Raw genomic sequence first — 112979 nt, 5'->3', positions numbered from 1 at the left:
GCCTGGGACCGCGGCTGGGGCAGGGGCTGGGGCGAGGACGCCTATGCGTCCCCGGCAACGTGGGGCCCCTCGCTGCTGGGCTTGCTCGTGCTGATCACCGCTGTGATCCTGCTCTTCAGCAGCCGTTACCGGCAGGAGCTGTTCGACCTGATCATCGGCATCAACCGCTGGGCCTACCGGGTGGCGGCCTACGTCTTGCTGATGCGCGACGAGTACCCGCCCTTCCGCCTGGACCAGGGGCCCGTCGACCCGTCTGCCACGGCCGCAGCGCAGGGGCCCGTCGATCCCTCGGCTCCGGCCGCAGCGCAAGGGCCCGTCTACCCGGGGACCGCACCTCAGGGGCCAGGGCCCGCCAACCCGCAGGCGCCGACAGCCCGGCCGCAAGAACCCGGGACACCCGGAACACCGCCCCCGGGCAACGGGGGACCGGAGCCGTGGACCCGCCCGCCAGGAACGACCTAAGCCAAGAGACTGCTCCTGGCAGCCTTCACCCGCGTTCCTTCTGGCCACGCAGCGGACCCAGCTAGGGTGTGTCTCCGCATTAGGCGAAGCCAGGTAAGGACGAGATTGCTCGCCGATGATTCCGTGCGGCGCCGCTCAGCCGTGTCGACCGTCGCACGCTCCGTCGGGCGCTCCCCGTAGAATCCGATCGGAGAGGGAGGGACAGTTGTGCTGGAACTGACGACGCCCGCATCGTCGAAAAGCATGGGGAGTGTCAACCAGATCCAAATGGGCTCGCGCACTGCCGGTCATCGACGGTTGCGGCTTGGGGGTGCTCCGACGTGTTCAAGCCGCCACCACGGGTCACATAACAACTTGAGCAAACGCAGCGGATAACCCTGCAGGCCCCAAACCGGTACCCGCTAGTCTTCAGCTGAGACGTTCATTCCAGCAGGAGCGGGTGTATGGAGCGGGGGCGGTTTAAACGGGGAGTCGGCGCGGTCATTGGGGTGACTGCCGCGGGCGCGGCGACGGGGCTTTGGTCCGCCGTTGCCGCAAACGATCGGGAAGCGCCCGCTTCCCCCTCCGAAGGCGTTATTTTCGGGCTTTGGAGCTTCCTCTACGACACGCAGGCTCCTCCCGCGCGGGTGATTCTGGCGGCCGCTGCCCTGGCGCTTCTGCTTGTGACCGGCATAGCGCTGCTCGAGCGGCTCGTGTCGACCAGATCGCGCCGCTCCATCGACCACCGGGCAACTCCCCTGGCTCCGAGGCTGGTGATGGCCGCAACCCGCGGTGTCTACGCAGGCCCAGTCACGGTGACCGTGTTGATTCCGGCCCACAATGAGGAGGCTTCCCTCCCCGAAACCATCGCTTCCCTGCTGGCCCAGTCGCACAAGCCGGAACGAGTCATCGTTGTCGCCGATAACTGCAACGACTCCACCGTCCGACTTGCCGCCGAAGCCGGGGTCGAAGTCTTCGAAACAGTGGACAACACGCAAAAGAAGGCCGGAGCGCTGAACCAGGCGCTCAAGATGCTGCTGCCGGGACAAGGCGACAACGACGTCGTCATGGTGATGGACGCCGACACGAGACTCGATGACGGCTTTCTGGCGGCCGCGGTCCAACGCTTCACAGACGACCGCGCGCTGATGGCTGTAGGCGGGTTGTTTAACGGGGAGGAAGGGCACGGGCTGCTTGGCCAGTTCCAACGCAACGAGTACATCCGTTATGCCCGTGAGATGCGCCGCCGCCGCGGCCGGGTGTTCGTGCTCACCGGCACCGCCTCCCTCTTTCGTCCCGCTGCGCTGCGCGCGGCGGCACTGCAGCGCGGACGGTCGATTCCAGGGAAGCCAGGTGACGTCTATGACACGGCGTCACTGACGGAAGACAACGAACTAACCATCGCGCTGAAGTCTCTCGGCGCCCTAACGATCTCCCCGGCGCAGTGCACGGTCGTCACCGAACTGATGCCCACCTGGCGCACCTTGTGGGCGCAGCGCCTGCGCTGGCAGCGCGGTGCCCTGGAGAACATCGGCGCCTACGGCGTTACCCCACAGACGCTTCGTTACTGGGCCCAGCAACTGGGCATCGGCTACGGCGTCATTGCCCTGGGCTCCTACCTGCTGCTCATCGCGCTGATGGTGCTCTCACTTGATGATTGGATCTTGTTCCCATTCTGGCTCGGGATGGGTGCCCTGTTCGCCGTGGAACGGACGGCCACGGTGTGGAAGGGCGGCTGGCGGGCACGCCTGCTAGCACTCACGCTGTTGCCCGAACTGTTCTTCGACATGTTTATAAACATCGTCTACGTCAAAGGAATCATCGACATATCCCTGGGCCGGAAGGCCACATGGAAGCACGTCACGCGCCGCGGCCCGGCAGCAGCAAGGGCGGCCCGGTCATGACCGGCGCCTACTTCATACTGCCCGCCGGAATCCTGCTTCCCGAACCGATCCTGCACTCCGAACTGTTTGCGGTCCTAGCGGCCTTCGTTGCCATAAACACCGTCATGTATGCCGCGCTGGCCGTGACCAAGATTCTACCCAAGGTCTACCCCGCCGACTGGATGCGCAGAACCAACCAGCGCTCCGAGACGCGCAGCATCCACCCTGACACGCGCCGGGGGCACGCTCGTTCCGGCGGACGCCGAGCTGACGGAATGGCTGTCCCTGCCCCGCCCGTCGTGGACATGCCACGCCGCGGAACCAGCTAGGGCAGAGGTGTCCGGGCCAGCGCTATCGCCAGGCCGTAGGCCGCCGCCATCACCATGAGCTCGGCGGCGGCCAGCCGGAGGAACGGCCGCAGCGGCGCGGGTCCGGCCGACAGCCCGGGATCCGCCATGGCCGGGAGGCCGACGGGAGCACGTTCCCGGGCAGCAAAGGCGCGCAGCGTCGTGCGGCGATGCAGCCAGCCGCACACAATCAACAGCGCGAACGCCGCCGCCTTGCCCAACACCAGGAACCCGTAGCCGGAGACCAACGCGGCCGGGGCCTGAACCTGGAGCACGGCATTGACCAGGCCGCTGGCAGCCACCGCCGTGGCGCAGGCCAGCGCCAGCGTGCTGTAGCGCCGCACGGTCCGCAGGAAGTCGTCAGGTGCCCGCAGCGCCAGGTACGCCACGCCCGCCAACCCGCCCGCCCAGAGGCCAGCGGCGGATACATGAAGGCCCAGGCTGGCAACCGCCAGGAAGTGTTCGTCGTGGCTGGAGGCGTGGCCTGCCAGCGGAGGCATGGCGAGGGCTGCCACCAGAAGGATCAGGGCCAGTCCCGCGCCGGTCGCCGTGCGCGAGAACCGCGCGGTCGCCGCCGCCACGACCGTCAGTACCATCTGGAAGAGCAGGACCCGGCCGGGCCTGACCTCCAAGACCACCCGCATCTGCTCCGCGGGGTCCAGTTGGGTGACGGGCACGCCGAGCAGTTCGCTCCCGGTAAACCACAAGCGGACCAACACGGCGGGCACAGCGGCGGCTCCTAGCGCGGCCGCCACGACGGTCAGCCTTCGGCCGGCAGCCGACAGCTCTTGGCTTCCCGCGGGGAGGGCAAGCAGCGCCGCGCAGGCGAAGCCGACAGCCAGGACCATACCGACGGTGGCCAGCAGCGCGGCCGCCGGAAGCCCCCAAGCGGTCGCTGCTCCCGCCGAGGGCAGACCCGGCAGGGGCGGCGCCACCGCGCCTCCCGCGGCGAGTCCCAGGACCATCAGGCCGGCCCCCAGCAGCAGGCAGCAACCCGCAACAGCCCAGACCGGCAGCCGGCGCAGTGGTGGCGGTCCTGGAGGCCCGGATGCTGGCTGCGTGCCCGGTTCCGGAGCTCCGGACGGCGGCTGCGTGCCCGGTTCCGCGTCGGGATGGGTCATTTGTGCAGGATAGGGCGCGTACCTCCCGGCGTCGAGAGGCCGAACATCCACAGCCGCCTATCAACTGATGCCGCCTCCGGCCGGTCGCCGCCCCCAGCCGGTCGCCGCCCCCCAGCCGGTCGCCGCCCCCCAGCCGGTTCCCGCCTCAGCCGGTTGCCGCCGCCAGAGGCACCGACGCCCGCTGACGCGGCGGCCGCCGCCGGGTAGGCTGTCCAGTGATGAATACCAACGAGATACTGCTGCAGCGCAACGGCCGCCTGGGCCACATCGTCCTGAACCGCCCGAAGGCCATCAACGCCCTCAACGACTCGATGATCACGTCGATCACGGCGGCCCTCCGCGAGTGGGCCGAGGACGACGCCGTCGAGACCGTCCTGATTTCCGGCGCCGGGGAACGGGGACTGTGCGCCGGAGGTGACATCGTGGCCATCTACCGGCACATGAAGGACGGCGGCGACCAGCTCTTCTGGGAAGACGAGTACCGGATGAACTCGCTGATCTCCCGCTACCCGAAGCCGATCGTCGCGTTCATGGACGGCGTGGTGCTCGGCGGCGGCGTCGGAGTGTCGGCACACGCCTCCTACCGGGTAGTGACCGAGCGGACCAAGATCGGCATGCCGGAGACCCGGATCGGGTTCATTCCCGACGTCGGGGGCTGTTTCCTTTACTCGCGGGCACCGGGGGAGCTCGGCACCCACCTCGCGCTGACCGCGGGCACCGGGACCGGAGCCGACGCCATCGTGATGGGCCTGGCCGACTACTTCGTGGACAGCGCGGAGCTCCCGGCCCTGGCGGCCGCGCTCGCCGAAGCCCCGGCCATCGAAGCCATGGCGGCCTTTTCCCACACGGACATCCCGGCGTCGGACCTGGAAAAGGAACGCCACTGGATCGACGAGTGCTACGCCTACGACGACGCGGAGCAGATCCTCGCCGCCCTGCGGACCTCGCCGGTCCCGGCCGCGCGCGCCGCCGCCGAGGAGATTGCCCTGAAATCGCCCACGGCCGTGAAGCTCACGCTCGAGGCCCTCCGCCGGGCGGCCAAGATGGACACGTTGGAGGAGGTGCTCGACCAGGATTACCGCCTGGGCATCCGGCTGGTCGCCGCCCCGGACTTCGCCGAGGGCGTCCGCGCCCAGGTGATCGACAAGGACCGCAATCCGCGCTGGAACCCGGCCACGCTCGCGGAGGTGGACCGCGCCGCCGTCGAGTCCTACTTCGCGGACCTCGGCGAGGACGAACTGGGCCTGGCCGCATCCGTGGCGGCACAACCCGCCGCGGGCAGCTAGACGAACGGCGCGGGCCCCGGAAACCGGGAACCCGCGCCGTCGAGCCTTTACTACTTCTTGTCGTCTCCGGTCATCCGCTGGCTCAGGTAGACCGGGATCATCGACACGATGATCAGCACGGCAGCGATCACGTTAACCACCGGCGCCTGGTTGGGCCGGGCCATGTTGTTGAAGATCCAGATGGGCAGGGTCTCGGTTCCGGGCGGGGCCGTGAAGGTGGTCACCACGATCTCGTCGAAGCTCAACGCGAAGGCCAGGAGGCCGCCGGCTACGAACGCCGAGCGGAAACCCGGGAACGTGACCTGGAAGAAGGTCTTGACCACGTTGGCGCCCATGTCCATGGCGGCCTCTTCCAGGCCCTTGTTCATCCGGCCCAGCCTGGCCTGCACGTTGTTGAACACCATCACGATGCAGAACGTCGCGTGGCCCACGATCACCGAGAACAGCCCGAGGCCGATGCCCAGCGGCTCCAGCACCGTCTTGAACGTGTTGTTCAGCGCCACGCCGGTGACAATGCCCGGCAGCGCGATGGGCAGCACCACCAGCAGGTTGACCGTATTCTTCCCGAAGAAGTCGTACCGGGAGAGCGCGAACGCGATCATGCTGCCCAGCAGCAGCGCAATTATGGTGGCTACCGTGGCCACACGCAGCGAGGTCCAGAGCGCCTCCCGCACGCCCTCGTTGCGGAAGGCGGCCTCCCACCAGCGGGTGGTGAATTCGGTGATGGGAAACGCGCCGGAGGTGGTGGCGTTGAAGGAGTTGACGATCACCAGTAGCAGCGGCAGGTAGATGGCGGCCATCACCAGCCCGGCGAACAGGCGCAGGGTGACCTTGGCGGAAGAGGAGAGTCTCATCGGTGAAGTTCCTAAAGCTGCTTGAGGGCGCCGGACTTGCGGGCCAGGAAGAGGTACAGGACAACCACCAGGATGGGCACAGTGCCGAACGCGGCGGCCAACGGCGGATTGAGGTTGATGTTGGAGGCGATCACCGTGCCGATCACCTGCGTTTTCCCGCCGACGAACTGCGCCGCGATGTAGTCGCCCAGGCTCAGCGAGAAGGTGAAGATGGACCCGGCAATGAACGCCGGCTTCAACAGCGGGACTGCCACCGTGCGCACTGTGGACCAAGCCTTCGCGCCCAAATCGGAGGAAGCGTCGAACAGGTTGTCCGGGATCTGGCGGAAGGCCGAGTACACCGGCACCGCCATGTACGGGAACCACAGGTAAGCCAGCGTGACCACCAGCGCCGCGGTGCCGTAGCCCGGCCCGGTCATGCCCAGCGGGGCCAGCAGCCAGTCCAGCGGGCCGCCGCTGGAGAACGTGATGCGCCAGGAGAACACCTTCACCAGGTAGCCGGCCCACAGCGGCAGCGTGATGCCGATGGCCAGAACCGCGCGCATCCGCGGCGAGGCGACCTTGGCCATGTACAGTCCCAGCGGCAGCGCCAACGCGGTGCACAGCACGGTCACGGCCAGCGCGATGCCGATGGTCCGCAGCGCGGTGAACTGATAGGCCGGCACTGTCAGGATCTCCACGAAGTTCTCCACGGTGAACGCGGGGATCACCTTGGAGGTGAAGGAGTCGGTGGTCCAGAAAGCGGTGATGAACAACAGGATCAGCGATCCGATGTACAGCACGCCCAGCCAGGCCAGCGGCAGGGTCAGGAGCGCGGTCAGCCGCAGTTTGGGCCGGGCGTAGAGCAGTCGGGAGATCCGGTCGCCCAGTCCGCTGCGCTCGCTGCCCGGCGCCGAGGCGCTGCGGGCTGCGGCCTCCGGTTCAATCGTTGGTGCTGTCATGGTGGTTTCGGCGGGCCTGCCCGCCGTTCCTCCTTCAGATGCGGTGCTGATCAGGATGCGTGTGCACGGCCGGCGGGGACACCGCCGTCGTGTTGGGGAATGCCTCCACAGCAGGGGCACGACGGCGGTGCTCACCGCGCGCGCCCCTGCCATGGGGAGGGTGCTGGAGGGAGGGACTAGCCCTTGACCTCGGTCCAAGCCTTGGTCCACTCCTGGTAGTTGGTGCACGTGGCGTCGGTGCGGCCGTCAATGCACTGCTCCACCGGGGTGGTCCACATCCACACCTGCTTGTAGTACTCCTCGTCCGTGGCGTGGTAGGTGGCGCAGTGCTCCTCGTTCTCCTTGGAGCCTTCGCACGCCAGTGCGTTGGCCGGAGCCATGCCAAAGTTCTGGGCCATCTTGGCGTTCACCTCGGCGGAGGAGGCCCAGTCCATCCACTGGTAGGCGCAATTGGGGTTCTTGGACTGCGCGGAGAGCATCCACGTGTCGGACCAGCCGGTGGCGCCTTCCTTCGGCAGCACGGACTCAACCTTTCCGCCGTCGGCCTGGGCGATGTTCACGATGACCTGCCAGCCGGTGCCCAGGGACGCGGTCCCGGAGGAGATGGAGGAGACCGCCTTGAGCGCGTCGTTCCAGTACTCGCCGGCGATGCCGTTCTGGGTCTTGAGCAGTTCCACCGCTGCGGCCAGCTGCTCCTTATCCAGCGCGTAGGGATTGGTGATCCCCAGGTCCGGCTGGGTGGCCATCAGGTAGAGGGCCGCGTCGGCGATGAAGATGGGCGAATCGTAGGCCATGATCTCGCCGGCGTACTCGCTGTTCGGGTCCCAGGTGGCTTCCCACGAGTCAGGGGCTTCGGGCACCGCCTCGGTGTTGTACATCAGGACGTTGGCGCCGCGGCCGATGGGAACGCCGTAGGTCTTGCCGTTGAGCGTGTCGTAGATCTGGCCCTTCAGGCCGTCCACGATGTGGCCGAAGTTCGGGATCAGGTCGGTGTTGATCGGGGCCACGTCGCCGCCGGCAATGAGGCGCAGCGAGGCATCGCCGGAGGCCGAGACCAGGTCGTACTCGCCGGTGCGCATCAGCTGGACCATCTCGTCGCTGGTGGCGCCGACCTTGCGGTTGACCTTGCACTGGGTCTCTTTTTCGAACTCGGTGACCCAGTCGGCGTCGGGGTTGGTGGAGCCGTCCTCGACGAAGCCGGCCCAGGCGATGATGTTGACTTCGCCCTCGGACTCGCCCACCTCGGTGGCGGCCGGGATGTCAGGGACCTGGATGCCGCCGCCGGCGGACGAGGCGGGAGCGGAGCCCCCGCAGCCGGCCAGGACCAGCGAAAGCGAGGCGAGTGCCGCCAGCGGCAGTGCCTTGGTGATCTTCATGGAGTACCTTTCCTTCAGGGTGCGTAGTGAGGTAGTTGGTGCGGGACTAGACGGTGTAGTTGAAGCGGGAAGACCACTGCAGCCGGACCCGGTCGCCGCGCTGGGCGCCGGAGGCGCGGGCATCGTTCGGCTCCTGGACAATCAGGGTCTGCCCGACGGCGGTGCGCGCCACGTAGCGGGTGGAGGGGCCGGTGTAAATGACCTCCTCGATCACCGCTTCCACGGTGGACAGCCCGGCTGCTTCCGCCGGCTCGTCCAGGCGGCGGATGTGGATGCGCTCCGGCCGGATGCTCAGCAGGGCGTCGGAGCCGGTGAGCTGTTTGGCCAAGGCGCCCTCCACCAGGTTGGTGTTGCCCAGGAAGGAGGCGACGAACCGGCTGCCGGGGCGCTCGTACAGGTCCTCGGGCGTGCCCACCTGCTCCACCACGCCTTCGTTGAAGACGGCGACCCGGTCCGAGAGCGTGAGCGCTTCTTCCTGGTCGTGGGTCACGAAGACGAACGTGATGCCCACCTCGCGCTGGATTTGCTTCAGCTCCACCTGCATCTGTTCGCGCAGCTGCTTGTCCAGCGCGCCGAGGGGCTCGTCCAGCAGCAGCACCTGCGGGCGCAGGACCAGTGCCCGGGCCAGGGCAACACGCTGGCGCTGACCTCCGGAGAGCTGCGAGGGCAGCCGGTCGGCCACCCGGGGCAGGCGGATCATCTCCAGCGCCTCGGTCACCAGCCTGCGGCGCTCGCTCCGGGGCGTCTTGCGCAGCTTGAGCCCGTACTCCACGTTCTGCGCCACGCTCAGGTGCGGAAAGAGCGCGTAGTCCTGGAACACGGTGTTGACGTCGCGCTCGAACGGCGCCTTGCGGGTGACGTCGCGACCGGCCAGATCGATGCGGCCGGAGGTGGGGAGTTCGAAGCCGGCGATCATTCGCAGCACGGTGGTCTTTCCGGAGCCGGAGGGGCCCAGCAAGGAGAAGAACTCGCCCTGGCGGATGTCCAGGTCCAAACCTTTGACGGCGGTGAAGTCGCCGAAGGTCTTCGCGACCTGCTGCAGGGAGATGGCAGGCGTGGCGGAGTCCCCCGTGCTGTCCGGCGCGGTGGTTGCGGAGGTGGCTGTGGCTTGCACGGCTGGGTCCTTTCAAGAGGGCTGATGTGGCGTGGACTACATCGTCTTGCGTTAACATATGAAACCAGAGGTTAAATGTAAAGCGGGTCACATCGTGTAGATTTCTTGTTACGGGCCCGTTCCGGCCGCAGGACGCTCCGCCGCGTCCTGCCGTCGTGCGGGCGGTCCGTCTGGAAGGATCGACGCATGCCCAAGGATTCACCGCCACGCCAGCGCTTGCTCGCCGCGGTCTTCGCCCCGCTGGGCGAGGGCGGCAAGGCGCAGCGCGTGGAGGACCGGATCCTGGAAGGGATTGCCGCGGGTGTGCTGGCCGACGGCGACCGGCTGCCCAGCGAGGCCGAGCTGGCTTCCTCCATGGGCGTGGCTACGGTGACGGCCCGGGAAGCCTTGGTGGGCCTCCGGTCCCGCGGGCTGGTGGCCACCCGGCGGGGCCGCGACGGAGGCACCTTCGTCACCGTCCCCGCCGGACGGCGTGCGGAACTGGTCCGCGACCGCCTGGGCCGGATGAGCCGGGTGGAGCTGCGCGACCTGGCTATCCATTACCGTGCCATTGCGGCGACCGCCGCCGAGCTGGCGGCGGATTTTGCCGATCCCGACGATGCCGAAATGCTGCGCCAGATCCTGCATGCTCCCCGGTCAACAGGCACCGGCGGAGCCGTCGTCGGCGATTTCCTGCTGGAGTTGGCAGCCTTGAGCCAGTCGGCGCGGCTGACGCGTGAATTCGTCCGGCTCTATAAGGACTTTGGTCCGTTGGTGTCGGTGTTGCACGAGGACGCAGAGTTCGACGCCACGATGGTGCAGATGTGCGACCGCATTGCCGATGCGGTTGCCGCAGCCGATGCCGCCACGGCGCGCACAACAGTGACCGAACAAATCCAGACCGGATTGGCGGCGCTGATCGACGAACACGCCCGGCTGACCGACCGGCCCGCCGGCCCGACCCGCGCTACCGCCCAAAGGAGGACGGGATGAACTCCATGGCCCAACCGGTATCAGCACGTGCGGCGGATCCGCTCGCCGAGGTCACCGGATTCTTCGAAGACATCCTGGCCGAAGTGAACGCGTGGGTGCCCGCCTTGGCCGGGTTGTTTGAGGATCCGGCCCGGCCGCCGGGCGGCAAGCAGGTGACCGCGACCATGCAGCCGCTGGTCGCTGAGCTGGTGGGGAGGGAGGAAAGGCCCGTGGTCGGCGCCGGCTTTGTGGCCGCCGCCCACGCGATGGCCGACGCTTCCTGGCACATGGCGTGGTGGCAGGGCGAGAGCATGGAGCGGCTGGTCTTGCCCGCCCTGGCATCGGCCTCCGACGCCTACATGCGGCGTGAGTGGTTCACTCGGCCGATGGAGACCGGCCTGCCGCATGTCACCGGACCCTACGTGGACTTCCTCTGCACCGACGAATACACCATGACCATGACGGTCCCGGTAGCAGCGGGAGAGCGGCGCGTCGGCGTGGCGGGCGCCGACGTCTTTGTCGCGTCGTTGGAACCGCTGCTGTTGCCGGCGCTGAAGAGTCTGCACCCGGCGGCGGCCCTGGTCAATCGTGCCGGCCGGGTGGTGGTTTCCGCCGACGCCCAGCTGGCCGCGGGGACGCTGCTGGCGCCGGGCGCCGTCCCGGCGACCGGTCCGGCGACAGGGAGGGTCGGCGATCCGGGAAGCCAAGCCGCTCCGGCCCGTCCCCGGACGGTGCCGCCCCGCGGCGACCGGTACAACGATGTGGAATTGGTCGTGCTGGACTGCGGCCGGCTGCCGCTGGCGGTTGTGTACCCGCAGGCCTAACGGCCAGACCGGCGGCGCACGTCGTGGCTTGAAGGCTGTCCCCTGGAAACCGGTCCGAGATCGTGCCGGCCGCGATCAGGTGCCGGCGTCCCGCTGGCCCGGGGCGTTTGCCTCGTGGTTTCGGAGCCCGTGGGTGCGCCGGTCCTCTTTCATGGCGGCTTCGAACAGGTGCTTGCGGCCGCCGGCAAGCGTTTCACGTGCCTGCCGCTCCAGCTCCTTGAAGGGGCCGTAGTAGATCTCGTCGTACTCGTCGATGATCTGGAACGTCCAATGTCCCTCGATGACGTTGCGGCCCACGATCTCCCGGTCGACGCGCTCGGCCAGTTGCCGGTGTCCGGCCTTGCGCAGCAGCTCCACCGCCTCGCCCAGCGCCAAGTCGGCCGTACCGGTGAGCCGGTGAAAGCCGTACAGCAGGCCGCGGGCGTGTTCCACCGCTTCCAGCGCCTCCGAGATCTTGCCCAGGGCCTCAAGGGTGGCGTCGTCGAGGCCCTCGGGGCGCCGGTACTTTTCGGCGGGCACGTCGTCAGGTCGCTTTGTCATGGTGCACTCTTTCCGGTTGTCGCGTCACCGGCAGCCCCGAGTCCGGCGGCCCCCAGCCCGGCAGCGTTGCGTCCGGCGGCCGAGTCCGCGGCGGTCGCCTCGCCCCCCGCCCCGAGCGCGGATGCCCGGCGGATGATGTTGCGGGCCATGGAGGGGAAGATCAGCCCGTGGAACGGGAGCACCAGCCACCAGTAGAGCTTGCCGGAGAGCCCGGTGGGGAAGTAGATGGCGCGCTGCCGGTAGACGCTGCCGCCGTCCGCGGGGACCACCGACAGTTCCAGCCAGGCCTGGCCCGGCACCTTCATCTCGGCGTGCAGCCGCAGCAGCCGGCGCTCGGGCGCGTCCTCGATGGCCTCCACCCGCCACCAGTCAACGGCGTCGCCCACGCTAAGCCGGTCGGCATGCCGTCGGCCGCGGTTGAGCCCGGCGCCGCCCACCAGTTTGTCCAGCACGCCCCGGATGGCCCAGGCCGCGGGCCACGAGTACCAGCCGCTGTCCCCGCCGATTGCTTGGATCACCCGCCAGACGTCCTCGGCGGCGACGGCGGAGCCGCGTTCCCGCGCGTCCACGAAGACGGTGCGGCCCGCCCATTCAGGGTCGCTGGGCAGCGGGTCCGACGGCGGGCTGTTGGAGGCGTTGGTCCAGCTGGTTTCCACCTCGCCGCTGGCCATCTTGCCCAGCGCCAGCTGCACAGCGCGGCGGTACCCGGTCAGTCCGCCCTCGGGCGGCGGGATGTAGCGGTCGATGTCGTGTTCCGCGGAGACGGCGTCGTGCTGGAGGGACTGCACCAACGGCACGGCCATGGCGTGCGGGATCGGGGTCGTCAGCGCCACCCACCAGCCGGCCAGCGCGGGAGCCGGAATCGGCAGGGCATAAATCAGCCGCCGCGCCAGCCCGGCCTCGCGCGCGTACCCGTACATCAGTCCCGCGTAGGTGATCCGTTCCCGCGAGCCGATGTCGAAGGTGCGGTTCAGCCCGGCCGGCAGCTCCGGCGCCCGTTCCAGGTAGTGCAGCACATCGCTGATGGCTATCGGCTCCACGGTGCGCCGCACCCAGCTGGGTGCCGGCATGACCGGCAGGTTTTCGGCCAGATGCCTGATCATCTCGAAGGAGGCGGAACCGGAGCCGATCACGACGCCGGCCTGGAAGACCGCCGCCGGCACCTCGCCGTCCAGCAGCGCCCGGCCCACGGCGGCCCGCGAACGCATGTGGCGGGACAGCTCGACGTTCTCCGGATGCAGCCCGCCCAGATAGACGATCCGTTGCGCCCCGGCCGCGGCCGCAGCGGCCGCGACCGTGTGCGCTATCGCCAGTTCGCGCCCTTCGAAGTCGGTCCCGGAGGCCATGGAGTGCACCAGGTAGAACACCGTCTGCACGCCGGCGCAGGCCAGCTTGGCGTCGTCGGCGTCGGCGAGGTCGCCGGCAACAACGTCCACGTCGTCGTGCCACGGAACGGCCTCGAGCTTGCCCGGTGAGCGGACCAGGACGCGCACGGCGTAGCCGCGGGCCAGCAGCCGCGGAACCAGCCGCCCGCCAATGTAGCCGGTGGCGCCGGTGACCAGCACCAGCTGCGGCGTCGGTTCCGGTGGAGTGGCCATGACGCCATGCTTCCACCCGCGCCGGGCCCTGTCACGGGGTCAAGGGCCCGGAAAGCGCCGGACGGTCAGTCCCTGGAGCGGGGCTCTGCGCCGCTCAGCCCGCGCCGCAGCAGGTACGGCAGGATCCACAGCAGGAAGAACATCGCCACCAGCACGCCGCCGCCCACCGCCAGGGCAGGGACGTCGCCGGCGATCACGTCCACGATGAACGCCACACAACCGGTGGCCAGCAGCCCGATCCCCAGCACTGCGACCCTCACGATCCGGTGCCCGTGCGCCACGGTCGCGTCTTTGAGGTGCAGCCCGAACAGCTGGCGGTGGATCGCCACCGGCGTGAGGATCACGCCGGTCATGAGCGCCGCAAGCACCAGCAGCGCGATGTACAGGCTCACCTGGTACGGGGCCAGATCGCTGAAGCGGCTCTGGAACGGAAGCGTCATCAGGAACGCGGTGATGATCTGCGCGCCGGTCTGCATCACCCGCAGCTCCTGCAGCAGCTCGTTCCAATTCCGGTCCAGCTTCTCCTCGAAGGTCTCGGTCCGGCCCTTTGAATGTTCGTTAACGCGGTCTTCCGTAGCCATAGGAAAAACTTAGCGTCTCCGGCGGCTCTCCACTCAACCGGGATGTACGACGGCGGGGCGCATCCCGAGGGGAGAGACGCCGCCAAAAAAAATTTTCATGAAAGTGCATCCAAATACCCCGCCCGGACAGTAGTAGGGGTGTAAGCACCGATCAGCCCGGAGCACCCGGGCCGTTGAAGGAGAACAAAATGCGCAAGAGCATCGTTACGGTTTCAGCCCTGGGGCTTCTGGCACTCGGCGCGGCAAGTCCCGCCCAGGCGGCCGAACAGGAAGCCCAGCTCTCGGTCCTGCACGGCGTCCCCGATTTGACCGTGGACGTGTGGGTGAACGGCGAACGGACGCTGGATGACTTCGCTCCCGGCGACCTGGCCGGTCCGCTGGCACTGCCTGCGGGCGAGTACTCGCTGGCCATCACCGCCTCGGACGCCGAGAACGCCGACAGCCCCGCCATCGGCCCGGTGGATGTCCAACTGGAAGGCGGCGGTAACTACACCGCCGTGGCCAACCTGGACGCCGAGGGCAATCCCACCGCCAACCTTTTCACCAACGACGTCTCGGCCATTGAGGCCGGCAAGGGCAAGCTGACCGTGCGCCACACGGCCGCCGCCCCCGCCGTCGACGTGCTGGCCGGAGGATCCCCGGTGATCCAGGGCCTGTCCAACCCGGACGAGCAAACCCTCACCCTCGACCCGGGCACCATCTCCGCTGCGGTGGCCGCGGCGGGCACCACCGAACCGGTGATCGGGCCGGCCGACGTGCCGGTGGCGGAGGGCACCCACACGATTGTCTACGCCTGGGGCAGCCTGAATGACGGCAACCTGGCCCTTGCGGTGCAGAACATCGAAGGACTGCATTCCGCGCCGGGCGCCGTGCCGGGCGGCATGTCGGGCGCGGCCGCAGAGGCCGGCCCGGACTACACCATCGCCGCGGTTGCCGGCGGAGCAGTGCTGCTGCTCCTCGGCACCGGCGCAGTCGCCCGTCGCAAGCAAGCGGTTCGCACCACCGACTAACTGCGACGGGTCCGAAAAGAAGCCGGCGGCGCCAGCCCGGGGCGCCGCCGGCTTCCATCGCTTTAGCACCGGCAACCATCGCTTCGGCACCTGCAACCACCCCTCGAGGAAAGAATCATGACAACCGTACCGACGACGACGATGGGCACCCGCGCAGGGCTCCTGTGCTGCGGCGTCTTGATCGCCGCTACCGGCTGCGCCGCACCGATGCAGCCCGCCGCGGGCCGGCAACTGGTTCCGGCGGCCTCCCCGGCAGCTGTTGGAAACCCCGCAGGGCCGGGTGAAACCGCGGTCCCGGCGGTCGACAAGATCCCCGACCCTGCCGACATTCCGGTGCGGCTGGCCGCACCACTGACCGCCGCCAATCAGGAGACGCCGCCCACCCGGCTGGTCGTGGCCGGCACGTCAATCGATGTGAGCGTCGTCGACGTCGGCGTCACAACGGGTAACGCCATGGAGATCCCCGAGTCGGTGGAGCAGGCGGGTTGGTACCGCTACGGTGCCGCGCCGGGCGACCGGACGGGGACCGCGGTCATAGCGGCCCACGTTGACACCTTGGCGGGCCTGGCTCCCTTCTCCGAACTGAGGCAGCTGGAGCAGGGCACCCGCATCACGGTGGAACGGGCTGCCGCCGGTCCCGTGACCTACCGCGTTACCGAGGTGGCGCTGATGGACAAGGACGATTTCGACGGAAACGGCATCTTCCGCCGCGATGGACAACCGCTGCTCAAGCTGGTCACCTGCGGTGGCCAATGGCTGGACGCGCGAGAGGATTACAGCCACAATGTGGTTGTCACGGCAGTTCCCGACTGACTTTTCCGGTCCCGCAACAACTGTTCGCGTGGCGTTTCCTCCGACCAACCGGAAGGACGCAGGCTTGGTACCTCATCCTTTCGAAGCGTGGGACACGAACATCGACGCAGCCTTCGCGGCGGGTGAGGAGGCTGCCATCGCCGATGCCTACCGGCACCTGGCCCCGCTCGTCCACACGCTGGCCTCCAGGGCCCTGCAAGACAAGTCTGCGGCGGACGATATCACCCAGGAAGTATTCATCCGGGCGTGGCGATCGCGGGAAGGATTCGATCCCGCGCTCGGCCGGTTGCCCGCATGGATCGTGGGGATCACCCGCCGCGCCATCGCCGACGCGTATTCTTCCGCCGCCCGCGAGCAGCACAAACTGCGGGCCGTTTCGGCGGTCATGCCCGACCCCGAATTCGCCCGGGACTCCCAGTCGCCGGAGGTCCTCGCAGACCGCCTGCTGCTGGACGATGAGCTGGAACGGCTGGGCGAACCCAAGGGCTCCATCATGCGCCTGGCGTTCTACGAGGATCTGACCCACGAGCAGATTTCCCACCGGCTGGACCTTCCCGTTGGTACCGTCAAGAGCCATATTCATCGCAGTTTGCACCACCTGAGGAGCCGATTGGAGGTCGACCATGCAGCATCTTGAACCGGAACTGATCAGCCTGCTGGCGCTGGACGACGCCGTCGGCAACCAATCGGACAGGGACCATCTGCGCCGCTGCAGCCAGTGCGCGGAGGAGTACCAAGCGCTGCGGCGGGCGGTGGAGACGGTGAGGGCCAACCCCGAACCAACCCTGGAGCCGCCCGGCCCGGCGGTGTGGGAAACCATTCACCGGGAACTCGCGCTTTCCCCTGAACTGGCCGCGGACCCATTGCAGGGTCGTACGGAAACAGCGCCGGCCGGGCGCCGGCCGGCCCGGACCGCCTCATCCCGGGGGGTATCTGCCAAGCCCAAGGCTGCCCGGCGCCTCCCCGCCGGGCCTCCGTCCTCCCGGCGCGTGTCCTCCCGGCACCTGCCCGCCTGGCTGGCCGCGGCGGCCGCGGTGGCGATCGTCGCCGCCATCGGCATCTCCTGGGGCGTCACCCGCAACGCCGCCACGCTGGCGCAGGCGCAGTTGGAACCGCTGGAGACATACGCGGCCACCGGAACGGCCCGGGTAGTGGAAGCCAACGGCACCAGGGAACTCGAGATCAGGCTGAGCGAGAACGAGGCGCAGGGATACCAGGAGGTGTGGTTGATAGCACCGGATTTGTCCGCCCTGGTCAGCCTCGGTGTGATGGACTCGGACACCGGCAGGTTCGCCATCCCGGACGGACTGGACCTGTCGAAGTTCCCCATCGTCGACGTTTCGGACGAACCGCTGGACGGAAACCCCGAGCACTCCAGCGTCAGCATAGTCCGCGGCACCCTCGACACCTAGCCGTCCCTCCGGTAACGACAGGAAGGTCCCGCAGCGCACCCGAACATCCGTCGACAGCCGGAGGAACCATGCAGCAGAAAACGGAGACGAGGACCGGGCGGGCCGTGCCGATCCTGGTGTTGGCCAGTTCCCTGGCGGCCATCGTTGCCGCCTTTTGGGGCAGCGGGGCGCTTATGGGAACGCCGATCCAGGAGGCGGCAGGGGGTTGGCTGAATGAGGACTCGACGCCGCTGGCCCCGGCCTCGGCCGCCTTCCGCATCTGGTCGCTCATTTACCTGGGCCTGCTGGCCTACGCGGTGTGGCAACTGTTGCCGGCCCAGCGGCAGTCGGAACGACACGCGGCCCTGCGTCCCTGGGCGGTGGCGGCCATGCTCCTGAACGCTGCCTGGATCTGGGTGGTGCAGGCCGGCCTGTTGGTGTTCAGCCTCACGGTGATCGTTGTCCTGCTGGCGGTGCTGGCGCGCATCCTCGTGCTGCTGGTCTGGTCGACGTCCGGCGCGTGGCTGGACACCCTGATCACCGACGGCACCTTCGGGTTGTATCTGGGCTGGGTCACCGTGGCCACGGTCGCCAACACCTCCGCCGTCCTCGCCGCGTCCGGGCTGGACGGCCTGGGGCTGCCGGTCACCTTGCTGTCCTCCATCGTGCTTGCCGTCGCGGCGGCGGTGGGCGTCGGAACCGCCCTGTACAGCCGCGGCCGGCTCGCGCCTGCGCTGGCCACCGCCTGGGGCCTGGCCTGGATTGCCGTCGGGCGTCTGGACGGGGGGTTGGTGGACGAAGGCACCGCGATTGCGGCCGGCATCTGCGCCGCGGCGGTGCTGCTCTCCGCCGTCGTCATCCGGTTCATTGCCAGGGGAGCCCCGGGAGATTAGTAAGGGTGCTGAATTTCGCCCTTGGCTGACGGACGCGCCGCCGACGGGACGAAACCGCCGGCCATGGCTAGGTTGGGAATAGCAGCACGCCGACAAGCGGCAGCACCTACACAAGGAGGTTTCTCATGGCGGAAACGAACCGATCGAAGGCAAGCTACACCGTACCGGGGCTCGAACTTGAAGAGGGTGTCAAGGTCGCCGACCTCTTGCAGATGCGGCTTCACGCCCTCAACGACCTGCAGCTGACGCTCAAGCACGCACATTGGAACGTGGTGGGCCGCGACTTCATCGGCGTCCACGAAATGCTGGACCCGCAGATCGAAAAGGTCCGCGCGATGATCGACGAGACCGCCGAGCGCATCGCCACCCTGGGCGTCTCGCCGAACGGTTTGCCCGGCGCCCTGGTCAAAGAGCGCAGTTGGGACGACTACGACATCCACCGTGCCGGGACCGCCGAGCACCTGGCCGCCCTGGACGTCGTGTACAACGGCGTGATTTCCGACCACCGCGAGGCCATCGAAACCGTCGGCGAGATCGATCCGGTCACGGAGGACATGCTGATCGGCCAGACCGCCGAGCTGGAGCTCTTCCAGTGGTTCATGCGCGCACATCTGGAAAACAGCGCCGGTGAACTGGCGACCGAAGGCGCCAGGACCGAAAAGGGCGCGGCCAAGAAGACCAAGTAGGCCGGCGGCGCGCTCCGGCGCGCCTCGCCGCATCCAGGGCCCGGCGGCACCCCGCACAGGGGTGCCGCCGGGCCCCTTTGTGTCCTGTGTGCCGGGGGCCCCTTCGCGTCCCAGTGCCCCGGCCCCTCTACGTCCTGGTGTGCGCGGGAGCGGCACGGTCAGTACAGGAAGATCGGCAGCCAGTCGCGGTTGTGCGCGTGCACGAGCGCCAGGAACAGCACGAAGTCGAAGATCAGGTGCACGGATACCACGTAGGTGAACGACTTCGTCAGCTTGAACGTATAGCCCTGCAGCAGCGCGAACGGGAAGGTCAGGAGCGGCCCCCACGCCTGGTAGCCGATCTCCCACAGGAAGGACGAGAACACGACGGCCTGAAGGAGGTTGGCCAGCCAGTCGGGAAAATGCCGGCGCAGCAGCGTGAAGGTGGTGCAGATGAAGAACAGTTCGTCCCAGATGCCGACGGCGTTCACGCCGAGAAAGAGCCGCCAGAAGATGGTGGGGTCGGAGGCATCCGGCCAGTTTTGGTAAACGCCCGTGCTGACCAGGTACACCGGCAGGATGAAGTAGCCGAGCGCCACGACGCCGATGAGGTACAGCTTGGCGGACAACGGCCATTTGCGGCCCGTGTTCACCGGAAACCTGATGATCTTCTCCCGGTAGACAAACCTCGACACCAGCCACGGCACCAGGACGGCCAGCGCGAGGGCGCCGCCCATCAGGGCCATGTGCCCGAGGCTCAGGTCGGCGTTCAGGGGTACCAGGCTGATGATCAGCATCCCGGCCGCGATCAGCGCAAGATGCCGCACAAACTCCCGGTCAATCAGCCCCGCCGTGGCCACGCTCAGCGCGAGCAGGCCGTAGCCGAGGGGCCCATTCTCGACGGCAAATAGCAGCACGCCGGACGCCGAGAGGAGCAGCGCCGGCACCAGTTTCCAGCTCAGCGTGGTCCGGGGCGGTTCGGTCGAGATTGTTGTCACGCCACCAGCATCTCAGCACAGCCCCCGCCGCGGAAACCGTTGACGGTTTAGCGCCCGGCTGGTTCCACCGCCGCCCGTGGCTAGTGGTGGCCGGCCTTGGTGGTGCCGAACATCAGCGTGCGGCGGGCGATGTCGTAGTACACGGTCTCCGCGGTGGAGAGGAGGTCCTGGAGGTTGTCGGCGTCGTCGGCGTCCAGCGTCAGCACCTCTTCCCACGCGCCCTGGTCCAGGACCAGTTGCAGGGTCCAGGTGCCGCGGGCCCCCGGCTCGCCGGCTACCCAGGTGAACTGGTAGTGGCTGAGCTGGCGGACCTTGATGCTGTCATCGGTGACCGGCTGTTGCGGTGTTGGTGTCATGGTTTGTTCCTTAGGGTGAGGAAGCCTGACCGGCCTCACGTGACGTCGGGGTCCGGACGATTTACCCCAACGATGCTAAGTGTGCTTACTACGTTCCATGATGGGGCCGCCGCTGGCAAGCCTCTGCCGGATATCGGCGCCGGGGCCCGCCAAACCGGCCGACTACTTGGGGATCCTGACCCCGCCAATTGCGGGCAATGGTCGCGCACCGGGGCCCGGTGCCGCACACTATGGAACAACGAAGTGCAGAAGTGACGGGGGCAGCCAGGGTGCTCCCAACCTTGGGGAGAAGGTCAGTCATGACTCTGAACGCCGAAAGCCGCGCGGCCGCCGAGGCAGCGTCGGACCCCTGCGGCTGGCGACGCGTAGGTCCCCTAGTGGAAGCGGAGCTTCAGCGTTTCACGGCAGGGAACCGCAGCCGGGCCGGCACGCTCTCGCGCACTTTCCCCGTGCTGTGGGACCGCATTGAGGCTGCGCTGGACGGCGGCAAGCGGTTGCGGCCCAGGATGGTGCAGTTCGCCTACCGGTCCTTCGGCGGCGAGGATCCGCGCCGCTGCGCCCGGCTGGGCGCTGCATTCGAGCTGCTTCACACCGCGCTGGTGGTGCACGACGACGTCATCGACAGGGACTTCGTCCGCCGCGGCCTGCCCACCATCGGGGCCCGGTACCGGGACGACGCCAGAGGTCAGGGGCTGCCCGGGCTGGAGGCCGAGCACCTGGGCCACGCGGCGTCGATCATTGCCGGCGACCTCCTGCTGACCGGGGCCCTGCGGATGGCCGGCGGCTCCGGCGCCGGGCTGCCGTGCGCCAACGTTCTGATGGAAACTCTCCACGACGCCGTGTTTGCCTCGGCCGCGGGCGAACTGGATGATGTCCTGCTGTCGGCGGCGACGGAAAGCCCCGGACTGGGCGACGTCCTCGGCATGGAACGTTTGAAGACGGCAGCCTACTCCTTCGAGGCGCCGCTGAAAGCCGGGGCGCTGTTGGCCGGCGCCGACCGACACCCGGCCGAGGCACTCGCCGCGGTCGGCCGCCGCATCGGGCTGGCCTATCAGATTGTGGACGACGTTCTCGGGACCTTCGGGGAGCCCGGCACCACCGGGAAGTCCGCCGAATCCGACCTGCGTGAAGGCAAACGCACCGTGCTGACCGCCTTTGCGGCGGAGGCGGAAGGGTTCGATGACCTGCTGGCCGCGTTTCGCCGCGGCGAGGCGGGGATCGGTGAGGTCCGCGCGGCGCTCACGGCCTGCGGCGCCGACGCGCAGGCGATGCGGCTCGCCCGCATCCTGGTGGACGAAGCGCTCGAGGAGTCCCGCCTCCTGTCCCTGGACGCCGGCGCGTGGAGCGAACTGGCGCGGGTCTGCAACCAGGTGCTGGCGAGGGGGAACTAGGGCCATGAAACCGAACCCACTGCTCCGGTACACCGACGCCGCCGGCCGCAGCGCCGGCGTCGTGATTGCCCGCTATTCCACCTCCTTCGGCTTAGCGTGCCGGCTGCTCGGGCCGGAGGAACGCCGGCACATCGCCAACATCTATGCGCTGGTCCGGGTGGCCGACGAAGCGGTGGACGGTGCGGCTGCCGAGGCCGGGCTCGACGCCGCGGCCGTGCGCGACCAGCTGAACCGGCTGGAACACGAGACCGAAACCGCGCTGCTGACCGGTTACAGCACCAACATGGTGGTGCACGCGTTCGTCGGGACCGCCCGCGCGTGCGGCATTGGCGTCGACCTGACCCGGCCGTTTTTCGCCTCCATGCGCGCGGACATCACGGTGGCCGAGCACACCGCAGATTCGTTGGCGGACTACATCTACGGCTCCGCCGAGGTGGTGGGCCTGATGTGCCTGCGGGTGTTCCAAACCATGCCCGGCGCGATGCCCGGCCGGGACGACGAGCTCACCGCCGCCGCCCGCCGGCTGGGCTCCGCCTTCCAAAAGGTCAACTTCCTGCGCGACCTCGCCGCCGACCGGGATCAGCTGGGCCGCAGTTACTTCCCGCAGACGGGCGCCGAGGCGTGGGACGAGCAACGGAAGCACGCGCTGGTGGCCGATATCCGGGCGGACCTCGCTGCCGCCGGGCGGGGCATTGCGCTGCTCCCGCCCGGTGCCTGCACCGCCGTCGAACTGGCCCATGCCTTGTTCAGCGCGCTGGTTGACCGGCTGGAACGGATACCGGCGGAGGAGCTGCTTTCCCGCCGGGTGCGCGTCGGCACGCCGCAGAAGGCCGCGATCGCCCTGCGGATCCTGGCCCGCCAGCGGCTGCGCGGAAGGAGCGCCGCCTGATGGGCGCCGCCTCGTTCGCGTCCAGGCTGACCGCCCGTCGAAGGGCAGCGGGTGCGGCGTCGAAGGCCGGCGGCTCGGACCAACCGGTGGTGGTCATCGGCGGCGGGGTCTCGGGACTGGCAACGGCCGGGCTGCTGGCCCGGGCGGGGCACCGTGTCACCCTGCTGGAGCAGCGTTCCGTCCTCGGCGGCCGGGCGGGACGGCTCGAGCGCGACGGCTTCCGCTTCGACACCGGCCCGTCCTGGTACCTGATGCCGGAGGTGATCGACCACTGGTTCAAACTGATGGGCACCAGCGCCGCGGAGCAGCTGGAGCTGGTGCGGCTGGACCCCGGCTACCGGATCTGGTTCGAGGGGTATCCGGCGGCCACGGAGGTCCGCTCGGGCCGGGCAAACGTGACGAAACTGTTCGAAGGCCTGCAACCGGGGTCCGGCCCGGCACTGCACCGCTACCTGGACGAGGCGGCGGAAACGTACCGGCTGGCCAAGGAACACTTCCTGTACGACGACTTCGCCAGCCTGCGCGGCCTGGCCCACCCGCAGGTGCTGCGCCGGGCACCCCGGCTGGCCAAGCTGCTGGGCTGGAGCCTGGACCGTTACGTCCGCGAACGGTTCACGGACCCGCGGCTGCATCAGCTGTTGGGGTACCCGGCGGTGTTCCTGGGTACCAGCCCGTACCGGGCGCCGGCGATGTACCACCTGATGAGCCACCTGGACCTCGACGACGGCGTGTACTACCCGATGGGCGGGTTCGCTGCCCTGATCGATGCGATGGAGCGGCTGGCGCGGGAGGCCGGTGTCCGGATCGAAACCCGCGCCACCGCCCGGCACATCGTCGCCGGGCAGTCCGGCGCGAAGGCCCGCTGCGAGGCGGTGCTCTGGTCCGACGCCGCCGGCGCCGAACACCGGACGTCGGCGGCCGTGGTCGTCGCCGCGGCGGACCTGCACCACGTGGAGACCGGGCTGCTGCCGGCGCACCTGCGCAGCCACCCGGAACGGGTGTGGCGCCACCGCGACCCCGGTCCCAGCGCCGTGCTGGTCTGCCTGGGTGTGCGCGGGCCGCTGCCGCAGCTGGCCCACCACAACCTGCTCTTCACCCGGGACTGGAAGGAGAACTTCGGCCGCATCCGCTCCGGGCGGGCGCTGGCTCGGGAGACGTCCATCTACGTGTGCAAGCCCAGCGCCACCGACGCCGGGGTGGCGCCGGCCGGGGACGAGAACCTGTTCATCCTGGTTCCCGCGCCGGCTGAGCCGGCCTGGGGCTCGGGCGGCGACAACGGGTCCGGGGCGGCCGCCGTGGAAGCAGTCGCGGACGCCGCCATCGACCAGCTGGCCGCCTGGGCGGGAGCGGCCAACCTCCGCGGCCGGATCGCCGTCCAGCGCACCTACGGCCCGGCGGACTTCTCGGACGGATTCAACGCGTGGCGCGGCAGCGCGCTGGGTGCGGCACACACCCTGCGGCAGAGCGCCTTCCTCCGCCCCGGCAACCGGAGCCGTCGGGTCGACGGGCTGCACTACGCCGGCAGCTCGGTCCGGCCGGGCATCGGCGTGCCCATGTGCCTGATCAGCGCCGAGCTGGTGCTCAAGGCCGTGCAGGGGATCGGGACTCCCGGGGCACTGCCGGAACCGGACCCGGCGGCGCCCGGCGCCGCCCCGTCATCGGACGGTGCGGGGAGGAGCGCATGATCTACCTGGCCGTCCTGGTGGCGCTGTTGGGCTGCATGGCATTGCTGGACGCGCGCTACAGGCTGTTCTTCTTCGCCCGCCCGGTCGCGGCGGCCGTCACCCTGGCCATCGGACTGGCGTACTTCCTGGCTTGGGACGTCTGGGCGATCGCGCTCGGAATCTTTGTGCACCGCGACTCGCCGCTGATGACCGGCCTGATGCTGGGCCTGGAGTTGCCGCTGGAGGAGGCGTTCTTCCTGGCCTTCCTCTGCTACCAAACCATGATCCTGTTCACCGGGCTGCTGGCATGGGGCCGGCACCGGCGGGCGGCCCGCGCGGCCAGGCCGCAGCTGGTCAGCCGCGACGACGGCGCGTCGGCCGGGGGTGGTGCGGCGTGAGTTTCCTGGAGCTGAATGCGGTCTTCCTCGGCGTCGCGGTGGTGGCGGCAGTGGGCGCGGTCCTGGCCCGGCGGGTACCCCGCGGGGCAGCCGCGGCGGCCGCCCTGTCCGTCGCGGCGCTGTGGGTGCTCACCGCCGTGTTCGACAACGTCATGATCGCCTCCGGGCTGTTCGACTACGGCGGACACGCCCTGGCCGGACTAAGGATCGGCCTGGCGCCGGTCGAGGACTTTGCCTATCCGTTGGGTGCGGCGCTGCTGCTGCCCGCGGTGTGGCTGATGCTCACGGGCCCGCGCCGCCGTCGTGCGGATGAGAGGGCCGGCCGAGCCGACGGGGGAGGGGAACCGTCGTGATTCGTGAACTGGTCATCACCTCCCGGCCGGTGTCCTGGGTCAACACCGCCTACCCCTTCGCCGCCGGATACCTGCTGGCCTCCGGCGGCGTCGACTGGCTCCTGGTGGTGGGCACCATCTTCTTCCTGGTCCCGTACAACCTGGCGATGTACGGCATCAACGACGTCTTCGACTACGAATCGGACCTGCTCAACCCGCGCAAGGGCGGGGCCGAGGGCGCGGTGGTGGACAGGGCCCGACACCGCGCGATCCTGCAGGCAAGCGCCGCGGCCACGGTGCCGTTCATCGCAGTATTGGCGGTAGCGGGCAGCGTGGCGTCCAACCTGGTGCTGCTGGTCTCGCTGGCCGCGGTCTACGCCTACAGCGCGCCGGGGCTGCGGTACAAGGAACGGCCGTTCCTGGACTCGCTGACCTCCAGCACGCACTTCGTCTCGCCCGCTATCTACGGGCTGGTCCTGGCCGGCGCGGTGTTCACCCCGGGGTTGTGGTCGCTGCTGGCCGCGTACTTCCTGTGGGGCGTGGCCAGCCATGCCTTCGGGGCGGTCCAGGATGTGGTCCCGGACCGCGAGGCCGGGCTCGGGTCGATCGGCACCGTGCTGGGCGCCCGCCGCACCGTGCTGGTCTCCGCCGCCGCCTATGCTGCTGCCGGACTGCTGATGCTGGCCACCGATTGGCCGGGCCCGCTGGGCGGGCTCCTGGCCCTGCCGTACCTGGCCAACGTGCTGCGCTTCGCCGGGATCGACGACGCCGGCTCGGCCGCCGCGAACGCGGGGTGGAAACGGTTCCTGTGGCTGAACTATGTAATCGGTTTCCTGGTCACCATGCTGTTGATCTGGTACGCGGGAGTCCGGTGAAACCCCGGGCCGACAACGGGGCCGCGAAGGCCCGTCCCACGGAGGGCCGGCATCACACCATCATGACCGTTGTGATCCCGGTGCTCGACGACGCCGCGGCGCTCGCCGAGTGCCTCGCGCTGCTGGAGCGGCAGACCCGTCCCCCCTACGAGGTCATCGTCGTGGACAACAACTGCACCGATTCCTCGGCTCACGTGGCACGGGCGGCGGGGGCCCGCGTCGTCGTCGAACGACGCCCCGGCATCCCGGCCGCAGCGGCTGCGGGCTACGACGCCGCCGTCGCCGGCTTCGACGCCGCCTGCGTAGGGCCCGATGCCGCCGCCGCTCCCAGTTTCGCTGCCCCCGCTGCCGGTTCCGACGGCGCCTCCGCCCGCTTCGACACCTCCGCCGCCGCGGTGATCGTCCGCTGCGACGCCGACACCCGTCCTCCCGAGGACTGGTTGGCGCGAATCGGTGCCGCCTTCGACGCCGATCCCGGCCTCGACGCGCTGACCGGCCCGGGCCGGTTCTACGACCTGCCGCGGCCTGTGGCTCGGCTGGCCAGCGCCGCCTATGGCTCCGGCTACCGGCTCGGCGCCGGCCTCGCGATGGCGGCCACCCCGGTGTGGGGATCGAACTTCGCCATGCGCCGGACTGCCTGGGAACGGGCCAGGGCAGGCATCCATCGCGACCGGCAGGACATCCACGACGACCTGGACCTGAGCTTCCAGCTGGCTCCGTGGGCGCGGATCCGGTTCGCCCCGGGGCTGCGCGTCGGCGCGGCCGGGCGGATCTTCGCCGACCGGGCCGCGTTTGCCCGGCGCTTCCGCTGGGCCCTCACCACGGTGACGGTGAACTGGGCGGTCCAACCACCCGGGCAGCGGTGGCTGCGGCGCTTCAACGTCAGGACGCCGGAGCGGAGGAGCCCAGCATCTCCAGATAGTGCGGGTTCTGCATGATGCCGAGGACGTTCCCGAACGGATCCACGACCGAGGCCGTCACGAATCCGTGGCCGCGTTCCGTGACGGGCTCCAGCTCCTTCGCGCCCTTGTCCAGCAGGCGCTGCCGCACGGACCGCACATCGTCCACATGCCAGTAGAGGATCGCGCCGCCGGGGTCGATGGCGTGTCCGGGCGGAGCGTGCATGGTGTCGATCAGCCCCAGCTCGTGCTCGTAGTCACCGACCCGAAACTCCGCATAGCCCGGCTGCTCAAAGTAGGGCTTTGTGCCCAGCAGGTCGGAGTACCACTCGACCGCCGCCGGCAGGTCCGGGGTGTAGTAACTGACCGTACTCATTCCGCGCAGCATGGGTTCCTCCGAAGGATTGCCGAAGCCGCCCCGGCACTCGCCGGGCCGCCGTGATGGTTGGACGCTACCGCACATGGACGTCCCTGTCTGCCCTACAGTTGCGGTAGCGCGGCCAGGAAAAGTGCGACGTCGGGGCCGCGCCGGGAAGGGAGCAGAGAGTGGACTGGATTGACCTGCTGGTCGGTGTTGCCGGTGGCCTCGTCCTGGTCTATGCGGTGCTGCTGGCCTGCCTGTGGTGGTACGCGCGCCAGCATCCGGAGACGGTGGGAATGCGTGATGCCCTGCGCCTGCTGCCGGATCTGCTGCGGCTGCTGCGCCGGTTGACGGGGGACCGCGCGGTACCGGCGCGGGTCCGGATTCTGCTCGTGCTGCTGCTGGCCTATCTGGCCAGCCCCATTGACTTGGTGCCGGATTTCCTACCGGTCATCGGGTATGCCGACGACGTCCTGGTCGTGGCCTGGGCCCTGCGGCTGCTGATTCGGTCCGCGGGCCCGGAGGCATTGCGCCGACACTGGTCCGGTACTCCGGCGGGACTTCGCGTGATAGAACGCTTGGCCGGGCTGCCGGCGTCGGGCCCCGGACCGGCAGAGCGGCCGCGAAAGCCTTAGCGCGCGGCCGCTTTCAGACGGTGGGGTCCGTGGTTCGGCACGACGGGGATGTCCAGCCGGCGCCTGCCCCACAGCCTCCGCCTGCCCCGGAGCGAAAGCTCCATCTCCTCCAGCGCCAGCGCCACCTCCCGTCCGGTGGGGCGTTCCGCCGGGTCGGCAGCCGTCATGGCGCCCAGCAGCAACACCCAGTCGGGACCGAGGCTGGCCGGGATCTCCGGATCACGCAGCAGCCGGGCAACCGCTGCCTCCAGCGGCGGACCGGAAAAGGCGGGCTTGCCGGTCAAGCACTCCAACAGCACCAGGCCCAGGGAATAGATATCGCTGGCCGGGCCCGCGGGCTCGCCCTTGGCCTGCTCGGGGCTCAGGTAGGCGGCGGTCCCGTAAATGCCGTCCACATGAGCGTCTTCGGAGATCACGACGGCGATGCCGAAGTCGGTGAGTTTGGCCCGGAGCCGGGAGGCGTCGTCGTCGTCATTGAGAAGCATGATGTTGCCGGGCTTGATGTCCCGGTGGACCACCGAGTTGTTGTGGATGTAGGCGATTCCCTCGGCCAGCTCGTGGCCAATCTGGGCCACGTGGCGCGGCGGCAGCGGCCCCTCCGCCAGCCGCCTGCGCAGGTCCGCGCCTTCGATCAGCTCCATCACCAGGTAGATCTGCGGGTGCCCCGCTTCCATCCGGTCGATGCCCGCGTCCAGCAGGATCACCAGGTTGGGGTGGTTTAGCCGAGCCAGGAGCTTGATTTCCGCGTCATCGCGGTGGAACTCTGCCTCGTTCATCGAAGGCCGCTGGATGACCTTGACGGCGACCTCCCGCCCCAAGACGGCATCCTCCGCCCGATACACCCGTGCGCTCGCTCCGGTCCCGATAAGTTCCTTGAGCCGGTACCGCCCGCCCAAGAGGGTGCCCGCCCGATCTAAATGAGGCGTACTGGTCAACGTCTCCTGCTTTCCGGCTGGCCTTTTGACAGCACACTTAGCATCGTACGGGGTCTGGTGCAAAGTAGTTGCCTGAAGCGATCGGTATTCCGAATCGTTATCAGCGAGGGAGGGGAGGCCGGGGCCGGTAAAACAGATTCCACCCGGCTGGCTCTAGCTGTGACCCGCGTCACGAGGTGTAGCGTGGACGTACGCCGGAGCATCAGTGGAGGGCATCATGGCACGCGAAATTTATGATGATTCCGAGACGACGGTCAAGGATTTTCTTCACGGACTGGCTGCCGACACTGCGGACATTGAGGCGTTCCTCAACGCGGTGGCCCGTTTGGCCGTGCACAATTTGTCGCGGCCCGGCGAGGAACTCCTGGTCGGCATCACGCTGCTGCGCCATAAGAAGGCCGGTACGGTCGCGAGCAGTAGCGACCGCGCGCAGAAGATGGACGAGATTCAATACGAATACGCAGACGGACCGTGCCTGCGCGCCGCGCGAGAACACACGGTGGTCCACGTGGCAGACCTGGAGGCAGAAACGACGTGGCCTGAATACACCCAGGACGTCCTGGCCGAAGGCATCCGGTCCATCCTGGCCGTGCCTATTCCGCTCGAGAGCGGGGACAGCGCGGGGCTGAACCTCTACTCCGATATGCCGAAAAGGTTTGATGCGGAAGCGCTTAAGGCCGCCGAACAATACGCGCACCAGGCCTCCCAGGCACTGTCCCTGGCGGTCCGGCTGGCCCGGCATCGAGAGACCGAAGCGGACTTAAAGGCGGCGCTGGAATCACGAACGACCATTGCCGTTGCCGTCGGGATCATCATGGGCCAAAGCCGGTGCAGCCAAGACGAAGCCTTCGCGATGCTCAAGTCAGCCTCCAACACCCGCAACATCAAGCTCCGCGAGCTGGCCTCCGACATCGTCGCCTCCACCGGAACTCCCTCGGCCGAAACCCATTTCGACAAATAACCGGCACGCATCGTCTCCAGCCCTTGAGCAAGGGGAGATGTCCTTGTAGCGTTGGGTCCGGTTAAGCAGTTGGCCATCGATCCACTCATATGGAGCGCCGATCATGGATCACAAACTGCGTGTACTTGTCCGGCTTGATATTGACCGTACCTCGGCGGTCATCGAGGTCAGCGGGTGCCTGACCGCGGAGAGCTGCACAGCGCTTTTACCCCTGTTCCATCGTATGGAGCGCCTTGCCCACGGAATCGTCATCACGGTCGATCTGTCCGACGCGCAGCACATCGAACGCCGCGGTCTGGAGATGCTCGAACGGTTCGGCGCAGGAGAAGAAGTTGGCGCAGCGCAGCCGGGCCCCTTTACCGGCACTCTTGCGGTAGCCGCTCCCGCGGATCTGCCGCACTGCCCGGCCTTGTCCATAGGCCGGGCACGTTTGCAGGGGGCGGCATGAACAGCATGACCCGGGCATCCGGACGTTCGCCATTTCCTGCCGATCTGTCGATCCTGCCCACGGACCAGCTATTGAATCTCAGCAACCGGTGCTTCCGGGACCTGGATTGCGAGCACCCGGTCCGGGACGCGCTGTTCCAGTACTACGCACTCGCCGCGGAGCTCGAAGTCCGGGAAGCCGCCACGAAGGACACCGGAAAGCAGACGCGCCTGGACGCCTAGTCCTCCAGCCACGCAGGTGTGAACAGCAGGTTCAACCCCTCGGAGACGGTGGGGTGTGTGATGATCGCGTCCCGCACCGCGGTGTAGTCCATTCCGCCGATCATCGCCATCTGCAGCACCGCGATCGCCTCGCTGGCCCCTGTTCCCAGCAGCGCGGCACCCAGGATCTTGCCGGTCTGCCGGTCCAGCACGGCCTTCCATTCGCCGTCCAGCTGACCGAGCGTCCGGGCGCGCGGAATCGCGCTCACCGGCATCCGGGCGATTTGCACCTCGTGGCCGGCCTCCCGGGCCTGCCCCTCCGTCATCCCCACCCTGGCGAGCTCCGGCGTCGTAAAGACGGTGTAGGGGATCAGCCGCCCCTGGGCGGACCGGGGCTCGCCCTCGCCCCGCGCGGCGGCCAGGTTGGTTTTCAGGATCCGGTAGTCGTCGTAGGAGGCGTGGGTGAACTGCGGGGAACCGGCCGCGTCGCCGGCGGCCCAGACGCCGTCGGCCGTGGTGCGCAGCTGGTCGTCCACCTGGACGAAGCCCTTGTCCGTCAGCTCCACCCCGGCCTTTTCCAGCCCCATCCCGTCCGTCATCGGCCGGCGTCCCAGGGCCACCAGCACGTCGTCCGCGGTGACGGTCTCCCCGGTGGACAGCGTCACGGTCACGCTCCCGCCGGCGGCGCGCTCGATCTTCTCCGCGGACGCCTCGAGCTTGAGCGTGATCCCGGCGTCGGTGAAGTTCCGGGCCACCCGCCCGGCCACGTCGGCATCCTCCCGCGGCAGCAACTGCCCGGCGCGCTGGATCACCGTGACCTCCACGCCGATGGTGTTCAGCAGGTCGGCGAACTCGCAGCCGATGTAGCCGCCGCCCAGGATCACCATGCTCGCCGGCAGCTGCTCCAGATGCAGCAGGGTGTTGCTGGTCTGCACCCCGGATTCGGCCAGACCGTCGATGGTGGGCAGCGCCGGTTCGGTGCCCAGATTGAGAACGACGTCGGCGCCGCGCAGGAGGCGCGTGCCGCCGTCGTTCAGTGCGACCTCTACGGTTTTCTCGGCCACGAACTTGGCCTCGCCAAGGATAAAGTCCATGCCCGACCCCGTGAACAGCTTCTGCTGCCCGGCGACCATGGTGTCCACCACGTCCTCCTTGCGGCGGCGCAGCAGGTCGAGGTCCATCCGCGGCTCCTCCGCGCCCGCCACGCCGAACTCGGCCGCCCGACGCACGGTGTCCAGCACCCGGCCGGACTGGATGAGGGTCTTGGTGGGAATGCACGCCACGTTGATGCAGGTGCCGCCGACCATCGCCCGCTCCACCATCGCCACCTTCTGGCCGGACTTGGCCAGGTCCATCGCCAGCGACTTGCCGGCCTTCCCGCCGCCAACCACCAGCAGGTCGAAATCCTCGGGTTCCATGTCCATCCTTCCCGGTTTGCTGTTCGCGGCTGGTTTTCACGCTCGCCGCTTACGGTCACAGCGCATGCTCGGGCGCGCTTGCGCCTTCCCTTGCAGCCGCCTTAAAGCCACCGTACGCCTGATAGCGGCTCCCGTTCCAAAGGGACGGACGCTAAGGAATTTCCTCAGCGGCTGAATCCCTGCGAGGTTCCACGGCAGGCCGCGAGCCCTTGCGCCCGGCGCTTGTTTTGTCCCGGGTGGTGAAGAACACGCCGCACATCACCAGGGCTGCGCCGAGTATTTGCATGACGCTGATGCTCTCGTTCAGCAGCAGATACGCACCGAGCATGGTGAAGACCGGCACGAAGTTCAGGAACACGGACGTCTGGGACGCCCCGAGGACGGCAACGGCCCGGTTGTACAGCATCAGGGCAATCACCGACGGGAAGACGCCGAGGTACACGAGGCCGGACCAGTGGCCTCCGCCGATCCGCGGAACTCCCACGATCAGCCACTCCGCCGCCATGACGGGCAGCAGGATCATGACCGACAGCCCGGTCATGACCAGGACCGCGCCGTAGGACGGGAACAGGTGCAGATACTTTTTCACAGCGATCGAATACACCGCCCAGGACACGGCGGCCGCCGCCATGATGGCATCGCCGATGTTCCAGGACAGGTCCGCGAGACTCATGAGCTGCCCGTTGGTAACCACCCACAGCGCCCCGCATATGGAGAGCACGACGCCGAACCACTGGGTCGCCCTGAGCCGCTCGCGCAACAGCCAGAAGCTGAGGGCCACCGTCACCGCCGGCACCGAGGCTTCCAGCACCGAGGCGTTGGTGGCCGAGGTGAATTGGAGGGCGGTGTAGATCAGCGTATTGAAGAGGGCGACTCCGGTGAGCGTCATCAGCAGCAGCGGTCTGCGGTGCTGGAGGAACAGGTGGCGGGACTGCCAGGCGCTGCGGTAGCCCAGCGGGAGCAACACCAGGAAGGCAATGAAGACCCGGAAGAACGCGATGGTCAAAGGCGGCAGGTCGCCGAGCGCCTTGCCGGTCAAGATGTTGCCGGCATAGAAGATGACCACCAGCAGGAGGAGGACGTAGGCGCGCATGCTCCTCCTCGGGTCGTCGTCCAGCGCTCGTCCCTCATACCCTACGTGCCCGGGGCAAGGCCTGACCGGAACTCGCCCGCCGACCCGGATGCGGCGCACCTGCGGGCGGCTACGATGGTGTCCTCAAGCGTGGCGCGCTTCAGAGCCGGATGCGCTCGCCGGAGCGTGCATCCCAGAAGGTGCTTGGCGGAATGAGCGGCCACGGCGAAGCCCTCGCGTCGAAATTGTGAGCAGTTTCGGTCCCGAGAGCGAGCGGATGCACACGTACACGCACAGCACGAACGGGCAGGAATAATGGCTGAAACCTATGTCAAGATCTGCGGACTGCGGACTCCAGAGGCGGTCGCCGCCGCTATCGACGCCGGCGCGGACGCGGTCGGCTTCGTCTTCGCCCCCGGTGGCCCGCGCACAGTCGGTGCCCAATTGGCACGCGCGCTCGGCCAAACCGTGCCGGCGGATGTCGAAACGGTCGGCGTGTTCCGCAACCAGCCCATCGGCGAGGTGCTCGAAACCGCCAGGGCCGCGGCAGTGACCACCGTCCAGCTGCACGGCGACGAGCCGCGCGGCGACATCCGCATGCTCGAGGACGCGGGGTTCCGGACTCTGCGCGCCTTCTCCGCCGGTGCCTACGAAGCCCTCCCCGCGGACGAAAAGGCGGACTGGGTAGCAGGCCGCGTGCTGCTCGACGCGGTTGAGCCCGGCGCCGGAGTGACCTTCGACGCGAGCGCGATCCAGGTGCAACCGCCGCGCGGATTCTGGCTGTTGGCCGGAGGGCTTACTCCCGCCAACGTCGGCGGGCTGATCGCCACGCTCCGGCCGAACGGCGTGGATGTCTCCAGTGGCGTTGAAGCCGGCCGCGGCATCAAGGACGTCGGGCTGATCCGAGATTTCGTGCAGTCCGCCAAAATGCAGTGATCCTGCGGCGCGCCGCCTCAGCCCCGGGCCGAGGTCCACCCCTGCCGGTGGAGCCTCTCGAACCCGTCCAGCAGCAGGTCCAGCGCAAACTCGAACTCGAACTGGTCGTCGCAGCCCTGGCCTACCACTGTCCCGTCGTCGTGCGCACCCGCCATCGCAACCTCGGCGATGTGGGGGTACCGCGCGGCCATCATCTGCAGCATCTCCGGCGGCACGTCCGCCGGCGCGCTCTGCGAGTCGTCGAACAGCTCCTGGGTGAAACCCCACATCCGGCTGCCCAGGGCGTGCATCACGTGGTGGGTGAGGTCGACCGAGAATCCACCGGCGCGGAACATGCCGATCACCGAGTCCATGTAGTCAAGGACAACCGGCGTCTTGTTGGTCCGCGACTCGAGTACCTGGCGGGCCCACGGGTGGCGCAGCAGGACCTCCCGGGCCGACAACACCCGCTCACGGACGGCGTTCCGCCAATCCGTCCCGCTGGGTTCCGTCTCGATCTCGCCAACGATGACGTCGACCATGCCGTCGAGTAGTTCTTCCTTGTTCGCCACGTGTTTGTAGAGGGCCATGGGCACCACGCCCAGCTCCTGCGCCAGTTTGCGCATGCTGAGCGCGTCCACGCCGGCTTCGTCGGCAAGCACGACGGCGGCGCTCAACACCCGCTCCCTGTTCAGCGGGGTGCGGCGGGCCGACTCCACCTGCTGAGCCATCAGGACCACCCTTTCTGACGGCAGATCTCTCTTGACAAGTGTACAACGTACACCTACTTTTAGATCACAAGGTGTACGCCGTACACCCACGAACTTGGGGAACAAACAATGGCTGCAGAAACGATCGCCGTCACCAAGGCCTCCGGGCGCCGGCCGCGCGGCCGCTGGCTCATACCCGCCGGCTTGATCTTTGTCAGCCTCATCCCGGTCATCTTCGGATCGATACGCGTGGCCGAGCTGACCGGGGGAGCGGCGGTGACGCCGGCCAACCAGCGGTTCTTCGACTCGCCCCTTCCCGTGCTGATCCACATCCCCGCGGCCATCGTCTACAGCCTGGTCGGAACCTTCCAGTTCGTGCCCTCGCTGCGTCGCGGCAAGCGGGGCCGGCGCAGCTGGCATCGCATCGCCGGGGTTGTCCTCATCCCGGCCGGCCTGCTCGCTGCCCTCTCCGGCCTTTGGATGTCCGTCTTCTACGACCTCCCGCCCGACGACGGCGTCGTCCTGCTCGTCCTTCGGCTCGTGTTCGGCACGGCCATGACGGCGAGCATCATCCTGGGCATCCTCGCGCTCAGGCGGCGCAACTTCGCCGCCCACGGCGCCTGGATGGCCCGCGGCTATGCCATCGGCATCGCTGCCGGAACCCAGGCCCTGGTGAGCATCCCATGGTTCGTGCTGGTCGGCCCGACCAATGAACTGAGCCGCGCGGTCCTGATGGGAGCAGCCTGGGCGCTCAACCTTGCGGTCGCCGAATACTTCATCCGCCGGCGCACCCAAAGGTCCGGGCACCCAAGGCGCACGTCCGACAGGGCCGCTGTGCTTCCGACGGGGGCTTCGCGATGAGGGCCGCGGTCTACCGGAAGTTCGTTCCTGCAGATTTCGCGTATGCGGGGCAAGTTGTGCGCCATCGTACGTGAAGTCGTATCGTTTCCGATTAGTACAAACAATGGGCAGCCCATACGGCGAAGAGAGGCGCAACAGGTAACGAGCACCTGCCGTGTCAAATACGTCCAGCAAACCAGTTCACTTGAGGGGGAGTTTTGCAGGAGCTAAGGCACACAGAGAAAGTGCAACTGTGGGCGGACGCCGCCGTACCCGTTCTGGAAAAAGTGGCATCAGAGTATGGCGGATACATCTACTACCGCCAATTCGCGGAGAAACTGTTCGAGACTACGGGGGTGACGACAAAGCAGCAACTTCAGCACTGGATCGGCAACCCGCTCGACAGGGTGATTAGCCATTGCATCGACAACGGTTTGCCCGCCCTGTCAGCCTTAGTGGTTCACGCCGCCGACGGAAAGGTCGGTGGAGGCTTTAATTCGTTCCTCCGTAGGACGGGGCGGCCGTTGATCGATGATCCGCTCAGTCTGGAATGGGTGCCGCAGAGGAACGACTGAAGTGCTACCGCGCCTACAGCACCAGAGTCCCCGTAGACGCTGCACCTGCACTCACCCGCCAATATCAGGCAGCCATCAGCCGCAGCGCCCCGCCTTTGCCTTTGGCTGCCTGTGCTTGTGGGACCTTGCTGCCTGCAAGCGGGCAATGTGATCACTGCGGCTAGTAATAAGTCTGCAAATACTTCTAGAGGAGGAGTCACGGGTTTCTACCGAAGATGGGTGAAGGCCAATCCCGTCAAAAGCCAAACCTCGCCAACGAAAGTAGTGATGCGACGTCATGAACATGCATGAACGCTTTGTAATTGCGCAGTCTTGGTGGATCGCGAGTGAACTCGTCCGGCGCCACGCACATCTTCGGGTCTTGGAATGGCATCCAGGTGGCGGACAGTACGATTCTTTGGGGATACTGGATCTTTCCCGCGAAGAGGTCACCGTTTCCCTGAATCGAGCAGGCGGCCGCATCCACGTTATGCAAAACAATGACTTTCGTCCTATAGAGTGGGAAGAGGTTTTTTCCAGCTCATCTCATTCGATTATCGACCGAATTGAACGTGGAGCGGGTCTTAAATCGTCTGGGACATCCTTGCCTACTGAACGCCATTCTCTGACTTACCGGATTCTTGCGAGTGTCCTATTGCAAATGGTCAATTCGAAGGAGCCATGGGACGCAAGGTCTGCCTTCGTTGATACGTCCGGCTACGGTGGTGGCGTCGTTGAATCCGTGTTCAACAGCTATCCCTCCGCTGAAAGACAGAGGGAGGTCATTGGGAGAACGGCTGTTCTTGGAGACGCTGCATATGGATTCTGGATGCTGCGTCGGAACGGGGAGACCGTTGCAGTGTTAGATCAGTGGGGGTTATTGCACGACCGAAGTGGCGAGCCCGTAGACCTCTTGTCGACCTTTGCATCATCCGGTCGAAGCCTTTCGACGACCGTTGGACGCGCTTTGGGATCCTTTTTGAGGTGAACCAACTCTATACGAGGGGAAATTGCCCTAGCCTCCAATGGGCCGGCTGCGCTGACCTTCGTTTATACGTGAGGGGTTCCGCTTTTCAACGCAGACCAGACTGCTGACTCCGGAACGCCAAATAGCGCCGCGAGGTCGGCCGACTGTACCCCGCCCTCGTGCAGGCTCATCAAGTCCCAGTAGGCGGGCAAACGATGCTCATATTCCCTCTGTTGAGAATTTTGTGAAGGATTACGACTGGTGCGCCGCTCCACCCGCCACTCGTAGGCGCACTCTTCGTTCTGGCACATCCACTCAGGATCCTGGCCGGGCGTGATGCAGCACCCGGCCATGACGGCCTTTGGCTCCGGGGCATCAGGGTCCGGCACCCACATACCGAACCTGAATGGCCACGCCTCCTGCCCGCAACGGGGGCACGTTGTTGTTCCATCGGCTGATTTACGCGGACGCTTCTTTTCCACGCTGCACCAAGGAGCAAAGGCTTCAGCAAGCTCCGCCGGTGAATAGCCGAACACGGCAGAAACCCGCTCAAGGGAAACACCAAGACGGCGCAAATCCCACAGAATCCTCCGGTCAGCGTGAAATCTTGAGGTGGAGCTCATTCTGAATCGTTCCCATCCTTCAGGGACTCACAGTGATTACGGTTAGTGGTAACGATGCCGGCTGGCTATAACGCTTCTAATCCAGCTGAGGGCGGACCAATTGTTGCACTTCTAACGGCGTAATGCCCGCATGCCAACTCAAAGCCTGGTATCCGTGCAACCTGGACAATCCTGGAGACCCGACAGCATTGCGGCGCGGTAGCTTGCGAACCTGCCGCAAGTCTTGCCAGTCTGAAGTCCGGAGCGTCCCAGTCATGCGCTTATTTCTAGTGCGGCAAACCTGGCATCCGAGTCTGACGGTTTAGCTTCCGGGGACCGCTCGGTTCACGGTCCCACATTCACCGGCGTATCTTCAGCGTCGGGTAGCGCCGGGAACCAAGGCTCGGCTCGTTTCAGCGCTGCCTCCAGCTGTAATCCGCCGGCTTGAGCCAGCGTGTCCATGTCACCGACCACCACCAGCAGGCTCCTAGCTCGGGACAGGCCCACGTAGAGCTGCTCCGGCGCACGATCCAGCTCCTTAAAGCCATTGGCGCAAAGGATAACCACCGACCTCTCCAGTCCCTTAAAGCCGAGCACATGGCCGTAGAACTCTTCCTCATTAGCATGGAAGTTCTGCCAGTATTCAGCGATCTCGCCACTATCGAAGTAACCCTGGTGCACTGGATGGCGGTGTCGAGTGGTCAATAGTGCGATCTGGTTGTTGGCCCAGCCTTCTTCAATCAGCGCATCGACACAGTCACCGGCAACATCCAACGCTTCGTCAACTTCGCATTGGACGAAGCGTACGGGCAGGCCCGTACCACCTCGTGGCTTGAAGTAGTCTCCGGCGAAACCCTTGAAAGTATCGGCAATGCGTCGAGTGTTGCGCAGGTTCTCGTCAATGTGGATGGGCACGAAGCTGCTGATCGGGCCTGCCACTCCGTCCGCCCCCGCGCCCGCCCAGCGGCGGTAGACATCCTGGCGGTCGTCCATAAACGCATAGGCCTCGCCCGCTTCGGGATCTTTGAGGCAGGCGAGCAGCGCCTCCCACCACAGCGGGGCAAAGTCCTGCGCTTCATCGACGACGACGGCGTCCAGCTTCTGCTCGTGCGGCAAGTCCGCAGCAAGTTCCTTGAGCAGGCGAGGCATCTCTTCATCGAAATACTCTTGGCCCGACCCATCCGGAACGCCGAGGGCGCGCACGTACTCATGGAACTCGCCAGTGAACACCGGCTCTGCGTGGCGCCAGCCCGACGTTCGCTTTTGCAAGTACTGCCCGAGCCCCTTGTTGTAGCAGAACAGTCCCACCCGCTTGCGTTCCCGGCACAATCTTTTGGCCTTTTCCACAGCCAGCCACGTCTTGCCGCTCCCTGCCCCGCCGGCAAACCGGATCCTGGCTAGGTCCCGGGTTGCGGATAGCAGGACGGACTGTCGTTCCGTGAGTTGGTCCTGACGGTCTTCCAGCTCCTGGGCCTCCGCCGATTCCGTGGCACTCATGGGCAGCGTTCCGGTCAGGCGGCCTATGATCCGTTCCATATACGACGGCGCCAACGAACTTGCTCCGCTGCCTTCGGTTTCGATGGCCCGCCGGATCTTCTCCGGGAGGTTGGCGAGATCCTCTGCGTCCAGCACTAACGAACGTGGGCATCCGGCCATCGACCAGTCTTGGGGGACGTTCGTGTACGGCAAGCAGACCATGTAAGCGAAGCGGCTCGAGAGCGGCGTCCCGAGCTGCTCCCCGATCCACGTCTGGAAAGCGTGCATCGAGGACTGGGACTGCGCGACGGGGCTCAGAATCTTGTGTCGTCCGCCCCTGTCTGACTGGTACCACTGGCCCTCGTCAACGCTGACCAGCCCGCCCTTGACCTCAATGGCGGCAAGGCCTACACCCGGCCAGAGGATCAGCAGGTCGATCTCATGTTCGGCTCGGCCGTGACGCACTTGCACTGAATGTGCCAACACCACATCGTCCGGCAAATCGCCCCTCAGCTTGGCCCAGACCGCTTGCTCTGCCGAAAACCCATCCCCGAACTCCGGTTCCTCCGGAATACACCTAGCCATGTTGTGAGCCTACGATTCAGCGAGCCCGATGAATGCACCGAGCTCTGCCAAGGCATGCGGTTTCTTCGGCAGGTAATGAGTCAACCGGGGGGAGCGGATGAGGACAGCACGCCATTTGGCTCGCGAGACTGCGACGTTGATCCGGTTTCGATTCAGCAGGAAGTCCATGCCCCGCGATGCCGAGCGAGGTTCGGAACAGGCCATGGAGACAACCACGACGGGTGCTTCCTGGCCTTGGAACTTGTCCACAGTGCCTACCCTCGTCGCTTCGAGCCCAGCATCATCGAGATACTGCCGGATGAGTTCAACTTGAGCGTTGTAGGCGGCCACGACCAGGATGTCTGCGGGCCCCAGCGGACGAGTCGCGGCGTTAGCTGACTCCACCCAGCGGAGCCCGAGGTGGGCCCGCACCTGACGAACCACCTCGTCCGCTTCTTCGCGCGAGGCAGTCGTTCGCTCGCTGTGCTGAACGTTCACGGTCTCCAGTCCTGCCGGTTTCCCGTCCAGCCGCCGCTCGGCCGCGGCCTCGGCAGAATGTAGGCGGCCGCCATAGGCCAATCGCGACACCACCCGACAGAGTGCAGGATGCAAACGCCACGAACGCTCCAGAAAATAGCCGAACTGATCAGGCAGCACCGCGTGGTCCTGGGCAAGCCAGCCTAGCGCGGAACCGTTGACCGGCGCCGGATGCTTGCCCTGCGAGACCTGCGGCAGCTGGTTCGGGTCACCGAGCAGGAGGATCCGCCGAGAACGATGCGCGGCAGCCATGGTCATTGCCAGTGAGAACTGACCTGCTTCGTCGACAACCATGAGATCGAATTCGACCGTCATGCTGGGATCCGCGAACGTCCAGGCAGTGCCACCAGCAACGAGGCCGCCCGCTGTCTCGACATGGGCCCGAAAAGAATCACCGTCCGGCACTGTGGTCCACGCCCGTGCTCCGTCAGACTCCGGCTGCTTGATTACCCGATCTGAACGGAGCCCGGCGCTAACGATACTGTCGAGCAGGTTTTCCACGACGGCGTGTGACTGAGCCACAACGCCGATTTTCCACCCCTTGTCGACCAGAACCTTGATGACCCGTGCCCCTACGTGAGTCTTGCCGGTGCCCGGCGGTCCCTGGACAGCTACGAAGGAGTCTTCGATCGATTCCAAGGCGTGGACTATGGCGGAAACATGGTTGCCGTTCGCCGGCGGAGTGAGCGCTCTAGGAAATAGATGGTTCGGAGACCGCCGGCGCATGAGCTCAAAGACTGCATGCCGCGGCAGCTGAGAAGGGTCGTCGGCGAGCTGTTGAGCCAGCCCATTGATCGCTTCTTCAAGGTTATTGGTTGGGAGTGGCATGGCAGGAGCGAGTGCCATGGGCAGGGCCGTGTACCCCGTCTTGTCCACTTCTTCGAAGACAACCGTCGCGGAGGTTCCCTCGCCGGGTTCTACTGAGATGATCTCGGTGTTCTGCAACGAGGCTCGAGCGTTGCGTGCAAGCACAGGGTTGTTGGCGAGCTGCTCTGGCCAGGGGGTGTCAAAGATTCGCACGTAGCTAACGGTCCGCTTCTTCTGGCCGGCCAGGGTATAGCGGGAGCCGTCGGCTAGTCGCCCGGTGGCGCGTATCCGACGCCGCAAGCTCCTCTGTTTCCCGGTTTTCGCCCAATCGGAAAGTACCTCGCACTCATCTATCAAGAACACGTTGCGGTTGTCCTGCCAATCCTCGACGTCTTTGTTGAGCCGATCGAAATGTTCTCGAAACGCGGTGTTCTTCTCTCTCCGATGGAAGGCCAGCGCCGCCTCGACGAGCGTCAACACCACTTCCTCCGCGGTCCGTTCCGGTGCTGCCGGCAGCGCTTCGACTAGCATGCCCATCGTTAGCTCAAGCTCGCTGAGTGGTGTCGGCGGTTTCGGCTCCGGGTCGGCCCCGCCGTCGTGCCCCTCGCTATACGCAGCTAAACCGCGCAGCCAGTCGCGCAGTCGCAGTGTGGATACACAGTCATCACGGTTGTAGTCCTCAATATTTTTCCATGTCTCTGCGGCCTTATCGGCGTTCCCGTGCGCCAGTGCAAGGCAGTAGTTCTCATACTGCACTACGGAGTCACTGGCCGTGGTCACTTCGCTGGTGCGCAAGTCGTCGCCCATATAGAGCGGCTCCAGCTTCTTGATCGAGTACGACGGCGCGCCAACGCGGAGGCTGCGCTTGACGATGGTGAAGAGGTCGACCAAGACACCGTTGCGTAGCCAGTCGTCGACGGCCAACTCGCCGCCTGGATAGGTATGGGACAGACGTTTGAGAGCCGTCTGCTCGTAGGCGGCGTAGTGGTACACGTGCATGTCGGGGTATTCCGCACGCCGTTTCTCCACGTACTCAACGAAATCGAGGAACGCTTGGCGCTCCTGCGTGCGGTCATGGGCAGTGAACTTCGTGAAGTGCGGGGGAGCGTCGCCGACAGGTGCCTCAACAACACCGAACAGGTACTCGATTCCCCAGTCTCCGGTGTCCGGGTCCTGCCACATAGGATCGCCTTCGAAGTCGAAGAAGATGTCCCCGGGTGAAGGTTTTGGGATTGCTGCAAGGGCGTGATCTTCGAGGACCCGGAAACTTGGTACTCCGTCCTTGGCCTCAAGCTGAATTTTCGCCTGGTCCACGAGGCGGGCGAGGAACTGGTCCTTGCCGGGATTGGCAGCGGCGAGATCGGCGACAGTGCGGATGCCCTGTTCTAGGAGACGAAGGCGCCGCGCGCCCCGCATGCCAGCGACTTGATAGAGGTCGTCCTTAGCGCTGATGGCCTCCTTGCAGTAGTCGCACGTTCCGCAGACCATTAGGCCGTCAGTGAACCACTCGGTGATGGTTCCGATGTCACGGTGTTGCTGGGCAGCGTTCACCAGCCGGTCGAACTGCTCACGGAAAACGGGGAGGAGGTCGTCTACTGCATGACGGGATTCCTGACGGTTGCCGAGCACCAGAACCACCTCGGGTGCCACGGTGATACCGATCTTTAGCAACTGATCCGCGTAGCTGGCCAGTTGTAGCAGCGCCGTGGTCTTGGCATGCCGCGCCAGCTTTGTGTCGTAAACCGCGTACGAACCATCGGATTGCTTGACCAGGAAATCTGCTTTGCCGTGGAAGGTTCCGTCGAAGAAGGACGCCTGAAAGACGACGTCGGCACCGGAGTTAAGGGCTTCTATGGTTTCGGCGTGTTTGGCCTCATAGGCGTTACGGGTTCCGGCCTTCCGAGCCTCTTCTGAGATCTCGGAGACGATGTAGACGCCCGTCCCATTGGTCTCGTCCCAAGCCCCGTACTGGTTGAGGTACTCCGCAAGGACAGACTGCTCGTGGACATCCCCGAGTTTACTGGCGCGCTCCAGCATGGCATCCGCTGTAAGATCTGGCTTCTCCGACCATTTCAAAGCGACATCAAGACGTCGCAGGAATCCGAAGTGGCATTCGCTGTAGCCCACCAGATCGCTGGCGGAAAATACGAGATCGTCTGCTCCGCTGCTGTTTGCTGATGCCAACGTGAACAAGGTGTTCCCCCCTTTTACGCGGCCACCATTGGCCGGTTTCTTAGATCCTACGGGCCGCTCATGACAAAACGGTGCTTATTCTCATGACGCCTCCTGCGTGAACGCATCGAGAGCCCTGGTCATCGCTAAACCGTCGCGGGGAAGGATAGAATCTGGTCATCAAATCCTCGATGTCAGCCATGGGGGTGGCGCATGGAGTACATAGTGCTTTGGACAGTGGGTGTCCTGGGAATCTTGTGCTTTGCCTTCATGCTCGGCAGGGGATTCAGGAGATCCCTGCCGGGCCCCTCGACACCACAGCGACCTGCAGCGGGGGAGTACTCTCGGAGCTCAAATCTTCTGGCAACAGAACTGCGGTCCAAGACGGAGCGCAAGAGACGACAGCACCTCCAGCGTGCAAAAAAATGGGAACAAGAGTTTTTGGAGGCCCTGCCGCCTCACGAGCATCCCGACTACCTCGAGCCGTCCCTTGAAGACGAAGTCATCAGTGTCACCAAAAGGAAATCGGATGGACGCGGGCCGAACACTCTGACAAAGATGCGCTCCGCCTCTGGGATTAGTTACGTCGTGATCAGTTCAAGTTATCCCGATGCGACCCATAGGCTGAAACACGGCGAGTTCTCGCAAGACATCACCCAAATCTGGAATGACTTCCTGAAGCGAAGGACAGCGAAAGAAAGACGTCGCGAGGCAGACGCTCAACGACGCAAGAAGGCTGCGCAGGAGAAAGACGCCAGGCATCGGCAGGAGGAAAAGAAACGCCGGGAGTTATTAGCGAAACGCAGCAGGCCCTTGCCTCGCAACCTGGTGCCCGAGGACGAACTAAAGCGCTTTTACGGCCGCGGCAAAATGGCCGACCCAATGTACTTCGGATATAACCGGTTCGAGATGCTCGTCGACGCAAAGGAACCCGGGCAATGCTCATATTGCGGGAAGTTCAAAGCCAAGACTTCCCTCGGCTACTACATCTGCAAAGGTGACTATTTCAAAAAGGGCGAGTGGTGGCACGAGGGTATGCTCTGATCTGGGCTCCCCGTTTCGCCAGGGCAACCCTTTATGACCCCGCAGGGATTTCCCTGCCCGCCCTTCAGGAGTCAACGATGGATAGTGAAATTCAGCTGATCAGTGACGGCGATGGCCTGGCGGTCATCGGGGACCCAACGGCGGTCGAACGCTTCCTCGTCTCTGAGGGACTGCCGTCGAAGGACCTCGGACTGCAACGGCTCCGACCTGCTCTCGGTGCCGCTTCTGGAGCCGTGCAGGTAGGTTCTGAGATTGCCGCCAACTCGGGTCGCTGGGTGAAGTTGACTGAGGAGTCCGCGCAAGCCATCAAAAAGTACGGGCTGATGCAAAGTTCGAAGACGGGGCTCAGCTTAGGTGTGGTGCAGGCGAAGGGCCAGGCCAAGGGGATCAAGGGAATCGTGCAATTCGCCAAGGGGCCCGGATCGCTTTTGACCAATCCGGCGATTCTGGCCGGTGCCGCGGGGATCATGGCGCAGGTTGCGATGCAACAGACCATGGATGAAATCACCGACTATCTTGCCACGATCGATGAGAAGGTCGATGACGTGCTCCGCGCCCAAAAGGACGCTGTGTTGGCGGACATGATCGGAGTGGAATTCGTCATCGAGGAGGCCATGACCATTCGAGAGCAGGTGGGTCGGGTCTCCGAGGTCACGTGGTCGAAAGTGCAGGCAACATCGGTGACAATCGCGCGAACTCAGGCGTACACGTTGCGTCAACTCGACGCCCTCGCCGAAAAGATCGAGAACAAGACCAGCATCGGTGATCTCGCCAAGACGTCTAAGGAAGCCGAGTCCAAGGTTCAGGAGTGGCTTGCCGTTCTGGCTGGTTGTTTCCAACTGCAGGAAGCGATCGCCGTGCTCGAACTCGACCGTGTGCTAGACGCGACTCCGGATGAGCTGGACCAGCATCGCCTCGCTCTGAAATCTGCCCGACAGAACCGGTTGGGGCTCATTGCACGCAGCACCGAGCGTCTGATGGCTCGCATGGACGCGGCTGCTGGCACAGCCAACACGAAGGTACTGCTGCACCCGACCGCGTCCCGGGCTGTGGTGTATTCGAGCAACCATGTCGCAGCCGGCGTCGTTGATTTCCACGGGCGGCTCGGGATCGAGCGCAGTCGACAGTCATTGGAGCCGAGACGATGGGTGGAAGCGGCCGCAGAGGTAAGGGACAAGGCGCTCGAGACAGGGGCAGAGGGCGTCGACGCGGCCGGGCGCCTTGGTATTGAGACCCTCGGTCGCGCCAGATCAATGAGGGACAAGCTTTCCGGCAGGATCGCTGACCGAGCGCTCCGTCCGCGCGGGGACGACGAGGAAAGCGACGAAATGGTGACGAAGAAGGCCGAGTGAGGGCCACCGCAAGCGAACGAAGCCTTCGAGGCGATCGCCCGGTCAGCGGGTGCTGCGCTACACCTCTGGCGGCGTCGTCGCCACCCGCCAGTCCAACCTCCTGATATCCGGGCAGGCTCGGCCATGCCGCAGGCCGTCGAGCACGGCTGCGGCAACAGCTTGAGGCCCCGTACGCAGGCTATGCCAGTTGGGACAGTTGGCGTCTGGCGCTCGCCACCCCGCATCCTTCAACCAATCACCCTGCAGTGGCCAGGTGTCCCCGGGCAGGTAGTCGTTGGAAACGATTTCGCACCAGTAGCCCTCGTCGTCCAGCGCCACCTGGGCGTAAGGGGCGCAGGCGTCGTCGCTAGAGTCGCCGTATTCGATCATCACGAAGTCTCCGTCCTTGAGCCAACGAATCTCGTCAGCCACTGCCGCGGCCGCGGCCTGCCAGAAGACTTCCATCTCGTCGGGGTGGGGCTCAGTCTCGGCAGCAGCCGGTACGGGCTTCTCGAACGGCCGCATGACCGTGCCGCCGAAACGTCCTTCGCCTGCACGGTAGGCAACACCATCGATGTAGGCGGTGTGACGCTTCGCCACCTCCAGGCACGGGCTGCCGTCCTCATGATGCGCAGCGAGACCCGACGCCGATAATCCTCGTGGCGTCCCTTCGAATCCGTTGGTCAGGATGACCCTCCGACCAAGGACATCTGTGGCCCGTTGGAGGCAATTTGCGCAAAGGTAATTGCGCAGGATGAGATGCTGGGGGCGCTCGCCCCCGCAATGTGGGCACCGTGGTTCCGTATTCGCTTTCAAGAAGCCTCCCCGGAGAGCCGGCGCAGCGTGGCCATGAACAGCGGATTCGGGTTGGCGCCGGGCAGCACTTCCTTGACCTTCTCCAGCGCTTGAAGCGGTGACATGCCGGTCGCCAATGCCCCGTACAGGGCAGCAACGGTCGGCGTACGGCTTTCCATCCGCACGCAGTGCAGCAGCACGCGCTTGCCCTCGGAGCGGAAAAGCGCGACGGCGGCCGCCGCCTCCCGCAGCACGAACTCCAGGTGGGCGTTGGCCTTTGGGGCAGCCTCGTCCAGCAGCATGAACGCTGCATGGTCCGCAGCCGGAACGCGGGCGTCCTGCGTACCGACGCGGGAGAGGGAGACGACGGCGTCGTAGTCGTCCCGGGCCAGGGCCGGCGCACCGCCGAGGAGCACGCCGGGATCCAGGGGATGTTCCACCACCTCGATTTGTGAGGAGCTGATCCACCCCGAGTTGTCGAAGGTTTCGACGTCCGGCCAGCGGCCGGGCGTCCGTCCCTCGGCGCGGGCCAGCTGGGAGCCAATGCGCAACAAGTCCCTTGCGTTGTAGCCCGGCCAGCCGTGCAGGTTCCGGCGCCACTCGAACGGCACCGCGGTGTAGCCGTAGGCGGCTCCGAGCAGCCCGCCGGCGATCGCGGCCACGGTGTCCGTGTCGTTGCCGCCACGGACTGCCTCTTCCAGGGCGGCACGAAGGTGAGCCGGGCCGGAAGCTGCGTCCGCCGTCGTCGTGACGGCAGACCAAGCCCCTTGGAACGCCTCGACCACCCAGCCATTGCGGGTGAAGTCGCGCGGGCGGCTGCGCTCGGCCGTTTCGATGCGTTCGAGCCAGACGGCCCCGCGGTCGACAGGCAGCAGGGACAGTCCGGCGCGGACGTCCAGCTCGCCCGTGAGCACGGCCCGGCGGATGGTCACGCACCAGAGGGCGCAGGCCTCACCGGCCTCCGGATCGAAGTGGGTGAGGGCGCTCAGCTCCGCTGCCGCATCGAACAGTTCCTGAGGCGTCGCGTCAAGATAGGCCAAGGCCAAGGGAGCCGTGCGCATCAGTGAGCCGTTGCCGGCGGAGCGGCCGGTGTTCACATGCACCTGCTCGGCGGAGGCCAATGCGTCCGTCGCGTTCGGTGCAGTGCGTCCAGCGGCTGCGGCTAGGCGCCGGGCACCGTTCAAAGCCGACGACGTCATGACACCCACGTCCCGGGCGCCGCGCGCCCAGTCTGCCCAACCGCGGACGATCGCATCCTTGGCTGCGCCGTCGAGCGTATGCCCCGGCGCATCGAGCAGTGCCTCGGCGATGACCAGCGCCATGGACGTGTCGTCCGTCCACTCGGCCGGCTCGAAGCCGAAGGGGCCGCCGCCGATCATGGCAACCGGGGTGCCTTCGGACATTGGGGCGTCGAATTCGTAGCCGGCACCGAGGGCGTCGCCGGCGGCCTGCGCGGTGAGCACACCGGCGGCGCGGTCATTCTGGGCAGAAGAATGGTTCATGGATGCCTCCAAAGGGCGGGTAGCAGGGGAGCTGGAGCGGTGTGTTTGGTGCGGTTTTGAGCGCGGGTCGTGCGGGCGATGCGGTCAGCCGGCCGTCATCGGATGCCGGGTATCCCAGCCGCTCAGGTGCGCGAGAGCCGGTTCCTGCCCATACTTAGGCTCCGCGGCGGTGATACCGCTGACCGTGACCGGTCCGAGGTTGTGGGAGAAGCAGTGGGGCAGCGGTGGCAACTGCACCTCCATCAGCCGCACCGCCAGATCCCGGGCGGACTGCGCCGGCGTTCTGACATCCGGCAGGGTGCCCGCTGTGAGCTGGATGTCCAGCCAAGCGGCCTCGACCATGGACCGGTAGTGGCTGCCGAAAAGCTTGTGACTGCCAAACAGTTCAAGCATCAGCGCCTTACCACCGAATCCGACGACGACGCCGCGCTGGCCGTCGATTGGCCGCGGCAGCCTGACCAGATCCGGGCTCACACTCCGCACTCCGGCGTCCAAGTGATGGACAAGGGAACCTGAATCGGAGACCGTGTTCAGGCCTTGGTACCGCGCGACGCGTTCCCACACCCTGCCCTGGGTTTCCGTGCCGCGGTCCGGCCGGTGCAGCTCGGCCCGGACATTTAGCGGAGCGCGGCGGGCGGAGCGGCTGTGAGCCGAAGCACCGCCCCAACGGCCGTGTTCTAGGCAGAAGGTATCCACTTCACGCGTCTCGCCCGCCGGCAGGATAACGTCTCGGGCGCAGACCCGGTGCTGGTGTCCGCCCTCAAGCAGTTCGCCTTCGAGCAGCAGTACCGGTTTAGTGTCCCGGTTTGTGATGGTGAGCTTTCCGACCTGCGGGCCTGAGGCGAGCTCGGTCACCTCCAAATTCGCGGCAGCCCCGGTGGCCAGGCCAACTGCAGCCCGACCCTCGGCCCAGACCGGGAACAGTGTGAGCGGGCCGAGTTGGCTGCCGCTTCCGATGTGTAGCTGTCCAATCTTCATGCGATCCCCCTTCGCTTTCGTCCAGCCGCGCAGCTTCGGGCTGTCGGCCAATATTTATATTGCGCATTTCTGCGCTAAATCAAGAGTAGGCCCAGTTGGCCATTTAGCGCAAGAGTGCATTTAATGTTTTCTGTGACCCCGCCCAAGAACGCCACGCCCCTAGCCGACTACCCACGCCCTTCTGTAGCAGTAGACACCGCCGTGCTGACAGTTTGGCGGGACACGCTATGCGTCCTGGCCGTCGAGCACACCAAGGCGCCTGGCTTTGATTGGGCACTGCCGGGAACGTTCCTGCACGAGGGGGAGCGGCTGGCAGATGCAGTGCTGCGCTCCCTTCGGGACAAGGCAGGCATCAGCGGCCGCACCCCGAAGCAGCTGTATGTGTTCGACGACCCCGACCGTGACCCGCGCGGCCGAGTGTTGTCGGTGGCCCATGTGGACGTCGTGCCGTTCGAGCAACTGGAACCTGCGCTGCAAAACGATCGCGTGAAGCTCTTTCCAGCGGACGACGGCGGTCCCGGACTCCCGTACGACCATCCGGCGATGGTTGCGAAGGCCGTGGAGTATGCGCGCTCCGGCTACGAGAGAGCCCCCGACCCCGGTGGACTGCTGACCCAGTCCTTTACCCTCCGCGACCTGCGCATGGTTCACCAGGCAGTCGCCGGCCGAGAACTCATGCGTGATACTTTCCGCCGATTCATGGAACCGCAGCTTGAACCCACTGGCGAGATGACCGGCGGCGGACGCGGTCGGCCCTCGAGGTTGTGGCGGCGGCATTCTGGAAATTAGGCGAAAGCTGCAGACCGACTCCAAGGCGGCGCAGCGATGACACCAAGAGACGGCTGACACACCAAAGGGAACGTCGAGCTACTAACGGAGCCGGCAACATGTTGATCAGTTCAGATTGAGCGCCTCCTGCCGTTCCGGACCTTGACATCGGAGCACATGGCCTTGACGTTCACCTCTTAGGAGCGGGTGTTGCCGTTACCCGGGAATGGCGACCTTAGTAGACAATAGGTCGCAGACAGCTGGAAAAGACGGGAGATGGATTTGAATCCGTTCCGGATGCCCATCATAGGTGACGACGAATTTGCGGTCGGCGCTGCCATGAGAGTCGCACTTATGCCGGAGGCGTGTTTGGAGAACCTCCGCCTGCGGGTTGCGGGGTTTACGCGCCGGCCAGATGAATTGGCTCGATTGCCCCGGGAAGCGCCCGAAGGGCGGAGCCTACTGTTTGGGCTCCATGAGGTTTTAGAGGAGTATCAACTTGCACTTCCAGCTGTGCGCAATGGGTGGGAGCACCGTCTCCACATGGTTGAAACCTCCCCTAAAATTGTCGACCGGCTTCCTGCTGACACCGTCTTGGAATTGCTGACAGTCCTGTCTGACAGGTGGACGCATGACAGCGTCGATCGCATTGGCCTGATCGAGGCAGGCTTAGCGCAAGCACTTGTATTCCGCTTATCGGAGCTTGTAGAGGAGCTGAATCGACCAACTACCTCCCAGTCTCGAGGATTGTGGGACGGCCCTGTATTTATTGACGATTGGATCGATTCGACCGCCGTGCTATTCCGGGCCTTGGCGAGCCCAGACTCGGTACAGCCGATTGCGCACGCAGCCGGGCCTGACGATATGAGTAATCCAATCATCCAATGGCATCCACTTTACGTTCTGGTCTACTCGATCTTGGGATGGTCTCGCCCCGAACTAGGTCTTGCCCGTTGGGTACTTGCCGGCATGCCTGAGGATGGTGCTGCGTTTTCCGTCTTGCGCAGACGATGGGGTTTAGATTCGCTGGCATTTGTCTGGGAACCAAATCTCTCATTGGCAGCTCTTCGATTGTGGGAACTGAGAGATTCGATTCCAGCGACGGTGCTCGTACAAACTCCAGAGCTGCGACAGTACGCAAAGAGGACGAGGCCGAATTGGCATTGGGTGCTGAACGGAAACGGGGAGGATCACCCGCTTCACTCTGTCGTTCACCTCATCGAAAATATGAAGAATGTCAGCGATGAGGGCGTCCTCCTTGCACCAAGAAACATTCCTGGTGGGCCAACGGAAGCACATCTATTGGTGTCAGGATTTCGGGGTTGGCACTCAGTTCTGGAGCGCAGCTCGAGAAGACTCTCCCGACGCAGTGATGGGCGCTCTTGGAGGATCCACGTCACGTCCAAAGACGTCGGATACATCGGCGAATTCCGCCAGTCTAGGGAAACAGGAAGGTGGTTTTTCGGAAAACACAAGGAGCATATGTTGGGCAATTAATTCGTGACAATTATGAGTGGTTAACGCCTAGCAATACAACTTGTCAGGCAGGTCGGCGCCCTAGCGACAAGGAAAGAGCCTGCGGGGATGTGAGCGAGGTCTTAGCCGTGTCCTTCCTGCGCAACCCTCGAGTCTGTACGGGTACTTAGCCGCCGAGTTCTCGAAGCATCCTGAGCAGTCGCATGCCGCCGCTGCTGTTGACTTCAGCAACGGTTAGGCCGTGGGTCAGCCGAAGCAATTTCGTCCGCAATGACAGTTCTTCGTCGCTGAGAGCCTCCTCATACCCGTCGGCAAGCAAGTACGAATGACTATCGGTTGCGCGTGCTAGCAGGAGATCCAGAAATATCTCCAGCGTTCGCGCGGCCACGCCGACGTCGGTTCCCCTGCTCATCGGAATGAGCGTCAACTTGTCCTTCCAGGCTCGGTCGTCCAACGGGTCTCTGAACAGGGTGAGAGCAGTCGCCAGCTCAGGCTTGGCTTTCGATTCATCCGGCAGTGCCCGGCGGACATCGTGGACTATCTCGTGGAAATGGTCGTCTTCGAGACCGAAGCCCACGAACAAAAGGTGATGAGTGATCAGGGTGGCCTTGACCAACGCAGACAGGGCGTCCCTGCTTGTGCTGAACCCCAAGTAATCGTCCCGTGTGAGCACAATGGAATCGGGCCGCTTCGCAGACCCGTGCAGCTTGAGCAGCCACCGGTCACTGACTGCGGCATCGTCATCGGGAATGACTGTGCGTTCTAATCCGGCATCGCTGGAAGCCAGTTCGAAGAGCTCGTCGTAATTGAGAGTGATCGCCTGCTTGCTCGGGAGACTGGCCAGCAGTGCCGGGGCGAGGCCATAGCGCTCCAACCGCACCTCGGAGGCGATCGCTTCATTAAATCCGGGCCAGTCATCCTCTCTGCGTTCTTCATACAGCGTGCGCAGGATACCCGCCTGATCGAGAACATCGCGGTTGGTCAGGGCCTTTAGCTCGTCGTCGGACAAATCGATGAGAAGTGCGAGGCGCCGGATGAGCTCCTTCCAGCCGGGGGCACCGGCGCTGATACTTACGCCAGCTCCCATGAACGGCACAAGCCTGCCGGCACGAGCATCTAGTGAGAGCTCCTCGGCGTGAACCCGCAACACCGGGTCAAGTGACTTCCACCAAGCCTTGTCGGTTCGCTTTCGCAGTTCCTGGGCAAGAGCGAAGTCGTTTTTGTTCCTGAGCACGAGAACGACGTCGACCCCGGCTTCGGCTGCGGCGCGGCGCGATTCTTCCAGCAGCAAGCTCAGCACTTCGCCACGGACCCGGCCGGCTCCTCCGGCGCCAGTGCCGAACAGCGGAATCGCAAGCAGAGGGACTGGGCGTGCGGTCTCGATACTACCTCGCCGGGATCGAGCCTGGTCAGCGCCTACCTTGATGAACTCCCGCAAAGGCAGCACCAAATCTCGGGTTGATTCCATGCCATAAAGAGGCACCGCCGTCAGCACGGGCAAAGGCCGACCCAAGGGCCAAACAGCCAAAGGAACCGCGAATATCGATCCGGCAGAAAACGCTTCGTTTTGGCTTGAAGCAACCGCGTCTTCCAGGCCGGGGACATCCAGACACCAAGAAGGGCGGATGGAGTACTCCCGGTCCGAGGGGAGCAACCACGCATCGCAGGCAACGTTGGTGAGGCTGCCCATGGTCACGAAGACGTGTGAATCAGTCATGATCGGTTTCTATCACGCGACTGCGGGTACCGCCGTGTATGAGGGAAGGCTGGCCTGGCATCGGAAGTGGCTTGGAGGCCTGAGAAGTCCCAGGGTTTTATCTGTGACGCTCTTCGAGCGATAGCTTGAAAGCGCAAATATTGCGAGCCTGTCTCCATAATGTCGGATAGTTCAATTAGCCTTGCCTGGTGAATGCATTTATTGGGGGAGAAGCAGCGGAAACCCTGCACGAAGGTCTGTACGAGGCTTTGCACACAGAATCTTTAGCCCGTCGACTGGAACACCTGCCTGACTTTCAGGCGAACTTCGAGCAGATCGACGCAGCCGACGCCACAGAGATCCTTTCAAGACATATTGCCGAGGCTGCCAGGAATGCCATATCAGCGGCGAAGCCTGAGGACAGGCTGGCACTCGCCAACAAGCTGCTGGAAGGCATCCAGGCTGAAGACTCGATCAAGGACGGCCCGCAGCAGCTTCTCTCGCTTCATGCAACGAAGAAATTGCGGCGCCGAAACTTTCGTCGTCCGCTTACCCCGCTGTCAGACTCTGCCCTTTTAACGAATGGCAAGGACGATCCGAATCTGGCAGCGGAACTCCGGGCTGAAATGGCGTCGGCCAATAGCGTTGATCTGCTCAGCGCGTTCATCAAGTGGAGTGGGTTGCGTCTACTGGAGGCGGCACTCGATGAGCTGGCAAGCCGCGGCGTTCGCATCCGTGTCATCACGACCACCTACATGGGCGCCACCGAGCGCCGTGCGGTCGATGAACTTGTTCGACGGTACGGAGCCGAGGTGCGGATCAGTTACGAAACACAGGCCACTCGACTCCACGCCAAGGCTTGGCTTTTCCGCCGCAACACCGGATTCGACACGGGCTACGTGGGTAGCTCCAATCTCAGCAGGCCAGCCCTGTTGGATGGGTTGGAATGGAACGTCCGCCTGTCGTCTGTGACGACGCCGGCGTTGCTGAAAAAGTTTGAAGTCACGTTCGACAGCTATTGGGAACAGCGAGCCTTCATTCCCTATGACCCGGATAAGGACGCCGAAAGGCTCGACGCTGCCCTGCTGCGGAACGGCGGCACCACGGCTATGCAGCCGATGGGCACCACGGGGTTGGAAGTCCAGCCGCATCTGCACCAGGTTGAGATGTTGGAGGAGCTGGAAACGTCCCGCGGGCTCCTCGGCCACCATCGAAACCTGGTGGTTGCCGCCACGGGTACTGGCAAGACCGTCGTCGCGGCATTGGACTACAAGCGGCTCTGCGAGGAGGCCGACCGCCCGCTAACACTGCTGTTCGTAGCCCACCGCAAGGAGATTCTGGAGCAATCTCTGCGCACGTACCGCGCCGTCATGGAGAGCGGCTCGTTTGCCGAACTCTACGTGGGCGACCATAAGCCAACCCGATGGAAACATGTGTTCGCCAGCGTCCAGTCCCTCGCCGCCAAGGGGATGGATGAATTCGACGCCGGCCATTTCGACGTCGTGGTCATTGACGAGTTCCACCACGCGGAAGCACCAACATACCGAAGCATCATCGACCACCTTCGCCCGATGGAACTGCTTGGCCTAACTGCGACGCCGGAGCGCGGCGACGGTGTCAACGTGGCCGACGAGTTTTTCGACGGCCGGATCGCCAGCGAATTGCGGCTTTGGGACGCATTGGACGCGGACCTTCTCGTGCCGTTTCACTACTTCGGGCTTGCCGACGATGTCGATCTGAGCCAGGTGGAATGGAAGCGCGGCAACTACGACGTCGAGGCTTTGAGCGTTTTGTATACGGGCAACGATGCCCGTGCAGCCAAGGTGATCAAGGAACTGCGCGACAAGGTGCTCAGCACACGGGAAATGCGGGCAATCGGCTTCTGCGTTTCAGTGCAGCATGCGCACTACATGGCGAAGGTCTTCAATCAGGCCGGCATAACCTCCGTGGCCGTTTCAGGCGCCACTGACAGCGATGAGCGGGCTACCGCCCTGTCCAAGCTGCGCAGCAAGGAGATCAACTGCGTGTTCGCTGTCGACCTTTTCAACGAGGGCCTGGACGTTCCGGAAATCGACACCATCCTGCTGCTGCGCCCCACGCAGAGTTCCACAATATTTCTGCAGCAGCTCGGCCGCGGCCTGCGGCGTGCGGAGGACAAAGCCGTGCTCTCGGTGCTCGATTTTATTGGCCAGCAGCGCCGCGAATTCCGTTTCGATCCCAAGTTTCGGGCACTCACGGGAACCAGCAGGGCCGGCCTGGTCAAACAGATTGAGGACGGGTTCCCTCTACTGCCCTCCGGCTGTCAGATCATTCTGGACCGTGTGGCGCAGCAGACTGTGCTGGAGAACATCAAGTCCCAGCTAAGGTTCAACCGCAAGCAACTCGTTGTCGATATACGCTGGTACGCCGAGGTTCTGCTCGAGGACTACCTGCGCGAGTCCGGCCGGGATCTCGCTGAGGTGTATCGGAAGACCGGTGACTCCTGGACGTCGCTGATCCGAGAGGCTGGGCTGATCGCCGGGGCGCCGCCGGTCATCCACAGCGAGGATCGGTCCGTCTTTGAGGAGCACCTGGTGCTGAAGAAGATGACAGCGCTGCTGCACGTGGATGATCCGGAACGGGCCGAGACCTACACGTCTCTGGCGTCCGCGGATGCCCCGCCCTACGAGGACCTGGGGGAGCGGGAGAAGGTGCTGGCCAGGATGCTGTTCTTCACTCTCTGGCCCGACGGCGGGGGCTTCGAAAAGTACGACGCCGGCTTCGAGCAGTTGCGTTCATATCCTTACCTCTGTTCCGAAATCATTCAGCTCATGAAGCTGGGTGTGCAGGCTGCCCGCCATATGCCCAGGGGGCTCGGAATGGGTCTACAGCACATTCCAATGTATTCACATGCCACCTACCGACGCGAAGAAGTGTTGGCGGCGCTGGGAATTGCCAAGCTTGGGGGGCGGAACGCGCAGCACCGCGAAGGTGTGGCCTGGAGCCCGGACACGGCAACGGACGCCTTCTTCGTCACCCTGAACAAGGACGAAAGGAAGCACTCGGCTAGCACTATGTACCGGGACTACGCGTTGAGCGAGGACCTGTTCCACTGGGAATCCCAGAACAACACATCCACCACCAGTCCTGTAGGGCGGCGGTATTTGAACCGCAAGGATCACGGTTCGCAGATCGTTCTGTTCACCCGGGAACACTCGAATGATGAATCGGGCAGGACGATGCCCTACACATGTTTGGGCCAGGTCGACTACGTCCAGCACTCGGGCGAAAAGCCTATTGGAATTACATGGAAGCTGCACCGACCTATGCCGGCAGATGTCTATGTGGCAGGAAGTGCGGTAGCACGATGAACGATCACTTCCCCGTTTGTCCCGCCTGCAACAAAGCCCTTTCACGTGTGAATGTGGATAGAACTATCGGCAAGCACGCAAATCGTAAGGGCGATCTGTGCCCAGGATCCGGAGGGCTCTTGCCTATTGCCGAACCGAGGCTGAGACCCAGGAGAAGTATTGCAGACCAGCTACCGCGTGTTGGACGATGCAGGCGGTGCGGAAACACCTTTGTCCTTGCGGATGATGGGAAGACTTTGCCTTCGCACTTGGATCGAAGAGATGAATGTCCTGGCTCCGAACGCGTAGCAGCGAGCATACATATCAGCCAATTCACGCTTATGCAGGCCGTCCAGGAGGGTCGGATCGACGTTGATCCGTATCCCTGGTCTGGAGGACCTCCGGCGTGGGGGCATCCGCGCCAATGAGGGAGCACTAACGGGACCGCACAGTGGAAGGCAACTTCACGTAAACTTCGGCACACAGGGTCGGACTGTCCCGCATGAAAATACTTGGTTCCACGGTCACTGAGTTAGCGGTGGGTGACCGATAATGCAGCCAAAGGGCAACATGTACAGGTTGTGCTTGGGCAGGTCACGGAGCTCGTCCTGCGCCAGGTCTTAGCTGCCGCTGGACGGCTGGCTGCGGTTAGCCGCCTTTCGAACGCAGCTAGTAGAGGCTGGGCGACGTCGTTACGCGCGCTACCCGTCCTTCAAGGTAATCGTCGATGTCGAGAACGTGATCTTCCAAGTCAGAGCGGTATTCTCTGTAATCATCTTCGTCCATTGTGAAGTTTAGTGCGGCTAGAAACTCTGCGGCACGGACCCAATGGCGTAAATCATTGGCACGACCGATATTGAGCTCGCGCGAAACTTCAACTATGGTCTCAAGTTGATTTTTGGCTGTTCGGCGAGTGACCATTTCGACAGCTTTGATAACGAAGGTGCCATCTTCTGAACCAAGAGTTGGGGAGGCGTATGCATGGCGCAGATGATATGAAAGTGGAGCTCTGAACTTGAACTGTCGGAATGTATCGGCTGTTAGTTCAATTGCACCTGCGGCGAAATAATCACTTAATTCCAACGCTTTAAGCATGTTTAGAGCATCAAAGAGTCGGTCTTGCCAAAAATCCCTATTGCTGTTGGACGACGCAAGACTTCGATCGTATTCTTCCCTTGTGACTGCGGCAATTAACGTCTCTGGATGAATATCTAATTCGTGGGCAACATGTCGAGTAGCTTCCATGACGCTCATTCCTGCGTCGACGAATTCAAGCACATGGCCCGCGGCCTTCTGCAAAATTTCCGACCTTACGGTGTCGTGGGTACGCATGTGTCCGGCTCTCATAATGAAGTACCTGATTCTTCAGGTGCCTATGCTGACGCGGATCGACGCTGTCTTACCGCGGGGCCCCTAATGGGCGAATGGAGCTTACCAGGATCGCCTTGCTCGACACGTCTCCGTAAAGCTCCGAGGAAAAGTCGCCTTGCCAGGTAGGATTTAGAAGGATATTTGTACGTACTGTTGGGGGATATGCAGTGGTTTCTGCGCCTAGTGCTCGGCTGAGCGATGAGTCACGCAAGAAGCTTCTTGCGCAGATGCGGTCCTGGCGTGAGGACCTGCTTTCGATCGACCGGCGTCAAAAGCTTGTGTACTTCCAGCATCCGAAGAGCGGCTCGTTCGAGATCGTAGAGCCAGGGATGCTGTCCGTAGAGCGGCTCATCCGTGCCGGAGACGTTCATCTGTTGGCCGAGGAATCAGACGAGGACGATGGGCTTAGCGCAGCGGACCTAGGTCTCCCGTCAGTTGACGAAAACCGAGTCCTAAGGGTTAGGAACAAGACGAACCAGCAAATCCTCTCCACCTGTAAGCACCTGTACCAGCGTTCAGAGCAGGAGTACGCAGACAAGGGCATATGGATTCTCTACATCGGTCTCGGCATGCTCAAGTGGTCCGATCCGTCCGATGGCAAGATGGTTACCAGCCCGCTGCTCATGGTCCCAGTCCGCTTAACTAAGGCGGGCCAGGTTTACGTTTTGGGGCCGACCGATGATGAGCCGTTCCTGAACTCCGCGCTGGCTCTGAAGTTGCAGCGAGACTTCGGAATTGAGTTGCCCGACTTCGATGACGATGACGCCTCCATAGAGGATGTCTCTCAGCGGGTGCTACAAGCCGTTAGCGTGCAGCCGACCTGGACAGTGGAACCACGCGTCATCATGATGCCGTTCAGCTTTCACAAAGAGGCGATGTACAGAGATCTAGAACAAAATGAAGCGTCGATCATCAGCAACGATCTGATCCAGACGTTGTCCCTCGGCCCCGATGCGCCGAACGCTGCTAGCTTCTCGTACGAGCCGCCCACAGATGAAGAGCTGGATACGATCACCGTCCCTGAATCGCTTCACAGCATTCTTGATGCCGACGGTAGCCAGCGCCGCTGCATCATTGCTGCGCGGGACGGCAAGAGTTTTGTGATGGATGGACCTCCCGGGACAGGGAAGAGCCAGACGATCACGAACATTATTGCTGAGTTGATGGCTAACAATAAAACCGTGCTGTTCGTGTCGGAGAAGGCTGCGGCCCTGGACGTTGTGCGTGACCGCCTTGCCGACCGTAACTTGGATCCGTTCCTCTTGGAACTCCATAGCCATAAAGCTACTCGGAGGCAAGTTGTGCAGACGCTGCACGCCGAGCTGGTGAAGAAGCCAATTGCACGAAGTTCATTTGGGTCGTTGGAACGGAACCGTTTGGGACGCACCCGGACGGACCTGAGCGCCTACTCACAAGCAATGAACGAGATTAGACGTCCACTGGGGAGGTCCCTTCACGACGTGCTTGGGAGGTTGTCCCAGCTGAACGCGGCTGAAAACTACCCCACCGGGGACAAAGACTTACTTTCCAATATTGGTGCCGAACAGCTGGCAGCGATTCTGGAGGAGGCCACTCAACTGGCGTCGGTCTGGCGTCCGGCCGAAGAGGGGGAGGCCTTTTTATGGCGAGGGTTGCGTGGGGACTCTATGTCCATGAGCGACAGGAAGAGCGCCCAAGAATCAGCTAGTGCGGCCGCAGAAGCCGTCCGAAGCGTCGTCGCGGGGGCCGAGTTCTTCGATTCCCAGCTCCCGTTCCTTGAGCTTGAAATGAACGACGACGGAATTCGGCGCAGGCTGGAAGTGCTCAGGACCTATGGAGCAGGTCGCAAGGTACCGGCGTCGTGGTGGATCGTGAACAGCCTAAACCAGTTGGATCAGCGAGCAGCCGAACTACGGCGACTGACCGACCAGCGCGCTGAGCTAATCCGCGAGATCGAGGCTGTCTTTGGCAGCGCGTGGGACCTTGACGATCAGAATTTGGCTGCGTCGCTCAAGGCGGCCATAGGGGAAGACCCATTGGCGTTTCCCGAATCGCTTTCAACCATGCCTCTGGCAGCTATCGCCTCGGCAGAAGCCGGACTCGCGGAGCTACTGGCTGGCCTTTTTCGGCTTATGGCGCGCGCCGAGGAACTAAGTCATTTTTTCCAAGTCGATCCGTCCACGATTTCCATGAATAGGCTAAACGCTCTAATCGCTTTGGCCCGACTATCGCAGTCCGGCAACCTGCCCGAAGCCACCTGGTTGAACCCGAGCGTCCAGGGAGCGCTGGACGAGAGCGCCCGTGTGTTGGACAAGCTCACTGCGATGGTTCGTGAGCGGGAAGAGGCTCTGAAGACAGTCTTTAAACCTGAGGTCCTGCAGCTCGACCTAGTGGGGCTCAAGGTCCGTTATGCCGAGCGCAAGGGCCTGCGGGTCTGGAGCAAGCAGGCTCGGGAAGACAAGAAGACATTGCGGGCAGTCACTCAGAGTGGCGCGGTGAACAAGGACATCATCGCGAAGCTTGACGAAGCACTGGGCTGGCAACAGGCTCAGAAGGACTTGGCGGACGGTGAAACGGAATTTTCACCCCGGCTGGGTCAGTACTACCAAGGCACCCGGACTGACTTTGGCAGATTGGGTGCAGCGCTCGAAGTTGCCCGTGAAGCCATTCGCTTGGCAGGCCAAGAGGTCGCACCCGATGCCCTGGCCGTTCAGATAGCACGAAACGGTGAGCCGGCTTTCGGGCTGCTGCCGGCGGCGGACAAAGCCCAGTCAGAGCTCCAATCCGTGACCGAAATGGTTCAAGCGCTGCTCGGGTCAGACTACGGGATCATGCTCACCGGGCTTTCCCTGCCAGAAGCGATTTCCCGTCTCGAGCAGGTTGCGAAACACCTGGCTCAATCTTCGAACCAGCGCGCTCGGTTGGAAACCATCGGGGGTGCAACCCTCCGTCTTGAGGACGGTCTTGGCTCAGTAACGCGTATCGGCCAGCTCTATGAGTTGGAGCAGTCGGTACACCGGGATACTCCCTCTGATGAACGGCTTATCGGAAAGCGATACCGGGGCTTCCAGACGGACTGGACTGAACTGGATGCCGACTTCCAGTGGTGCAGGGAGGTTCGAAGGGCTCTCGGGGCACCTTTGGACGCCTCCGCCATTCCCTACCTTGAGGAATTCCAAACAGCGGACCACTCACTTGCCGAATTCGACGTTCGGTGGCGGGGAACGAAGCCAACGCTGCTCGATTTTTTCGACGAGTTCCAGAGCGCTGAGCTGTCTGCATCGCTGGATTCTTCCTTGGCCTCGGCTGACGCACTTCTGGAAGACATGGTGGATTCAGCGGGAACGGATATCGATATCTGGTTTGAATTCAACCGCCTGATGAGAAATCTGTCGGATCAGGGCGTCTCTGCCACCCTCTTGGCGTTGGAGGACAAGGGCGTGCCCGCCGAAGAGGTGCGCATCGCCGTCGAACGGGCTTGCCTCGAACCTTGGGCTGAGGCAGCAATCGCCAAGGACAAGCGGTTGAAAGCCTATCGCGCGGATAGTCGCGAACAGCTGGTGGCAACGTTCCAGGACTTGGACCGGCGGTTGGTCCAAGATTCTTTCAGCTCAGTGGTGGAAGCATGTGCAGCCCGGCGTCCGCGCTTGAACGCCGGGCCCGCCTCGATCATTACCAACGAAGCCAACAAGAAGACGCGACACAAGCCGATCCGGCGTCTACTGACGGAAGCGGGCGGTCTAGCCCAAGCGTTGAAGCCATGTTTCATGATGAGCCCGTTGTCGGTGTCGCAGTATTTGCCCTCAGAACTGAGATTCGACGTCGTCATATTCGACGAGGCATCTCAGGTGATGCCGGCGGATGCGGTTAACTGCGTCTACCGTGGCAAGCAGCTGATTGTGGCGGGCGACCAAAAGCAGCTTCCTCCCACTAGTTTCTTCTCAACCGGCGACGTAGATGCAGAGGACGACGAAGCCCCCGATGACTTCGATAGTGTCCTTGACCTGTGTAAAGCATCCGGAGCGCTGCCGTCGCTGCCGTTGACCTGGCACTATCGGAGCCGACACGAAGACCTGATCACGTATTCGAACTATCGCTTCTATAAGGGCAAACTCAACACCTTCCCTGGGGCTATGCAGGAGTCCGGCGACCTCGGTGTACATCACGAGTACGTCGCCAACGGCGTCTACCGCCGCGGTGGTGACCGCTCGAACCCCCTCGAGGCCGAAAGGGTTGTCGACAGGATCTTGGAGCATCGCCGCACCAACTCCGGCCTGTCCCTTGGAGTAGTGACGTTCTCGCAGGCGCAAGCCGATGCGGTTTCTGAGGCGATCGAGCGACGTGCGGAATCGGAGCACCTACTGCGCGGGTTGATGGAGGACCACGATCGCTTGCAGGGATTCTTCGTCAAGAACCTTGAATCTGTTCAGGGAGACGAGCGCGACATCATTATTTTCAGCGTCGGATACGGTCCAGATGAGAATGGCAAATTCACCATGATGTTCGGCCCGCTGACGAAAAAGGGTGGTGAACGAAGGCTGAATGTTGCCATCACCCGCGCCCGCCGTCGCGTGGAAATTGTCAGCTCCTTCCGTGCTGGGCAGGTGCAAGAAACCGGATCCGAGGGTAACAGGCACCTGAAGAACTACCTCGACTTCGCCGAGCGGGGTCACGCGGCCTTGGCGGAGGATATGTCGGGGTCGGTGGGCGATGTTGAAAGCCCATTCGAAGAAGAGGTCGTCAGTACCATTCGCTCTTGGGGCTACAGCGCAGTGCCGCAGGTTGGATCCGCCGGATACCGGATCGACATCGGCATCCCACACCCTGATCAGCCGGGAAGGTACGTTCTTGGCGTCGAGTGTGATGGTGCTGCCTACCACTCAGCTAAGACGGCGCGCGACCGAGACAGACTGCGCGAGTCGGTGCTGCGTGGTCTTGGCTGGGACATCCACAGGATTTGGGGCATCAGCTGGTACCGCGACAGGGCCACCCAGGAGCAACGGCTGAAGTCGGCCATCGAGCAGGCCATTCGAACGGCTGACGCGCCGGTCGTGGCAACGCCCGCACTGGAGCATGCGGACGCTCGTGAGGAAATGGACTTCCAGGAAATCGACCTTGAAGCAGCGCCTGATTGGACCGTTCCATACCGGAAGTACAGTCAGCGGAGCAAGTGGTACTCCTACGAACCCGGTAAACCTGAGGCCTTGCCTGACCTGATCGCCTACTGCTCGGCAGTGTTAGGCGTGGAGGCGCCTATGCATATGGACACCGTATTGGAACGGGTTAAGGCCGACTGGGGAGTCGGGCGTGCGGGGTCATTGATCCAGAAGAACGTAAAGCAAGCACTAACGATGGCTAGGGTCAACGGTGTGCGCGCCAAAGTCTATTCGGATGGCTTCGTCCGGGTGCCCAATGAAGCGTCAGTTCCGGTTCGAGTTCCAGGGGACGACGGAGACGTCCGAAAGGTCGCCGTCATCCCGCCGGAAGAGATCGAAGAGGCCGTTGTAGGGGTAGTTGGAGATGCGGTTTTTGCCAACGAGGAACAAATCCGACAGTCCGTGCGCGAAGTATTCGGCTGGAACCGATCAGGCTCTGACATACAGGCAGCTGTGCAGAAGGCTCTCTTCCAAGTCGTCAAGAAGCACCGGTGCGTCAAAGACGACAACGGAAACTATTTCGTCGCCTAGTGTCGCCTAGTTAGGCATCATGCATTCGCCTAGCCACGAAAGTGTCTGCGGCAGCCGTTAGGGTGCAATCGTAAGGGCCAGGCAACGAGGCTTGGCATATTAGGAGAAAAAGTGTCAGTCGGGGAAATGGCGTCAAACGGTAGCAAGTCGGAAGAGCTGCAGCGAGAGCAAAAGTATTTCGACGCTGCCAGAGATTGCAGAGAAAACGCTGCCGCTGGTTGGGGCGCAGACAATTGGTCCGCTGGTACAGCGTTCGAGCGCCGAGCGTTTAAGCGCGCTACCGAAAACCGTCCCAAATACTCACCGGACGATGAAGTGGCGTTCGGCCGCGTCGATTTGGACGACGGCGAGTCCTACTACATCGGTAAAGCCCCGATCTTCGATGCGGACCGGAATCTCTTGGTTGTGAACTGGCAAGCACCTCTTGCAGCCGTCTATAACCAAGCAACAGCAAGGGATCCGCAGGGCGTGCTGCGGCGGAGAAAGTTCGATGCGCCGAAGAACCGTATTAAGGATTTTGAAGATACGGTCTTCAAGGAGCTAGCGGCTGCGGTAGCCGAGCTGGAAGGCTGGGAGGAACCTGACGACGAGCTGCTGAACGCTCTAAGTCGCAAACGAAGCGGCTCAATGCAGGACATCGTCAAGACGATTCAGGCCGCGCAGGACAAAATCGTCCGTGCAGATAAGGACCAGCTCCTCATCGTGCAGGGCGGTCCCGGTACAGGGAAGACTGCAGTGGCGCTACACCGGGTGTCCTGGCTGCTATTCAACTATCAGGAAGAGCTAAAGCCCGAAGATGTGCTCGTGGTGGGTCCAAACCCGACGTTTACCCGGTACATCCGTCGCGTGCTGCCAGATCTCGGAGACAATGACGTCGTCCAACGTTCGCTGCAGGAACTGTTGGGGCCGGAGGTCGCGCCAACGGGGAGGGAGTCCGACGAGGTCGCGGCCCTGAAGGGTTCCGCAGTCATGGCGGACGTGTTGGCTGCTGCGCTCGTAGACCGAATTCGGGAGCCGCAGGAGCCGGTCCGGATCCAGCGACGCGGCAGTGGCTTGAACGTATCGATTCCCGCAGCGCCGCTGATTCAGCGGATCAGAGAGCTGAAGTCCGAGATCTATCTTGACGGAAGAGCCAAACTCCGCGACACAGTAATCAATTTTGCGCTTCAAGAGGTTCCAACGCGCGGCGTTCGCTCGCCTCAAGACCTTCTAGATCCGACTTCACTCAACGACGCAATCAATTCTATGTGGCCGCAGATGACTGCAGCACAGTTTGTCCGCGAGCTCTTGGGTTCCAAGGATCGCCTGTTGAAGGCGGCCGGGACTCTGCTTCGCGCCTCCGACGTGGGATTGCTCTATCGTCCTATGGCAAAGAAAATCGGGGATGAGCCCTGGACTTTGTCCGATCTTGCCCTGATGGACGAAGTATCAGAACTCATGCGTGGGGAATCAGAAATTTTCTCGCATATCGTCGTCGACGAGGCACAGGACCTTTCGGAAATGCAGCTAATGGCCATCCACCGCCGGTCCCGCAATGGATCTATGACGGTTGTTGGCGATATTGCCCAGTCGACCGGGCCCTACGCAACAGATTCGTGGGACAACGCCAAGCTCTTGTTGAAGTCGAACCTCCCCACAGAGCTCGTCGAACTCGAGCACGGCTACCGAGTACCTTCCGAAGTCTTCGACGTTGCCCGGCCCGTTCTGGCCGCCGCTGCGCCGGACGTAAGGGCCCCGGAAATCATCCGTCAGGCAGGAGCAGAACCGGAGTTCAGTGAAGTTGATGGCGACGATATGCCGTCTGAAGTGGCGAAAATCGTCACCCATCACAGTGGCAAGGGACGATTCGTCGGAGTCATTGCCGTCTCCGAGCAGTGGCAGCCGATCCGAGACGCCTTCACCGATCAGGAAATCCAGTGGAGTGAATCAACCTCTGGGGACCTGAGCAACGCCATTAACCTGGTCACGCCCGAAGATTCAAAGGGTCTCGAGTTCGACGCGGTCATCGTCGTCGACCCTCAGACCATTCTCGACATGCACCATGGCGCGCGGATGCTGTACATCGCGTTGACTCGTACCACAACGCGCCTTGATGTTGTTTACCCAACGGGAGGGTTGCCGCATTTGCTGGGTGGGCTTGGCAGGGAGAGCGAGGTCGGCGACGTTCAGGACGATGAGTCCTCAGAATGGCAAGAAAAGCCAGTCGAGTACTATATGCACGTAAACCGCATACCGGAATGGGCGGACACAGCCGAACACCCGCAACCCGCCTTCCAACAATTAGCGGAAGGCTCTTCCCAGCTGCAGCCACTAGAGCAGAAGGTAGTTGAAAGCACTGCACAGTTTCTTGCGGAACAGATAACTTCCAGCGTGCACCCTAAGCTCTTTGGCGCAGTTGTCCTAGAGCTTGCGCGCATCGTTCAGGGGCAAGGACCGAGCAAAGACTAGTGCGAAGGATTATCAGCACACCGACTGGCTGTAACTAAATGCAAGGGCCGAGCTGCCGCTAGGCCGTTGGAAAACTAGGATGCTGAAGAGCCCATTGAGAGGTGCAAGACCTTACCTAGTTACTGCCGAACGCAGGGATTCGTGGTTGGGTCCGCGCGTTGGGCGACGCGAAAGCATAGTTGCCGTGGTTGGGCTATGCGACTCGCAGGAGGGCGCTGAATTCGTGGTTGGGTTCAGCGCCCTCCGTTCGTTTACTCACTCAAGCGCAACGTAACCTGCGCACCTGCACCTGGCGCACTGAGAAGTCTCTCGTTTTTGACTTGGGATGCAGCAATTAAGGCGCGAATGTATGGCGCCGCCCTCAATTCGTTCGTGGAAAACACGAGGAGTAATTGCTGGGTGGCTACTGCCGCGGCGACAACCCACCTTAGCTACGAGCATCAGACGCTTGGCACGACGTGAACATGGGGCTCCGGGGTGCCGAACCAGACTAAAAGGTCAAAATCCTCCGGAGTCTGCAGCGTGTGTCTTTGACGGCAACAGTTCTTGCATCTCCCGCCAGATGCGCCTTCTGTTAAAACTGACTTGCTGGATCGATTTATTCACGGTAGCTACTGCGGTGCAGCATTCTATGGACTAAGTTGTTGACTCAGGGAGATTGGGGGAGCATGCCGGAAGATGTATTTGGTTATTTTGATATAGGGCCATATGGCGACGCTGAAGTGCGGACCGCGTTGGCATCGAACTTACAACTTCATGATGTGGCTGCACGATTAGACGAAATCGGCATCATCACGAATCAAGACAAGCTCGTAAGAGTTACGTATATGGTAGGGCGAGAGCTCACCAGCCTGCGAAATCTGACTTCAGCGGAAGCAGATTACGTAATTGGGCAGCTGAGAGTTGTCTAATTAACGTTCGGTCAAATCAATGCACTCTTCTTGTCTGACCGAGGTGCGTTGCAGCCCCATCCGGCGCCGTGGGTGGCCAGCCCCCTTAAATCACCGGAGTTTATCCCGCCGTAGCAGTCAGGGGTTGCCGGGCCGGTGATGTCCAACAGACGCCGATTGATCCGGCAGACCGACCGGCTGGAGCCCGCCCCGCCGTCGTCAAGTAATGGCAGCGGAAAACTGTTCGGCTCACTGGTTGAACAGGACTTCGCGGACCGAAACCGGGCCAGCCCCTGCAGGGCCTCGCAGTCCTTCCCCTTGATGTGGGACCACATCGAGTCGGCCCTGGTCGGCGCAAAGCGGCTGCGCTTCCGAATGGTGCACTTGGCCTACACAGCCTTCGACGGGAAGGATCCCAACCGCTGCACGAAGATGGCGGCCCGCGTTCGAGCTGCTGGAGCCGCTTTGGTGGTGCACGACGATGTGATCGGCCGCGACTTTTCCGCCACTGGCAGCAATGGCCGGGATTGTGCTGCAGGGGTCCCGGGGAGTGCCGCTGCACCCCAGTGTTAGACGCTACGCGCGGGTGGCGAGTTGCAGTGGCGCTAGGAGGAGCGAAGGCACTCGGCTGCCGTGATTATGGACCTGCGTCGCTGTCCGTCCGGTCGATCACGCGGCCGGTGCCGGCGATTTCCCGTGCGAGCTCGATGCCGTCCTTGGCCTCCTGGAGGGACGGATACGTCACCGATTCGGCCATGAGATTTCCCTTGCCGTCCAGCATCCTGACCCGGTAACCGCCGTCGGGCGCCTTGATCACTTCGAAATGCCCAGCCATGTCATGCGTTCCTGTCCACGAGGTTGCCACGGCGCTGTGGAGTCCAAACAGTATGCCATCCGGGGTTTGCTGCCGTCTTGAGCCCTTGCCACACGTGCCCCCCGCGAGGAGAGTGGACAGTACGCTGACACGCTAGCGAAGGGAAAAACCCATGCAGATCGACAAGCAGCAGATCATCGATTTCCTCAAGCAGCAGGGAAACGAGGACCAGGCAGTTGCGGCAGATGCGGAACTGCCGCAGAAGGTGGACACCGAGCGCGACTCCGGGCTGTTGTCCAAGCTGGGCATTGACGTCGACGCGCTCCTGAGCAAGCTCCCCGGGGGATTGGGCGAGAAGCTTGGCGGGATGAAGGACAAGCTCGGCGGCTTCGGGTAACAAACGCCTCCGCCTAAGCGGCCCGCGCCGCGCAGCGCCCGGAGACAACCTAGCGGTTGGTTCCGGGCGTTGCCGTGCCCGCCACCATTGGATTTATCGGCAGCCAGGCCGGGCCGACGGCGAACTTATCCTGCATCGCCACGCTGAAGCCCGCGGCAGTGATCGCCGCCGCGGTATTCCGGTTGGGCTGGCAGCCCTGTGCAGCAAACGACCACACCGGCCGCAGCAAATCCTGCACCTTGCCGTGCGCGCCCGGGCCGCGGACATGCTCCAAGAAGAGAAGCTTGCCGTCCGGCTTGAGCACGCGCTTGGTTTCGGCCAGGGCCGCGGCCTGGTCGGGGACGCTGCACAGCACCAGGGTGAACACCACCGCATCCACACTCGCGTCCTCGGCCGGCAAGTCCTCGGCTACCGCATCCACGACGCCCACCGCTGCCCAGCGGGACCCCACCCTGGACTCCAGCCGCTTGCGCATGTTCGGGTCCGGTTCCACCAACGTCACGGAGCACCCCGGCGGGAAGTACGGCAGATTCGCGCCGGTACCCGCACCGACGTCGTACACAACCCCGCTCACGCCGGACAGCAAGGCCTTGCGGTGCGACGCGAGCTCCGCCGGCTCGCGGCGAATGGCGGCATCGTATTGCGCGGCGAACAGCGCGCTTCGCAGTCCCATGAGCGTGGTCCTTTCTTCGGTTCGGCTCCGCAGTAGGCCCCGGTGTCGACCCTACTCCGGGTGCCGGGCGGAAGGGAGGGCGTTCAGGCCGGCCGCGTGGTTTCCTCCGGTTCCTCGCGCTGCTCCTGTCCGGCCGCACGTTCCTTGGCCGCTTTGAGCTGCCGGTGCAGCGAAGCGTTGTCGTCTTCCAGCTCCAGGACCTTGCCGACGCCGGCCAGGTTCACGCCGTCGTCGACCAGCTCGCCGATGCGGCGGAGGCGGTCAACGTCGTCCTGGCTGTACCGCCGCGTGCCGCCCGCCGTGCGCTCCGGTTCCAGCAGGCCGCGGCGTTCGTACAGGCGTAAGGTTTGCTCGCCCACGCCCACAATGTCGGAGACCACGGAGATGCCGTAGACGCCCTTGCTCGTCCGCGGCTGCTGCTCTTTCTCGCGTGCCAAAATTCCTCCCAAAACCGACTTGCAAACATAGTAGCGCAGAGTCATAATATCTATGCGCTCGAACATAGATTTAGTGAGCGCCGAGAAGAAGAACTGAAGGAGGCTGCCATGTTGATGAGAACTGATCCCTTCCGTGAGCTGGACCGCCTGACCCAGCAGGTCTTCGGAAACCAGGCTCGCCCGGTGGCGATGCCGATGGATGCGTGGCGCGAGGGCGAGGAGTTCGTCGTCGAACTCGACCTGCCCGGCGTCGATCCGTCCACCATTGACCTGGACGTTGAACGCAATGTCCTCACGGTTGCTGCGGAGCGCAAGTCCAAGATCGAGGACGGCAAGGAAGTCGTTGCCGCCGAACGGCCAAGCGGCACGTTTAGCCGCCAGCTGATCCTGGGCGACACGCTGGATACGGACAAGGTCACGGCGAACTACGAAGCCGGCGTGCTGGCCCTCCGGATCCCCATCCGCGAGCAGGCCAAGCCGCGTAAGATCGAGATCAAAGGCGGAGACACCAAGCAGATGATCGACGCCTGACCTGTGGGATCGCAGCCGGTGGTGACGCCCGGGCGCGGGCGGAGCCACCGGCTGGCCATGAGCGGCGAACGCTTCCGGCAGCAGGAGGGAGGCCAGCATGGGTGACGCCGACTTCTACGCCATCCTGGGTGTGGCGCCCGACGCCAGCGATGCGGACATCCGGCGCGCCTACCGGGCTATGTTGCGCCTGCATCATCCTGATTTGAACCACGACGGCGATGCGCCGCGGTCGCGCGCCGACGGCTTGGCGATGGGGGCCATCCTGCAGGCCTACTCTGTCCTGGGAGACGTGGGCCGCCGCGCAGATTACGACCGCGGACGCGTCCGGAGCGGCGGACGCGGGCAAACGGCGGCGTCTTCGCCAGGCGGCCGCCGGGGCAACCCAACGGCGGCTTCGCCCGGTGGCGGGCAGGCGGCTTCGCCGGGACGGCCCGCGACGCCTAGGACGCGTCCGCGCCCTGTCCCGCGTCCGCGCCCGGCCACGGAGGTGGCGGATCCGGTCTACCTCGGCTTCCCACGGCCGGAGCCCGAGGATACCGTGTGGCCTGAGTGGCTGCTATTCCCCTTTCGATGAAGCGAGGATCAATGCCTGTTTCCAGTTGGCGTCGGTACGACCATCACCTGTTTCCCGTTTTCCATGAACGGTTCGAGGAGCGCTGGGGGCCGGGGACCGCGCCGTTCTTGGACCCGAGCGTCTTCGAGGAAGGCCAGCCGCGGCCTCGCGCGCAGTGGATCAACGTCGATACCGGCGCCGCCGTCGCCGTCGTCCCGGTGTGGGAGGACGACGACGGGGAACACCGCTCCTTCGCCGTGTTCTACCTGCCGCCGGCCGGCGGCATATGGGCGCTGCGGCCGGGCTTCACGAACTACACGGAAAGCGTCAACGGCGGCCCGGAACAGGCGGCTTTACGCAACGACTCGTTCAAGAAGGCCGTGGCTCACGCCGAGGAGTTCATCTACGGAACAGGCGGGACCGGGTCTTAGGTCAGTCGTGGCCCGGGTGCTCGTGCTCCACGTGGCCCGCGGGTTCCAGTTGAAAGGTGGAGTGTTCCACGCTCAGCTCGAAGTGCTCCGCCACGCACTGCTGGAGCTGGTCCAGGACCTGCGGGGCGTGACCGTCCACAAAGCAGGAATCCTCGATCACCACGTGCGCGCTGAGTACCGGGATGTTGGAGGAAATCCGCGAGGCGTGCAGGTCGTGGACCGAGAGCACGTGCGGCACTTCCAGGATGTGTTGGCGGACGTCCTCGAGATCCAGGCCCTTGGGCACGGTTTCCAGCAGGATGCTGCCCGCCTCGCGGAGGATCTTGACGGTGCGCGGGACGATCAGGATGGCGATCACCATCGCGGCCAGCGCGTCGGCCTGGGTCCACCCGGTGGTGGCGATGACGACGGCGCTGGCGATGACGGCCACCGACCCGAGGGCGTCATTGACCACCTCGAGGAAAGCCGCCCGCAGGTTGAGGTTCGCATTCCGGCCGGCGCTGAGCACCAGCATGGCGGCAATGTTCCCCAGCAGGCCGATGATGCCGAAGACCAGCAGGCCGCTCGAATTGACTTCGGGCGGGTGGAACAGCCGCTGGAAACCTTCGACCAGCGCGTAGATTCCGACCGCGAGCAGGACCGCGGCCTGGGCTCCGGCGGCCAGGACTTCCATCCGGAGGTACCCCCAGGTGCGGCGCGGCGTGTGCGGGCGGGCCATGAGTGAAGCGGCGAGCAGGGCGATCAGCAGCCCGCCGGCGTCGGTGAGCATGTGTCCGGCGTCCACCAGCAGCGCAAGGCTCCCGGTCAGGAAGGCGCCGACCACCATGGCGACGAGGATGGAGGCGGTGATGGCGAAGGCGATGGCCAGCCGGCCGCGGTGCGTGGGCCCGGCATGGTGGTGGTGTCCGCTCACGCCGACGCCTCGGATGAGGGCGCCGCTGGGGCCGCTTCCGCGGCAGGCGCCTCAGCGGCAGCCCGGCCGCCGGCAACCGTCGGACACAGCTCGACGGCGTAGCCGGTGGCCTTCAAGAGTTGCTCGGCCGACGCCAGGGCGGCGAGCAGCTCGGGCTCGGTGGTCAGCGAGTACATCGACGCCCGCCCGACCGGGCGCGAGGTGACCAGGCCGCAGTCGCTCAGGCACGACAGGTGGGCGCTGACCGTGGACTGGGCAAGGCCGAGGTGTTCCGTCAGCTCCCGGACCTTGTGCTCGCCCGTGGTCAGGTGCTGCAGGATAGTCAGCCGGGTGGGGTCCGAAAGGCTGTGGAATAAAGCGGCCGCCGGCGCCAAGTCGCCGGCACGGCCGCCACCAGTCCGTTCCCGCTGCATCGTCATATGGCGATGATATCGTTGAAGCTCAGGTTTGTCGTCGCCCCTCACCGAGGCTGCGCGGTTGACGTGGTGGGTCCGTGCGTTCGGCGCGGCAACCGAGCCGCGCCGTGCACCGCCGTCGTTCTGACCGTGTTTTCACACAGGTGCACTCCGCTGCCGAAAGCCAGATGGGAGGTCTTCGGTCGGAAAATGTCGAAGTCTCCGGCCCTGGGGCCCAAACGCGCTGTGTCGCGGTTGGCTGGGGCCACGACGACGCCGATGCCGACGCCCGGCGGGCAGTTCGACACCGCGCAGTGTGGTGTCGTGTCAGCGGAAGGCGGGGACGCCGGTGATCTTCTGGCCGAGGATCAGGGTGTGGACCTCGTCGGTGCCCTCGTAGGTGCGCACGGATTCGAGGTTGTTGGCGTGGCGCAGCGGCGAGTAGTCCAGGGTGATGCCGTTGCCGCCGAGGATGGTGCGGCATTCGCGGGCGATTTCGATGGCCTCGCGGCAGTTGTTGAGCTTGCCGACGGAGATCTGGTGGGGCTGCAACTGTCCGGCGTCCTTGAGCCGGCCCAGGTGCAGGGCGAGCAGGAAGCCCTTGTTGATCTCCAGCGCCATGTTCACCAGCTTCTCCTGGGTGAGCTGGTAGCCGGCCAGCGGCTTGTCGAACTGCATGCGCTCCTTGGAATAGTCGACCGCGGTCTGCCAGGCATCGCGGGCGGCTCCCATGGCGCCCCAGATGATGCCGTAGCGGGCTTCGTTCAGGCATTCGAACGGGCCGCGCAGCCCCTTGGCCTTCGGCAGCAGCGCCCCGGCGGGCAGGCGGACGTCGGTGAGTTCGATGTCGCACTGGATGGAGGCGCGCATGGAGAGCTTGGCCTCGATCGGGGTGGCCCTGAAACCGGCGGTGTCGGTCGGCACCACGAAGCCGCGGACGCCGTCGTCGGTCTGCGCCCAGATCACGGCGACCTTGGCGACCGAGGCGAGGCCGATCCAGCGCTTGGATCCGTTGAGCACCCAGTCGTCGCCGTCGCGGCGGGCGAAGGTCTTCATGCTGGCCGGGTCGGAACCGGCGCTGGGTTCGGTCAGGCCGAAGCAGCCGATGGCCTCGCCTGTGGCCATCTGCGGCAGCCACTCGTTCTTCTGCTCCTCGGAGCCGTGCTTGTGGATCGCGCTCATGGCCAGCGAACCCTGCACGGAGACGAAGGTGCGCAGGCCGGAATCGCCGGCCTCCAGCTCGGCGCCGGCGAGCCCGTATTCGACGGCGGAGCGGCCCGCGCAGCCGTAGCCGTCCAGGTGCATGCCGAGCAGGCCGAGCTTGGCCAGCTCGGGCACGATCTCCAGCGGGAACACCGCGTTTTCGTACCAGCCGGCGATGTTCGGTTTGATCGCGCTGTCCACGAAGGAACGGACGTTCTTTTGCCGTTGCCGTTCCTCCTCGGTGAGCAGGGATTCGAACGAAATCAGGTCATGGTTCAAAGACATGGGTTTCCCTTCGGCGGAACTACGGTGAGGGTACTGAGGTTGGGATGGCTGCAGGGACCAAACTCACGCCCGCCGCGCCGGTCGCGGAGGTGAGCGCATTGGTCATAGGGCAACGCTAACGCGGCCACCGCAAAGGGGCATCGGACATTCTGCCTAAGACTTCGGGCCATGTTGGATAATCAGTCCATGGTTTCCCTCGCCCAGCTCAGCCATGAACTCGGAGATTCACTCAGGCCGGCCGTTCCCGGATCAGTGCCGGGGATCCAGCTCTCCGGTGTCCACGTGTCCGAGCTGGCAGACCCGGGTGCCTATCTGGAGGGCGGCGAGCTGCTTCTGACCACCGGCATCCCGCTGAGCGGAAGTGCCGCAGCCGTGGACGGGTACGTGCGGCGGCTGGCGGCCAAAAGGGTTGCCGCCCTTGGGCTTGGGCTGGGGGAAGGGCTGGACAGCGTGCCGCCGGAGCTGGTCCGGTCCTGCTCCGCCGAGGGCGTGGAGCTGCTCGTGGTCCCCGACGGCGTCCCGTTCCTGGACGTCTCGCGGATGTTCTGGGAATTGGCCTCGCGGAGCGGTCAAGCCGATCTGATAGCTAACCTGGGAACGCAGACAGCTTTGGCACGGGCGACCATGCGTCCGGATGCCCTGCCGTCGGTCGTGCAGGGGCTGGCCCAGGCGCTGGGTGGCTGGGCGGCCTATCTGCCAGCGGAAGCCGGGACGGAGGCGACTGTCTGGCCGGCCAGCGCGCTGCCGTTGCTGCCGCACCTCAGGCTGGAAACCACACGACTCAACGTCGCCGGCACCCATTCCGCCGCTACCTTCTGGCTGCACGGCGCTCCCGTCGTCGAGTATCCGATCCTCGTCGGACGGCGGATCGACGGCTTCCTGGCCATCGGCCCGGGCCGGACCCTGACCAAGGCCGACCGGCAGATCATCACCACGGTCTGCGTCCTATTGGCACTGAAGGCCCAGCAGCGCGAGGAGCTGCAGGGGACGACGACGGTGCTCGGCTCCGTGGTCGCCAAGCTGGTTGCCCGAGGGCAGGTGGAGGCAGCCCGTCTGGTAGCCGCCGACGGAAACCTTGGGCAGCTGCCCGAACGGGTTTGCGTGCTGGCCGCGCGGATGGGCACGGCGGATTCCCTCGCCGCGCTCGCCGGTGCGGTGTCCCGGCTCCGGCCGGCCGACGGTGGCGGCTCGCCGGCGGCGGCGCTGGCCAGTTGTGCGCTGCGCTTTGGCGACGACGGCGTGGCCTACTTCCTGCTGGATGCCGGGCTCGCGGAACGGGCAGCGGCAAACCCGCAGCCGGACGGGGAAACCGACGCGGAGCTTCTGGCCTGGTCGGGAGGCGGCGCGGGCGCCGAGGCAGTCAAGGTTGCGTCAACGTCCGCGTCCACGGCAGCAGCTGCCTCGGGCGGCACGGAGACGGGTGCCGCCTGGACGGAATCCCTCGCCTTGGCGGACGTGGCGGGGGCGATGTCGGCGGTGCACCGTGCGGCGGTCGCGGCGCCTGCGGGCAAGCTAGTGGAACTGGCGGCCGACGATGAGGCCCGCGCCGATGCGTGGGTCGCGGCGCTGGCGGGGTACCGCCGCGCCGAGCTGCTGGAGACCGTGGCCGCCTACCTCCGCCACCGGGGCCACTGGGAGGACACGGCCCGCCAACTCAACGTGCACCGGAATTCGCTGCGCCACCGGATGGCGGTGGCCGAACGCCTGCTCGGTGTCAGCCTCGACGATCCGGACGTCGCGGCGCACCTGTGGCTGGCCCTCCGCCGGCGCGGGCTCTGACGTTCAGTCCAGGTTGCGCAGCCACTCCAGCACAGATGTGGTGTGTTCGCCGAGCGCGGGCGGGGCAGCGGTGCGTGTCTCGAACGCCGGGCTCCAGGAGATCGGGTGGCGGACCTGGCGGCCGGCGGGCCCCCCGCGGGCATCGCGGACCTCGATGGTCGGTGCCAGCCCCAGTGATTCGGCATACCGGATGCCCTCGTCGATGCCGGCCACGGGGCCGGCGGGAACGCCGACGCCGGTGAGCTTGCCCTGCCACACCGATGCGGAGGCGGCGGACAGGGCCTCCTCCAGCAGCGGGATGAGCTCCCGGCGGTGCTGCACCCGGGCGCTGTTGGTGGCGAAACGCTCGTCGTCCGCGAGCTGCGGCTCTCCCAGGACAGCGGCCAGCTGCCGGAACTGCCCGTCGTTGCCGCAGGCGACGGCCAGTGGGCCGTCGGAGCATTCCAGCAGCTGATAGGGAACGATGGACGGGTGCTCGTTGCCCATCCGCCGGGGGACCTTGCCTGCTCCCAGATAGGCCTGGGCCTGGTTGGCCAGGGCGCCCTGCAGGCTGGACAGCAGGTTGACCTCGAGCCGGCTGCCCCGGCCGGTGGCAGCGCGGGCGTTGAGCGCGGCGAGGATCCCGATGGTCGCGTCCTTCGCGGTCAGCACGTCCACCAGGGCGACACCCGCTTTGTAGGGTGAGCCGTCCGCCTCGCCGGTGATGCTCATCAGGCCGCCGACCGCCTGCACGATGAAGTCATAGCCGGGCAGGGACGCACCTTCGGCTGAACCAAAACCGGAAATCGAGGCGTAGACCAGGCCCGGATTGTCGGCCGCGAGGTCCGCATACCCGAGGCCGAGCCTGTCCATCCCGCCGGGTTTGAAATTTTCCACCACGACGTCGGCCGCCAGCGCCAGCTTTCGGGCCAACCGCCGGTCGCCGGGATCCGCCAGGTCCAGGCAGACCGACTCCTTGTTGCGGTTCACGCTCTCGAAGTAGGTGGCCCCGGTCGGGGAATACGGCGGACCCCAGCTGCGGGTGTCGTCTCCCGTGCCCGGGCGCTCCACCTTGATGACCCGGGCACCCAGGTCGGCCAGCGTCATGGTGGCCAGCGGACCGGCGAGCACCCGGGAGAAGTCGGCCACCAGCAGGCCTTCCAAGGGTCTCGCTGCTGAAGTCTGGGCAGCGGCAGTGGGGGAGTCAGGCACAATCCGTCCTTCCGAACAAGCATGAAGTGGCGTTGAGTCTACGGCAGGGCAGCAGGCGCGGGATCGGATGTGTTGGCCACTGGCTGGTCGTTTCGTCCAAGGGTGAGGCTGGATCGTTGCTTATTCCCTTGTGCCGAAGCATGCCGCCCGCCCGCCAGGCAACTCGCCCTTCAGACAAACGGCCCTCTCCCTGCCGCCCATACAATGGCTGGTATGAACATGACAGACCGCCGGGAGCTCTCCCGGCAACGGCAGCTGCCCGGGTCCGGGCCGACATGACGGCGGAAACAACCGAGCAGGTAGTGCTGCTGGACGAGAACCTGAAGCCCGCCGGCGTCGCCGACAAGGCCGAGATCCACACCGGCGAGACACCGCTGCATCTCGCCTTTTCCTGCCATATTTCCGACGCCGAGGGCCGCGTGCTAGTGACCAGGCGCGCGCTGAACAAGCTGACCTGGCCGGGCGTCTGGACCAACTCCGCGTGCGGCCATCCGGCCCCGGGGGAGGAGATGGCCGACGCCGTGCGGCGAAGGGTGCGCTACGAGCTGGGGCTCGGGCTGGAAGACCTGAAGCTGGTGCTGCCGGACTTCCGCTACCGCGCGGTGGACGCCTCCGGCATTGTGGAGAACGAGTTCTGCCCCGTCTACACGGCGCTGGCCGCCGGCGAACTGTCGCCGCGCGATGACGAGGTGGCCGAATACCGTTGGGTGCGCCCCTCCGACCTGCGGAGCGCCGCGACCGCGGCGCCGTGGGCCTTCAGCCCGTGGATCGTGCTTCAGCTGCAGGCCCTGGAACGACTGGCCTAGCGTCCGCAGGGATTGGTGCGGGCACTGCGGCGTCAGCCGGATGCCGGACGGCCCGCGCCTTTAGGTAGCAGGCGAATGTTCGGCCGTCCGTCCGGCCATGGCCGGGCGCGACTCGCGGCGGGACGGCGCCGGCAGCGCTGCCGTGCCCGAGGTGACCAGCCGGGAGATGAGTTCGTCCGGCCACATGGGCCGGCCGAAGTAAAAGCCCTGCGCATTCAAGCCCGGGCAGCCGGCCAGCCACTCCACGGCCTCCGCGGTCTCGATGCCCTCGATCACCACGTCCGCCTTCAGCGCGGTGAACATGGCGATCAAATGGCTGACGACGATGTTGCGGGCGGTTTCGTCGTCGTTCGGTGCGCTTCCGTCGTCGCCGCTGACCAGCGAGCGGTCCACCTTAACGATGTCGAAGGGGAACTCGGTCAGCGCGTTCATGGATGAGTAGCCGGAGCCGAAGTCGTCCACGGCGATCCTGAACCCCTCGCTGCGCAACTGTACGAGGGCTGCCCGGGACTGCTCGGACATCTTGTCCAACGAGTTTTCGGTCAGCTCCACGATGATGTTCAGCTCCGGCCCTTCGGCGCGCATCCGCCGCAGCCGGTCCACGACGGGGGATCCGGTGGCGAGCTGGCCCAGCTCCACGTTGACGGAGACGGAGCGGACGCTGGTGATTTCGCTGATGCGGGCCATCGCCGCCGCCGCACCATCGATCACCTGGATGGTCAGCTCGTTGAGCAGGCCCAGCCGGTTCGCCTCGGTGACCAGCCGGTCCGCCGGGATGTTGCCCAGTTCGTCGTCTTCATAGCGGGCCAGGGCCTCGAATCCGACGATCGCATCCAGATCCAGCGAAACGATGGGCTGCAGCGCCACACGCAACAGGCGCCGGCGGATGCCGCGTTCAACCGCAACAGCCAGACAGGCTTCGGCCTCCGAGCCGTCGCGCTGTGCGTCGCGCAGCCGCTGCTGCAGCCGCTTGGAGCCGTACATGCCGGAATCGGCGTTGCACAGCAGCTCCTCGATATCGGGTGCCGGGCGATCCGAGTACGCCACGCCGGTGCTGGCCCGCACCCGCAGCGTGTTGCCGCGGGCGGTGAGCGGGCGCGCGATCGCGGCGGCAATGCGTTCGGCGGCGGCGCGGGCGCCGGTTTCGCTGGTGACGTCGCGAAGCACCACGACGAATTCGTCGCCGCCGATGCGCGCGGCCACGTCGTCCTCTCGGATTTCCGAGCGTATCCGCTGCGCGGTGGCGGTCAGCAGCAGGTCGCCCACGTCGTGGCCGTGCCTGTCGTTGACGGCCTTGAACTCGTCCAGATCCAGATACACGACGGCGATGGCCTCGCCGGGGCGGCGGCCGGCGTTGATCTCGGCCAGCCGCTGCCAGAGGGCCCGCCGGTTGCCCAGCCCAGTCAGGGCATCGGTGTCCGCCTGCAGCCGCAGTTCGTGCACCAGCTCATCGTGCCGGACCATGATGCTGCCGACGTGTGCCAGCGCGTCGAGCACCTGCTCGTCTTCCTCTGTGAACTGTGCGCCGCCGTTCCGCGAGGCCACCAGGTAGTTGTCGCCGTGGTCCCAGCGACGCATCCGGACACCAATTTCCCTTTCTTGCGGCGCTTCTGGACGCAAGGACACGCGGTCGGCGCGCACCGAGGCGCTGGCGGCGGCGAGGAGAGTCCTGTCGAGCCCGTCGGGGCTCCACGGCAGCTCGAGCGAGGCGTCGACCAGGCCGGTGAGGCGCCGGCGCAGTTCGCGGTTGCGCAGCCAGCCGGTGACCGCCAGCGCCAGCACGGACGCGAAGACCAGGAGCAGCGACTGGACGCCGTCGTGGCCGAACCGGAGGGCGGCGTACTGGGCGGCCAGGCACAGGAGCAGATTGATGGCCAGCGTGCACAGGGCCGGCGCCCAACCGATGCCGTTGCGGAAGGTGCTGCTGCGCGTGGCCGTGGTGGCGAAGGCACGCTCGACGGCAATCGCGGTCATGAAGAAGGCCAGCCAGCCGGCCAGCAGAGCGGCCGGCCACGCAAAACCGGCAGCATGCAGGGCTTGGAAGACTGCGACCAGCACGGCGGAGGCGAGCAGTCGGCTGATGAACCAATACACCTCTCCCCAGCGGAAGCGCCGGAAAACCACGCGGGTGGCCAGGAGCCCGACTCCCACCACCGCCACCGTTTCGTGCAGCGGGGCGGTGAGGTCGTTGCAGACGATCACGGCAGCGGTCATCGCGGCGGTGGTTTGGCGGCGCATGAGCGGCGTATCCACGCGCAGGTGCCAAGCCAGCACCAGCATCAGCACGGAGAGGACGGCCACGAGGTCGAAGCGTGGCGGAGCGACGATCGAAGCCGCGATGACCTGGCCCATTACAAGCAGCCCGGCAGCGGAAATGCCGGCGATGGCAGCCCACGCGCAGGCGGCCGCCGCCTTGGTGGCCGTCATGATGCTGCCGGCATGCCCGTTCCCCACTTCTGCCGTCCCGCGTTAACGTTTCAACCATCGTAACCGTGCAGCAGGCCCAGACCGTGCAGCCAGCGGCGGACGCTCCGAACCAGGGGAGGGCCACGGGGAAGCCGGCGCCCGACGCGCGACTTCGTGGCCGGCACCAGCCGCGGAAAGACGGAGAGCAGGTGGCCCGCCCGAACGCGGCACCTGTCCGGCTCGCTCCGGACATTGCACACCGCGTGGGCGGGCCTTCACCTTTAGTGCTTGAGCAGCCCCTCCAAGAAGGTGGCGGGCCGCTGCATCTCGCCGTGCTTGGCACCGAGCACGATGACCGTGCCGGCGAAGGCCGGGATGGTCCACTGCAGCAGCTTGAGTTGCTTCTGCGCGGACTTAAGCTCCGGTGACGCCATCGGTGACGGCTCGGTGGCGCCCTCTGCACCCTGTTCGGCCATCTTCTCCACCTTCTTGCCCAGCATTCCGGCGTAGAGGGTGACGGCCGCGCCGGCCAAGGTGACGACGGTCTTGATGACGGTATTCCGCGTCACCCCTTCCTGCTTGACCATCCTGCCCTTGTTGCCCGCCAGCAGCGGCAGGCCGGAGGCAAGGTGCGATACGAAGGCCACGGTCTGGACCGGCGCCCACTTCATCCAGCCGATGCTGGACAAACGGGTGCGCTCGCGCGGATCCTGGGCGGCGGCGGCCGCCCCGTTAAGCCCGATGGCGCCCATCAGGGAACCGCCGAACCAGGCGGCGGCAGTAAGGTCGTGCACAGAACGGGCCAAAAGATTTCCGGACATTGCTGACTCCTTAAGTGCGTGCTGTGGTGCCGATCGGCAGATGCCTCCGGCTAAAGGTTGACGACGTCGTTCTTGCCGACGTCGTCTGCTTGCTTCCCGGTGACCATTCCCTTGGCCAGCTTGAACAGCGTGGCCACCTTGGGGGAATCGGGCTTCCAGTATTCGGCGGTGTGGGCCTCGACCCGGAGCAAGGCCACCGTGGGGTCGTCCTTGCCGTTCTCAAACCACGGTTCCATCATGGGGCCCCACAGTTCGTCGATCTTCGCCTGGTCCCGGACGATGGAGGCGGTGCCCGAGATGGACAGGTAGCCGTCCGACCCGCTGACCGACACATTGACGTGCGGATTGGCGCGGATTTCGTTGGCCTTGGGCGAGGGATCGTGCGTCACAAACCACAGGTCGCCGTCGAACTCTGCTTCCTGTAGTGCCAGGGGCCGACTAAACAGTTGGCCGCTGGCATTGACCGTGGTGAGGACGCCGATGTCGGCGTCCTTCAGGATCTTGGCTACTTCCTTGCGTCCTTCATCATCGTTCGCCATGAAACCACCTTCCGACTAGGGTGCAGGGAATCCTCAGCATACTTTCTAATTCCGAGGAGGCCAATGGTGGTGGCGGGCGGGAACCTTTGAACAGGGAAGTGCGCGCGGCATGAGGCCGGAGCCTGGCTGGCTTCGGCTTCATGCCGCGGCAGTGCCGCCTCTTTACGCGGTGCGGGCGCCGGCGAGCAGTTCGTCCAGCCGCTCGTAGCCTTCGCTCATGCCGCTTTCCATGCCGGACTGGGCCATGCCGTCGCGCGCCTCCAGTGTGGGGTAGACGGAATGTCCGATCAGTTTGCAGCGTCCGTTGCCGAGGTCCTCGAAGGTCATGAACTCGATGCTCACGACGTCCGGGTAGCCGCCGAACTCGAAGGTCTGGATGGCGAACTCGTTCTCGCGGACCGTGTGGAATATGCCGGTAAAGGCGTACTGTTGGCCGTCGGGTCCGGTGTGTAGGTAGCGGTAGCTGCCGCCGGTGCGGAAGTCGTAGTGGTCGACGTCCATCTTCATGCCCCGCGGGCCCAGCCACTGCTTGAGCAGGTCGGGATCTTTGTGTGCGCGGAAAACGTCGGCGACGGGGTAGTCGAACTCGCGTTCGGTATCGATGAACGGAAGGCCCTCCGGGAGGGTGACTTTGAGTGAGTTGCTCATGGTTTGTCCTTGGATAGTTGGCCGAGCACGGCGTCCAGTCCGCGGTACTGCGCCTCCCGAACCAGCCGGTACTGGTCGATCCACGCGGTAAGCGCTTCGAGCCGTGCAGCGTTCAGGTGGACGGGCCGGCGCTGGGCATCCCTGCTGCGGGTGACCAACTGTGCCTGCTCGAGGACCTGGATGTGCTTCGAAACCGCCTGCTTGGAGATTTCGAAGGGCTCGGCCAGCTCGTTGACCGTTGCCGGTCCGCGGCTGAGCCGGGCGATGATGCGGCGGCGGGCCGGATCTGCCAGGGCCATGAACGCCCTGTCCAGGAGGGCCTCGTCGCTACGATCAGTCACGTTATTCAACTCTTCCTTTGATCAACCTTTCGGTTGACTAAGAAGTTACTCCGCTGGCGACCACAGGTCAAGGGGTTGTGGCACGATTCGGAATGTCAGGGGAGGGCGGGTCTGGGGTCTGACAGGATGAAGCATGGCCAAGCCCTTCACCCTTACCCAACTGCGCTACTTTGCGACGGTCGCCGAGACCGAGAACATGACGGCCGCCGCACAACGGCTGAACCTGACGCAGTCGGCGCTGTCCAATGCGATTTCCCAGCTTGAGCAGGACCTGGACGTACAGCTCTTCATTCGGTTGTCGCAGAGGGGGCTGAAACTGAGTCCCGCCGGACGACAATTCGCCAAAGACCTGAACGCCTTCCTTGAGCACGCAGATTCCCTGTACGAGTCGGCGCGGGGCCTGTCGCAAAATCTCACCGGCGAGCTGAAGGTAGGGGTCTTCGGACCGCTGGCGCCCTTCCGGGCACCAGTCATCCTCCAGGCCTTTGAAGCGGAATACCCGGACGTGCACGTTTCATTTCTGGAGGGCGATCAGGAGTTTCTGCGGCGGGCCTTGCTCGAGGGGCATTGTGAACTGGCGCTGATGTACAGCATTGGGTTGGGCGGCGGTTTCACCACTCAGACGGTGGAGCACATTCCGGCGCACGTGTTGGTTCAGGAAGGGCATCCTCTCGCTGCAAGTCCTGACCACGAGGTGGCGCTGAGGGATTTGGAAGAGGAACCGATGATCCTGCTGGACCTGCCGCATACCCGTGAGTACTTCATGCAGTTGTTCCAGCTTGCAGGTTTGAAGCCCAATATTCGTCACCGGGCAACCGGCTATGAGACTGTCCGCTCCTTCGTTGCCCGTGGCCATGGTTACGCTGTGCTGAATCAGCGGCTCCACCACAACCTGACTTACGCGGGCGGGGGCGTCGTTCCGCTACGGCTTGTGGATCAACTGCCGGCCATCGAGGTCGTGCTGGTGCGACCCGAGGGTGTGACGCCCACCCGGCGGGCCCTCGCGTTCGAAGCAGTGTGCCGCGCGCTGTACAGCGCGGACAAAACCTAGGCATCCCGCTGGCTGCGCCTGGCCGGACTTCGAATTCATTATTTCGATTACAAACGCAGAAATTATCTGTTGGACAGATGTGACGTGGCCCACTGAGACTGGACATCATTCCAACAGGTTGATCCACCCCTGGCCGAACCTGCAAAGACGCGGGATCGTACGAGGATCAGCCGCAACCTTCAGGAGGACTTGCGATGGACTGCAGTCGGTTAAGATCCACGTCGTGTTCCGGGTTACACGCGGAGTCGGGTAAGGGCCGCAGTTCCTCCCGCCTCTGGCGGCAGTCATGACGGTGAATGGAGCCCGGACTACATCGGGATCCGCAGACGCCACAGCCTTCTCACAGTCGAACAAAACCACCGGGATGCAGAAGCGCGTCCTTGCAGGTGGCAGTGTTGGGCAGTTTATTGAGTTCTACGACTTTTCCCTCTACGGTCTCTCGGCAGTGACGCTCTCCCAGCTGTTTTTCCCCGGCGAGAACCCACTTATCGGGCTGTTGGCCACCTTTGCCACGTTCGGTGTCGCCTTCATCGCCCGGCCGATCGGAGGCCTGTTCTTCGGACAGCTGGGCGACCGGATCGGCCGACGCCGCGTCCTCTACATCACGCTGGTGACCATCGGCGGTGCCACGGCCGCCATCGGCCTGTTGCCGCCTTATGCCGCCATCGGAGCTCTCGCACCTGCACTGCTGGTACTGTGCCGGCTGCTGCAGGGGTTCTCGGCAGGCGGAGAATCCGTCGGTGCCCCGGCCTTCGTTTTCGAACATGCGCCCGTGAATCGCCGCGGTTTTTGGCTCAACATCACCCTTGCCGCCACCGCGCTGCCGTCCGTCGTGGCCGGCGCGATGATCCTGATCCTCAACCAAAGCCTTTCCGATGAGGCCTTCTTCTCATGGGGCTGGCGCGTACCGTTCCTGCTGGCGTTGCCGCTGTCCCTGTTCGGTGTGTGGATCCGCTCCAAAACCGAGGAGAGCGCGGCTTTCAAGCAGGTCGCTGAGAAGCAGAAGAAAAAGGAGTACAGCCCGGTTCGCGAGGCCTTCCGCGAGAATAAGGTCCGGATGCTCCAGGTCGTCTTCGTCATGGGCTTGACCGCCATGGGTTTCTACTTCCTGTCCGGTTATTTCGTTGGCTACGTGCAGACGACCGGCAACTTGACCCTGCAGGCGTCCCTGCTGGCGAATGCATCGGCGATGCTGTTTTACGCTTTGCTGCTCCCGGTCGGCGGAATCATCGGTGACAAGGTCGGTCGCAAGCCGATGCTGATTGCAGGGTCGGCCGCGATCGCATTGCTGGCCTTCCCCTGTTTCATGCTGGTGACCAGCGGCTCGCTGGGCTTGGCAATTCTGGGACAGCTGCTCTTCGTCGTTCCGCTATGCATCTACGGCGGCGGCTGCTACACGTTCTTCGTGGAAATCTTCACGACGAAGACCCGCTTCACCTCGGCCGCCGTCAGCTACAACCTTGGATACGCGTTGTTCGGCGGAACCGCACCCTTCATCGGCACCGCGCTGGTGAACGGCACAGGTATCTCTTACTCGCCGGCCTACTGGCTGTGCGGCGCGGCGATCATTGTGTTCCTGCTGCTCACGCTGACCAAGGTTCCGGAGACCCGCGGACGCCTCGGCTGATAACGGGAGCCGGGGGACCGATACTCCTTCCGGCTCCCGCAGGTTCCGCCCTCCCGGTTCCCACCGGCAGCTCACGTATTAGGTATTAGGAGTTTTGTTATGTCCGCTGAAGCTTTCCTCAAGGACTTTCACCACGTTGCCACCATAGGGGCCACAGCGAACCACGGTGTGCATCGGCAAGCCGCTACCGAGGAAGACCGGCAGGCCCGGGACTGGTTCACCGCTTTTGCAGCCGAGCACGGCTGGGGCGTGCGCGTGGACGGCATCGGCAACATGTTCGCCTTGATCGAATTCCGGCCCGCTGCGAAATTCGTCATGATCGGCTCCCACTTGGACAGCCAGCCGCTGGGTGGTCGCTTCGACGGGGCGTACGGCGTGCTGGCCGGGTTGCACGCTGCTGCCCGGATCGAGGCGCACGTCAACGCGACAGGCAACGTTCCGCCGTTCAATCTGGCGGTGGTGAACTGGTTCAACGAGGAAGGCGGCCGCTTTGCACCCTCCATCATGGGTAGCTCCGTCTTCGCGGGAATCATGGATCGTGAGCAGATGCTCGGCGTGAGGGACCTCCAGGGAGTCTCCGTGCGGGAAGCCCTGGCGTCGATCGGCTATCTCGGAACGGAGGAGGGGCCCGAAGCAGTGAGCTACGCGGAGATCCACATCGAGCAGGGCCGCATCCTGGAGCGCGAGGGCCTGACCATAGGCGCCGTGGACTCGAGCTGGTACACCCAGAAGCTGGATATTGAGGTCCTCGGCGAGCAGTCCCATACCGGCGCTACCGCCATGGCAGACCGGCACGATGCGCTGGTTGCCGCCTCGAAGATTGTCCTCATGGTGCACGACGTCACGCGCAACTTTGAGGAGGAGACGCTCGTGTCCTCCGTGGGGCAGCTGACGCTGGAACCGAATTCGCCGATCGTCGTGGCCCGCCGGGTGCACCTCGTAGCTGATTTGCGCTCCAACAGCCCCGAGATTGTGCGCTCCGCACGGGACAGCCTGCTGGCAGACATCGCCCGGCTTGCCGAGGAACACGACATCCGGATCAACGTGAAGGACTTCGATGTCCGGGCCAACCAGTACTACCCCGAATCCGGTGTCGTGTTGACTGAGAAGACGGCCGAGAAGCTGGGACTTGGGGTCCGCCGTATGCAGACGATGGCAGGGCACGACTCGGTAGCGATGAACCGGATCGTGCCATCGGTCATGGTGTTCATTCCGTCAGTGGACGGCGTCAGCCACTGCGAACGCGAATTTACCAAGGATGCGGACATGCTGGCGGGCCTGGATGCCCTGACCCAGATCGCGTTGGAACTGGTTTATGGTGCGCTGTCGTCGGAAGACTCGGTGTCGGGAGAGTTTGGCCTCGGGGACAAGTCCACTGCAGGAGCCAGGTCATGACCGAGCTGCATTACCTCAGTGCAGTGGACGCGCTGCGGCTGTTCCGCGCTCGGGAGCTTTCCCCTGTCGAACTGATGGAAGCGGTCATAGAACGCATTACCGAGATCAACGGGACCGTCAATGCGCTGACCGAGACGATGTTTGAGGAGGCCCTCGCTGAGTCGCGGGAGGCCGAGCTGCTGTACCAGCGCGGCGAGTTCGACGGCGGACCCCGAGGCCTGGATTCGGCGCCGCCGTTACTGGGATTGCCGGTGGCCGCCAAAGAGAAGCATGCCATCGCCGGCCGAAGCTTCTCGCAGGGGCTGTTGGCGTGCGCCGGCGAGACCGCAGCGGCCGATCACCCGATCATTGGGCGGATCAAAGCCGCCGGAGGAATCCTCCACGCCCGCACCACCTCGCCCGAATTCAGCTGCGCCACGGTGACACACAGCCCGATGTGGGGAATCACCCGGAACCCGTGGAACCCGGAGTACTCGCCGGGCGGATCCTCCGGCGGGGCCGGGGCAGCGCTGGCATCCGGGATGACGGCATTGGCGACGGCCTCGGACATCGCGGGTTCCACCCGGTTACCCGCATCCTTTACCGGAACCGTCGGTTACAAAGCGCCGTACGGCAGGATCCCGGGCATGCCGCCTCTGTCCAATGACTGGTACCGCGGCGACGGCCCGATGGGCCGCACGGTCGCCGACACCGCGCTGTTGACCAATGTGATGGCCGGACCGCACCCCATGGACCACACCTCGGTGGGGCCGTCCGCTCCTTTGCCCTTGGAATTTGCGCCGGTCCACCACATGCGGATTGCGCTGTGCATCCGGCTCGGGGACTACCCGGTCACAGGGGAGATCGAGGCCAACACCCGGGCCGTGGCCGCGGCTCTGGAGGCAGCGGGTGCCGTCGTCGAGGAGATCGAACTTCCTTGGTCTCATCGGGAGATCAGCGATGTTATCTTCACCCACTTCGGGCACATTCTCGGCCCCGCTATGGAGGCAGCCACCGCAGGCGGCACCGAGCAGTTGGCCGCCTATACGCGGCGCTTCATGGCCGACGCGCGTGAGGCGTCGACGCGCCACACACTCCTGGAAGGACTGCAAGCCGAGTCACGTATCCAGGGGCAGTTGGCCCAGGCCATGGACGGATTCGACGCCCTGATCTGTCCCGCCTCAGCAGTTCCTGCGCTCAAAGCCGACGCCGAGTACCTCGACGGGATCGACGTCGATGGGCAACATCTCGAGCACTACTGGGAAGCGCACATGACTGCGCCGTTTAACATCAACAACCGTTGCCCCGTCCTGGCCGTGCCGAGCGGACTCTCCGAGACCGGGATACCGACAGGCGTGCAAATCGTTGGTAACCCCTACGACGACCTCACCGTCTTCCGCATCGGTGCTGCCGTGGAACAGTTGCGCCCCTGGTCCGGGATGCGGCCGGCACTCTAACCCCGTCCTGAACCGGAGGTCCGAGGGACTCAGCGGACGGTGACCCGGCCGGCGTCGACGTCCCAGCGGGTGTCCAGCCGGACGTTTTCCAGCAGCCGGCGGTCATGCGAGACCAGCAGCAGTGTGCCCTCGTAGCTGTCCAGCGCCTGCTCCAGCTGTTCGATGGCGGGCAGGTCCAAGTGGTTGGTGGGTTCGTCGAGGACCAGCAGGTTCACGCCGCGGGCCTGCAGCAGGGCGAGGGCGGCCCGGGTGCGCTCGCCGGGGGAGAGGGCGCCGACAGCGCTGGATACCTGGTCGGCCTTGAGGCCGAACTTTGCCAGCAGCGTGCGGACCTCGGCCTGGCTGTAGTCCGGGACCAGCGCTTCGAAGGCGGCACCGAGCGGCCGGTCCTCCGCGAGCTGGCCGCGCGCCTGGTCGATCTCGCCGATGGCGACGCTGGCACCCAGCCCCGCGGCGCCGTCGTCGGGCTGCTGATGTCCCAGCAGGAGGCGCAGCAGGGTGGATTTTCCCGCGCCGTTGGGGCCGGTGATGCCGATGCGCTCGCCGGCGTTGACCTGGAGCGAGACCGGGCCGAGCGTGAAGGCGTCGCGGCGGACGGTGGCCTGGTTTAAGGTGGCGACCACCGAGCTGGAGCGCGGGGCGGCGCCGATGCCGAACTGCAGCTGCCACTCCTTGCGGGGCTCCTCCACTTCGTCCAGGCGGGCGATGCGGGACTCCATTTGCCGCACCTTCTGCGCCTGCTTTTCGGAGGACTCCGTGCTGGCCTTGCGGCGGATCTTGTCGTTGTCCGGATTCTTCTTCATGGCGTTCCGGACGCCCTGGGAGCTCCACTCGCGCTGGGTCCGCGCCCGGGACACGAGGTCCGCCTTCTTCTCCGCGAACTCGTCGTAGGCGTCGCGCGCGTGGCGGCGCGCCACGGCCCGCTCCTCCAGGAAGGCATCGTAGCCGCCGTCGTACACCGCCACCTTGTTCTGGGCCAGGTCCAGCTCCACCACGGTGGTCACACAGCGGGCCAAGAACTCGCGGTCGTGGGAGACGAGCACCGCGCCGCCGCGCAGGCCCTGCACGAACGACTCCAGCCGGGCCAGTCCGGCCAGGTCCAGATCGTTGGTGGGCTCGTCCAGCAGGACCACGTCGAACCGGCTCAGCAGCAGGGCTGCCAAGGCGGCGCGCGCGGCCTGGCCGCCGGAAAGCCCGGTCATCGGGGCGTCCGGGCCGACGTCCAGACCGAGTTCGGCCAGCATGGGCGGGATCCTGTCCTCCAAGTCCGCGGCCCCGCTGGCCATCCAATGGTCCAAGGCGGCGGCGTAGGCGTCGCCGGCCTGCTTGGAGCCAGAGCCCAGCGCCTCGGCCGCGGCTTCCATGGCGGCGGTGGCGGCCGCCGCACCGGTGCGGCGGTCAAGGTAGGCGGCGATGGTCTCGCCGGGAATTCGTTCGTGTTCCTGGGGCAGCCAGCCGACAAAGGCGTCCGAGGGCGCCGTGCTCACGGACCCCGCCAGCGGTGCGTCCGCGCCTGCCAGGATCCGCAGCAGCGTGGTCTTGCCGGCACCGTTGGCGCCGACCACCCCGACGACGTCGCCCGGCGCGACGGTCAGGTTCAGGTTGGAGAACAGGGTGCGGTGGCCGTGGCCGCCCGAGAGGTCCTTGGCCACCAGCGTTGCAGTCATGCCTACCAGTCTAGAGAGCGGCGGCGGGTGGTCCGGACCGTGCCGGCTCCACGGCGGCGAACGGTGGAGCCTTTCGGCCTGGTCCACGACCGGCGGGGAGGGCATGAGTCGGCTGGCTATGCTGGAGAAGTCGCGTCGCAGCGCCTGGGGCGGACAGAGCCCGGCCGCATGCGGCGCCGGATTTGTTGAACAAGCGCGAAGGCGGGATGCAGATGTCAGGGATAGTGGCTGCCCACGGGGAGTTCGATGCGACAGCGGGCGAACGGATGCTGGACCGGCTGGCACACCGTGGGCCGGACGGATCGGGATCGCGCCGGGTGGGCAGGTCCTGGCTCGGCAGCCGGCAGCTGTCCATCGTCGATCCGGAGAACGGGCAGCAACCCCTGGTCGGCCGCGACGGCGACGCGTGGCTGGTGGGCGACGGCGAGATCTACAACTACCGCCGGATCCGCGACCGGCTCGGGCAGGAGGGTTTCCGGACCCGGTCCGACCTGGAGGCCGCGCTTCGGCTGTACGAGGAGCTAGGCGTCGCCGCCTTCGACAAGCTCTGGGGTCCGTTCGCCTTGGTGATCGCCGGCGATGACGGGCGTTTCGTCGCGGCCAGGGACCTGCTCGGATTGTCCCCGTTGTACTGGGCGCGGCGCGAAGAAACCGTGCTGTTTGCCTCCGAAATGAAGGCGTTCGACGACGAGTGGCGGCCTTTCGTGGAGCCGTTTCCGCCCGGCCATGCCTGGACACCGGAGGACGGCCTGATGGCAGGGCCCGTCTTCCCGGCCGGCGCCCCGGTGCTGCTCAAGAGCCGGCGGCCGGACGAGGATCCCCCGCAGTGGGTCTTCGATGCCCTGCGCGACACCCTGGTCCGGGCGGTGGAGCGCAACCTGGAGGCCGACGTGCCGGTGGGCGTCCTGTTGTCCGGCGGGGTGGACTCCAGCATCGTCACGGCCGTGGCGGCCCGCAAGGCCGCCGAGCGCGGGAAGGTTTTGAAGACGTTCGCCGTCGGGCTGGAGGGAAGCGCCGACCTGCTCGCCGCCCGGGTGATGGCGGCCGCCGCGGGGACCGAGCACCACGAGCTGGTCTACACCGCCGAGGATGCGATCGCGCTGGTACCGCAGGTGATCGCGGAACTTGAGTCCTTTGACCCGACGCTGGTGCACAGCGCGGTGCCGAATTTCCTGGTGTCCCGGCTGGCCGCCGAACACGTGAAGATTGTGCTGGTGGGCGAGGGAGCCGACGAGCTGTTCGCCGGCTACTCGCACTACGGCCGCCATGACTCCGGCGAGGCGCTGCACGAAGACCTGCTGGAGACCATCGAAGGCATGCCCATCGGGGGACTGCAGCGGGTGGACCGGGTGGCCGGTGCGCACGGGATCGAGCCGCGGTTGCCCTTCCTGGACCTGGACATGGTGGAACTGGCCTTGGCGTTGCCGCCGGCGTGGAAGTTGACGGGACCGGAGCGGCCCGCCAAATGGCTGTTGCGCAAGGCCTTCGACGGGATGGTTCCGCACGAGGTGCTCTGGCGGCCGAAGGAGCAGTTCGGCGAGGGCACCGGCATGAACGACGTGCTCCGCGAACACTTCGAAGCCTCGGTCAGCGAAGCCGAGCTCGAGCAGGAGGCAGGCGTTCTGGATCCGCCGGTGCGGACCCGCGAGGAACTCGCTTACTACCGCATCTTCGCCGCCGCCCTGCCGGGAATCGATGCGCAGAAGACGGTGGGACGTTTCGCGGAGGCCTGATACGCCGAGCGATTCGGGGAAACCCGGGACTGCGGCGGATTCGGTAAGGCCTGCTACAGCCAGCGGCCGCCGGTCGTGGTGACCGGCGGCCGCTGGCCGTTGTGCGGAGGCAAGGTCCGGTGGCTAGCCCACCAGGCCCTGCTCCTGCAGCCACTCCTCGGCGACGTCGCGGGGATCCTCGCCGTCGTTATCCACCCGGCCATTGAGCTCGGTGATAACTTCATTGGTCAGTGCGGCGCTGATCGGTGCCATGATCTCCGCAATGGCCGGGTACTCGTCCAGGGTTTCCTGGCGCAGGGTCATGGAGCCCTGGTACGGGACGAAGAATTCCTTGTCGTCCTCCAACACGGTCAGTTCGTTGGAGATGACCCGGGCATCGGTGGAGAAGACTTCGCCGAACTGGCAGGATCCGCCGATCTGTGTGTAGATGAGGTTCAGGTCCAGCTCCACTACCTTGCTGAATTCAAAACCGTACGCCTTCTCCAAGCCCGGGAGGCCGTCGTCGCGGTTGATGAACTCGCTGGCGGCGCAGACGGCACCCTGGTCCGGGTTCTTCTGGATGAACGCAGCGGCTTCGGTCATGTTGGTGATGCCTTCGGCCTCCGCGAACTCCTTCTTGGCGGCGATCCGGTAGGTGTTCTCGAACGGCGCCGGTTCCAGCCAGGCGACGCCGTTCTCCGCGTCTTCCTTCGCGACGGCTGCGTAGAGATCTTCCGGCACGTCCTCAGTGGTGTGGCCGAGGACATTGACCCAGCCCGTTCCGGTGTAGTCCCAGTAGAAGTCCACCTGGCTCGACTCCAGGGCCTCGCGTACGGTGGCGCTGCCGGAGATGCCCGTCTTGTCCTCGACGGTGGCACCGGCATCCTCGAGCGCGACCGCCGCGATCTGGGCCAGCAGGATCGATTCGGTGAATTCCTTGGAGCCCGCCGTGAAGTGCGCGCCCGCGAGTTCGCCGTCGCCCGTCGCCTCGGCGGCGTCGCCGCCGCCGCAGGCCGTCAGCAGCAGGGCCACTCCGGCGCCAAACGCGGCGAACGCCGTCTTCCGTGAACTATTCGCTTTCATCATTCCTCTTTCGTCATGCAGGGGATGGCCTAGAGCCCTTTCGGGCGCAGGAAGTCTTCGGCAATGCTCGCCAGGTAGTCGATCAGCAGTGCCAGCACCGCCGTGAGCGCGGCGCCGACAATCTGCACCAAGACGCGGTTGGTGGACAGCCCGGCCACGATGATGTCCCCGAGTCCGCCCGCGTTGATGTAGGTCACCAGGGTGGCCGTACCCACGTTGATGACCAGCGCGGTGCGAACGCCGGCCAGCATGATCGGCACCGCGAGGGGCAGTTCGAGCCGGCGCAGGACGCCGAACTTGGAGATGCCCATGCCCCGCCCGGCTTCCAGCACGGATTCGTCAACCTGCTCCAGGCCCACCATGGTGTTGAGCAGCACCGGGATGATGGCGTAGAGCACCAAGCCCACGATGGCTGCCTGGAAACCCAGGAACAGGAAAGCCACGGCCAGCAGGACCAACACGGCGATGGTCGGAACCGCCTGTCCCAGGGTCAGCAGGGTGATCAGGTAGGGGCGGACCCGACGCATGGCCGGGCGCGTGAACAGGATGCCCAACGGCACCGCGATGACCAGGGTCAGCAGCGTCGAGACCGCGGTCAGCTGCAGGTGCCGGCCCAGGGCGGCGGCCAGGTTGGTTGGGGCCAGGGCGCGCGCCTCGATGCTGTCCAGTTCCTGCGAGCCGACATACAGGTACAGCGCCAGGCAGGCCAGCGCCAGGATGGCCGGCACCAGCAGGTAACCGGTCAGGGTCCTGCGCCGCGTCCTGGCCGGTGGCTGGACCGCAACGTCTTGGTCGTGCACCGTGTGCTGTGGTGCGGCAGCGGCCACGTCAGCCACCCGCCTGTACGGCTTCGGCCACCTCGCCCAGACCGGCCCGGGCTCGAGTGACCGCCGTGTCCCGCATGGCGCGGATGGCCTCGTTGATCTGTTCGATATCCACCACGCCCTGGTAGACACCGTGCGAGTCCACCACGATGGTCACGCTGTACCGGGCGGTGATGAGCTCGTTGAGGGCATCGGACAGGGTTGCGCGGGGTTCCACCATGGCTTCCGGCGGCAGCCCCACCTCGTCCAGCGCGCGTGTGCCTGCCCGATGCAGGTCGTCCGCACCCACCCAGCGGCGGGGCCGCCCGGCGTGGTCGAGCACCAGGAGCGCGGAGCGGTCGCTGCGCCGCAACTGCCCCAGCGCGTCCTCGGCCGGGGTGTCCAGCCGGACGGTCGGCCACTGGGTCAGCTCGATGTCGGCCACGCGGCTGAGGTTCAGCCGCTTCAGGGAGGCGCCGTTGCCGATGAAGTCGGAGACGAAATCATTGGCAGGGGCGGTCAGGATCTGCTCCGGGGTGTCGTACTGGGCAATCCGGGAGCGGTCCTGCAGGATGGCGATCCGGTCGCCCATCTTGATTGCTTCATCGATGTCATGGGTGACGAACACGATGGTCTTGCGCACCTCCGACTGCAGGCGCAGGAATTCGTTCTGCAGCCGGTCCCGGGTGATCGGGTCTATCGCCCCGAACGGTTCGTCCATCAGCATCACTTCCGGGTCTGCACCCAGAGCGCGTGCCACCCCTACCCGTTGCCGCTGCCCGCCGGAGAGCTCCTTGGGGTAGCGGTTGCGGTACGTCGACGGCGGCATGTTGACCATGTCCAGCAATTCGTCCACCCGAGCGGAAATCCGTTTGGCGTCCCAGCCCAACAGCTTGGGCACGGTGGCCACGTTTTCGCCGATGGTCATGTGCGGGAACAGGCCGACCTGCTGAATGACGTAGCCAATGCGGCGGCGGAGCTGGTCCGGGTCGGTGGTGGTGACGTCCTCTCCGTCCAGGATGATCCGGCCGGAGGTGGGCTCGATGATCCGATTGATCATCTTCATGGTGGTGGTCTTGCCGCATCCCGACGGGCCGACCAGCACCACGATCTCGCCCTCGTGGATGTCCAGGGTCAGGTCGTCGACCGCGTTGTCCTTCTGTCCGGGAAACCTCTTGGACAGGTTCTGTAAGCGGATCTTGACCGGCCTGGGCTGGGGGGTCTGATGGTCGGAAGCGGTCATCGGATTCCTTTGGAGGTAGTCAGCTTGCGGACGGTGTGGAAGAGCAGATCGAACAGGATGGCGAGGACAATCACGCCGAGGGTTCCGGCCAGGACCATGTTGACAGCCACCGGCGTGCCCACCCGGGCGAGGCCGGTGAAGATCAGCTCTCCGTAGCCGGGGCCCAGTACGATCGCGCCGATGGCAGCGATGCCCAGCAGGACCAGGGTGGTGACGCGGATGCCGGTGATGATCACCGGCCACGCCAGCGGCAGTTCGATCCTCAGCAGCCGCTGGGTTCGGCTCATGCCCATGCCCTTGGCCGATTCCACGATGGCAGGATCCACTTCGCGCAGGCCGGTGATGGTGTTGCGGACGATGGGCAGCAGGCCATACATGGTGAGGGCGACGACGACGGGCAGCGCGCCCAGGCCCAGGGGGCCGATGAGGAGGATGAACAACGCGAAGGAGGGGACGGTCAGGAAAGCACCGGTGACCGCGAGGACTGTTTCGCGCGGCCGTTCGTGCCGATAAGTCGCGATGCCCAGGCCGACCCCGATCACGGTGGCGAGCATGACCGCAACGCCCACGAGGATGGCATGCTCGATGCCCATTTCCAGCATGTCGTCGGCCCGTTTCGCGAGAAACTCGAAAAAGTTCACACGTTCCTTTCTGTAACCTCTGCCGGGAACAAGACACGGAGAGACCGAGGCTAGTGTGGTTTCTGTTGCCGATGTGGCAGGTGGTACGACTGCCCGTAACTATAGTTGATCCCCGCTGGTGGATGCCCATTGGGCCGCCGACAGCGGGCCGCCGCGGACGGTCAGTCGCGGATCCGGACGGCGGTTTCGCGCAGGAACTGGTCCACGCGTGTGTAAGCGTCGCGGGTGAGCGCCTTCCACAGGCGCATCGCCAGTTTCGGGTCCTGCTCCTCCAGTTCCTCGATCGCCTCCGCGGAGAGCACCATGAGTTCTACCGGGCCGTCCGCCTTCTCGGTGGTCTCCTGCCGGTCTTCGCTGCCCAGTGCCAGTTCGCCGAACGTCATGCCGGCGCTGAGCGTGCTCAGCTTGACCCGCCGTCCCTCGGAGTCGGCGGCGATGGTGCTGATCCGGCCGGAGACAATGAAGTACACCCCGCCAAACCGTTGGCCGACCCGCCGGACGATCTCGCCGTCCTCGTACTTCGCGGGCTCCATGCGTTCCACCAGGGCGACAATTTCGTCCGCGTGCAGGGTGCCCAGGGCCAGCGACTGCTCCACCGGCACCGACGTGGGCACGCCCAGCGGATCTCCGTAGCGGGCAATAAGGCGGTTCTCGGAGAACTCGACGGCCCCGGTGCGGGTGTCGAAGACCGGCACGTGCCGCCCGGTGTCGATGAAGACGTCGGCGAGCCTGTCCTCCGGATCGATCAGCAGCAGTTCACGGTTGTCCGCGGCCAGAATCTCCTCCAGGCGGGCGAACATGCGCAGGGCCACGCCGCCCACTTCGTCGACGCGGCGCAGGTCCAGGACCACCAGCTCTACGTCGTCGGGGAGCGAGCTGATTTCCCGGACCATCGATTCCGTACCGGCAAACAGCAGGTCGCCGTTGAGCTCGATCAGTTGCGCGCGATGGCCGTTCTCCCGCAGCACCTCGGCCGACTCGTCCGTGCGGCGGATGCCGGAAGGAACGACGGTGATGTCGTAGCTGGCGCGGATCGCGGAACGCCCGGCACGCGCGGAACGGACGAAATGCATCTCCATGTCCTCGGACAGCCGCCGGCTCACGGCGATCCCGCGGACCGACCCGCCGTGGTCGTCCAGCGGCGGGGAGAACACCGCGAGCCCGACCTGGCCGGGAAGCACCGCCAGGGTGCCCCCTCCCACCCCGGACTTCGCCGGCATCCCCACGTTGGTGACCCAGTCTCCGGCGTCGTCGTACATGCCCGAGGTCATCATGACCGACAGCACCCGTTCCACCGGCCCGATGTCCATGACGTGGTTGCCGGTGACGGGGTTGGTGCCGCCGTTGGCCAAGGTCGCGGCCATGATGGACAGGTCCCGGCAGGTCACCTGCACCGAGCACTGCCGCAGGTAGTTCTCCAACGCGGTGGTGGGGTTGTCCTCGATGATGCCAAATGAGCTCAGCAGGTAGGCCAGTGCGTGGTTGCGGTCGCTGTTGCGCAGCTCGGCTTCGAACACCCGCGGGCTGCTCTTCAGTTTCCGGCCGGCGAATCCGGAATACGTGTTCAGCATCCGCTTGATCGCGGACCTGCCGCCGGAGCCCTTGATCATCTCGGTGACCGCCAGCGCGCCCGCGTTGATCATCGCGTTGGCCGGCCGCCCGGTGCCGGCGGCGAGGGAGATCTCGTTGAACGGGTCCCCGGAGGGCTCCACGTCCACCTTCTCATCCACCGCGTCGAAACCAAGCTCGGCCAGCGCGAGCGCGTAGCTGAACGGCTTGGAGATCGACTGCAGCGTGAATTCCTTGCGGGTGGTGCCTACCTCGTAGACGTAGCCGTCCACGGTAGCCAGGCAGATCCCGAAGTCGTCCGGATCGACTACCGCCGAGGCAGGACCAACCAGATACGGCGTGCCGTCGCGGAGTTCGGAGATCTCGGCGTGCAGGGTGCGCAAGTAGCTGTCGATCGGCGATTCCATATCACCAGCGTAAGTGGGCGGACGACGCGCCCCGGACAGCCGCCGGTTTCGGCCTCACGACCTATCGCACCATCGGGCTATCGCGAAATCCGAATGCCCTGCGGCGCGATGGTCAGGGAGGCGACCTCTTCAAGGCCCGGGTGCAGATCGTCGCCGTCATGCACCACGCCCTTCTCCCACCAGATCTTCAGGCCGTCGGGGGAGTCCTCCAGGCTGGCCAGGTTGTTGTCGAACCATGGCCGCATGTGGCTCTTCCACGTGAACGGCGGATCGGGAACCTTCGCGCCACGGGCTACGAGCGCGCCCACCGGAGCGGCGATGCCATAGGACATGGCGGCGGTGAAATCCCGCAGAAAGCGGGGCAGCGGGTTGCGGACGGGCGAGCAGACGGCCTGGACGATCCGGCTGCCCGAATCTCGCACCACCTCCGTCACATAGGAGAAGTGCACGTCGCCCGAGAGGAAGGTGACGGTCTCCGGCGCCGGTCCGCGCCCGCCGTCGGCCACCTCCTGCACCATGGCCGCCACCTCGTGGAAGGTGCGCTGGAAGGCTGCCCAGTGCTCCAGGTCCACGGCTTGCCGCAGCAGTTCACCGGCGGCCGCCGGCAGCTTGCCCCACGCCCCTTCGCTGAGGGCCTCGTTCCAGGACTCGATGTGGTGCAGGCCCTTGGGGAGCAGGAACGGCAGCGAGGTCCCGATCAGCAGGTGCTTGAAGCCGCCCTGGAGCTGGCTGTCCAGCCAGGCCATTTCTTCCTCGTCCAGCAGCGTCCGCCGGTCCGGCTGCAAGTCACGGGCAGCGCGCGAGTCGAGCACGACCAGCCGTGAACCGCCGATGTCGCGGGTGAAGCTCCAGCGGTAAGTGTCCGGCTGCCGGTCCGCCCGTTCCGCGAAAGCTTCCAGCGCGTCGCTGAGGTCCGGTTCGCCGTCGCCCGGATGGTTCACCACCTGCTGCCACAGTTCGTCCTCGGCACGCTGCTCCGGGGACAGGTTGCCCAGATGCTGGTAGACCCAGTAGGACGCGAGGCCGGCGACAATGCGGCCATGCCACCAGGGCTTCTTGGCCATCTTCCGCCGCCAGCTCAGCGAGGCGTTCCAGTCGTCGCGGATGTCGTGGTCGTCGAAGATCATCGCACTGGGCAGCGTAGACAGCAGCCATCGGTTGGCGCCGTCCGACCACGCGAGCATGTACAGGTGGGCGTATTCCGCGTAGTCCTTCAGCTCTTCGCCGGGCGGTTCCTTGATATCGCGGCGGGCGCGGATGAACTCCTGCATCGCCTCGGACGTCGAGTCCGCGTAGACCTGGTCGCCGAGGAAGAGCAGCAGGTCCGGCCAGGCGGAGTCCGTCCCGGTCCCGTCGAGTGCCCCGCCCGTCGCGTCCCCGGTCCCGGTCCTGTCCGCGGTGCCGGCCTTGTCCCCGTGCCGGGCCGCGCCGTCGGCACGGTGCAGCGCGTACGCCCGGAGCGCGTCCACGCCGTGCTGCCTGTTGCCGGCCGCGTCATGCTCGACGCTGGTGCGGCAGGATCCAAAGGCCAGCCGGAGCGGGCGTCCGGGCGTGAGGGTGCGGATCACGGGTGCAGGGTACGGCGAGTCCGGTTCCGGCCAGGCCGGCATGCCGTCAACCTCCACCCGATAGGGTGTGACGCTTCCTGGCTCCAGCCCCTCGGCCTCGACCAGCGCGTAATGGTGGCCGCGCACGGAGAACGTGCCTGCCTGCCAGCTGCGCCCCTGAACTACGACGGTGACGGTGGCGGCTTCGCGGGTCTCCACCCAGATGCTGGCCGACGTCTGGTCCACATAGCGCAGCATCGGGCCAAGTACCAGCGGCGATGCGGTCATGAATCCTCCTGCCCGACCCGACAGAACGGTGTTCCCTTGCGCAACTCTGCCACTATCGCCCGCCTGCCGAAAGAGCCCGCGGCGGAGGATTGCCTTCGGCCGCGGGCATCACCGCCGTCCTTCCCGACGGCGGCCGGTCAGCCCTCCGGCCGACGGCGGCGGACGGCCGGCGGTCGGGCAGCGGTCACGCAACGGCGTGGCCGGAGCGCCGGACTGTGGCCGGTCAGCGCTCCGGTGAGGGGAGGGGCTGCAGCGTCGGAAGGTGGCCGGAAGCGGGCACGGGCGCGTCCTGCTTTTTCCGCGGGGCGTCCTTGCCGGGATTGCCGTCGCGCTGGCCCAGGGACGGATCCGGCAGTCCGCCCTCCAGCGGCGGCACCGCGGGGAGCACGTCCCGGGACGGCGTGCCCGGCGAACGTTTGGCATCCTGCCCGGCAGCATCGTCGGTACCGGGGGTCCGCTCCGCCTGGTGCCCGGGCTGCGTCGCGGGGGCAGCAGGATGTGCCGGGGCAGCGGGAGCGGCCGGGGAATCGGTGCCGGTGTCGGCCGAGCCGGAGCCGCCTTCCTCAACCGAAACCTCGCCCGTTACGGCTGGGGCGTGGGCGGGGGCTCCGGGCACGGAGTGGTCCTGGGGAGTCTCCTGGCCGGTGCCGGACGGGGCGAGGAAGCCCACGACGTGCCGGACGGCCTGGTCCGCGGCTGCCCGGAAGTCGGGGTTGGCGGCCGCGACCCCGGACACTCCCAGCCCGGTGGCGGCCACCGCGGCCGTGAGGACAAGGGCGCCGCGTACCGTGCGGCGTCGCCGCAGCGGCACGACCTGCGCGCCGCCCGCGGCCGCCGCGCCGGCAGCCGGTGTCAGGTAAGCCAGCACCTCGGGCGATGGGGCCGGGATGGGGGCATCCCCGGCGGCGCGGAGGGCCAGCAAGGTGGACTCCAGCGGGGCAGAAGGAGCCAGCCCGGATTCGTCCAGCAGCCGGCGGACGGCGTCGTCGTCGGACATTTCAGCGCTGTTCATACCAGGACCTCCTTCCTTTCCAGAACGGATTTGAGTTTAAGCAGGGCGCGCCGCTGCAATTGTTTGATGGAGCCGGCGCTCCGGCCCATGATTTCGGCAACCTGTTCGATCGACAGGCCGGCGACCACGCGCAGCATCAGCACTTCCTGCTGCTCCGGCTTCAGCTCCTTGAGCTGGCGTCCCACATCGCTCTCGGCGAGCGTCTCCAGGACAGTTGTTTCGGCGGACTCCACCGCTCGGGCGTCGGCATCCGGGTCGTAGGGCGACAGCACTGGCTGCCGGGCCCGGCGCCGGACATCGTCTACGTAGCGGGCATGGGCGATGGAGAACGCCAGCGTCCGCAGCCCCTGGAACCCGCCGTTCACCGACCGGATGCGGGAGAAGAGGGCGAGGAATACTTCCTGTACTGCGCCTTCGTGGTCTTCCACACCGCGCACCTTCAGGTATCCATTGAGCCCGGGTGCCAGCGCGGTGTAGATCTCGCCGAATGCAGCTGCATCTCCGGACTGCGCCGCGAACACGATGTCGTCGGGAAGTGATGGGGGCAAGTCGACGTTCTTTCAGACAGCGGGCGACGGGTGCGGCGCCCCCAGTGTAGGCGCCGCACCCGGTACCACGGGAATTACTGTCCGGCTTCTACCGTGACCGAAGCGGCGCCACGCAGTTCGGCGCGCGTTTCCGCGGCTTCCGTGCGGGCGTCGATCGCGGCCTCGGCCTTGGCGTTGGCGGTTACCGGCAGCTCCGGAACGGCAGGGACGGCCGGAGTGGCAGGCACGCCGTCGGCACCCGGGACGGCCGGGACTGCCGGAGCCACGGCGGCACCCGAATGCAGCTCGGCGGCGGCGCCGTTCTCCTCGGTGCCGGCCTCGGCCTCTGCATCCAGCGCCGCGTCAGCCTCTGCTCCGTCTACGCCGGCGGTGACGTCGGCCTCGGCATCACCTGCGGCTGCGGACCGGACTTCCGGCACGGCGGGGGAGGCCGGGATCGCCGGGACTGCGTTCTCACCCTCGCTGGCGGGGACGGCCGGGGTGGTGACCGCGGTTTCCGAATTGCCGACGGCGGTCAGGGCGGGTGCTGCCACGGCGGCTCCGGCGCCTCCCACGGCGATGACGGCGGCCAGGGCGGCTCCCTTGGCGGGCAGGCTCAGGGTGCGGAAACGGTTCGACATGGATCTCCTCAAAAGGTTGCTCGGCACGGCCGCGGTACTGCTACTGCGGCGCGCCCTTACACCCGACTAATCGAAGGAAGAGGGTGAAAGGTTACGCTTTCGTGATTTTTTCGGGAGAAACATTTTTCACGGTTAACGCCGGTGGCCGGGGCATGACGCCCCGGCCACCGGCCTGCGACCAGCTGACGGGTGTCAGTAGGCCTTGACCCGCTGTTCGACCACCAAGTGGATCAGGGCGAAGGTCTTGTCCTCGTCGATGGCCTTGAGGGCGGCTTCGAGGGCGGCGGGAACGTCCGCGTCCTTCTCGACTTTCACACCGAAGCCGCCGAAGGCCTGCGCCATCAGGGCGAAGTCGGGATTCTTCAGCTGGGTGCCGGAGATGCGCTCGGGGTACCAGCGTTCCTGGTGGGTGCGGATGGTGCCGTATTCCTGGTTGTCCATGACGATGACCAGCGGGGTGGCACCGTACTGGGCGGCGGTCGCCAGTTCCTGCCCGTTCATCAGGAACTCGCCGTCGCCGGCGATGGTCACCACGCGCCGTCCCGGGTAAGCCAGCGAGGCGGCGATGGCGGAGGGGACGGAGTAACCCATGGAACCGTTGCGGGCCGACAGCATGGAGCCGTAGTCGTGCGTGGGGAAGTAACGGTGCGCCCAGTTGGTGTGCTCGCCGGCGCCGAGGGTGACCATGGCGTCGCGCGGCAAGCCCGCGACCAGGTTGGCCATCAAGGTGTCCATCCGGGCGGGCCCGTCGCCGGGCTCGGCCGGCGGCAGGGCGGCGAACTTGACCTGCTCGCCGCGCATGCGCTGGGTGAAGTCTTTCCACTCTTCCTTCACCGGCAGGTCCATCATGACCAGGTCGCGGACAAAGACGTCAGGCTTGGCCACGATCTGGTAGGAGACGGGGCCGGAGCGGCCCCGCAGCGACGGGTCGATGGTGACCAGGAAGTTCTTCTTCGACCAGTCCTGCCGGACCAGGAAGCCGTCGGTGATGACATCGCCCGGGACGGTGCCGACGAAGACCAGCAGGTCGGTTTCCTCGAGCAGGTCGTAGGTGGGCTTCGGCCGGCCGTAGCCAATCGGGCCCACGTAGGAGGGGGAGTCGAAGGGGATGGTGCCCTCGCAGCGCCATTCGACGGCAGCCGCGATGTTGTGCTCTTCGAGCCAGGTCGTGAGTGCGCTGGACCCTTCCTGGGTCCAGTCATTGCCGCCGACGACGAACAGCGGCTTCTCGGCGTCCTTCAGCGCGGTCTTGAGCGCCTTCCAGTCCGTGACCGTCATGCCGCCCTGCGCCACCGGGATGACCGGGTGCAGCGTGGCGTCCACTTCTTCGCGGATGACGTCTTCGGGAAGACCGACGACGACGGGTCCAGGCCGCCCGCTCATGGCGGCAAACATGGCCTCGGCGACGATTTCCGAGGCCCGCTCGGGGTGGTCCAGCACCATGACCCGTTTGGCGCCGGTGTCGAACCAGGATTTGATGTCGAATTCCTGGAAGGCTTCGCGGTCACGATGCTCGAAGGGGATCAGGCCCACGAACAGCACCATGGGCGTGGAGTCCTGCCAGGCGGTGTGGAGGCCAACGTGTGCGTTGGCCGCGCCCGGCCCGCGGGTGACCATGGCGATGCCGGGCCGCTGGTTCATCTTTCCGTCCGTCTCGGCCATGTAGGCCGCGCCGCCCTCATGGCGGCAGACAATGGTGTCGATGCTGGAAGTGCGGAGCCCGTCCAACACTTCCAGGTAGCTCTCGCCGGGAACCACGTAGGTGCGTTCGACGCCGTGCGCCATCAATGAGTCGACAATGATGTGCCCTGCCGATTTGCGGACCGGCTGCTGCTGCGCTGCGACTGCGACCGCTTCCATTTGATCCTGTGTCACAGGAGACCTCTTTCACCTTTGAATCGAACTCGTCCGCGGCATTCTTCTCATGCGGGTGCACGGTTCCCGATGAACGCGCTTGAGCAAAAGTACATCAAGGGGTGTGTTAGGGCACCGTCCCTGTGACATGGCGAGGTAACGAAAGTGACGTGGTTCGCATTGTTCCCGGCCGAGGTGTCTGCTGCGGCCGCTCTCACCCGCGCCGGTGGCGGGACACGAAATCGGCGCAACCGCGGATGGCGCCCGCGGCGAGGAAGATGAGGCCCAGCATGGCCAGAACCAGCGCATTCCCCGCTATGCCGATGAACAGCAGGAGCGCGCCGGCCAGGGCCAGCAGGGTCGCCGCCCCGACAACATGGCCGAAGACCAGCACGCCGCGGGCCGACAGGGAGCGGGCCAAGCGCGGGTCGTCGTTCTGCAGTTGCTGCCCCAGCCTGTCCAGGCGCTGCCGTTCGTCATCCGATAGAGACATTCCGACCTCCTCGGGCTCCGCGGCGCCGCAGCCGGTGCCGCGCCGGACACCGTATAAGACAAATGTAGCCTCGGGATGCCCGCCGGGGGTATGGGCCGCCGCCAAGCGAAGGCCGATTCGTTATCGACGCCGTCGACGGAGCGAGCCGGTTTTGCCGGAGCCTCTCCGCCGGTGGTACTTTGATCCGGATAAATCTGATTTATTGACGAGAGATTGGTCACCAAATCAGATGTAATGATGCGTCTGAGGAGTTCTGCCCATGTCCCTGCAATATCCCCCGCTGGTGGTCATGGGCGTCCAAGGATGCGGAAAATCCACGGTGGGCAGCGCGGTCGCCCGGCACCTCGGCCTTGAGTTCATCGACGGCGATGACCTGCACAGCGCGGCGAACAAGGAAAAGATGGCCTCCGGCCAGCCGTTGACGGACGCCGACCGCCACCCCTGGCTGAGCGCCATCGGCAAGGTCATGGCAGAAAAACTGGCCGAGGGAACCACCGCCGTCGTCGCATGCTCGGCGCTGAAGCGCAGCTACCGCGACCTCATCCGCTCCTTCGCGCCGCAGACCCGGTTCATTCACCTCACCGGCAGCCAGGAACTGATTGCCGAGCGGATCAGCGGGCGCGACCACGAATACATGCCCCCGACACTGCTGGATTCGCAGTTCCAGACGCTGGAACCGCTCGGCGACGACGAGGCAGGCCTTGAGGTCTCCGTCACCGATTCCCCCGAGCGGATCGCGGTCCTGGTGGAGCACTACCTGCAGGACCCGGCCCACCCGGCGGGAAGCTAGCGCCGGCAGGCGGGAAACAACTGAGCCAAATAACTGAAACGGTTGACCCGATAACCCGTTGGGCGACCGTCCGATACAACGAAGGACAATGATGACCGAACTCGAGCTCAACTGGACGTTGGGCACGGCGGGACTCCTGCTGGTCGCCGTAGCAGCCATCGCGCTGCTGCTGGTGCTGATCATGCGGTTCCGCGTGCACGCTTTCCTGTCGCTGATTATTGTCAGCGTGCTCACCGCGGTGGCCACCGGCATTCCGGCCGCAGACATTATGCCGACGCTGTTGGGTGGCTTCGGCGGAACCTTGGCCAGCGTGGCCCTGCTGGTCGGCCTGGGCGCCATGCTCGGGCGCATGCTGGAGGTCTCCGGCGGCGCCGACGTCATGACGCAGGCGTTGATCAACAAGTTCGGCGAGAAGCGCGCGCCGCTGGCGCTGTCCGTGGCGTCGCTGCTGTTCGGTTTCCCGATCTTCTTCGACGCGGGCCTCGTGGTCATGCTGCCGATCATCTTCACCGTGGCACGACGCCTCGGGGGATCGCTGCTCACTTATGCGTTCCCCGCAGCCACCGCCTTCTCCGTCATGCACATCTTCGTGCCGCCGCACCCCGGTCCCGTGGCCGCCACCGGCCTGCTGGGCGCCGACGTCGGGCTGGTCCTGATCCTCGGCCTCGTCATTGCCATCCCGACCTGGTACCTGGTGGGCTACCTGTTCGGCCACTTCCTGGGCCGCCGGTTCAACATCGCCGTGCCGGACATCCTCGATGCCCCGAAGGGCTCGGTGGAGAACGAATTCCGCTCCGCCCCGAAGCTGGGCACCATCTTCTTCCTGCTGCTGCTGCCGCTGCTGCTGATCTTCCTCAACACCGGCCTGAACATGCTCGCCACCGCCGAGGTTGTCTCGCTGGAGGACACCTGGGTGCAGGTCCTGCGGACGCTCGGTGAAACCCCGATCGCCCTGCTGATCACCGTGCTTTTGGCCATGTGGCTGCTGGGCCACCGCCAGGGCAAGAAGCACAGCCTCGTCGAAACCGTGGTGGACAGTGCCCTGGGCCCGGTCTGCTCGATCATCCTGATCACCGGCGCCGGCGGAATGTTCGGCGGCGTGCTGCGCTCGAGCGGCATCGGCAACGCCATCGCCAGCTCGCTGGACGCGATCGGGCTGCCGATCATCGTCGCCGGCTTCGTGATTGCCGCCGTCGTCCGCGTGGCCCAGGGCTCCGCGACGGTCGCGCTGACCACAGCGGCCGCGCTGGTCCAGCCGGTCGTCATGGGCAACCCGGACTTCAACCCGGTGGAACTGGCCGCCATCGTGCTGGCGCTGGCCGCCGGCTCGGTGTTCGCCGGCCACGTGAACGACTCGGGCTTCTGGCTGGTCAGCCGGTTCTTCCAGATGGACACCAAGACCACGCTGAAGACCTGGACGGTGGGCCAGGCGCTGGTGGGCATCGTCGGCTTTGTCCTGGCACTGGCCATCTACCTGATCGCCACCTCTTTCTAGTACAACCTTGGGCAACATGGACGGGGCGGCTGCGGCCGTCCCGTCCGCATTTGGAGAGTAATGACTGTGAACATGTTCGACATTTCCTCGCGGGTGGCGCTGGTGACCGGTTCCAGCCGCGGGATCGGCAAGGCGATCGCCCGCGGGCTCGCCGCCGCCGGCGCCGTCGTGGTGCTCAACGGGCTGGATGAGGAACGGCTGGAAGGCACCCGCGCGGAGCTGGCCGCGGAGTTCGGCGCAGACCGGATCCACGCCCGGGCCTTCGACGTCACCGACGCCCAGGCGGCGGCCGACGGCGTGGCCTGGGTCGAGCGCGAAGTGGGCCCCCTGTGGGTGCTGGTCAACAACGCCGGCGTCCAGCACCGGGTGCCGATGCTGGACCTGGACGTCGACGACTGGGAGCGCGTGTTGCGGACCAACCTGACGAGCGCGTTCCTGGTCGGGCGCGAGGCCGCGCGGCACATGATCGAACGCGGCGCCGGGAAGATCATCAACATCGCGTCCGTCCAGACCGACCTGGCCCGTCCGACCATCGCCCCCTACACGGCGTCCAAGGGCGGCATTCGCAACCTGACCCGGGCGATGACCGCCGAGTGGGCCAGCCTGGGGCTGCAGATCAACGCCATCGCGCCGGGTTACATCCACACCGAGATGACGCAGAACCTGGTGGACGACGAGGCCTTCAACACCTGGATCCTGGGCCGCACCCCGGCGCACCGCTGGGGCACGGTGGAGGACATCGTGGGCCCTGCCATCTGGCTGGCCTCCGACGCCTCGAACTTCGTGAACGGCCAGGTGGTGTTTATCGACGGCGGCATGACCACCGTCGTCTGACCCCGCCCGGCGCGTTCGCGCCAAGGCCTCAGCGAAGTCCGTGCCCGGGCCTGAGTTCCCGGGCCGGCGGGCGCGGGCACCCAAGGCGGTGCGCCGCCGTCGTAGTTTTGCAGAACCAGCGAAAGGCAGTTTCCATGACTTCCCTCCCAACCCAGTCCCTCGGCGTCGTGGCCCACGCGGCCGGTGATCTGCGCGTCGAACCGGTCGCGCTGGCGCCGGCCGGGCCCGACGAAGCCGTGGTCGAGATTGCCTACGGCGGCATCTGCGGGTCCGACCTGCACTACTGGCAGCACGGCGCCGCCGGCGAATCCATCCTGAAGGCGCCGATGCTGCTGGGCCACGAAGTGGTGGGTACCGTGGCCGCGGCGGCGGCCGATGGCAGCGGACCGGCCGCCGGCACCGCCGTAGCCGTGCATCCGGCGACGCCCGGGCCGGGCGACGGATCCAGGTACCCGGAGGACCGCCCGAACCTCTCGCCGGGCTGCACGTACCTGGGCAGCGCCGCACGTTTCCCGCACACCGAAGGCGCGTTCGCCCGCTACGTGAACCTGCCGACGCGGATGCTGCGGGAACTGCCCGCCAAGCTGCCGTTGCGGCGGGCCGCCCTGGTGGAGCCGGCAAGCGTGGCCTGGCATGCCGTCGCGCGGGCCGGAGACGTGGCCGGCAAGCGGGTGCTGGTCATCGGCTGCGGCCCGATCGGCGCCCTGATCATCGCGGTGCTGAAGCGGGCCGGCGCGGGCGAGATCGTCGCCGTCGACATGCACGAGAAGCCGCTGGACATCGCCCGGGAAGTGGGTGCCGGCCGCACGCTGCTGGCGACCGATGCCGAGGCGATCGCCGGGGTCGAGGCGGACATCTGCCTGGAGTCGTCCGGCAACCATCACGGTCTGGCGTCGGCCGTGCGCGGTGCGGCCCGCGGCGGCCGCGTGGTGATGGTCGGACTGCTGCCCTCGGGCGAGCAGCCGGCGCTGATCTCGCTGGCCATCACCCGGGAGCTGGAACTGGTGGGTTCCTTCCGCTTCAACGACGAGATCGATGACGTGATTGCGGCGCTGGCCGACGGCTCCCTCTACGCGGACCCGGTGACGACGCACGAATACGCCGCGGCCGACGCCCTGGAGGCGTTCGACATGGCGCGGGACTCGTCGCAGAGCGGGAAGGTGCTGCTGCGGTTCAGCGACGCGGAGTAGCCGCCGGGCGGTCGGTCCGCGCCCGGAATCTACTATTCAGCAGCCGGCCTTCTCGCACACGGGAAGGGCGCCTGCTGAACAGTCGATGCGGGAAAGGCAGATCTAGGTGCCGGGGGCTTCGAACAGCCGGGGCTCGGACTCCCAGACGCTGCGCACTTCCTCCACGGTCCGCCGCATGATCTGGTCCATGGCCGCCCGGGCCGCTTCCGGACGGCCGGACTGGATGGCGTCCGCGACGTCGACGTGCAATTGCAGCGCTTCTTCGTGCGGGTGCGCGGGCATCAGCCCGTAGTCGGTGCGGCCGCGCAGCACTTCGGCGATCATCGAGTGCATCTGCGCAAACATCTCGTTGCCGGAGGCCGCCAGCACCAGCGTGTGGTAGTGGATGTCCAGCTCCAGAAACTGCTGCAGGTCGCCGGCCCGTCCCACCGCCCGCATTTTTGCCGCGACGGCCATGAGCTCCGCCGCTGTGTCCTGCGGTGCATGCTGCGCGGCCAGCTCGGCGGCGGCCGGTTCGACGGCGGAGCGCAGCTCGGTCAGCGAGCGCAGCTGGACGCCCTTGCCGTCCCCGGCCAGGCGCCAGCGGATCACCGAGGGGTCGAATTTGTTCCACTGCTCCGGCGGCAGTACGCGGATGCCGATGCGTTTGACGGACTCGACCAGCCCCAGCGACTGCAGCACGCGCACGGCCTCGCGCAGCACGGAACGGGAGACGCCGAGCTCGGCCTCGAACTGCTCGGCATGCGCGGTGGAGCCGGCCGCCAGCTCGCCGGAGACGATGCGCTTGCCAAGCGTCTCGATGACGAGGCTGTGCAGGCGCGAACTCATGCGTGCGGAAGGGTAGCGGTCACGCGTTCATTCTAGGGGGGCCGGATGCGCAAACCGGCTGTGTTGCGGGGCGATGCCGACGCGTACCGGCAGAAGGTCAGGGCCTTCTCGGCGGCAGGATCGGCCCCGGATCGGGGAAGGGGCCGGGCTGCGGTTGCGGCGGAAGCGGCTGTGGCCCCGGGTCCGGGGGCGGCTCGGGCCGTTCGGGCGTGGGCGGCGCGTAGGGGTCCGGACTCGGCTCGGGCCGTTCGGGCGTGGGCGGCGCGAAGGGGTCCGGATTCGGCTCGGGCGGGAACGGGTGCCTGGGTCCCGGCTCGTTCGGATCGTGTGCCGGCTCCGGCGGCGGTGGAATGGTCACGGCGTGCCTCCTTGGGCAGCGGTGCGGTAGGCCTGCTGCCTGCCACGCTACAACTGTGTCCCGGGTGCCTCAAGGATTTTTCCCGCTGTCCGTGACGAGGGTCAGCAAGTCCCCGGCGACCCGGTCGGGGGCGTCCCAGAGGACCGTGAGGACTCCACGAAGGTGCGGACGTCGGCGGGGTCGATGGGATCGCGGAACGCCTCGATGGTCGGGGCAAAGGGCGGCCGGCGCTTGTAGAGGCTCAGCGGAGAGCCGATGAGCATGAGGGCCCGGACCCGTGTGGGCTGGTCGACGGCGAAACGCCGCGCGATATAGCCGCCGCTGGAGTGCCCGGCGATCACGGCCCGTGGGATGGCCAGGGCGTCCAGGAAATCGCCGAGGTCGTTGCTGAAATCGTGCAGCCGGTAGCCCGTGGCGGGCTTGTCCGAATCGCCGTGGCCGCGGGGGCTGAGCGCTATCAGCCGGAGCGACGCCGGTAACCGGTCCAAGAGCGGGACCCAAAACCGCCAGGAGTCCCCGTAGCCGGGAACCAGCAGAACCGGGGTGCCGCCGGGGGAGCCGGCCTCGGCATAGGCAAAGCGGAGTCCATTGCCGAGACGAGCGAACCGCTGGCGGGGCTCCATGGCCGGATCCTCAGGACCCCGCGTGCGCGATGGCCAGCAGCCGGCGCTCGTCGTCCGGCGCCAGGCCGGCTTTGCGGGGACGGTCGGCGCCGGTCGCCAGCTCCCACACCAGCGTGTCGGCCAACGTGTCCCGCAGCGGACGCAAAGCCAGACCGGCTGCCTTGGCGGCCGCGTTGCTGCGGGAGGAGAAGCCGGCGAAATCGGGCAGTGGAAGCCAGAGCGGCAAGGACCGCTCGCCGGCCCAGGGGTTGATGCCGGCCGCTGCCAGTTCCTCCTGGCCCAGGGACAGGACCGGACCGGCGTGGCCCGCGACCCGGCGCGCCATCTCCAGATGCTCGGTCAACGGAAACGCGTCGCCCACCGCGTTGAACTCGCCGGCCAACCGCTGTTCGGCCGCGGCGATGAGCCAGTCGGCGAGGTCCCGGACGTCGATGACCTGGGCGTCCAACCCGGGCGCATCGGGGACCAGGACGGCGCCGTCGTCGGCCACCGGCCGGGCGAAGCGCAGGGGCCAGTAGCCGGTGCGGTCGGTGGTGTCGCCGGGACCGGCGATGAGGCCCGGGCGGACGATCAGGCTGCGATCGGGGCCAAAGGCGCGTTGCACCGCCTGCTCGCAGGCGACCTTCGCCTCGCCGTAGACGTCCGGAGACGTCATCACGTCCGAGGCCAGGGGCGGCAGCAACGGGTAGGTTTCGTCGGCGCCCGGGGTGTGGTGGTCGGCGTAGACGCTGCAGGAGGACACGAAAACAAAGTGCTCCGCCGTGCCGACCAGCGCGGCCGCGGCACGGCTCACCTGGCCGGGCTGGCGGGAGACATCGAGCACGGCGTCCCAGTGCTGGCCCGCGACGGTGTCCAGACAGTCCGGAGCTTCCCGGTCCGCGCGCACCAGTCGGGCGCCGGCCGGAGCCGACCCGGACGTCCCACGGGCCAGGCAGGTGACCCGGTGGCCGCGGCGCAGCGCCGCGGCAGCGGTTTCCTGTCCCAACCAGGCCGTGCCGCCCAGGACGAGTAGATGCATGCTGCCCATGGAACACCGTCCCGGGGCGGATGCGCACGGGTTGTTCGCGCACAGCAGGGAGAACCGCCCCGAATTGGTGCCCAACCGCCTTTGGGCCGGGGCGGCCCATGTCCGGAACTGTGGCTATGCTCCGTAAATGGCTAAACCCGACGACTTCACGCCGCGCCTCGACGCCCCGGACGTGGGGGAACTGTTACCCGGGCAGGTATCGGCGTTGATTCCCGAGGCCCGCGTGGCCGGCAAGCTGTTTGCCGGTGTGGAACTGGACGGCCGGCGGCTGGCCGGTGCCTCCTTCACGGAATGCGCATTCCTGGATGTTTCCGCAGACGGGGCGGACCTGCGTTCTGCCGGTTTCGTGGACGTAACATTCGAGCGGTTGAATGCGCCGGACTTCAGTGCGCCGCGCTCACGCTTCCGCCGGGTGGTGATCGACGGCTCCCGCCTCGGGTCGGCCGAAGTCTACGAATCCGAGTGGGAATCGGTGGAGTTCCGCAACTGCAAGCTTGGGTATGTGAACCTGCGCGGAGCGGAACTTCAGGACGTCGCGTTTGCCGGCTGCATCCTGGACGAACTCGATCTGGGCGGCGCGACCGGGCGCCGGGTGGCCTTTGAAGACAGCCGGGTCCGCAGGCTCGACCTGACCGGGGCGAAGCTGGCGCACGTTGACCTGCGTGGCCTGGACATCCGGGAACTGGCCGGGCTGGAAGGCCTGCGCGGAGCGGTCATGACCTCCACCCAGATCGGCGAGCTCGCCCCGCTGTTCGCCGCCCATTTCGGGATCGTGGAGAAAACTTAGCCGCAATATACGTAACTGCCGGCCCGAATTAATCCCCAGTTCAGCTTTTTTCTGTTTGGATGGTCTGTAGTGGACTGGACAGCAGGCGTCCGGCGAACAACAGAAGGTAGATGATGGACTTCCGTCAGGCCGAGCATCCACGGCCGAACCATTTCTTACTTCACATCAGCGACACCCATCTGGTGGGCGGCGACGGCCGGCTCTACGGGGCGGTGGACAGCGAAGCCAGGCTGGAGCAGATTTTCGAGGATCTGGAAGACTCCGGATCCCGCCCCGAAGCCCTGGTGTTTACCGGCGATCTGGCCGACAAGGGCGAACCGGAGGCCTATGGCAGGCTCCGCCGGATCGTGGAACCGGCAGCCGTGCGGCTGGGAGCCCAGGTGATCTGGGCGATGGGCAACCACGACGACCGTGCCGGGCTGAAGACCATGCTCTTGGACGAACCCGGCGGCTCCGATCCGCTGGACCGGGTATACGACGTCAACGGACTGCGCGTGATTACCCTGGATACAACCGTGCCGGGGGCACACTACGGCCGGCTGGAGGACGAGCAGCTGCAGTGGCTGGCCGACGAGTTGGCCAAACCCGCACCGCACGGGACCATCCTGGCCATGCACCACCCGCCGCTGCCGAGCGTGCAGGACCTGTCCGTGCTGGTGGAACTGCGCGGCCAGGCCGAACTGGCCGAGGTGCTGCGCGGCAGTGACGTGAAATCGATCATCGCCGGACACCTGCACTATTCCACTACGGGCACCGTGGCCGGGATCCCGGTGTCCGTCGCCTCCGCCACCTGCTACACCCAGGATCTGGCCGCCGACGCGGGCAGCACCCGCGGCCGCGATGCCGCGCAGGCTTACAACATGATCCATGTCTACGAGGAGACCGTGGTCCATTCGGTGGTTCCGGCGCGCGGCGGCCTGCCGGTGGGCCGCCAGGTCAGCGCGGAGCAGACCCGGCAGCTGCTCGAGGCCGCCGCCGTCGTCATTCCCGACGCCGTGAGCCCGGGCCGGATGCCGGCACACCACTAGCTGGGAAAACTCCGCTAGCCGGGAGGCTCCGCTAGCTGTGAAACTACGCAGCCCGGGGAAACTCCGCTGCCCGTGAAGACTACGCCGCCGGCGGTTTCTCCCACGGCGCGCGGAGCGGGAAGTAGCGGGCCAGGAAGTCCGTGACCACGCGCTGGCGCTCCTCGGCCGGGACCTCCGGGAAGCTGCCGTCGTTGAGGCAGAAGAAGTCCCTGTTTCGCTTCTGCAGCAGCTTTTCCAGCTGCTTCAGGCCCGCATACATGGTGGTGTCCACGTACTTGACCTTGGCGCCGGGATTGGTCACCGCGCGGCCGGTCAGCAGCGCGTAGTAGTGGTAGAGCGAGTTGGTCACCGAGATGTTGTCCTTGGCCCGGAAGCGGCTCGCGGCCGTCGTCTTGAACTCCTCGGCAAACTCTTCCTCCATCTCCAGCAGCACGGATTTGCGCAGCGGCGCGGCACAGTGCTCCAGGTGCCGGGTGGTGATCCTGCCGAAGCGGTCGTGCAGCAGCCTGCGGTTCACCCGGGCGGCATTCTCGAAACCGGACCGGTCCAGGTGGTTGTCGCCGAGCCCGATCCGGGTGTCCGCCTCCACGAACTTGGTGATGCCGCCGGGGGAAAAAAACATGTCCGGACCCACCGGCCGGCCGAAGAACATGTCGTCATTCGAGTACAGGAAGTGCTCGCCCAAGCCGTCGATGTGCTGCAGCTGCGCCTCGATCGCCTGCGAGTTGAACACCGGCAGCACGGACGGGTCGCGGAAATGCTGCTCGCTGCGCACCACGCGGATGTCCGGGTGCTCCGCGTCCAGCCATGCCGGCAGCGGCGAGTCCGTGCAGATGAAGATGCGCCGGATCCAGGGCGCGAACATGTAAACCGAACGCAGCGCGTACCGCAGTTCGTCGATCTGGCGGAAGCGCGCCTCGGCGTCGTCGCCCTCGCCCACCACGGCGTGCTCCATGAAACTGTTCCGGTAGCGGCGGTACTCCGGATTGTTTCCGTCCACCCAGGAGAAGACGATGTCGATGTCGAAGTCGATGTCCGTGGCGTGGTCGGCGAACATGTTCTCGATGGTGGGCCAGCGGTGCCCGTAGCGTTCGACTTCGCCGCGCACCGCCTCCGCGGCCGGCAACGTGCGGCGCGTCAGCGAGTTTTCAATCGGCAGGTGGATCAGGTCGTTCTCCCAGCGCCACAGCTCCACCTGCACGCCCGTGCCCTGGCCGTACCGCAGCCCGCCGGTCGGCTCGATCCGCGGGCGGTACAGCCGGAACGCGCGCGACCGGTCGCCCTCGGCGAGCTCGCCGTCGGCCACCAGCCGTGCGGTTTTCTTGTTCGCGTCCACGGTCAGCGAGTAGAACGGCTCGTCGGCGGAGGCGGCCACCAGCGCCGCGCGCAGCTCGTCGCGCTTCTCCCAGTTCACCGCCACCACCGGGCGGGCATCGTTGCCGCGCACCAACAGGTAGGGAATCTGCGCCTCGTCCAGCGCCCTGCGGACAAACAACAGGTCCTCCACCATCGCCTGGTGCGGCGTCAGGGTGGTGTTGACCAGTGCGTAACCGCCCTTGACCATGACCACGTCGGGGCGCTCCGTGAGGCGTACGACGGCGGCGGGCGAGGCGATCTCGACCGTCGACTCGGGCGCGCGGTCGGGTTCGGGCTCGGCGTAGAACGCGTCCTGCACTGCAGGCATGCTGGTCACAAAAAACCTCCGGAAACATAGTGGCGCCAACCCGAAAAGGGGCTGCAGTCACCATGGTAGGCGTGGGCGGACGGGCGTTACAGACGCTGCCGCCACAGGATAAAGCCTGCAGCGGATCGACCGCGGCAGGCCACTCCTTGACGGTACATGCAGTTTGGCCCTCCCGCTGCGTCTGGACGTGCCCGATCGGTGAAAAATTACCCGGGTGCCGCCCCGAAACCCGGCAGTCGGCATGGTGATCCCCGCAACGACGACGACGGTCCGCGCC

General features: G+C 65.6%; 103 protein-coding genes (1 of these 103 cut by a window edge). 52 read left to right on the top strand and 51 right to left on the bottom strand.

What is annotated here, in order from left to right; all coding sequences use genetic code 11:
- From AC5RWG_RS15810 to AC5RWG_RS15800, 3 genes are all read left to right on the top strand, one after another.
- A protein-coding gene (locus tag AC5RWG_RS15810) for a DUF4389 domain-containing protein (RefSeq protein ID WP_494167334.1) crosses the window boundary here: on the top strand, nt 1–462 show its final stretch. The gene continues 1305 nt to the left of window position 1, outside the view; the window shows 462 of its 1767 coding nt (coding positions 1306–1767); its start codon lies beyond the left edge, outside the window; its stop codon occupies nt 460–462.
- A gap of 443 nt (nt 463–905) precedes the next feature.
- Nucleotides 906–2345 (top strand): glycosyltransferase family 2 protein, encoded by a 1440-nt coding sequence (locus AC5RWG_RS15805; RefSeq protein ID WP_494167333.1) that lies wholly within the window; start codon nt 906–908, stop codon nt 2343–2345.
- Nucleotides 2291–2653 (top strand): hypothetical protein, encoded by a 363-nt coding sequence (locus AC5RWG_RS15800; protein WP_494001668.1) that lies wholly within the window; start codon nt 2291–2293, stop codon nt 2651–2653. The genes AC5RWG_RS15805 and AC5RWG_RS15800 overlap by 55 nt, the downstream gene beginning before the upstream one ends.
- Here the strand turns inward: AC5RWG_RS15800 and AC5RWG_RS15795 are convergent.
- A complete protein-coding gene (locus AC5RWG_RS15795) occupies nt 2650–3792 on the bottom strand; it encodes a copper resistance D family protein (protein ID WP_494167332.1) in 1143 nt (380 codons plus the stop codon). The genes AC5RWG_RS15800 and AC5RWG_RS15795 overlap by 4 nt on opposite strands.
- 218 nt (nt 3793–4010) lie before the next feature.
- Here AC5RWG_RS15795 and AC5RWG_RS15790 point away from each other — a divergent pair, with 218 nt between their 5' ends.
- Nucleotides 4011–5078 carry an enoyl-CoA hydratase/isomerase family protein gene (locus tag AC5RWG_RS15790; RefSeq protein ID WP_494167331.1) on the top strand — a complete coding sequence of 356 codons (1068 nt, stop codon included), beginning with the start codon at nt 4011–4013 and terminating at the stop codon, nt 5076–5078.
- Nucleotides 5079–5128: 50 nt separating this feature from the next.
- On the opposite strand, the gene AC5RWG_RS15785 is transcribed toward AC5RWG_RS15790, so the two are convergent.
- The 4 genes from AC5RWG_RS15785 to AC5RWG_RS15770 all read right to left on the bottom strand — a co-directional run bounded on the left by AC5RWG_RS15785 (nt 5129) and on the right by AC5RWG_RS15770 (nt 9363).
- Complete coding sequence (locus AC5RWG_RS15785) at nt 5129–5932, bottom strand: ABC transporter permease (protein WP_494001665.1); 804 nt, start codon at nt 5930–5932, stop codon at nt 5129–5131.
- 11 nt (nt 5933–5943) lie between these two features.
- Complete coding sequence (locus AC5RWG_RS15780) at nt 5944–6873, bottom strand: ABC transporter permease (RefSeq protein WP_494167330.1); 930 nt, start codon at nt 6871–6873, stop codon at nt 5944–5946.
- A 176-nt stretch (nt 6874–7049) separates the two neighbouring features.
- Nucleotides 7050–8249, bottom strand: a complete 1200-nt coding sequence (locus tag AC5RWG_RS15775; protein WP_494001663.1) for an ABC transporter substrate-binding protein — start codon at nt 8247–8249, stop codon at nt 7050–7052.
- A 46-nt stretch (nt 8250–8295) separates the two neighbouring features.
- Nucleotides 8296–9363: an ABC transporter ATP-binding protein gene (locus AC5RWG_RS15770; protein WP_494167329.1), complete on the bottom strand. Its 1068-nt coding sequence runs from the start codon at nt 9361–9363 to the stop codon at nt 8296–8298.
- A gap of 186 nt (nt 9364–9549) precedes the next feature.
- Here AC5RWG_RS15770 and AC5RWG_RS15765 point away from each other — a divergent pair, with 186 nt between their 5' ends.
- Both AC5RWG_RS15765 and AC5RWG_RS15760 read left to right on the top strand, forming a co-directional pair.
- Nucleotides 9550–10335, top strand: a complete 786-nt coding sequence (locus tag AC5RWG_RS15765) for a winged helix-turn-helix domain-containing protein (RefSeq protein WP_494167328.1) — start codon at nt 9550–9552, stop codon at nt 10333–10335.
- Entirely contained in the window at nt 10332–11138 is an 807-nt protein-coding gene (locus tag AC5RWG_RS15760) for a cache domain-containing protein (protein ID WP_494167327.1), read from the top strand. The genes AC5RWG_RS15765 and AC5RWG_RS15760 overlap by 4 nt, the downstream gene beginning before the upstream one ends.
- A 75-nt stretch (nt 11139–11213) precedes the next feature.
- Here AC5RWG_RS15760 and AC5RWG_RS15755 read toward each other — a convergent pair whose 3' ends face one another.
- The 3 genes from AC5RWG_RS15755 to AC5RWG_RS15745 all read right to left on the bottom strand — a co-directional run bounded on the left by AC5RWG_RS15755 (nt 11214) and on the right by AC5RWG_RS15745 (nt 13857).
- Entirely contained in the window at nt 11214–11678 is a 465-nt protein-coding gene (locus AC5RWG_RS15755) for a hypothetical protein (RefSeq protein ID WP_494014589.1), read from the bottom strand.
- Entirely contained in the window at nt 11675–13276 is a 1602-nt protein-coding gene (locus tag AC5RWG_RS15750; RefSeq protein WP_494167326.1) for an SDR family oxidoreductase, read from the bottom strand. The genes AC5RWG_RS15755 and AC5RWG_RS15750 overlap by 4 nt, the downstream gene beginning before the upstream one ends.
- A 65-nt stretch (nt 13277–13341) precedes the next feature.
- Nucleotides 13342–13857 (bottom strand): DUF6328 family protein, encoded by a 516-nt coding sequence (locus AC5RWG_RS15745; protein ID WP_494014587.1) that lies wholly within the window; start codon nt 13855–13857, stop codon nt 13342–13344.
- 188 nt (nt 13858–14045) lie between these two features.
- On the opposite strand from AC5RWG_RS15745, the gene AC5RWG_RS15740 reads away from it, so the two are divergent.
- The 6 genes from AC5RWG_RS15740 to AC5RWG_RS15715 all read left to right on the top strand — a co-directional run bounded on the left by AC5RWG_RS15740 (nt 14046) and on the right by AC5RWG_RS15715 (nt 18650).
- On the top strand, nt 14046–14867 hold the full coding sequence (locus AC5RWG_RS15740; RefSeq protein ID WP_494073449.1) for a DUF4397 domain-containing protein: 822 nt from the start codon (nt 14046–14048) through the stop codon (nt 14865–14867).
- Nucleotides 14868–14984: 117 nt separating this feature from the next.
- On the top strand, nt 14985–15680 hold the full coding sequence (locus AC5RWG_RS15735) for a class F sortase (RefSeq protein ID WP_494167325.1): 696 nt from the start codon (nt 14985–14987) through the stop codon (nt 15678–15680).
- A 64-nt stretch (nt 15681–15744) separates the two neighbouring features.
- A complete protein-coding gene (locus tag AC5RWG_RS15730) occupies nt 15745–16317 on the top strand; it encodes an RNA polymerase sigma factor (RefSeq protein WP_494001654.1) in 573 nt (190 codons plus the stop codon).
- Nucleotides 16304–17092, top strand: coding sequence for an anti-sigma factor (locus AC5RWG_RS15725; RefSeq protein ID WP_494023485.1), 789 nt, complete (start codon nt 16304–16306; stop codon nt 17090–17092). Before AC5RWG_RS15730 ends, AC5RWG_RS15725 begins: the two co-directional genes overlap by 14 nt.
- 68 nt (nt 17093–17160) lie before the next feature.
- Nucleotides 17161–17964: a TspO-related membrane protein gene (locus tag AC5RWG_RS15720; protein WP_494167324.1), complete on the top strand. Its 804-nt coding sequence runs from the start codon at nt 17161–17163 to the stop codon at nt 17962–17964.
- A 125-nt stretch (nt 17965–18089) separates the two neighbouring features.
- Nucleotides 18090–18650 carry a Dps family protein gene (locus AC5RWG_RS15715; protein ID WP_494001651.1) on the top strand — a complete coding sequence of 187 codons (561 nt, stop codon included), beginning with the start codon at nt 18090–18092 and terminating at the stop codon, nt 18648–18650.
- Between the two features lie 158 nt (nt 18651–18808).
- Here the strand turns inward: AC5RWG_RS15715 and AC5RWG_RS15710 are convergent, their stop codons facing one another.
- Nucleotides 18809–19627 carry a CPBP family intramembrane glutamic endopeptidase gene (locus AC5RWG_RS15710; protein ID WP_494167323.1) on the bottom strand — a complete coding sequence of 273 codons (819 nt, stop codon included), beginning with the start codon at nt 19625–19627 and terminating at the stop codon, nt 18809–18811.
- An 80-nt stretch (nt 19628–19707) separates the two neighbouring features.
- Complete coding sequence (locus AC5RWG_RS15705) at nt 19708–19983, bottom strand: hypothetical protein (protein WP_494001649.1); 276 nt, start codon at nt 19981–19983, stop codon at nt 19708–19710.
- A gap of 299 nt (nt 19984–20282) precedes the next feature.
- On the opposite strand from AC5RWG_RS15705, the gene AC5RWG_RS15700 reads away from it, so the two are divergent.
- The 7 genes from AC5RWG_RS15700 (at nt 20283) to AC5RWG_RS15670 (ending at nt 26470) form a co-directional block, all read left to right on the top strand.
- Nucleotides 20283–21374, top strand: a complete 1092-nt coding sequence (locus AC5RWG_RS15700) for a polyprenyl synthetase family protein (protein ID WP_494167322.1) — start codon at nt 20283–20285, stop codon at nt 21372–21374.
- A 4-nt stretch (nt 21375–21378) separates the two neighbouring features.
- Nucleotides 21379–22263: a phytoene/squalene synthase family protein gene (locus AC5RWG_RS15695; RefSeq protein ID WP_494167321.1), complete on the top strand. Its 885-nt coding sequence runs from the start codon at nt 21379–21381 to the stop codon at nt 22261–22263.
- Nucleotides 22263–23948 (top strand): phytoene desaturase family protein, encoded by a 1686-nt coding sequence (gene crtI / locus AC5RWG_RS15690; protein ID WP_494167320.1) that lies wholly within the window; start codon nt 22263–22265, stop codon nt 23946–23948. Before AC5RWG_RS15695 ends, crtI begins: the two co-directional genes overlap by 1 nt.
- Nucleotides 23945–24325 (top strand): lycopene cyclase domain-containing protein, encoded by a 381-nt coding sequence (locus tag AC5RWG_RS15685; RefSeq protein WP_494100970.1) that lies wholly within the window; start codon nt 23945–23947, stop codon nt 24323–24325. Before crtI ends, AC5RWG_RS15685 begins: the two co-directional genes overlap by 4 nt.
- Nucleotides 24322–24678: a lycopene cyclase domain-containing protein gene (locus AC5RWG_RS15680; protein WP_494100971.1), complete on the top strand. Its 357-nt coding sequence runs from the start codon at nt 24322–24324 to the stop codon at nt 24676–24678. Before AC5RWG_RS15685 ends, AC5RWG_RS15680 begins: the two co-directional genes overlap by 4 nt.
- Nucleotides 24675–25532, top strand: coding sequence for a prenyltransferase (locus AC5RWG_RS15675; RefSeq protein ID WP_494167319.1), 858 nt, complete (start codon nt 24675–24677; stop codon nt 25530–25532). The genes AC5RWG_RS15680 and AC5RWG_RS15675 overlap by 4 nt, the downstream gene beginning before the upstream one ends.
- Before the next feature lie 62 nt (nt 25533–25594).
- Nucleotides 25595–26470 (top strand): glycosyltransferase family 2 protein, encoded by an 876-nt coding sequence (locus AC5RWG_RS15670; protein WP_494100992.1) that lies wholly within the window; start codon nt 25595–25597, stop codon nt 26468–26470.
- On the opposite strand, the gene AC5RWG_RS15665 is transcribed toward AC5RWG_RS15670, so the two are convergent.
- Complete coding sequence (locus AC5RWG_RS15665) at nt 26415–26807, bottom strand: VOC family protein (RefSeq protein WP_494100973.1); 393 nt, start codon at nt 26805–26807, stop codon at nt 26415–26417. The two genes, AC5RWG_RS15670 and AC5RWG_RS15665, sit on opposite strands and share 56 nt — an antisense overlap.
- A gap of 170 nt (nt 26808–26977) precedes the next feature.
- Between AC5RWG_RS15665 and AC5RWG_RS15660 the strand changes: the two genes are divergently transcribed.
- A complete protein-coding gene (locus tag AC5RWG_RS15660) occupies nt 26978–27427 on the top strand; it encodes a YkvA family protein (protein ID WP_494167318.1) in 450 nt (149 codons plus the stop codon).
- On the opposite strand, the gene AC5RWG_RS15655 is transcribed toward AC5RWG_RS15660, so the two are convergent.
- Nucleotides 27424–28323, bottom strand: coding sequence for a serine/threonine-protein kinase (locus tag AC5RWG_RS15655; protein WP_494167415.1), 900 nt, complete (start codon nt 28321–28323; stop codon nt 27424–27426). The genes AC5RWG_RS15660 and AC5RWG_RS15655 overlap by 4 nt on opposite strands.
- Nucleotides 28324–28567: 244 nt before the next feature.
- Here AC5RWG_RS15655 and AC5RWG_RS15650 point away from each other — a divergent pair, with 244 nt between their 5' ends.
- From AC5RWG_RS15650 to AC5RWG_RS15640, 3 genes are all read left to right on the top strand, one after another.
- Nucleotides 28568–29323, top strand: a complete 756-nt coding sequence (locus AC5RWG_RS15650; RefSeq protein ID WP_494167317.1) for an ANTAR domain-containing protein — start codon at nt 28568–28570, stop codon at nt 29321–29323.
- A 103-nt stretch (nt 29324–29426) separates the two neighbouring features.
- Nucleotides 29427–29771 (top strand): hypothetical protein, encoded by a 345-nt coding sequence (locus tag AC5RWG_RS15645; protein WP_494167316.1) that lies wholly within the window; start codon nt 29427–29429, stop codon nt 29769–29771.
- Entirely contained in the window at nt 29768–29992 is a 225-nt protein-coding gene (locus tag AC5RWG_RS15640; RefSeq protein WP_494167315.1) for a hypothetical protein, read from the top strand. The genes AC5RWG_RS15645 and AC5RWG_RS15640 overlap by 4 nt, the downstream gene beginning before the upstream one ends.
- Here the strand turns inward: AC5RWG_RS15640 and AC5RWG_RS15635 are convergent.
- Together AC5RWG_RS15635 and AC5RWG_RS15630 are read right to left on the bottom strand one after the other, a co-directional pair.
- On the bottom strand, nt 29989–31389 hold the full coding sequence (locus AC5RWG_RS15635) for a dihydrolipoyl dehydrogenase family protein (RefSeq protein WP_494167314.1): 1401 nt from the start codon (nt 31387–31389) through the stop codon (nt 29989–29991). The genes AC5RWG_RS15640 and AC5RWG_RS15635 overlap by 4 nt on opposite strands.
- 151 nt (nt 31390–31540) lie before the next feature.
- A complete protein-coding gene (locus tag AC5RWG_RS15630) occupies nt 31541–32482 on the bottom strand; it encodes a DMT family transporter (protein WP_494167313.1) in 942 nt (313 codons plus the stop codon).
- A 294-nt stretch (nt 32483–32776) separates the two neighbouring features.
- Here AC5RWG_RS15630 and AC5RWG_RS15625 point away from each other — a divergent pair, with 294 nt between their 5' ends.
- Nucleotides 32777–33397: a phosphoribosylanthranilate isomerase gene (locus AC5RWG_RS15625; protein ID WP_494167312.1), complete on the top strand. Its 621-nt coding sequence runs from the start codon at nt 32777–32779 to the stop codon at nt 33395–33397.
- 17 nt (nt 33398–33414) lie between these two features.
- Here the strand turns inward: AC5RWG_RS15625 and AC5RWG_RS15620 are convergent, their stop codons facing one another.
- The gene (locus AC5RWG_RS15620; protein ID WP_494167311.1) at nt 33415–34107 is read right to left on the bottom strand and encodes a TetR/AcrR family transcriptional regulator; all 693 of its coding nucleotides are present in this window, start codon (nt 34105–34107) and stop codon (nt 33415–33417) included.
- A gap of 108 nt (nt 34108–34215) precedes the next feature.
- Between AC5RWG_RS15620 and AC5RWG_RS15615 the strand changes: the two genes are divergently transcribed.
- From AC5RWG_RS15615 to AC5RWG_RS15605, 3 genes are all read left to right on the top strand, one after another.
- Nucleotides 34216–34947, top strand: a complete 732-nt coding sequence (locus AC5RWG_RS15615) for a DUF2306 domain-containing protein (RefSeq protein WP_494167310.1) — start codon at nt 34216–34218, stop codon at nt 34945–34947.
- A 224-nt stretch (nt 34948–35171) separates the two neighbouring features.
- Nucleotides 35172–35501: a hypothetical protein gene (locus AC5RWG_RS15610; RefSeq protein WP_494167309.1), complete on the top strand. Its 330-nt coding sequence runs from the start codon at nt 35172–35174 to the stop codon at nt 35499–35501.
- 277 nt (nt 35502–35778) lie between these two features.
- The gene (locus tag AC5RWG_RS15605) at nt 35779–36468 is read left to right on the top strand and encodes a TY-Chap2 family putative peptide chaperone (RefSeq protein WP_494167308.1); all 690 of its coding nucleotides are present in this window, start codon (nt 35779–35781) and stop codon (nt 36466–36468) included.
- Nucleotides 36469–36530: 62 nt separating this feature from the next.
- On the opposite strand, the gene AC5RWG_RS15600 is transcribed toward AC5RWG_RS15605, so the two are convergent.
- The 3 genes from AC5RWG_RS15600 to AC5RWG_RS15590 form a co-directional block, all read right to left on the bottom strand.
- The gene (locus AC5RWG_RS15600; RefSeq protein ID WP_494167307.1) at nt 36531–37070 is read right to left on the bottom strand and encodes a hypothetical protein; all 540 of its coding nucleotides are present in this window, start codon (nt 37068–37070) and stop codon (nt 36531–36533) included.
- 324 nt (nt 37071–37394) lie between these two features.
- Nucleotides 37395–39110, bottom strand: coding sequence for a nuclease-related domain-containing DEAD/DEAH box helicase (locus AC5RWG_RS15595; RefSeq protein ID WP_494167306.1), 1716 nt, complete (start codon nt 39108–39110; stop codon nt 37395–37397).
- A gap of 9 nt (nt 39111–39119) precedes the next feature.
- Nucleotides 39120–42626 (bottom strand): TM0106 family RecB-like putative nuclease, encoded by a 3507-nt coding sequence (locus tag AC5RWG_RS15590; protein ID WP_494167305.1) that lies wholly within the window; start codon nt 42624–42626, stop codon nt 39120–39122.
- A 192-nt stretch (nt 42627–42818) separates the two neighbouring features.
- Here AC5RWG_RS15590 and AC5RWG_RS15585 point away from each other — a divergent pair, with 192 nt between their 5' ends.
- Both AC5RWG_RS15585 and AC5RWG_RS15580 read left to right on the top strand, forming a co-directional pair.
- Complete coding sequence (locus AC5RWG_RS15585) at nt 42819–43649, top strand: hypothetical protein (protein WP_494167304.1); 831 nt, start codon at nt 42819–42821, stop codon at nt 43647–43649.
- Nucleotides 43650–43726: 77 nt separating this feature from the next.
- Entirely contained in the window at nt 43727–45001 is a 1275-nt protein-coding gene (locus AC5RWG_RS15580; protein WP_494167303.1) for a hypothetical protein, read from the top strand.
- Between the two features lie 57 nt (nt 45002–45058).
- On the opposite strand, the gene AC5RWG_RS15575 is transcribed toward AC5RWG_RS15580, so the two are convergent.
- From AC5RWG_RS15575 to AC5RWG_RS15565, 3 genes are all read right to left on the bottom strand, one after another.
- The gene (locus AC5RWG_RS15575) at nt 45059–45580 is read right to left on the bottom strand and encodes a TY-Chap domain-containing protein (protein ID WP_494167302.1); all 522 of its coding nucleotides are present in this window, start codon (nt 45578–45580) and stop codon (nt 45059–45061) included.
- A gap of 212 nt (nt 45581–45792) precedes the next feature.
- The gene (locus tag AC5RWG_RS15570) at nt 45793–47277 is read right to left on the bottom strand and encodes an ADP-ribosylglycohydrolase family protein (RefSeq protein ID WP_494167301.1); all 1485 of its coding nucleotides are present in this window, start codon (nt 47275–47277) and stop codon (nt 45793–45795) included.
- An 84-nt stretch (nt 47278–47361) separates the two neighbouring features.
- A complete protein-coding gene (locus AC5RWG_RS15565; RefSeq protein WP_494167300.1) occupies nt 47362–48255 on the bottom strand; it encodes an ARPP-1 family domain-containing protein in 894 nt (297 codons plus the stop codon).
- Nucleotides 48256–48378: 123 nt separating this feature from the next.
- Here AC5RWG_RS15565 and AC5RWG_RS15560 point away from each other — a divergent pair, with 123 nt between their 5' ends.
- Nucleotides 48379–49044, top strand: coding sequence for an NUDIX hydrolase (locus AC5RWG_RS15560; RefSeq protein ID WP_494167299.1), 666 nt, complete (start codon nt 48379–48381; stop codon nt 49042–49044).
- 522 nt (nt 49045–49566) lie between these two features.
- Nucleotides 49567–50520 carry a hypothetical protein gene (locus AC5RWG_RS15555; protein WP_494167298.1) on the top strand — a complete coding sequence of 318 codons (954 nt, stop codon included), beginning with the start codon at nt 49567–49569 and terminating at the stop codon, nt 50518–50520.
- Nucleotides 50521–50665: 145 nt separating this feature from the next.
- Here the strand turns inward: AC5RWG_RS15555 and AC5RWG_RS15550 are convergent, their stop codons facing one another.
- Entirely contained in the window at nt 50666–52216 is a 1551-nt protein-coding gene (locus AC5RWG_RS15550; RefSeq protein WP_494167297.1) for an SIR2 family NAD-dependent protein deacylase, read from the bottom strand.
- A gap of 224 nt (nt 52217–52440) precedes the next feature.
- On the opposite strand from AC5RWG_RS15550, the gene AC5RWG_RS15545 reads away from it, so the two are divergent.
- Nucleotides 52441–55545, top strand: coding sequence for a DEAD/DEAH box helicase (locus AC5RWG_RS15545; protein ID WP_494167414.1), 3105 nt, complete (start codon nt 52441–52443; stop codon nt 55543–55545).
- A 648-nt stretch (nt 55546–56193) separates the two neighbouring features.
- On the opposite strand, the gene AC5RWG_RS15540 is transcribed toward AC5RWG_RS15545, so the two are convergent.
- Nucleotides 56194–56856, bottom strand: a complete 663-nt coding sequence (locus AC5RWG_RS15540) for a hypothetical protein (protein ID WP_494167296.1) — start codon at nt 56854–56856, stop codon at nt 56194–56196.
- A 206-nt stretch (nt 56857–57062) separates the two neighbouring features.
- Here AC5RWG_RS15540 and AC5RWG_RS15535 point away from each other — a divergent pair, with 206 nt between their 5' ends.
- The 3 genes from AC5RWG_RS15535 (at nt 57063) to AC5RWG_RS15525 (ending at nt 65920) form a co-directional block, all read left to right on the top strand.
- Nucleotides 57063–62561, top strand: coding sequence for a DUF3320 domain-containing protein (locus AC5RWG_RS15535; protein WP_494167295.1), 5499 nt, complete (start codon nt 57063–57065; stop codon nt 62559–62561).
- Nucleotides 62562–62672: 111 nt separating this feature from the next.
- Nucleotides 62673–65009, top strand: a complete 2337-nt coding sequence (locus tag AC5RWG_RS15530) for a HelD family protein (protein ID WP_494167294.1) — start codon at nt 62673–62675, stop codon at nt 65007–65009.
- 668 nt (nt 65010–65677) lie between these two features.
- Entirely contained in the window at nt 65678–65920 is a 243-nt protein-coding gene (locus tag AC5RWG_RS15525; protein ID WP_494167293.1) for a hypothetical protein, read from the top strand.
- 616 nt (nt 65921–66536) lie between these two features.
- Here AC5RWG_RS15525 and AC5RWG_RS15520 read toward each other — a convergent pair.
- Entirely contained in the window at nt 66537–66734 is a 198-nt protein-coding gene (locus tag AC5RWG_RS15520) for a YegP family protein (protein WP_494167292.1), read from the bottom strand.
- Nucleotides 66735–66885: 151 nt separating this feature from the next.
- On the opposite strand from AC5RWG_RS15520, the gene AC5RWG_RS15515 reads away from it, so the two are divergent.
- Nucleotides 66886–67110 (top strand): hypothetical protein, encoded by a 225-nt coding sequence (locus tag AC5RWG_RS15515; protein ID WP_494100984.1) that lies wholly within the window; start codon nt 66886–66888, stop codon nt 67108–67110.
- 49 nt (nt 67111–67159) lie between these two features.
- Here the strand turns inward: AC5RWG_RS15515 and AC5RWG_RS15510 are convergent, their stop codons facing one another.
- Nucleotides 67160–67783: a class I SAM-dependent methyltransferase gene (locus AC5RWG_RS15510; protein WP_494167291.1), complete on the bottom strand. Its 624-nt coding sequence runs from the start codon at nt 67781–67783 to the stop codon at nt 67160–67162.
- Between the two features lie 83 nt (nt 67784–67866).
- Nucleotides 67867–68220, bottom strand: coding sequence for a MerR family transcriptional regulator (locus tag AC5RWG_RS15505; protein ID WP_494167290.1), 354 nt, complete (start codon nt 68218–68220; stop codon nt 67867–67869).
- A 108-nt stretch (nt 68221–68328) separates the two neighbouring features.
- On the opposite strand from AC5RWG_RS15505, the gene AC5RWG_RS15500 reads away from it, so the two are divergent.
- From AC5RWG_RS15500 to AC5RWG_RS15490, 3 genes are all read left to right on the top strand, one after another.
- Entirely contained in the window at nt 68329–68751 is a 423-nt protein-coding gene (locus AC5RWG_RS15500) for an Hsp20/alpha crystallin family protein (RefSeq protein ID WP_493987766.1), read from the top strand.
- A 97-nt stretch (nt 68752–68848) separates the two neighbouring features.
- A complete protein-coding gene (locus AC5RWG_RS15495; protein ID WP_494167289.1) occupies nt 68849–69325 on the top strand; it encodes a J domain-containing protein in 477 nt (158 codons plus the stop codon).
- An 11-nt stretch (nt 69326–69336) separates the two neighbouring features.
- The gene (locus AC5RWG_RS15490) at nt 69337–69735 is read left to right on the top strand and encodes a hypothetical protein (RefSeq protein WP_494073485.1); all 399 of its coding nucleotides are present in this window, start codon (nt 69337–69339) and stop codon (nt 69733–69735) included.
- Between the two features lies 1 nt (nt 69736).
- Here the strand turns inward: AC5RWG_RS15490 and AC5RWG_RS15485 are convergent, their stop codons facing one another.
- The 3 genes from AC5RWG_RS15485 to AC5RWG_RS15475 all read right to left on the bottom strand — a co-directional run bounded on the left by AC5RWG_RS15485 (nt 69737) and on the right by AC5RWG_RS15475 (nt 72531).
- Nucleotides 69737–70648: a cation diffusion facilitator family transporter gene (locus AC5RWG_RS15485; protein WP_494167288.1), complete on the bottom strand. Its 912-nt coding sequence runs from the start codon at nt 70646–70648 to the stop codon at nt 69737–69739.
- Nucleotides 70645–71067 (bottom strand): ArsR/SmtB family transcription factor, encoded by a 423-nt coding sequence (locus AC5RWG_RS15480; protein ID WP_494073487.1) that lies wholly within the window; start codon nt 71065–71067, stop codon nt 70645–70647. The genes AC5RWG_RS15485 and AC5RWG_RS15480 overlap by 4 nt, the downstream gene beginning before the upstream one ends.
- Nucleotides 71068–71370: 303 nt before the next feature.
- Nucleotides 71371–72531 (bottom strand): acyl-CoA dehydrogenase family protein, encoded by a 1161-nt coding sequence (locus tag AC5RWG_RS15475; RefSeq protein ID WP_494167287.1) that lies wholly within the window; start codon nt 72529–72531, stop codon nt 71371–71373.
- Nucleotides 72532–72699: 168 nt separating this feature from the next.
- Between AC5RWG_RS15475 and AC5RWG_RS15470 the strand changes: the two genes are divergently transcribed.
- Nucleotides 72700–74310, top strand: coding sequence for a PucR family transcriptional regulator ligand-binding domain-containing protein (locus tag AC5RWG_RS15470; protein WP_494073489.1), 1611 nt, complete (start codon nt 72700–72702; stop codon nt 74308–74310).
- Between the two features lie 3 nt (nt 74311–74313).
- Here AC5RWG_RS15470 and AC5RWG_RS15465 read toward each other — a convergent pair whose 3' ends face one another.
- Nucleotides 74314–75501 (bottom strand): CaiB/BaiF CoA transferase family protein, encoded by a 1188-nt coding sequence (locus AC5RWG_RS15465; protein ID WP_494167286.1) that lies wholly within the window; start codon nt 75499–75501, stop codon nt 74314–74316.
- Between the two features lie 275 nt (nt 75502–75776).
- Here AC5RWG_RS15465 and idi point away from each other — a divergent pair, with 275 nt between their 5' ends.
- Nucleotides 75777–76307: an isopentenyl-diphosphate Delta-isomerase gene (idi, locus tag AC5RWG_RS15460; protein ID WP_494073491.1), complete on the top strand. Its 531-nt coding sequence runs from the start codon at nt 75777–75779 to the stop codon at nt 76305–76307.
- A gap of 60 nt (nt 76308–76367) precedes the next feature.
- Here the strand turns inward: idi and AC5RWG_RS15455 are convergent, their stop codons facing one another.
- The 5 genes from AC5RWG_RS15455 to AC5RWG_RS15435 all read right to left on the bottom strand — a co-directional run bounded on the left by AC5RWG_RS15455 (nt 76368) and on the right by AC5RWG_RS15435 (nt 81020).
- Nucleotides 76368–78734 (bottom strand): putative bifunctional diguanylate cyclase/phosphodiesterase, encoded by a 2367-nt coding sequence (locus AC5RWG_RS15455; protein ID WP_494167285.1) that lies wholly within the window; start codon nt 78732–78734, stop codon nt 76368–76370.
- A gap of 260 nt (nt 78735–78994) precedes the next feature.
- Entirely contained in the window at nt 78995–79534 is a 540-nt protein-coding gene (locus tag AC5RWG_RS15450; protein WP_494001603.1) for a hypothetical protein, read from the bottom strand.
- Between the two features lie 50 nt (nt 79535–79584).
- Nucleotides 79585–80073, bottom strand: a complete 489-nt coding sequence (locus AC5RWG_RS15445) for a pyridoxamine 5'-phosphate oxidase family protein (RefSeq protein WP_494001602.1) — start codon at nt 80071–80073, stop codon at nt 79585–79587.
- 162 nt (nt 80074–80235) lie between these two features.
- A complete protein-coding gene (locus AC5RWG_RS15440; protein ID WP_494001601.1) occupies nt 80236–80721 on the bottom strand; it encodes an SRPBCC family protein in 486 nt (161 codons plus the stop codon).
- Nucleotides 80718–81020, bottom strand: coding sequence for an ArsR/SmtB family transcription factor (locus AC5RWG_RS15435; protein WP_494001879.1), 303 nt, complete (start codon nt 81018–81020; stop codon nt 80718–80720). The genes AC5RWG_RS15440 and AC5RWG_RS15435 overlap by 4 nt, the downstream gene beginning before the upstream one ends.
- Before the next feature lie 175 nt (nt 81021–81195).
- Here AC5RWG_RS15435 and AC5RWG_RS15430 point away from each other — a divergent pair, with 175 nt between their 5' ends.
- The 4 genes from AC5RWG_RS15430 (at nt 81196) to AC5RWG_RS15415 (ending at nt 86571) form a co-directional block, all read left to right on the top strand.
- Nucleotides 81196–82113 carry a LysR family transcriptional regulator gene (locus AC5RWG_RS15430; RefSeq protein ID WP_494076687.1) on the top strand — a complete coding sequence of 306 codons (918 nt, stop codon included), beginning with the start codon at nt 81196–81198 and terminating at the stop codon, nt 82111–82113.
- Nucleotides 82114–82477: 364 nt separating this feature from the next.
- Nucleotides 82478–83740, top strand: a complete 1263-nt coding sequence (locus AC5RWG_RS15425; protein ID WP_494073494.1) for an MFS transporter — start codon at nt 82478–82480, stop codon at nt 83738–83740.
- 99 nt (nt 83741–83839) lie between these two features.
- Nucleotides 83840–85135, top strand: coding sequence for a M20 family metallo-hydrolase (locus AC5RWG_RS15420; RefSeq protein WP_494167284.1), 1296 nt, complete (start codon nt 83840–83842; stop codon nt 85133–85135).
- Entirely contained in the window at nt 85132–86571 is a 1440-nt protein-coding gene (locus AC5RWG_RS15415) for an amidase (RefSeq protein ID WP_494167283.1), read from the top strand. Before AC5RWG_RS15420 ends, AC5RWG_RS15415 begins: the two co-directional genes overlap by 4 nt.
- 29 nt (nt 86572–86600) lie before the next feature.
- On the opposite strand, the gene abc-f is transcribed toward AC5RWG_RS15415, so the two are convergent.
- Nucleotides 86601–88238, bottom strand: a complete 1638-nt coding sequence (abc-f, locus tag AC5RWG_RS15410) for a ribosomal protection-like ABC-F family protein (protein WP_494167282.1) — start codon at nt 88236–88238, stop codon at nt 86601–86603.
- 212 nt (nt 88239–88450) lie between these two features.
- Between abc-f and asnB the strand changes: the two genes are divergently transcribed.
- Complete coding sequence (asnB, locus tag AC5RWG_RS15405; protein ID WP_494167281.1) at nt 88451–89971, top strand: asparagine synthase (glutamine-hydrolyzing); 1521 nt, start codon at nt 88451–88453, stop codon at nt 89969–89971.
- A gap of 123 nt (nt 89972–90094) precedes the next feature.
- On the opposite strand, the gene AC5RWG_RS15400 is transcribed toward asnB, so the two are convergent.
- The 11 genes from AC5RWG_RS15400 to AC5RWG_RS15350 form a co-directional block, all read right to left on the bottom strand.
- On the bottom strand, nt 90095–91033 hold the full coding sequence (locus tag AC5RWG_RS15400) for a glycine betaine ABC transporter substrate-binding protein (protein ID WP_494167280.1): 939 nt from the start codon (nt 91031–91033) through the stop codon (nt 90095–90097).
- A gap of 29 nt (nt 91034–91062) precedes the next feature.
- Nucleotides 91063–91869, bottom strand: a complete 807-nt coding sequence (locus AC5RWG_RS15395) for an ABC transporter permease (RefSeq protein ID WP_494167279.1) — start codon at nt 91867–91869, stop codon at nt 91063–91065.
- Entirely contained in the window at nt 91862–93079 is a 1218-nt protein-coding gene (locus AC5RWG_RS15390) for an ABC transporter ATP-binding protein (RefSeq protein WP_494167278.1), read from the bottom strand. The genes AC5RWG_RS15395 and AC5RWG_RS15390 overlap by 8 nt, the downstream gene beginning before the upstream one ends.
- The gene (locus tag AC5RWG_RS15385; protein WP_494014493.1) at nt 93076–93720 is read right to left on the bottom strand and encodes an ABC transporter permease; all 645 of its coding nucleotides are present in this window, start codon (nt 93718–93720) and stop codon (nt 93076–93078) included. Before AC5RWG_RS15385 ends, AC5RWG_RS15390 begins: the two co-directional genes overlap by 4 nt.
- A 161-nt stretch (nt 93721–93881) precedes the next feature.
- Nucleotides 93882–95696 (bottom strand): glutaminase A, encoded by a 1815-nt coding sequence (glsA, locus tag AC5RWG_RS15380; RefSeq protein WP_494167277.1) that lies wholly within the window; start codon nt 95694–95696, stop codon nt 93882–93884.
- Between the two features lie 77 nt (nt 95697–95773).
- Nucleotides 95774–97531 (bottom strand): alkaline phosphatase D family protein, encoded by a 1758-nt coding sequence (locus AC5RWG_RS15375; RefSeq protein WP_494167276.1) that lies wholly within the window; start codon nt 97529–97531, stop codon nt 95774–95776.
- 223 nt (nt 97532–97754) lie between these two features.
- The gene (locus AC5RWG_RS15370; protein WP_494167275.1) at nt 97755–98543 is read right to left on the bottom strand and encodes a hypothetical protein; all 789 of its coding nucleotides are present in this window, start codon (nt 98541–98543) and stop codon (nt 97755–97757) included.
- Nucleotides 98540–99091, bottom strand: coding sequence for an RNA polymerase sigma factor (locus tag AC5RWG_RS15365; RefSeq protein ID WP_494001591.1), 552 nt, complete (start codon nt 99089–99091; stop codon nt 98540–98542). The genes AC5RWG_RS15370 and AC5RWG_RS15365 overlap by 4 nt, the downstream gene beginning before the upstream one ends.
- Nucleotides 99092–99165: 74 nt before the next feature.
- Complete coding sequence (locus AC5RWG_RS15360) at nt 99166–99711, bottom strand: hypothetical protein (protein ID WP_494167274.1); 546 nt, start codon at nt 99709–99711, stop codon at nt 99166–99168.
- A gap of 192 nt (nt 99712–99903) precedes the next feature.
- Entirely contained in the window at nt 99904–101571 is a 1668-nt protein-coding gene (locus tag AC5RWG_RS15355) for a thiamine pyrophosphate-dependent enzyme (protein WP_494167413.1), read from the bottom strand.
- 208 nt (nt 101572–101779) lie between these two features.
- A complete protein-coding gene (locus tag AC5RWG_RS15350; RefSeq protein ID WP_494023553.1) occupies nt 101780–102058 on the bottom strand; it encodes a DUF3040 domain-containing protein in 279 nt (92 codons plus the stop codon).
- Between the two features lie 259 nt (nt 102059–102317).
- Between AC5RWG_RS15350 and AC5RWG_RS15345 the strand changes: the two genes are divergently transcribed.
- From AC5RWG_RS15345 to AC5RWG_RS15330, 4 genes are all read left to right on the top strand, one after another.
- The gene (locus AC5RWG_RS15345; protein WP_494023554.1) at nt 102318–102848 is read left to right on the top strand and encodes a gluconokinase; all 531 of its coding nucleotides are present in this window, start codon (nt 102318–102320) and stop codon (nt 102846–102848) included.
- A gap of 88 nt (nt 102849–102936) precedes the next feature.
- Nucleotides 102937–104343 (top strand): GntP family permease, encoded by a 1407-nt coding sequence (locus tag AC5RWG_RS15340; protein ID WP_494073505.1) that lies wholly within the window; start codon nt 102937–102939, stop codon nt 104341–104343.
- A 60-nt stretch (nt 104344–104403) separates the two neighbouring features.
- Nucleotides 104404–105177, top strand: a complete 774-nt coding sequence (locus tag AC5RWG_RS15335; protein WP_494023556.1) for an SDR family oxidoreductase — start codon at nt 104404–104406, stop codon at nt 105175–105177.
- 134 nt (nt 105178–105311) lie between these two features.
- Nucleotides 105312–106367 (top strand): L-idonate 5-dehydrogenase, encoded by a 1056-nt coding sequence (locus AC5RWG_RS15330; RefSeq protein WP_494001585.1) that lies wholly within the window; start codon nt 105312–105314, stop codon nt 106365–106367.
- Nucleotides 106368–106469: 102 nt separating this feature from the next.
- Here AC5RWG_RS15330 and AC5RWG_RS15325 read toward each other — a convergent pair whose 3' ends face one another.
- The 3 genes from AC5RWG_RS15325 to AC5RWG_RS15315 form a co-directional block, all read right to left on the bottom strand.
- Nucleotides 106470–107195, bottom strand: a complete 726-nt coding sequence (locus AC5RWG_RS15325; protein ID WP_494167273.1) for a FadR/GntR family transcriptional regulator — start codon at nt 107193–107195, stop codon at nt 106470–106472.
- 459 nt (nt 107196–107654) lie between these two features.
- Nucleotides 107655–108176 carry an alpha/beta fold hydrolase gene (locus AC5RWG_RS15320; protein WP_494167272.1) on the bottom strand — a complete coding sequence of 174 codons (522 nt, stop codon included), beginning with the start codon at nt 108174–108176 and terminating at the stop codon, nt 107655–107657.
- Between the two features lie 10 nt (nt 108177–108186).
- Nucleotides 108187–109194, bottom strand: a complete 1008-nt coding sequence (locus AC5RWG_RS15315) for an NAD-dependent epimerase/dehydratase family protein (RefSeq protein ID WP_494167271.1) — start codon at nt 109192–109194, stop codon at nt 108187–108189.
- A 136-nt stretch (nt 109195–109330) separates the two neighbouring features.
- Between AC5RWG_RS15315 and AC5RWG_RS15310 the strand changes: the two genes are divergently transcribed.
- Nucleotides 109331–109990, top strand: coding sequence for a pentapeptide repeat-containing protein (locus AC5RWG_RS15310; protein ID WP_494167270.1), 660 nt, complete (start codon nt 109331–109333; stop codon nt 109988–109990).
- Nucleotides 109991–110103: 113 nt separating this feature from the next.
- Nucleotides 110104–111018 (top strand): phosphodiesterase, encoded by a 915-nt coding sequence (locus tag AC5RWG_RS15305; RefSeq protein WP_494167412.1) that lies wholly within the window; start codon nt 110104–110106, stop codon nt 111016–111018.
- Nucleotides 111019–111097: 79 nt separating this feature from the next.
- Here AC5RWG_RS15305 and AC5RWG_RS15300 read toward each other — a convergent pair whose 3' ends face one another.
- Nucleotides 111098–112702 (bottom strand): stealth conserved region 3 domain-containing protein, encoded by a 1605-nt coding sequence (locus AC5RWG_RS15300; protein ID WP_494167269.1) that lies wholly within the window; start codon nt 112700–112702, stop codon nt 111098–111100.
- Nucleotides 112703–112979 lie beyond the last annotated feature (277 nt).

It is taken from the genome of Arthrobacter sp. Y3221160 (assembly GCF_059092585.1).
The sequence above is the reverse complement of the archived record's forward strand: the minus strand, read 5'-3'. Positions and strand labels throughout refer to the sequence as shown.

Bases quoted from the DNA above. Each gene is read 5' to 3' on its own strand.
- AC5RWG_RS15565 (WP_494167300.1), bottom strand. From the start codon at position 48,255: ATGAAGATTGGACAGCTACACATCGGAAGCGGCAGCCAACTCGGCCCG.
- AC5RWG_RS15375 (WP_494167276.1), bottom strand. From the start codon at position 97,531: ATGACCGCATCGCCGCTGGTACTTGGCCCGATGCTGCGCTATGTGGAC.
- AC5RWG_RS15470 (WP_494073489.1), top strand. From the start codon at position 72,700: ATGTTGGATAATCAGTCCATGGTTTCCCTCGCCCAGCTCAGCCATGAA.
- AC5RWG_RS15320 (WP_494167272.1), bottom strand. From the start codon at position 108,176: ATGGAGCCCCGCCAGCGGTTCGCTCGTCTCGGCAATGGACTCCGCTTT.
- AC5RWG_RS15330 (WP_494001585.1), top strand. From the start codon at position 105,312: ATGACTTCCCTCCCAACCCAGTCCCTCGGCGTCGTGGCCCACGCGGCC.
- AC5RWG_RS15350 (WP_494023553.1), bottom strand. From the start codon at position 102,058: ATGTCTCTATCGGATGACGAACGGCAGCGCCTGGACAGGCTGGGGCAG.
- AC5RWG_RS15450 (WP_494001603.1), bottom strand. From the start codon at position 79,534: ATGTCCGGAAATCTTTTGGCCCGTTCTGTGCACGACCTTACTGCCGCC.
- AC5RWG_RS15700 (WP_494167322.1), top strand. From the start codon at position 20,283: ATGACTCTGAACGCCGAAAGCCGCGCGGCCGCCGAGGCAGCGTCGGAC.
- AC5RWG_RS15390 (WP_494167278.1), bottom strand. From the start codon at position 93,079: ATGACCGCTTCCGACCATCAGACCCCCCAGCCCAGGCCGGTCAAGATC.
- AC5RWG_RS15520 (WP_494167292.1), bottom strand. From the start codon at position 66,734: ATGGCTGGGCATTTCGAAGTGATCAAGGCGCCCGACGGCGGTTACCGG.
- AC5RWG_RS15415 (WP_494167283.1), top strand. From the start codon at position 85,132: ATGACCGAGCTGCATTACCTCAGTGCAGTGGACGCGCTGCGGCTGTTC.
- AC5RWG_RS15560 (WP_494167299.1), top strand. From the start codon at position 48,379: ATGTTTTCTGTGACCCCGCCCAAGAACGCCACGCCCCTAGCCGACTAC.
- AC5RWG_RS15605 (WP_494167308.1), top strand. From the start codon at position 35,779: ATGAACATGCATGAACGCTTTGTAATTGCGCAGTCTTGGTGGATCGCG.
- AC5RWG_RS15615 (WP_494167310.1), top strand. From the start codon at position 34,216: ATGGCTGCAGAAACGATCGCCGTCACCAAGGCCTCCGGGCGCCGGCCG.
- AC5RWG_RS15355 (WP_494167413.1), bottom strand. From the start codon at position 101,571: ATGGAAGCGGTCGCAGTCGCAGCGCAGCAGCAGCCGGTCCGCAAATCG.
- AC5RWG_RS15600 (WP_494167307.1), bottom strand. From the start codon at position 37,070: ATGAGCTCCACCTCAAGATTTCACGCTGACCGGAGGATTCTGTGGGAT.
- AC5RWG_RS15775 (WP_494001663.1), bottom strand. From the start codon at position 8,249: ATGAAGATCACCAAGGCACTGCCGCTGGCGGCACTCGCCTCGCTTTCG.
- AC5RWG_RS15340 (WP_494073505.1), top strand. From the start codon at position 102,937: ATGATGACCGAACTCGAGCTCAACTGGACGTTGGGCACGGCGGGACTC.
- AC5RWG_RS15305 (WP_494167412.1), top strand. From the start codon at position 110,104: ATGGACTTCCGTCAGGCCGAGCATCCACGGCCGAACCATTTCTTACTT.
- AC5RWG_RS15765 (WP_494167328.1), top strand. From the start codon at position 9,550: ATGCCCAAGGATTCACCGCCACGCCAGCGCTTGCTCGCCGCGGTCTTC.
- AC5RWG_RS15345 (WP_494023554.1), top strand. From the start codon at position 102,318: ATGTCCCTGCAATATCCCCCGCTGGTGGTCATGGGCGTCCAAGGATGC.
- AC5RWG_RS15740 (WP_494073449.1), top strand. From the start codon at position 14,046: ATGCGCAAGAGCATCGTTACGGTTTCAGCCCTGGGGCTTCTGGCACTC.
- AC5RWG_RS15785 (WP_494001665.1), bottom strand. From the start codon at position 5,932: ATGAGACTCTCCTCTTCCGCCAAGGTCACCCTGCGCCTGTTCGCCGGG.
- AC5RWG_RS15645 (WP_494167316.1), top strand. From the start codon at position 29,427: ATGGATCACAAACTGCGTGTACTTGTCCGGCTTGATATTGACCGTACC.
- AC5RWG_RS15760 (WP_494167327.1), top strand. From the start codon at position 10,332: ATGAACTCCATGGCCCAACCGGTATCAGCACGTGCGGCGGATCCGCTC.
- AC5RWG_RS15580 (WP_494167303.1), top strand. From the start codon at position 43,727: ATGGATAGTGAAATTCAGCTGATCAGTGACGGCGATGGCCTGGCGGTC.
- AC5RWG_RS15725 (WP_494023485.1), top strand. From the start codon at position 16,304: ATGCAGCATCTTGAACCGGAACTGATCAGCCTGCTGGCGCTGGACGAC.
- AC5RWG_RS15310 (WP_494167270.1), top strand. From the start codon at position 109,331: ATGGCTAAACCCGACGACTTCACGCCGCGCCTCGACGCCCCGGACGTG.
- AC5RWG_RS15425 (WP_494073494.1), top strand. From the start codon at position 82,478: ATGCAGAAGCGCGTCCTTGCAGGTGGCAGTGTTGGGCAGTTTATTGAG.
- AC5RWG_RS15665 (WP_494100973.1), bottom strand. From the start codon at position 26,807: ATGAGTACGGTCAGTTACTACACCCCGGACCTGCCGGCGGCGGTCGAG.
- AC5RWG_RS15790 (WP_494167331.1), top strand. From the start codon at position 4,011: ATGAATACCAACGAGATACTGCTGCAGCGCAACGGCCGCCTGGGCCAC.
- AC5RWG_RS15620 (WP_494167311.1), bottom strand. From the start codon at position 34,107: ATGGCTCAGCAGGTGGAGTCGGCCCGCCGCACCCCGCTGAACAGGGAG.
- AC5RWG_RS15735 (WP_494167325.1), top strand. From the start codon at position 14,985: ATGACAACCGTACCGACGACGACGATGGGCACCCGCGCAGGGCTCCTG.
- asnB (WP_494167281.1), top strand. From the start codon at position 88,451: ATGTCAGGGATAGTGGCTGCCCACGGGGAGTTCGATGCGACAGCGGGC.
- AC5RWG_RS15715 (WP_494001651.1), top strand. From the start codon at position 18,090: ATGGCGGAAACGAACCGATCGAAGGCAAGCTACACCGTACCGGGGCTC.
- AC5RWG_RS15540 (WP_494167296.1), bottom strand. From the start codon at position 56,856: ATGCGTACCCACGACACCGTAAGGTCGGAAATTTTGCAGAAGGCCGCG.
- AC5RWG_RS15720 (WP_494167324.1), top strand. From the start codon at position 17,161: ATGCAGCAGAAAACGGAGACGAGGACCGGGCGGGCCGTGCCGATCCTG.
- AC5RWG_RS15315 (WP_494167271.1), bottom strand. From the start codon at position 109,194: ATGCATCTACTCGTCCTGGGCGGCACGGCCTGGTTGGGACAGGAAACC.
- AC5RWG_RS15500 (WP_493987766.1), top strand. From the start codon at position 68,329: ATGTTGATGAGAACTGATCCCTTCCGTGAGCTGGACCGCCTGACCCAG.
- AC5RWG_RS15595 (WP_494167306.1), bottom strand. From the start codon at position 39,110: ATGGCTAGGTGTATTCCGGAGGAACCGGAGTTCGGGGATGGGTTTTCG.
- AC5RWG_RS15420 (WP_494167284.1), top strand. From the start codon at position 83,840: ATGTCCGCTGAAGCTTTCCTCAAGGACTTTCACCACGTTGCCACCATA.
- AC5RWG_RS15430 (WP_494076687.1), top strand. From the start codon at position 81,196: ATGGCCAAGCCCTTCACCCTTACCCAACTGCGCTACTTTGCGACGGTC.
- AC5RWG_RS15585 (WP_494167304.1), top strand. From the start codon at position 42,819: ATGGAGTACATAGTGCTTTGGACAGTGGGTGTCCTGGGAATCTTGTGC.
- AC5RWG_RS15360 (WP_494167274.1), bottom strand. From the start codon at position 99,711: ATGTCGAACCGTTTCCGCACCCTGAGCCTGCCCGCCAAGGGAGCCGCC.
- AC5RWG_RS15445 (WP_494001602.1), bottom strand. From the start codon at position 80,073: ATGGCGAACGATGATGAAGGACGCAAGGAAGTAGCCAAGATCCTGAAG.
- AC5RWG_RS15625 (WP_494167312.1), top strand. From the start codon at position 32,777: ATGGCTGAAACCTATGTCAAGATCTGCGGACTGCGGACTCCAGAGGCG.
- glsA (WP_494167277.1), bottom strand. From the start codon at position 95,696: ATGGAATCGCCGATCGACAGCTACTTGCGCACCCTGCACGCCGAGATC.
- AC5RWG_RS15780 (WP_494167330.1), bottom strand. From the start codon at position 6,873: ATGACAGCACCAACGATTGAACCGGAGGCCGCAGCCCGCAGCGCCTCG.
- AC5RWG_RS15555 (WP_494167298.1), top strand. From the start codon at position 49,567: ATGGTTGAAACCTCCCCTAAAATTGTCGACCGGCTTCCTGCTGACACC.
- AC5RWG_RS15335 (WP_494023556.1), top strand. From the start codon at position 104,404: ATGACTGTGAACATGTTCGACATTTCCTCGCGGGTGGCGCTGGTGACC.
- AC5RWG_RS15805 (WP_494167333.1), top strand. From the start codon at position 906: ATGGAGCGGGGGCGGTTTAAACGGGGAGTCGGCGCGGTCATTGGGGTG.
- AC5RWG_RS15475 (WP_494167287.1), bottom strand. From the start codon at position 72,531: ATGTCTTTGAACCATGACCTGATTTCGTTCGAATCCCTGCTCACCGAG.
- AC5RWG_RS15570 (WP_494167301.1), bottom strand. From the start codon at position 47,277: ATGAACCATTCTTCTGCCCAGAATGACCGCGCCGCCGGTGTGCTCACC.
- AC5RWG_RS15705 (WP_494001649.1), bottom strand. From the start codon at position 19,983: ATGACACCAACACCGCAACAGCCGGTCACCGATGACAGCATCAAGGTC.
- abc-f (WP_494167282.1), bottom strand. From the start codon at position 88,238: ATGACTGCAACGCTGGTGGCCAAGGACCTCTCGGGCGGCCACGGCCAC.
- AC5RWG_RS15640 (WP_494167315.1), top strand. From the start codon at position 29,768: ATGAACAGCATGACCCGGGCATCCGGACGTTCGCCATTTCCTGCCGAT.
- AC5RWG_RS15495 (WP_494167289.1), top strand. From the start codon at position 68,849: ATGGGTGACGCCGACTTCTACGCCATCCTGGGTGTGGCGCCCGACGCC.
- idi (WP_494073491.1), top strand. From the start codon at position 75,777: ATGACGGCGGAAACAACCGAGCAGGTAGTGCTGCTGGACGAGAACCTG.
- AC5RWG_RS15455 (WP_494167285.1), bottom strand. From the start codon at position 78,734: ATGACGGCCACCAAGGCGGCGGCCGCCTGCGCGTGGGCTGCCATCGCC.
- AC5RWG_RS15630 (WP_494167313.1), bottom strand. From the start codon at position 32,482: ATGCGCGCCTACGTCCTCCTCCTGCTGGTGGTCATCTTCTATGCCGGC.
- AC5RWG_RS15370 (WP_494167275.1), bottom strand. From the start codon at position 98,543: ATGAACAGCGCTGAAATGTCCGACGACGACGCCGTCCGCCGGCTGCTG.
- AC5RWG_RS15490 (WP_494073485.1), top strand. From the start codon at position 69,337: ATGCCTGTTTCCAGTTGGCGTCGGTACGACCATCACCTGTTTCCCGTT.
- AC5RWG_RS15670 (WP_494100992.1), top strand. From the start codon at position 25,595: ATGACCGTTGTGATCCCGGTGCTCGACGACGCCGCGGCGCTCGCCGAG.
- AC5RWG_RS15795 (WP_494167332.1), bottom strand. From the start codon at position 3,792: ATGACCCATCCCGACGCGGAACCGGGCACGCAGCCGCCGTCCGGAGCT.
- AC5RWG_RS15300 (WP_494167269.1), bottom strand. From the start codon at position 112,702: ATGCCTGCAGTGCAGGACGCGTTCTACGCCGAGCCCGAACCCGACCGC.
- AC5RWG_RS15525 (WP_494167293.1), top strand. From the start codon at position 65,678: ATGCCGGAAGATGTATTTGGTTATTTTGATATAGGGCCATATGGCGAC.
- AC5RWG_RS15550 (WP_494167297.1), bottom strand. From the start codon at position 52,216: ATGACTGATTCACACGTCTTCGTGACCATGGGCAGCCTCACCAACGTT.
- AC5RWG_RS15695 (WP_494167321.1), top strand. From the start codon at position 21,379: ATGAAACCGAACCCACTGCTCCGGTACACCGACGCCGCCGGCCGCAGC.
- AC5RWG_RS15400 (WP_494167280.1), bottom strand. From the start codon at position 91,033: ATGAAAGCGAATAGTTCACGGAAGACGGCGTTCGCCGCGTTTGGCGCC.
- AC5RWG_RS15745 (WP_494014587.1), bottom strand. From the start codon at position 13,857: ATGGCTACGGAAGACCGCGTTAACGAACATTCAAAGGGCCGGACCGAG.
- AC5RWG_RS15755 (WP_494014589.1), bottom strand. From the start codon at position 11,678: ATGACAAAGCGACCTGACGACGTGCCCGCCGAAAAGTACCGGCGCCCC.
- AC5RWG_RS15435 (WP_494001879.1), bottom strand. From the start codon at position 81,020: ATGGCCCTGGCAGATCCGGCCCGCCGCCGCATCATCGCCCGGCTCAGC.
- AC5RWG_RS15510 (WP_494167291.1), bottom strand. From the start codon at position 67,783: ATGGGACTGCGAAGCGCGCTGTTCGCCGCGCAATACGATGCCGCCATT.
- AC5RWG_RS15325 (WP_494167273.1), bottom strand. From the start codon at position 107,195: ATGAGTTCGCGCCTGCACAGCCTCGTCATCGAGACGCTTGGCAAGCGC.
- AC5RWG_RS15750 (WP_494167326.1), bottom strand. From the start codon at position 13,276: ATGGCCACTCCACCGGAACCGACGCCGCAGCTGGTGCTGGTCACCGGC.
- AC5RWG_RS15635 (WP_494167314.1), bottom strand. From the start codon at position 31,389: ATGGAACCCGAGGATTTCGACCTGCTGGTGGTTGGCGGCGGGAAGGCC.
- AC5RWG_RS15515 (WP_494100984.1), top strand. From the start codon at position 66,886: ATGCAGATCGACAAGCAGCAGATCATCGATTTCCTCAAGCAGCAGGGA.
- AC5RWG_RS15480 (WP_494073487.1), bottom strand. From the start codon at position 71,067: ATGACGATGCAGCGGGAACGGACTGGTGGCGGCCGTGCCGGCGACTTG.
- AC5RWG_RS15800 (WP_494001668.1), top strand. From the start codon at position 2,291: ATGGAAGCACGTCACGCGCCGCGGCCCGGCAGCAGCAAGGGCGGCCCG.
- AC5RWG_RS15440 (WP_494001601.1), bottom strand. From the start codon at position 80,721: ATGAGCAACTCACTCAAAGTCACCCTCCCGGAGGGCCTTCCGTTCATC.
- AC5RWG_RS15685 (WP_494100970.1), top strand. From the start codon at position 23,945: ATGATCTACCTGGCCGTCCTGGTGGCGCTGTTGGGCTGCATGGCATTG.
- crtI (WP_494167320.1), top strand. From the start codon at position 22,263: ATGGGCGCCGCCTCGTTCGCGTCCAGGCTGACCGCCCGTCGAAGGGCA.